Annotated in this window: 115 protein-coding genes and 4 tRNA genes (2 of these 119 cut by a window edge); 33 read left to right on the top strand and 86 right to left on the bottom strand. The window is 66.2% G+C overall.

Going from position 1 to position 112,070, the window contains the following annotated elements:
• On the top strand, positions 1-971 hold the 3' portion of the coding sequence (locus LRX77_RS05850; RefSeq protein ID WP_231831957.1) for a carbon starvation CstA family protein. It extends 1,390 nt beyond the left edge of the window; the window shows 971 of its 2,361 coding nt (coding positions 1,391-2,361); its start codon lies off the left edge, out of view; the stop codon is at positions 969-971.
• Positions 968-1,183 (top strand): YbdD/YjiX family protein, encoded by a 216-nt coding sequence (locus tag LRX77_RS05845; RefSeq protein ID WP_231831956.1) that lies wholly within the window; start codon positions 968-970, stop codon positions 1,181-1,183. Before LRX77_RS05850 ends, LRX77_RS05845 begins: the two co-directional genes overlap by 4 nt.
• A 6-nt stretch (positions 1,184-1,189) precedes the next feature.
• Here LRX77_RS05845 and LRX77_RS05840 read toward each other — a convergent pair whose 3' ends face one another.
• The 31 genes from LRX77_RS05840 to LRX77_RS05690 all read right to left on the bottom strand — a co-directional run bounded on the left by LRX77_RS05840 (position 1,190) and on the right by LRX77_RS05690 (position 20,070).
• Positions 1,190-2,170 (bottom strand): tRNA pseudouridine synthase A, encoded by a 981-nt coding sequence (locus tag LRX77_RS05840; protein WP_231831955.1) that lies wholly within the window; start codon positions 2,168-2,170, stop codon positions 1,190-1,192.
• Positions 2,171-2,276: 106 nt separating this feature from the next.
• A complete protein-coding gene (rplQ, locus tag LRX77_RS05835) occupies positions 2,277-2,870 on the bottom strand; it encodes a 50S ribosomal protein L17 (RefSeq protein WP_231831954.1) in 594 nt (197 codons plus the stop codon).
• A 41-nt stretch (positions 2,871-2,911) separates the two neighbouring features.
• Positions 2,912-3,904 carry a DNA-directed RNA polymerase subunit alpha gene (locus tag LRX77_RS05830; protein ID WP_231831953.1) on the bottom strand — a complete coding sequence of 331 codons (993 nt, stop codon included), beginning with the start codon at positions 3,902-3,904 and terminating at the stop codon, positions 2,912-2,914.
• 141 nt (positions 3,905-4,045) lie between these two features.
• Positions 4,046-4,447, bottom strand: a complete 402-nt coding sequence (gene rpsK, locus LRX77_RS05825; protein ID WP_158030763.1) for a 30S ribosomal protein S11 — start codon at positions 4,445-4,447, stop codon at positions 4,046-4,048.
• Positions 4,448-4,477: 30 nt separating this feature from the next.
• Positions 4,478-4,846 carry a 30S ribosomal protein S13 gene (gene rpsM / locus LRX77_RS05820; protein WP_231831952.1) on the bottom strand — a complete coding sequence of 123 codons (369 nt, stop codon included), beginning with the start codon at positions 4,844-4,846 and terminating at the stop codon, positions 4,478-4,480.
• Between the two features lie 144 nt (positions 4,847-4,990).
• Complete coding sequence (gene infA, locus LRX77_RS05815; RefSeq protein WP_158030761.1) at positions 4,991-5,212, bottom strand: translation initiation factor IF-1; 222 nt, start codon at positions 5,210-5,212, stop codon at positions 4,991-4,993.
• Positions 5,213-5,326: 114 nt separating this feature from the next.
• Entirely contained in the window at positions 5,327-6,160 is an 834-nt protein-coding gene (gene map / locus LRX77_RS05810) for a type I methionyl aminopeptidase (RefSeq protein WP_231831951.1), read from the bottom strand.
• Positions 6,160-6,732, bottom strand: coding sequence for an adenylate kinase (locus LRX77_RS05805; protein ID WP_231831950.1), 573 nt, complete (start codon positions 6,730-6,732; stop codon positions 6,160-6,162). The genes map and LRX77_RS05805 overlap by 1 nt, the downstream gene beginning before the upstream one ends.
• A complete protein-coding gene (secY, locus tag LRX77_RS05800; RefSeq protein WP_231831949.1) occupies positions 6,729-8,045 on the bottom strand; it encodes a preprotein translocase subunit SecY in 1,317 nt (438 codons plus the stop codon). The genes LRX77_RS05805 and secY overlap by 4 nt, the downstream gene beginning before the upstream one ends.
• Before the next feature lie 75 nt (positions 8,046-8,120).
• Complete coding sequence (gene rplO, locus LRX77_RS05795) at positions 8,121-8,594, bottom strand: 50S ribosomal protein L15 (protein ID WP_231831948.1); 474 nt, start codon at positions 8,592-8,594, stop codon at positions 8,121-8,123.
• Positions 8,595-8,596: 2 nt separating this feature from the next.
• Entirely contained in the window at positions 8,597-8,779 is a 183-nt protein-coding gene (gene rpmD / locus LRX77_RS05790; RefSeq protein WP_231831947.1) for a 50S ribosomal protein L30, read from the bottom strand.
• Positions 8,779-9,426 carry a 30S ribosomal protein S5 gene (rpsE, locus tag LRX77_RS05785; RefSeq protein WP_231831946.1) on the bottom strand — a complete coding sequence of 216 codons (648 nt, stop codon included), beginning with the start codon at positions 9,424-9,426 and terminating at the stop codon, positions 8,779-8,781. The genes rpmD and rpsE overlap by 1 nt, the downstream gene beginning before the upstream one ends.
• A 38-nt stretch (positions 9,427-9,464) precedes the next feature.
• Positions 9,465-9,830, bottom strand: a complete 366-nt coding sequence (gene rplR / locus LRX77_RS05780; RefSeq protein ID WP_231831945.1) for a 50S ribosomal protein L18 — start codon at positions 9,828-9,830, stop codon at positions 9,465-9,467.
• A 2-nt stretch (positions 9,831-9,832) separates the two neighbouring features.
• Positions 9,833-10,369, bottom strand: a complete 537-nt coding sequence (gene rplF, locus LRX77_RS05775; protein WP_231831944.1) for a 50S ribosomal protein L6 — start codon at positions 10,367-10,369, stop codon at positions 9,833-9,835.
• Positions 10,370-10,375: 6 nt separating this feature from the next.
• Positions 10,376-10,774 (bottom strand): 30S ribosomal protein S8, encoded by a 399-nt coding sequence (gene rpsH / locus LRX77_RS05770; protein ID WP_158030752.1) that lies wholly within the window; start codon positions 10,772-10,774, stop codon positions 10,376-10,378.
• 70 nt (positions 10,775-10,844) lie between these two features.
• Positions 10,845-11,435: a 50S ribosomal protein L5 gene (rplE, locus tag LRX77_RS05765; protein ID WP_231831943.1), complete on the bottom strand. Its 591-nt coding sequence runs from the start codon at positions 11,433-11,435 to the stop codon at positions 10,845-10,847.
• Positions 11,435-11,785 carry a 50S ribosomal protein L24 gene (gene rplX, locus LRX77_RS05760; RefSeq protein ID WP_231831942.1) on the bottom strand — a complete coding sequence of 117 codons (351 nt, stop codon included), beginning with the start codon at positions 11,783-11,785 and terminating at the stop codon, positions 11,435-11,437. The genes rplE and rplX overlap by 1 nt, the downstream gene beginning before the upstream one ends.
• Position 11,786: 1 nt before the next feature.
• Positions 11,787-12,155: a 50S ribosomal protein L14 gene (gene rplN / locus LRX77_RS05755; protein WP_158030749.1), complete on the bottom strand. Its 369-nt coding sequence runs from the start codon at positions 12,153-12,155 to the stop codon at positions 11,787-11,789.
• A 27-nt stretch (positions 12,156-12,182) separates the two neighbouring features.
• Complete coding sequence (rpsQ, locus tag LRX77_RS05750) at positions 12,183-12,470, bottom strand: 30S ribosomal protein S17 (RefSeq protein ID WP_158030748.1); 288 nt, start codon at positions 12,468-12,470, stop codon at positions 12,183-12,185.
• Positions 12,467-12,778, bottom strand: coding sequence for a 50S ribosomal protein L29 (gene rpmC, locus LRX77_RS05745; RefSeq protein WP_231831941.1), 312 nt, complete (start codon positions 12,776-12,778; stop codon positions 12,467-12,469). Before rpmC ends, rpsQ begins: the two co-directional genes overlap by 4 nt.
• Positions 12,778-13,197, bottom strand: coding sequence for a 50S ribosomal protein L16 (gene rplP, locus LRX77_RS05740; protein WP_231831940.1), 420 nt, complete (start codon positions 13,195-13,197; stop codon positions 12,778-12,780). The genes rpmC and rplP overlap by 1 nt, the downstream gene beginning before the upstream one ends.
• Positions 13,198-13,200: 3 nt before the next feature.
• Positions 13,201-13,959, bottom strand: coding sequence for a 30S ribosomal protein S3 (gene rpsC / locus LRX77_RS05735; RefSeq protein ID WP_158030745.1), 759 nt, complete (start codon positions 13,957-13,959; stop codon positions 13,201-13,203).
• Positions 13,959-14,357, bottom strand: coding sequence for a 50S ribosomal protein L22 (gene rplV / locus LRX77_RS05730; protein WP_231832022.1), 399 nt, complete (start codon positions 14,355-14,357; stop codon positions 13,959-13,961). Before rplV ends, rpsC begins: the two co-directional genes overlap by 1 nt.
• Before the next feature lie 31 nt (positions 14,358-14,388).
• The gene (gene rpsS / locus LRX77_RS05725) at positions 14,389-14,670 is read right to left on the bottom strand and encodes a 30S ribosomal protein S19 (RefSeq protein WP_231831939.1); all 282 of its coding nucleotides are present in this window, start codon (positions 14,668-14,670) and stop codon (positions 14,389-14,391) included.
• A 13-nt stretch (positions 14,671-14,683) separates the two neighbouring features.
• Complete coding sequence (gene rplB, locus LRX77_RS05720; RefSeq protein WP_158030743.1) at positions 14,684-15,523, bottom strand: 50S ribosomal protein L2; 840 nt, start codon at positions 15,521-15,523, stop codon at positions 14,684-14,686.
• Between the two features lie 21 nt (positions 15,524-15,544).
• On the bottom strand, positions 15,545-15,844 hold the full coding sequence (gene rplW, locus LRX77_RS05715) for a 50S ribosomal protein L23 (protein ID WP_158030742.1): 300 nt from the start codon (positions 15,842-15,844) through the stop codon (positions 15,545-15,547).
• Positions 15,841-16,491 carry a 50S ribosomal protein L4 gene (gene rplD, locus LRX77_RS05710; protein WP_231831938.1) on the bottom strand — a complete coding sequence of 217 codons (651 nt, stop codon included), beginning with the start codon at positions 16,489-16,491 and terminating at the stop codon, positions 15,841-15,843. The genes rplW and rplD overlap by 4 nt, the downstream gene beginning before the upstream one ends.
• A 2-nt stretch (positions 16,492-16,493) precedes the next feature.
• Complete coding sequence (gene rplC, locus LRX77_RS05705; protein WP_231831937.1) at positions 16,494-17,147, bottom strand: 50S ribosomal protein L3; 654 nt, start codon at positions 17,145-17,147, stop codon at positions 16,494-16,496.
• Between the two features lie 13 nt (positions 17,148-17,160).
• On the bottom strand, positions 17,161-17,469 hold the full coding sequence (gene rpsJ, locus LRX77_RS05700; RefSeq protein ID WP_028245927.1) for a 30S ribosomal protein S10: 309 nt from the start codon (positions 17,467-17,469) through the stop codon (positions 17,161-17,163).
• A 541-nt stretch (positions 17,470-18,010) separates the two neighbouring features.
• Entirely contained in the window at positions 18,011-18,793 is a 783-nt protein-coding gene (gene hemQ / locus LRX77_RS05695) for a hydrogen peroxide-dependent heme synthase (RefSeq protein WP_231831936.1), read from the bottom strand.
• Between the two features lie 134 nt (positions 18,794-18,927).
• Entirely contained in the window at positions 18,928-20,070 is a 1,143-nt protein-coding gene (locus LRX77_RS05690; RefSeq protein ID WP_231831935.1) for a ferrochelatase, read from the bottom strand.
• Positions 20,071-20,206: 136 nt separating this feature from the next.
• Here LRX77_RS05690 and adhP point away from each other — a divergent pair, with 136 nt between their 5' ends.
• A complete protein-coding gene (adhP, locus tag LRX77_RS05685; RefSeq protein WP_231831934.1) occupies positions 20,207-21,253 on the top strand; it encodes an alcohol dehydrogenase AdhP in 1,047 nt (348 codons plus the stop codon).
• A gap of 191 nt (positions 21,254-21,444) precedes the next feature.
• On the opposite strand, the gene LRX77_RS05680 is transcribed toward adhP, so the two are convergent.
• The 9 genes from LRX77_RS05680 to rpoB all read right to left on the bottom strand — a co-directional run bounded on the left by LRX77_RS05680 (position 21,445) and on the right by rpoB (position 37,350).
• A complete protein-coding gene (locus LRX77_RS05680) occupies positions 21,445-21,681 on the bottom strand; it encodes an antitoxin (protein WP_231831933.1) in 237 nt (78 codons plus the stop codon).
• A 128-nt stretch (positions 21,682-21,809) separates the two neighbouring features.
• Positions 21,810-23,000, bottom strand: a complete 1,191-nt coding sequence (tuf, locus tag LRX77_RS05675) for an elongation factor Tu (RefSeq protein WP_231831932.1) — start codon at positions 22,998-23,000, stop codon at positions 21,810-21,812.
• Between the two features lie 147 nt (positions 23,001-23,147).
• Positions 23,148-25,250 carry an elongation factor G gene (gene fusA / locus LRX77_RS05670; protein WP_231831931.1) on the bottom strand — a complete coding sequence of 701 codons (2,103 nt, stop codon included), beginning with the start codon at positions 25,248-25,250 and terminating at the stop codon, positions 23,148-23,150.
• Between the two features lie 101 nt (positions 25,251-25,351).
• Positions 25,352-25,822, bottom strand: a complete 471-nt coding sequence (rpsG, locus tag LRX77_RS05665) for a 30S ribosomal protein S7 (protein WP_158030734.1) — start codon at positions 25,820-25,822, stop codon at positions 25,352-25,354.
• Entirely contained in the window at positions 25,822-26,196 is a 375-nt protein-coding gene (rpsL, locus tag LRX77_RS05660; RefSeq protein WP_158030733.1) for a 30S ribosomal protein S12, read from the bottom strand. Before rpsL ends, rpsG begins: the two co-directional genes overlap by 1 nt.
• Positions 26,197-26,389: 193 nt before the next feature.
• Positions 26,390-27,238, bottom strand: coding sequence for a polyphosphate kinase 2 (ppk2, locus tag LRX77_RS05655; RefSeq protein ID WP_231831930.1), 849 nt, complete (start codon positions 27,236-27,238; stop codon positions 26,390-26,392).
• 121 nt (positions 27,239-27,359) lie between these two features.
• Entirely contained in the window at positions 27,360-29,222 is a 1,863-nt protein-coding gene (locus LRX77_RS05650) for an acyltransferase family protein (protein WP_231831929.1), read from the bottom strand.
• A 713-nt stretch (positions 29,223-29,935) separates the two neighbouring features.
• Positions 29,936-33,808 carry a DNA-directed RNA polymerase subunit beta' gene (locus LRX77_RS05645; protein ID WP_231831928.1) on the bottom strand — a complete coding sequence of 1,291 codons (3,873 nt, stop codon included), beginning with the start codon at positions 33,806-33,808 and terminating at the stop codon, positions 29,936-29,938.
• 47 nt (positions 33,809-33,855) lie between these two features.
• Positions 33,856-37,350 carry a DNA-directed RNA polymerase subunit beta gene (rpoB, locus tag LRX77_RS05640; protein WP_231831927.1) on the bottom strand — a complete coding sequence of 1,165 codons (3,495 nt, stop codon included), beginning with the start codon at positions 37,348-37,350 and terminating at the stop codon, positions 33,856-33,858.
• A gap of 398 nt (positions 37,351-37,748) precedes the next feature.
• On the opposite strand from rpoB, the gene LRX77_RS05635 reads away from it, so the two are divergent.
• A complete protein-coding gene (locus LRX77_RS05635; RefSeq protein WP_231831926.1) occupies positions 37,749-39,401 on the top strand; it encodes a SulP family inorganic anion transporter in 1,653 nt (550 codons plus the stop codon).
• A gap of 179 nt (positions 39,402-39,580) precedes the next feature.
• On the opposite strand, the gene LRX77_RS05630 is transcribed toward LRX77_RS05635, so the two are convergent.
• The gene (locus tag LRX77_RS05630; RefSeq protein ID WP_231831925.1) at positions 39,581-40,366 is read right to left on the bottom strand and encodes an acetoin reductase; all 786 of its coding nucleotides are present in this window, start codon (positions 40,364-40,366) and stop codon (positions 39,581-39,583) included.
• A 251-nt stretch (positions 40,367-40,617) separates the two neighbouring features.
• On the opposite strand from LRX77_RS05630, the gene LRX77_RS05625 reads away from it, so the two are divergent.
• A complete protein-coding gene (locus tag LRX77_RS05625) occupies positions 40,618-41,838 on the top strand; it encodes a GAF domain-containing protein (protein WP_231831924.1) in 1,221 nt (406 codons plus the stop codon).
• A gap of 53 nt (positions 41,839-41,891) precedes the next feature.
• Here LRX77_RS05625 and LRX77_RS05620 read toward each other — a convergent pair whose 3' ends face one another.
• Both LRX77_RS05620 and tgt read right to left on the bottom strand, forming a co-directional pair.
• Positions 41,892-42,473, bottom strand: coding sequence for a DUF4916 domain-containing protein (locus tag LRX77_RS05620; RefSeq protein WP_231831923.1), 582 nt, complete (start codon positions 42,471-42,473; stop codon positions 41,892-41,894).
• Between the two features lie 78 nt (positions 42,474-42,551).
• A complete protein-coding gene (gene tgt, locus LRX77_RS05615; RefSeq protein ID WP_231831922.1) occupies positions 42,552-43,802 on the bottom strand; it encodes a tRNA guanosine(34) transglycosylase Tgt in 1,251 nt (416 codons plus the stop codon).
• 126 nt (positions 43,803-43,928) lie between these two features.
• Here tgt and LRX77_RS05610 point away from each other — a divergent pair, with 126 nt between their 5' ends.
• From LRX77_RS05610 to LRX77_RS05570, 9 genes are all read left to right on the top strand, one after another.
• Complete coding sequence (locus LRX77_RS05610; RefSeq protein WP_231831921.1) at positions 43,929-44,663, top strand: glutamine amidotransferase-related protein; 735 nt, start codon at positions 43,929-43,931, stop codon at positions 44,661-44,663.
• 112 nt (positions 44,664-44,775) lie between these two features.
• Positions 44,776-45,237, top strand: a complete 462-nt coding sequence (locus LRX77_RS05605) for a DUF3151 domain-containing protein (RefSeq protein WP_231831920.1) — start codon at positions 44,776-44,778, stop codon at positions 45,235-45,237.
• Positions 45,238-45,327: 90 nt separating this feature from the next.
• Positions 45,328-45,681: a hypothetical protein gene (locus tag LRX77_RS05600; RefSeq protein WP_231831919.1), complete on the top strand. Its 354-nt coding sequence runs from the start codon at positions 45,328-45,330 to the stop codon at positions 45,679-45,681.
• The gene (locus LRX77_RS05595) at positions 45,681-47,033 is read left to right on the top strand and encodes a tripartite tricarboxylate transporter permease (protein ID WP_231831918.1); all 1,353 of its coding nucleotides are present in this window, start codon (positions 45,681-45,683) and stop codon (positions 47,031-47,033) included. Before LRX77_RS05600 ends, LRX77_RS05595 begins: the two co-directional genes overlap by 1 nt.
• 50 nt (positions 47,034-47,083) lie before the next feature.
• Positions 47,084-48,076, top strand: a complete 993-nt coding sequence (mvk, locus tag LRX77_RS05590; protein ID WP_231831917.1) for a mevalonate kinase — start codon at positions 47,084-47,086, stop codon at positions 48,074-48,076.
• Positions 48,073-49,182 carry a diphosphomevalonate decarboxylase gene (gene mvaD, locus LRX77_RS05585; RefSeq protein WP_231831916.1) on the top strand — a complete coding sequence of 370 codons (1,110 nt, stop codon included), beginning with the start codon at positions 48,073-48,075 and terminating at the stop codon, positions 49,180-49,182. The genes mvk and mvaD overlap by 4 nt, the downstream gene beginning before the upstream one ends.
• A 2-nt stretch (positions 49,183-49,184) precedes the next feature.
• Positions 49,185-50,303, top strand: coding sequence for a phosphomevalonate kinase (locus tag LRX77_RS05580; RefSeq protein ID WP_231831915.1), 1,119 nt, complete (start codon positions 49,185-49,187; stop codon positions 50,301-50,303).
• 61 nt (positions 50,304-50,364) lie between these two features.
• Positions 50,365-51,423 carry a type 2 isopentenyl-diphosphate Delta-isomerase gene (gene fni, locus LRX77_RS05575; protein ID WP_231831914.1) on the top strand — a complete coding sequence of 353 codons (1,059 nt, stop codon included), beginning with the start codon at positions 50,365-50,367 and terminating at the stop codon, positions 51,421-51,423.
• 110 nt (positions 51,424-51,533) lie between these two features.
• The gene (locus tag LRX77_RS05570; protein WP_231831913.1) at positions 51,534-52,022 is read left to right on the top strand and encodes a MarR family winged helix-turn-helix transcriptional regulator; all 489 of its coding nucleotides are present in this window, start codon (positions 51,534-51,536) and stop codon (positions 52,020-52,022) included.
• 27 nt (positions 52,023-52,049) lie between these two features.
• Here the strand turns inward: LRX77_RS05570 and LRX77_RS05565 are convergent, their stop codons facing one another.
• The 4 genes from LRX77_RS05565 to LRX77_RS05550 all read right to left on the bottom strand — a co-directional run bounded on the left by LRX77_RS05565 (position 52,050) and on the right by LRX77_RS05550 (position 56,118).
• On the bottom strand, positions 52,050-52,907 hold the full coding sequence (locus LRX77_RS05565; RefSeq protein WP_231831912.1) for a universal stress protein: 858 nt from the start codon (positions 52,905-52,907) through the stop codon (positions 52,050-52,052).
• Positions 52,908-52,993: 86 nt separating this feature from the next.
• Positions 52,994-53,218, bottom strand: a complete 225-nt coding sequence (locus tag LRX77_RS05560) for a hypothetical protein (RefSeq protein WP_231831911.1) — start codon at positions 53,216-53,218, stop codon at positions 52,994-52,996.
• Between the two features lie 23 nt (positions 53,219-53,241).
• Complete coding sequence (locus LRX77_RS05555; protein WP_231831910.1) at positions 53,242-54,396, bottom strand: inorganic phosphate transporter; 1,155 nt, start codon at positions 54,394-54,396, stop codon at positions 53,242-53,244.
• A 210-nt stretch (positions 54,397-54,606) separates the two neighbouring features.
• Complete coding sequence (locus LRX77_RS05550; RefSeq protein WP_231832021.1) at positions 54,607-56,118, bottom strand: MFS transporter; 1,512 nt, start codon at positions 56,116-56,118, stop codon at positions 54,607-54,609.
• A gap of 329 nt (positions 56,119-56,447) precedes the next feature.
• On the opposite strand from LRX77_RS05550, the gene LRX77_RS05540 reads away from it, so the two are divergent.
• Positions 56,448-57,008 carry a TetR/AcrR family transcriptional regulator gene (locus tag LRX77_RS05540; RefSeq protein ID WP_331716141.1) on the top strand — a complete coding sequence of 187 codons (561 nt, stop codon included), beginning with the start codon at positions 56,448-56,450 and terminating at the stop codon, positions 57,006-57,008.
• A 13-nt stretch (positions 57,009-57,021) separates the two neighbouring features.
• Here the strand turns inward: LRX77_RS05540 and LRX77_RS05535 are convergent, their stop codons facing one another.
• From LRX77_RS05535 to LRX77_RS05520, 4 genes are all read right to left on the bottom strand, one after another.
• Complete coding sequence (locus LRX77_RS05535; protein ID WP_231831909.1) at positions 57,022-59,166, bottom strand: HNH endonuclease signature motif containing protein; 2,145 nt, start codon at positions 59,164-59,166, stop codon at positions 57,022-57,024.
• A 185-nt stretch (positions 59,167-59,351) separates the two neighbouring features.
• Positions 59,352-59,996: a GNAT family N-acetyltransferase gene (locus tag LRX77_RS05530; protein ID WP_231831908.1), complete on the bottom strand. Its 645-nt coding sequence runs from the start codon at positions 59,994-59,996 to the stop codon at positions 59,352-59,354.
• An 82-nt stretch (positions 59,997-60,078) separates the two neighbouring features.
• Positions 60,079-60,166, bottom strand: a tRNA-Ser gene (locus tag LRX77_RS05525).
• A 70-nt stretch (positions 60,167-60,236) separates the two neighbouring features.
• Positions 60,237-60,893, bottom strand: a complete 657-nt coding sequence (locus tag LRX77_RS05520; RefSeq protein WP_231831907.1) for a LysE/ArgO family amino acid transporter — start codon at positions 60,891-60,893, stop codon at positions 60,237-60,239.
• A gap of 76 nt (positions 60,894-60,969) precedes the next feature.
• Here LRX77_RS05520 and LRX77_RS05515 point away from each other — a divergent pair, with 76 nt between their 5' ends.
• Both LRX77_RS05515 and radA read left to right on the top strand, forming a co-directional pair.
• On the top strand, positions 60,970-61,950 hold the full coding sequence (locus LRX77_RS05515; protein ID WP_231832019.1) for a LysR family transcriptional regulator ArgP: 981 nt from the start codon (positions 60,970-60,972) through the stop codon (positions 61,948-61,950).
• Positions 61,951-62,008: 58 nt separating this feature from the next.
• Positions 62,009-63,376 (top strand): DNA repair protein RadA, encoded by a 1,368-nt coding sequence (radA, locus tag LRX77_RS05510; protein ID WP_231831906.1) that lies wholly within the window; start codon positions 62,009-62,011, stop codon positions 63,374-63,376.
• A gap of 7 nt (positions 63,377-63,383) precedes the next feature.
• On the opposite strand, the gene LRX77_RS05505 is transcribed toward radA, so the two are convergent.
• From LRX77_RS05505 to tilS, 15 genes are all read right to left on the bottom strand, one after another.
• On the bottom strand, positions 63,384-64,067 hold the full coding sequence (locus tag LRX77_RS05505) for a hypothetical protein (RefSeq protein WP_231831905.1): 684 nt from the start codon (positions 64,065-64,067) through the stop codon (positions 63,384-63,386).
• 9 nt (positions 64,068-64,076) lie between these two features.
• Positions 64,077-64,643, bottom strand: a complete 567-nt coding sequence (locus tag LRX77_RS05500) for an amino-acid N-acetyltransferase (protein ID WP_231831904.1) — start codon at positions 64,641-64,643, stop codon at positions 64,077-64,079.
• A gap of 102 nt (positions 64,644-64,745) precedes the next feature.
• On the bottom strand, positions 64,746-67,244 hold the full coding sequence (locus LRX77_RS05495; protein ID WP_231831903.1) for an ATP-dependent Clp protease ATP-binding subunit: 2,499 nt from the start codon (positions 67,242-67,244) through the stop codon (positions 64,746-64,748).
• A gap of 85 nt (positions 67,245-67,329) precedes the next feature.
• The gene (locus LRX77_RS05490; RefSeq protein WP_231831902.1) at positions 67,330-67,599 is read right to left on the bottom strand and encodes a hypothetical protein; all 270 of its coding nucleotides are present in this window, start codon (positions 67,597-67,599) and stop codon (positions 67,330-67,332) included.
• Between the two features lie 26 nt (positions 67,600-67,625).
• Positions 67,626-69,182: a lysine--tRNA ligase gene (lysS, locus tag LRX77_RS05485; protein ID WP_231831901.1), complete on the bottom strand. Its 1,557-nt coding sequence runs from the start codon at positions 69,180-69,182 to the stop codon at positions 67,626-67,628.
• Positions 69,179-70,132, bottom strand: coding sequence for a pantoate--beta-alanine ligase (gene panC / locus LRX77_RS05480; RefSeq protein WP_231831900.1), 954 nt, complete (start codon positions 70,130-70,132; stop codon positions 69,179-69,181). Before panC ends, lysS begins: the two co-directional genes overlap by 4 nt.
• 5 nt (positions 70,133-70,137) lie before the next feature.
• Positions 70,138-70,866 (bottom strand): DUF2520 domain-containing protein, encoded by a 729-nt coding sequence (locus LRX77_RS10505; protein WP_231831899.1) that lies wholly within the window; start codon positions 70,864-70,866, stop codon positions 70,138-70,140.
• Positions 70,863-71,426 (bottom strand): DUF3180 domain-containing protein, encoded by a 564-nt coding sequence (locus tag LRX77_RS05470; RefSeq protein ID WP_231831898.1) that lies wholly within the window; start codon positions 71,424-71,426, stop codon positions 70,863-70,865. Before LRX77_RS05470 ends, LRX77_RS10505 begins: the two co-directional genes overlap by 4 nt.
• Entirely contained in the window at positions 71,426-71,947 is a 522-nt protein-coding gene (gene folK, locus LRX77_RS05465) for a 2-amino-4-hydroxy-6-hydroxymethyldihydropteridine diphosphokinase (protein ID WP_231831897.1), read from the bottom strand. Before folK ends, LRX77_RS05470 begins: the two co-directional genes overlap by 1 nt.
• Positions 71,944-72,339 (bottom strand): dihydroneopterin aldolase, encoded by a 396-nt coding sequence (gene folB / locus LRX77_RS05460; RefSeq protein ID WP_231831896.1) that lies wholly within the window; start codon positions 72,337-72,339, stop codon positions 71,944-71,946. Before folB ends, folK begins: the two co-directional genes overlap by 4 nt.
• A complete protein-coding gene (gene folP / locus LRX77_RS05455; RefSeq protein WP_331716140.1) occupies positions 72,336-73,190 on the bottom strand; it encodes a dihydropteroate synthase in 855 nt (284 codons plus the stop codon). The genes folB and folP overlap by 4 nt, the downstream gene beginning before the upstream one ends.
• Positions 73,180-73,764 (bottom strand): GTP cyclohydrolase I, encoded by a 585-nt coding sequence (folE, locus tag LRX77_RS05450; RefSeq protein WP_231831895.1) that lies wholly within the window; start codon positions 73,762-73,764, stop codon positions 73,180-73,182. Before folE ends, folP begins: the two co-directional genes overlap by 11 nt.
• On the bottom strand, positions 73,764-75,764 hold the full coding sequence (gene ftsH, locus LRX77_RS05445; RefSeq protein WP_231831894.1) for an ATP-dependent zinc metalloprotease FtsH: 2,001 nt from the start codon (positions 75,762-75,764) through the stop codon (positions 73,764-73,766). Before ftsH ends, folE begins: the two co-directional genes overlap by 1 nt.
• A 161-nt stretch (positions 75,765-75,925) precedes the next feature.
• Positions 75,926-76,477, bottom strand: a complete 552-nt coding sequence (gene hpt, locus LRX77_RS05440; RefSeq protein WP_158030698.1) for a hypoxanthine phosphoribosyltransferase — start codon at positions 76,475-76,477, stop codon at positions 75,926-75,928.
• A gap of 58 nt (positions 76,478-76,535) precedes the next feature.
• Complete coding sequence (gene tilS, locus LRX77_RS05435) at positions 76,536-77,543, bottom strand: tRNA lysidine(34) synthetase TilS (protein WP_231831893.1); 1,008 nt, start codon at positions 77,541-77,543, stop codon at positions 76,536-76,538.
• A gap of 158 nt (positions 77,544-77,701) precedes the next feature.
• On the opposite strand from tilS, the gene ppa reads away from it, so the two are divergent.
• Positions 77,702-78,193, top strand: coding sequence for an inorganic diphosphatase (gene ppa, locus LRX77_RS05430; RefSeq protein WP_231831892.1), 492 nt, complete (start codon positions 77,702-77,704; stop codon positions 78,191-78,193).
• 94 nt (positions 78,194-78,287) lie between these two features.
• On the opposite strand, the gene LRX77_RS05425 is transcribed toward ppa, so the two are convergent.
• A complete protein-coding gene (locus LRX77_RS05425; protein ID WP_231831891.1) occupies positions 78,288-79,622 on the bottom strand; it encodes a M23 family metallopeptidase in 1,335 nt (444 codons plus the stop codon).
• Positions 79,623-79,748: 126 nt separating this feature from the next.
• Here LRX77_RS05425 and LRX77_RS05420 point away from each other — a divergent pair, with 126 nt between their 5' ends.
• From LRX77_RS05420 to LRX77_RS05400, 5 genes are all read left to right on the top strand, one after another.
• Entirely contained in the window at positions 79,749-80,552 is an 804-nt protein-coding gene (locus LRX77_RS05420; protein WP_231831890.1) for a FadR/GntR family transcriptional regulator, read from the top strand.
• Between the two features lie 109 nt (positions 80,553-80,661).
• Positions 80,662-80,734 (top strand) — tRNA-Glu (locus LRX77_RS05415).
• A 58-nt stretch (positions 80,735-80,792) separates the two neighbouring features.
• Positions 80,793-80,866, top strand: a tRNA-Asp gene (locus LRX77_RS05410).
• 68 nt (positions 80,867-80,934) lie between these two features.
• A tRNA-Phe gene (locus LRX77_RS05405) sits at positions 80,935-81,010 on the top strand.
• Between the two features lie 90 nt (positions 81,011-81,100).
• Entirely contained in the window at positions 81,101-81,580 is a 480-nt protein-coding gene (locus tag LRX77_RS05400) for a MarR family winged helix-turn-helix transcriptional regulator (protein ID WP_231831889.1), read from the top strand.
• A 91-nt stretch (positions 81,581-81,671) separates the two neighbouring features.
• On the opposite strand, the gene LRX77_RS05395 is transcribed toward LRX77_RS05400, so the two are convergent.
• The 3 genes from LRX77_RS05395 to LRX77_RS05385 form a co-directional block, all read right to left on the bottom strand.
• A complete protein-coding gene (locus LRX77_RS05395; RefSeq protein ID WP_158030693.1) occupies positions 81,672-81,875 on the bottom strand; it encodes a cold-shock protein in 204 nt (67 codons plus the stop codon).
• A gap of 188 nt (positions 81,876-82,063) precedes the next feature.
• Positions 82,064-82,975: a KPN_02809 family neutral zinc metallopeptidase gene (gene ypfJ, locus LRX77_RS05390; protein WP_231831888.1), complete on the bottom strand. Its 912-nt coding sequence runs from the start codon at positions 82,973-82,975 to the stop codon at positions 82,064-82,066.
• Between the two features lie 9 nt (positions 82,976-82,984).
• Complete coding sequence (locus LRX77_RS05385; RefSeq protein ID WP_231831887.1) at positions 82,985-86,248, bottom strand: efflux RND transporter permease subunit; 3,264 nt, start codon at positions 86,246-86,248, stop codon at positions 82,985-82,987.
• Positions 86,249-86,436: 188 nt separating this feature from the next.
• On the opposite strand from LRX77_RS05385, the gene LRX77_RS05380 reads away from it, so the two are divergent.
• Positions 86,437-86,628, top strand: a complete 192-nt coding sequence (locus LRX77_RS05380; RefSeq protein ID WP_231831886.1) for a DUF3073 domain-containing protein — start codon at positions 86,437-86,439, stop codon at positions 86,626-86,628.
• Positions 86,629-86,796: 168 nt separating this feature from the next.
• Here LRX77_RS05380 and purM read toward each other — a convergent pair whose 3' ends face one another.
• From purM to LRX77_RS05360, 4 genes are all read right to left on the bottom strand, one after another.
• Positions 86,797-87,900 (bottom strand): phosphoribosylformylglycinamidine cyclo-ligase, encoded by a 1,104-nt coding sequence (gene purM, locus LRX77_RS05375; protein ID WP_331716139.1) that lies wholly within the window; start codon positions 87,898-87,900, stop codon positions 86,797-86,799.
• Between the two features lie 101 nt (positions 87,901-88,001).
• Positions 88,002-89,555 (bottom strand): amidophosphoribosyltransferase, encoded by a 1,554-nt coding sequence (purF, locus tag LRX77_RS05370; protein WP_231832016.1) that lies wholly within the window; start codon positions 89,553-89,555, stop codon positions 88,002-88,004.
• 20 nt (positions 89,556-89,575) lie between these two features.
• Complete coding sequence (locus LRX77_RS05365) at positions 89,576-90,067, bottom strand: hypothetical protein (protein ID WP_231831885.1); 492 nt, start codon at positions 90,065-90,067, stop codon at positions 89,576-89,578.
• Positions 90,068-90,081: 14 nt separating this feature from the next.
• Complete coding sequence (locus LRX77_RS05360) at positions 90,082-90,504, bottom strand: sterol carrier family protein (RefSeq protein ID WP_231832015.1); 423 nt, start codon at positions 90,502-90,504, stop codon at positions 90,082-90,084.
• 44 nt (positions 90,505-90,548) lie between these two features.
• Here LRX77_RS05360 and purD point away from each other — a divergent pair, with 44 nt between their 5' ends.
• Both purD and LRX77_RS05350 read left to right on the top strand, forming a co-directional pair.
• Entirely contained in the window at positions 90,549-91,826 is a 1,278-nt protein-coding gene (purD, locus tag LRX77_RS05355; protein WP_231831884.1) for a phosphoribosylamine--glycine ligase, read from the top strand.
• A gap of 28 nt (positions 91,827-91,854) precedes the next feature.
• Positions 91,855-92,736 (top strand): phosphoribosylaminoimidazolesuccinocarboxamide synthase, encoded by an 882-nt coding sequence (locus LRX77_RS05350; RefSeq protein WP_231831883.1) that lies wholly within the window; start codon positions 91,855-91,857, stop codon positions 92,734-92,736.
• Positions 92,737-92,761: 25 nt separating this feature from the next.
• On the opposite strand, the gene LRX77_RS05345 is transcribed toward LRX77_RS05350, so the two are convergent.
• The gene (locus LRX77_RS05345) at positions 92,762-93,379 is read right to left on the bottom strand and encodes a hypothetical protein (RefSeq protein ID WP_231831882.1); all 618 of its coding nucleotides are present in this window, start codon (positions 93,377-93,379) and stop codon (positions 92,762-92,764) included.
• A gap of 237 nt (positions 93,380-93,616) precedes the next feature.
• On the opposite strand from LRX77_RS05345, the gene purS reads away from it, so the two are divergent.
• The 4 genes from purS to LRX77_RS05325 all read left to right on the top strand — a co-directional run bounded on the left by purS (position 93,617) and on the right by LRX77_RS05325 (position 97,485).
• On the top strand, positions 93,617-93,871 hold the full coding sequence (purS, locus tag LRX77_RS05340; RefSeq protein WP_231831881.1) for a phosphoribosylformylglycinamidine synthase subunit PurS: 255 nt from the start codon (positions 93,617-93,619) through the stop codon (positions 93,869-93,871).
• On the top strand, positions 93,871-94,671 hold the full coding sequence (gene purQ, locus LRX77_RS05335) for a phosphoribosylformylglycinamidine synthase subunit PurQ (RefSeq protein ID WP_231831880.1): 801 nt from the start codon (positions 93,871-93,873) through the stop codon (positions 94,669-94,671). Before purS ends, purQ begins: the two co-directional genes overlap by 1 nt.
• Positions 94,668-96,965, top strand: coding sequence for a phosphoribosylformylglycinamidine synthase subunit PurL (gene purL / locus LRX77_RS05330; protein ID WP_231831879.1), 2,298 nt, complete (start codon positions 94,668-94,670; stop codon positions 96,963-96,965). The genes purQ and purL overlap by 4 nt, the downstream gene beginning before the upstream one ends.
• A 154-nt stretch (positions 96,966-97,119) precedes the next feature.
• Positions 97,120-97,485: a GNAT family N-acetyltransferase gene (locus LRX77_RS05325; RefSeq protein WP_231831878.1), complete on the top strand. Its 366-nt coding sequence runs from the start codon at positions 97,120-97,122 to the stop codon at positions 97,483-97,485.
• Between the two features lie 36 nt (positions 97,486-97,521).
• Here LRX77_RS05325 and LRX77_RS05320 read toward each other — a convergent pair whose 3' ends face one another.
• From LRX77_RS05320 to pyrE, 8 genes are all read right to left on the bottom strand, one after another.
• Positions 97,522-97,872: a hypothetical protein gene (locus LRX77_RS05320; RefSeq protein ID WP_231831877.1), complete on the bottom strand. Its 351-nt coding sequence runs from the start codon at positions 97,870-97,872 to the stop codon at positions 97,522-97,524.
• 103 nt (positions 97,873-97,975) lie between these two features.
• Entirely contained in the window at positions 97,976-98,641 is a 666-nt protein-coding gene (nth, locus tag LRX77_RS05315; protein WP_158030679.1) for an endonuclease III, read from the bottom strand.
• A gap of 18 nt (positions 98,642-98,659) precedes the next feature.
• On the bottom strand, positions 98,660-99,949 hold the full coding sequence (locus tag LRX77_RS05310) for an adenylosuccinate synthase (protein ID WP_158030678.1): 1,290 nt from the start codon (positions 99,947-99,949) through the stop codon (positions 98,660-98,662).
• A gap of 102 nt (positions 99,950-100,051) precedes the next feature.
• Positions 100,052-101,749, bottom strand: a complete 1,698-nt coding sequence (locus LRX77_RS05305) for a variant leucine-rich repeat-containing protein (RefSeq protein WP_231831876.1) — start codon at positions 101,747-101,749, stop codon at positions 100,052-100,054.
• 87 nt (positions 101,750-101,836) lie between these two features.
• Positions 101,837-103,648 (bottom strand): phosphoenolpyruvate carboxykinase (GTP), encoded by a 1,812-nt coding sequence (locus LRX77_RS05300; RefSeq protein ID WP_231831875.1) that lies wholly within the window; start codon positions 103,646-103,648, stop codon positions 101,837-101,839.
• A gap of 201 nt (positions 103,649-103,849) precedes the next feature.
• Entirely contained in the window at positions 103,850-104,560 is a 711-nt protein-coding gene (locus LRX77_RS05295; protein WP_231831874.1) for a TrmH family RNA methyltransferase, read from the bottom strand.
• Positions 104,561-104,599: 39 nt separating this feature from the next.
• The gene (locus tag LRX77_RS05290; RefSeq protein WP_231832014.1) at positions 104,600-105,334 is read right to left on the bottom strand and encodes an HAD-IIA family hydrolase; all 735 of its coding nucleotides are present in this window, start codon (positions 105,332-105,334) and stop codon (positions 104,600-104,602) included.
• A gap of 248 nt (positions 105,335-105,582) precedes the next feature.
• Positions 105,583-106,146, bottom strand: a complete 564-nt coding sequence (gene pyrE, locus LRX77_RS05285) for an orotate phosphoribosyltransferase (protein ID WP_231831873.1) — start codon at positions 106,144-106,146, stop codon at positions 105,583-105,585.
• 202 nt (positions 106,147-106,348) lie between these two features.
• On the opposite strand from pyrE, the gene LRX77_RS05280 reads away from it, so the two are divergent.
• Entirely contained in the window at positions 106,349-107,161 is an 813-nt protein-coding gene (locus LRX77_RS05280; protein WP_231831872.1) for an exodeoxyribonuclease III, read from the top strand.
• Positions 107,162-107,599: 438 nt separating this feature from the next.
• Complete coding sequence (locus LRX77_RS05275) at positions 107,600-108,376, top strand: endonuclease domain-containing protein (RefSeq protein ID WP_231831871.1); 777 nt, start codon at positions 107,600-107,602, stop codon at positions 108,374-108,376.
• Positions 108,377-108,621: 245 nt separating this feature from the next.
• Here LRX77_RS05275 and LRX77_RS05270 read toward each other — a convergent pair whose 3' ends face one another.
• Genes LRX77_RS05270 through lipB form a run of 3 tightly spaced genes read right to left on the bottom strand, consistent with a single transcriptional unit; the run spans position 108,622 to position 111,471 of the window.
• Positions 108,622-109,542, bottom strand: a complete 921-nt coding sequence (locus LRX77_RS05270) for an AEC family transporter (RefSeq protein ID WP_231831870.1) — start codon at positions 109,540-109,542, stop codon at positions 108,622-108,624.
• Between the two features lie 22 nt (positions 109,543-109,564).
• The gene (gene lipA / locus LRX77_RS05265) at positions 109,565-110,809 is read right to left on the bottom strand and encodes a lipoyl synthase (protein WP_231831869.1); all 1,245 of its coding nucleotides are present in this window, start codon (positions 110,807-110,809) and stop codon (positions 109,565-109,567) included.
• Positions 110,806-111,471 (bottom strand): lipoyl(octanoyl) transferase LipB, encoded by a 666-nt coding sequence (gene lipB, locus LRX77_RS05260; protein ID WP_231831868.1) that lies wholly within the window; start codon positions 111,469-111,471, stop codon positions 110,806-110,808. Before lipB ends, lipA begins: the two co-directional genes overlap by 4 nt.
• Before the next feature lie 64 nt (positions 111,472-111,535).
• Here lipB and LRX77_RS05255 point away from each other — a divergent pair, with 64 nt between their 5' ends.
• Positions 111,536-112,070: the 5' portion of an alpha/beta hydrolase gene (locus LRX77_RS05255; RefSeq protein WP_231831867.1), read on the top strand. 557 nt of this gene lie beyond the right edge of the window; the window shows 535 of its 1,092 coding nt (coding positions 1-535); the start codon lies at positions 111,536-111,538; its stop codon lies off the right edge, out of view.

Below are 112,070 nucleotides of genomic sequence, written 5' to 3'. Positions count from 1 at the left end.
CGTTCGTGAACTCGCTGGGGCTCAACGGTGTGCACGTCGAGGGCAGCACGCTGCAGCAGGTCGCCAATGATGTGGGCGAGCACTCGATCGTCTCGCGCACCGGTGGCGCTCCGACTCTGGCAGTCGGCATCGCCGAGATCATGCACAACATCACCCCGGGGCTGAAGGCGTTCTGGTACCACTTCGCGATCATGTTCGAGGCGCTGTTCATCCTCACTGCAGTCGACGCCGGCACCCGCGTGGCGCGCTTCCAGCTGCAAGAGGCCGTCGGCAACTTCTGGCCCCGTTTCAAAGACAACAACTGGCGACCGGGCGTCTGGCTGGCGACCGCGATCATGGTAGCGGGCTGGGGGTACATCCTGATCCTGGGCGTGACCGATCCGCTGGGCGGCATCAACACGTTCTTCCCGCTCTTCGGCGTGGCCAACCAGCTGCTCGCCGCGATCGCTCTGGCCGTCGCAACCGCCATCTTCGCGAAGAAGGGCCGCAGATACTTCACGTACCTGTGGATCACCGGCATTCCACTGCTCTTCGACCTGGTGGTGACGCTGACCGGCTCGTGGTACAAGATCTTCTCGTCCAACGCCACGATCGGCTACTGGGCGAACCACTTCGCGACGCGCGGCAAGCTCGCCGAGCTGCGCGAGTCGGGCACGGTCGCCGGCGTCGCGGTGGCCGACGAGAAAGTCACCACGCAGATCACCAGTTTCGAGGCCACGATCCGCAACACGGCTGTGCAGGGCTCACTGTCCGTCCTCTTCGCCGTGCTCACCGTGATCGTGATCATCGCGGCGCTGGCCAAGATCGTGCAGGCCTGGCGCGGCAACGGTCTGCCGACCACCGAACCGGCGCCTGTCGCCAGTGAGACCTACGCCCCTGCCGGGCTGATCGCGTCACGCGAAGAGCGCGACCTCGACCACGAGTGGGAGCAGGTCTCCCCGGAGAAGCTGAAAGTGCACGTCAGCGGATGACCAGCGCGACCAGGCTCACCACGCATGCCGTGCTCACCGGGCTGTGCGGCATCCGCCGTCTGCTGCGCGGCATGCTCGGAGCAAACGCCTACGACGACTACGTCGCGCATCATCGGCGCATGCACCCCGACGAGCCGGTGATGCGCGAGCGCGAGTTCTGGCGCGAGCAGGCCCGCGACCAAGACGCCAACCCGGGAGCGCGCTGCTGCTGAGCGCCCTCAGTCGCTGAACGACTCGGGCCCGCCAGGATGCATCCCATCTCGGCGGGCCCGAGTCTGTTCGGCCCGCGTCGCGAGATCAGCGTCAGACGGATATCCGACCTCGGCGAGCACCAGCCCGTGACCCGGCACCATCTTGTATTCGGTGCCGCGGCTGCCTTCGTCGCGCAGACGCACCAGGTCGTCGATCTCGAGGTCTCCCCCGCCGACGGCGAGCGTCGCCCCGACGAGGCAGCGCACCATGTGATGACAGAAGGCGTCTGCCTGCACAGTTGCGACGAGGATGCCGCCCGCCGTCACTGCAGATGTCATGGCAGGCGCGATGGCCGGTTCTCGCCTCCAGCTGAAGCGCTGCAGCTCGCGAATAGTCGTCGCACCCGCACGAGGGCGGCAGTAGGCGGCCCAGTCGTGCAGCCCCAGCAGAGTGTGCGCGGCACGGTTCATGCGCGCGACGTCGACGCGCTGCGGCCAGGCGAGCACGTGTCGTCGAAGCAGGGGGTCGCGCGTGCCCCACTCGTCGCTCACGCGGTACTCGTACCTGCGCCACATGGGCGAGAACCGGGCGTCGAAGCCCTGTGCCGCCGGCCGAACGCTGCGAATCAGCAGATCAGGCACCCGGCCGAGCACACTGCGCAGACGGGAGCAGAGCACCCGTGCCGATCGTGTCGGCAGCGGTTCGTCGTGCTCGTGCTGGGTCTGCAGCGCACGAGTGCGCCGCTTCGAGCGATCGGTGCGAGCGAGCTGTTCGAGGGCGATGAGCGGCACGTCGGCGTGCACCACCTGACCAGTCGCGTGCACTCCGGCGTCGGTGCGCCCAGCGACCACAGTGCGAACGGGCTGACGCAGGATCAGCGCAAGGGCATCCTCGAGAACGCCTTGCACCGTGCGCCGCCCCGGCTGCGCGGCCCAGCCCTGAAAGTCGGTGCCGTCGTAGGCGAGGTCAATGCGCACTCGTCTGGTGTCGCTCTGATCGCTCATCATGCTCCTGCCTTCGTCGCTTGCTGGCATCCGCCCGCTTTCAGGCGACGAAAAGACCCGCCGAACCGGGTGACCGGAACGACGGGCCTTCTCAGATCAGTCTGGCCGACTACTTGTCGTCGGCCTTCTCGGCCTCGTCAGCCTCGATGGCCTCGTCGACCTTCTCTGCAGCCTCGGCGACCTCGGCCTCAGCCTGAGCCTCGGCCTCGATCTGCGACTCGGAGCCCTGCACCTGGGTGTCGGGCTCAACGGCGACGGTCTCTTCTTTGATCTGCTCGTCGACGTCTGCTGCGACCTCGACGGCCTCGTCAGCAGCGTGCTTGCCGCCGCGGCTCTTCTTGACGACGGGCTCGAGCACCAGCTCGATGCGAGCCAGCGGCGCATTGTCGCCCTTGCGGTAACCGAGTTTGATGATGCGCGTGTAGCCACCCTCACGGTCGGCGACCTGCGGCGCGATCTCGGTGAAGAGCTCGTGCACGACAGACTTGTCGCGAATGATCGCGAGCACCTTGCGACGCGACTTCAGGTCGCCGCGCTTGGCGAACGTCACCAGACGCTCGGCGAACGGACGCAGACGCTTGGCACGGGTCTCAGTGGTCGTGATGGCCTTGTGCTCGAACAGCTGCATCGACAGGTTCGCGAGCATGAGCCGCTCATGTGCGGGGCTGCCTCCGAGACGCGGGCCTTTAGCGGGCTTCGGCATGATTGTGGTCTCCTTCTTCGGTCAGAAAGTTATAAATGTGGTCAGGCCTGCGTGTCGTCTTCGAAGCCCGTGTAGAAATGGGCGCCGTCGAAGCCGGGCACTGCATCCTTCAGCGAGAGGCCGAGCTCTTCGAGCTTGTCCTTGACCTCGTCGACGGATTTCTGACCGATGTTTCGGATGTTCATGAGCTGCTGCTCGCTCAGAGCCACCAACTCGTTGACGTAGTTGATGTTCTCGCGCTTCAGGCAGTTGTACGAGCGCACTGAGAGATCGAGGTCTTCGATCGGCGTCGACAGCTCGGTGGGAGCCACGACGTCTGCCGGTGCGGGACCGATCTCGATGCCCTCTGACTCGGCGTTCAGGTCACGGGCGAGGCCGAAGAGCTCGACGAGCGTGCTGCCGGCCGAGGCCACAGCGTCGCGGGGCGAGATCGAGGGCTTGGTCTCGACGTCGATGACCAGCTGGTCGAAGTCGGTGCGCTCACCGGCACGAGTCGCCTCGACGCGGTAGGTGACCTTCATGACCGGCGAGTAGATCGAGTCGACCGGAATCTGACCGACCTCTGCGTACTCGCTGCGGTTCTGCTGCGCCGTGACGTAGCCGCGGCCGCGCTCGATGACCAGCTCGATGTCGAGCTTGGCGTTCGCGTTCAAAGTGGCGATCACCAGATCGGGGTTGTAGACCTCGACTCCGGCCGGCACCGTGATGTCAGCAGCGGTGACCTCACCGGCGCCCTGCTTGCGCAGGAACGCGGTGATGGGCTCATCGTGGTCGCTCGAGACGACGAGCTCCTTGATGTTCAGAATGATGTCTGAGACATCTTCGACTACACCGGGAACCGTGGTGAACTCGTGCAGCACGCCGTCGATGCGGATGCTGGTGACGGCCGCGCCCGGAATCGACGAGAGCAGCGTGCGGCGCATGGAGTTGCCGAGCGTGTAGCCGAAACCCGGCTCCAGCGGCTCGATGACGAACCGCGAGCGGTTCTCTGAGACGACTTCTTCAGTGAGTTTGGGTCGCTGTGCAATCAGCACGTGTGTTTCCTTTCGGCGAATCGACCGCCATATGACGACTCGCGTGTTCTGGGAATCTTCCCAGGACCGGTTTTTGGGATGATGACCACGAAACCGGCGACGTTAGGGCGAACGCCGCCGGTGACGCGAACGTGCAGCGATTCAGACCCGGCGACGCTTCGGCGGACGGCACCCGTTGTGCGTCTGCGGCGTGACGTCGTTGATCGACCCGACTTCGAGGCCTGCGGCCTGGAGCGAGCGGATCGCGGTCTCACGGCCTGATCCCGGGCCCTTCACGAAGACGTCGACCTTCTTGACGCCGTGATCCTGAGCGCGCTTCGCGGCGTGCTCAGCCGCCTGCTGTGCGGCGAAGGGCGTCGACTTGCGGCTGCCCTTGTAGCCGACCTCGCCGGCAGACGCCCACGCGATGACCGCGCCGGTGGTGTCGGTGATGGTGATGATGGTGTTGTTGAACGTCGACTTGATGTGCGCCTGGCCGACGGCGATGTTCTTGCGGTCTTTGCGACGCGGCTTACGAGCCACGGCTGACTTGGGTGCTGCCATTATTGTGCTCTGTCTCCTGAATCCTGTGGACTACTTCTTCTTGCCTGCGACGGTGCGCTTCGGACCCTTGCGCGTACGCGCGTTGGTCTTGGTGCGCTGACCGTGCACGGGCAGGCCACGGCGGTGGCGGAGACCCTGGTAGCTGCCGATCTCGACCTTGCGGCGGATGTCGGCGGCGACCTCACGGCGAAGGTCGCCCTCGGTCTTGTAGTTGTGCTCGATGAAATCGCGCAGTGCGACGAGCTGATCGTCGTTCAGATCCTTGACGCGGATGTCACCGCTGATCTCGGTGGCCTTCAGAATCTTGAGCGCGCTCGTGCGCCCGATGCCGAAGATGTAGGTGAGTGCGATCTCCACGCGCTTCTCGCGAGGCAGATCGACGCCTGCTAGACGTGCCATGCGGCTGCTCCTTATGGTGCATTGGAGGTGTCGGGCAGCATCTCCGTGAACCCGTCTGATCACTCAGACGACTCCATGGCCCCAGCCTCCGACTGGGGGTGTGCCGACCCGGGCCGGCGATGCTGCTTGTTGTGGTGCTTCGGCCTACTTGTACCGGTAGACGATGCGTCCGCGGCTGAGATCGTAGGGGCTGAGCTCGACGACCACGCGGTCTTCGGGCAGAATGCGGATGTAGTGCTGACGCATCTTGCCTGAGATGTGCGCGAGCACGAGGTGCCCGTTGGTCAGTTCGACGCGGAACGTGGCGTTGGGGAGGGCCTCGACGACTGAACCTTCAATCTCGATGACACCGTCTTTTTTCGCCATGTATGCCTTACCGCCTTGATCTCGTGAGTGGATACACCGATGCCAAAAGACACCAGTTAAACATCTTATGGCTTTTTTCTGTTGTTGTACAGACCGGGCGTGTCGCGGGTGGGCTCAGGAGGCCAGCGGAGTGGGCACGACGCCGAACGGTGCCAGCGCCGCCGCGCCGCCGTCTGCGTAGCTCAGGGCCCAGATGCCGCGATCGGTGACCGCGACCTGCACCTCCCAGTGCGCGCCGTCAGACCCGTCAGCCGACGAGATCGCCCAGCCGTCAGGGCCGATGACTGTGTCTTCAGTGCCGTCGGTGAGCATCGGCTCGATGCAGATCACCAGCCCCGGCTGCACCTTCGCGCCGCGACCCGAGATGTGGTAGTTGAACACTGGCGGATCTTCGTGCATTTCACGACCGATTCCGTGCCCGATGTACTCGCGCAGAATGCCGTAGTCGCCCTGGCTGAGGATGTAATCCTCGACCGCCGTGCCAACTTGGTTCACATGCTTGGCCGAGGCCAGGGCGGCTGCGCCGGCCCACATCGACTGCTCGGTGACGCGGCTGAGTTCCGCCCGCCGCGCGCTCACCTCGGGGTCTCCCCCGGGAACGAGCACGGTGACTGCCGAATCTCCGTTCCATCCGTTCAGGAGTGCGCCGGCGTCCACCGAGACCAGGTCACCGGGCTCGATGACGCGGTCACCGGGGATGCCGTGGACGATCTGCTCGTTGACCGAGACGCAGATCGCGTCGACGTAATCCTCTTCGAGCGCAAAGTTGGCCGTGGCGCCGTCGGACGCGAGCGTGCGCATCGCGACGTCGTCGAGATGCCGCGTCGTCGCCCCGGGCTGAATCTCTTTCGCAACCTCGTCGAGCACGTGGCGGGTCGCCATGGCCGCGTCTCGCAGCTGCAGGAGCTGCTGCGGGGTCTTGTAGTCGAAAGTGGGCCGACGGAACATCACTCTGCGCCGAGACCGGCGAGAATGCGATCAGTGATCTCGTCGACGGCACCGAGTCCGTCGACCGTCACCAGCAGGCCACGCTCGCGGTAGGTGTCGATCAGCGGAGCCGTCTGCTGGGCGTAGATCTCGAGGCGATGACGGATGACGTCTGCGGTGTCATCCGAGCGGCCCTGTTCGACGGCGCGCTTGTGCAGCCGGTCGACGAGCTCATTCTGATCGGCTTCGATGAGCACGACCGCGTCGAGGGCCGTGCCTGCGTCACCGAGGATGTCATCGAGCTCTTTGACCTGCTCGGCCGTGCGGGGGTAGCCGTCGAGCAGGAAGCCCTCGGCTGCGTCGGCCTCGTTGAGGCGCGAACGCACCAGCGCGTTCGTCAGCGAGTCGGGAACGTACTCACCTGCGTCCATGTAACGCTTCGCCTCTTTGCCCAGCTCGGTCTGGTTCTTCACATTCTCACGAAAGATGTCTCCCGTGGAGATGGCCGGAACGCCCAGACTCTTGGTGAGGCGTGCCGCCTGCGTGCCCTTGCCGGCTCCTGGCGGACCGATGAGAAGCAGTCGTTTGCTCATTTGAGTAGCCCTTCGTAGTGACGTTGTTGCAGTTGCGAGTTTATCTGCTTGACCGTCTCAAGACCGACGCCGACGATGATCAGGATCGACGTGCCGCCGAAGGCGAAGTTCTGGCCGACGCCCAGTCCGCCCAACACGATCAGCGGCAGCAGCGCAACGATGCCGAGGTAGATCGACCCCGGGAACGTGATGCGGCTCAGCACATAGTTCAGGAAGTCAGCGGTCGGGCGGCCGGCGCGGATGCCGGGGATGAACCCGCCGTACTTCTTCAGATTCTCGGCCTGCTCTTCCGGGTTGAACGTGATGGCCACGTAGAAGTAGGTGAAGCCCACGATCAGCAGGAAGTAGAGCGCCATGTAGAGCGGGTGGTCGCCACGGGTGAGGTAGTTCGAGATGAACTGCACCCAGGCCGGGGGTTCCTGCGAGCCGTCTCCCTGGTTGAACTGGGCGATCAGCGCCGGCAGGTAGAGCAGCGACGAGGCGAAGATGACGGGCACGACGCCGGCCATGTTCACCTTGATCGGGATATAGGTCGTGTTGCCGCCGTAGGTGCGACGTCCCACGACGCGCTTGGCGTACTGCACCGGAATGCGGCGCTGCGACTGCTCGACGAAGACGACTGCCACGACGAGCACCAGAGCGAGGATCATCACGAAGACGAAGTTTCGGGGGCCGCCGTTGCCGTTCCAGATGGCGCCCATCTGGCTGGGGAACTGTGCGGCGATCGAGGTGAAGATCAGCAGCGACATGCCGTTGCCGATACCGCGCTCGGTGATGAGCTCGCCGAACCACATGATCAGGCCGGTGCCGGCGGTCATGGTCAGCACCATGAGCACGATGGTGTACCACTGGTCGTTCACGATGAGCGACTCGCTGCAGGCCGTGCCGTAGAGCGCCCCGGTGCGCGCGACGGTGACCAGCGTGGTGGCCTGGAGCAGGCCGAGACCGAGCGCCAGATAGCGGGTGTACTGCGTCATCTTCGCGCGGCCGGACTCGCCTTCTTTGTGCAGCTCTTCAAAGCGAGGAATGACCACGCGCAGCAGCTGCACGATGATCGATGCGGTGATATAGGGCATGATGCCCATCGCGAACACGGAGAGCTGGAGCAGCGCACCGCCGCTGAACAGGTTCACGAGTTCGTACAGACCCGAGGTCTGCGACGTCTGGTTGATGCACTGCTTGACAGCGCTGTAGTCGACGTAGGGAGTGGGGACGAAAGAGCCCAAGCGGAACAGCAGCACGATGAATAACGTGAAACCGATCTTCTTTCGAAGATCAGGCGTCTTCAAGATACGGACGACGGCGTTCGACAAACCTCAGGCTCCTGTCAAGTTGAGACGAATCTCGGCCGTGACATGTGTCACGGCCGAGAGACGGCACATTCTTTACTACTCTACCGAACCGCCGGCAGCAAGAATCTTCTCGCTTGCCGAGGCTGAGATCTTGTCCACTCGAACATCGAGCTTGACGGTGATCTCGCCGGTTCCCAGCACCTTGACGGGCTCGCCGGCGCGCACGGCGCCCTTTGCGACGAGATCGTCGACGGTGACCTGGCCACCCTCGGGGTAGAGCGCCGCGAGGCGAACCAGGTTCACGACCTGGTACTCGACGCGAGCCGGGTTCTTGAAGCCGCGCAGCTTCGGGGTGCGCATGTGCAGCGGCATCTGCCCGCCCTCGAAGCCGGGACGCACCTGGTAACGGGCTTTGGTGCCCTTGGTGCCGCGGCCGGCGGTCTTGCCCTTCGACGCCTCACCACGACCAACGCGGGTGCGATCCTTCTTGGCACCAGGAGCGGGGCGAAGGTGATGAACCTTGAGCAGGCTCACCTTCTCCTCTTCCTGAGGCGCTTTCTTGTCAGCCATGCTCAAATCTCCTCAACCTTGACCAGATGACGAACCGTGTTGACATACCCACGGTTCACCTGGTTGTCATCCTTGATGACTGTCTGACCGATGCGGCGCAGGCCGAGTGAGCGAAGCGTGTCGCGCTGCTCGGGCTTTGCCCCGTACTTGCTCTTGACCTGGGTGACCTTCAGCTGGCTCGCCATCACTCACTCACCTTCTCGTCAGCCTTGAGCAGCGCCGCGGGTGCGACCTCGTCGAGAGGCAGACCACGACGTGCCGCCACGGCCTGGGGCTCTTCGAGCTGCTTCAGTGCGGCCACTGTGGCGCGCACGATGTTGATCGTGTTCGATGATCCCAGCGACTTGCTGAGCACGTCGTGCACACCAGCGCACTCAAGCACGGCACGCACCGGGCCACCGGCGATAACACCGGTACCGGCTGATGCCGGACGCAGCAGGACGACACCGGCTGAGTCCTCGCCCTGGACGGGGTGCGGAATCGACTTCAGGATGCGCGGCACGCGGAAGAAGTTGCGCTTGGCCTCTTCAACACCCTTGGCGATCGCGGCGGGAACCTCTTTCGCCTTTCCGTAGCCGACACCGACGAGTCCGTCGCCATCGCCCACGACGACCAGCGCCGTGAAGCTGAAGCGACGGCCGCCCTTGACGACCTTCGACACGCGGTTGATGGTGACGACGCGCTCGAGGAACGGGCTCTCCTTGTCGCGACCGCCGCGATCGCCGCGGTCACGACCGGGCTGGCGCTCACGCGATCCGTGGCGACGCTCGCGCTCGTTGGGATCGGTGACCTGCTGGCTCTTGCCCTGGCCTTCAGCTGAGGTTGCGCTCACCTGCTGCTCCTTTGATGCTTCGGTCTTCGTCTGTTCGCTCACAGTGTCAGCCCACCTTCGCGTGCGCCGTCAGCGACTGCTGCGACTCGACCGGCGTACTGGTTGCCGCCGCGGTCGAAGACGACCGCCTCGACGCCGGCGGCCTTGGCACGGTCAGCGACGAGCTGACCGACCTTCTTGGCCTTCGCCGTCTTGTCGCCCTCGAAGGCGCGCAGATCGGCCTCGAGAGTCGAGGCACTCGCCACGGTCACGCCGCGGGTGTCGTCGACGACCTGCACGAAGACGTGGCGGGCCGAGCGGTTCACCACGAGACGGGGCCGCTGAGCGGTACCGCTCAGGTGCTTGCGCACTCGGACATGACGACGCTGACGCGCTGCCTGCCTGCTCTTGTTCCGTGAAGCCATGATTACTTACCAGCCTTTCCAGCCTTGCGCCGCACGTGCTCGCCTTCGTATCGCACGCCCTTGCCCTTGTACGGCTCGGGCAGGCGCAGCTTACGCAGCTTCGCCGCGGTCTCGCCGACCGACTGCTTGTCAATGCCCTTGACGATGACCTTGTTCTGGCCCTCGACCTCAAACGAGATGCCCTCTGGCGGAGCGACCACGATGGTGTGCGAGTAGCCGAGCGAGAACTCCACCGAGCTGCCCTTGGCGACTGCGCGGTAACCGGTGCCGACGATCTCCAGGCTCTTCGAGTAGCCCTCGGTGACGCCGATGATGTTGTTATGGATCAGCGTGCGGCTCAAGCCGTGCAGTGAACGCGACTCGCGCTCTTCGTCCGGACGGGCGACGATGACCTGGCTGCCGTCGACCGAAGCCGTGATCGGCTTCGGGAGCGACAGCTCGAGCTGGCCCTTCGGGCCCTTCACGGCGACGTGCTGGCCGTCGATCTTGACCTCGACGCCTGCCGGGATCTCAATGGGAAGCTTACCGATACGTGACATGTTCGATCACCACACGTAGGCGAGGACTTCCCCACCCACGCCCTTCGCCTTGGCCTCGCGGTCAGTCAGCAGACCCGAGGAGGTGGACAGAATCGCGATGCCGAGGCCGCCGAGGACCTTGGGCAGCTCGGTCGACTTCGCGTAGACGCGCAGACCGGGCTTGGAGACTCGCTTGATGCCCTCGATCGCACGCTGGCGATCAGAGCCGTACTTCAGATCGATGGTGAGCGTCTTGCCCACGCGAGCGGGCTCCTCGCTGACCTCGCCGACATAGCCCTCGCGCTTGAGGATCTCGGCGACGCTGCGCTTCAGCTTGCTGGAAGGCAGCGCGACGCGCTCGATGTGCGCGTTGTTCGCGTTGCGGATCCGCGTCAGCAGGTCGGCAACGGGGTCTGACATTGTCATGTGCAGTGTTTCCTGTTCTCGCCAGGTTTCCCCGCCCCGTACACGGAGCGGGGACCTTCGGCAATCGGTGTTACTTGGTGGTCTTGGTCTTGAAGGGGAAGCCCAGAGCACGCAGCAGCGAGCGGCCCTGTTCGTCGTTCTCAGCCGACGTCACGATCGTGATGTCGAAACCACGAACGTGATCGGTCTGATCCTGGTCCACCTCGTGGAAGACCGACTGCTCGGTCAGACCGAAGGTGTAGTTGCCGTTGCCGTCGAACTGACGATCGCTGAGACCGCGGAAATCGCGGATACGGGGCAGCGACAGGCTGATCAGACGATCCAGGAACTCCCAGGCGCGGTCGCCGCGAAGCGTGACGTGCGCACCGATGGCCTGGCCCTCGCGCAGCTTGAACTGAGCGATCGACTTGCGAGCGTGGTTGACGTGCGGCTTCTGACCGGTGATGGCCGCGAGGTCGTGCACAGCACCCTCGATGAGCTTGCCATCACGGGCAGCCTCACCGACACCCGTGTTCACGACGACCTTGACGATCTTCGGAACCTGGTGAAGGTTCGTGAAGCCGAACTCCTTCTCAAGAGCCGGGATGATCTCTTCGCGGTACTTGACCTTGAGGCGAGGGGTCACCTTGTCGACCGTGGTGGTCTCTGCAGTCTCAGTCATCAGATGTCCTTACCCGACTTCTTGGCATAGCGAACACGAACAGTGCTCTTCACGCCATTGGTCTCAACTTCTTCGACCCGGAAGCCGACGCGGGTCGGCTTCTTGGTCTCGGGATCGACGATCGCGACGTTCGAGACGTGAATCGGAGCCTCGAACTCCTTGATGCCGCCCTGCTCGCCGTTCACACCGGCGCGCACGTGGCGCTTCACGATGTTCACGCCTTCGACGACGACGCGGTCAGTCTCGGGAATGACGCGCAGAACAGTTCCCTGCTTGCCTCGGTCACCGCCGCGATCCTGGCTCGCGCCCGAGATCACCTCGACGAGGTCTCCCTTGCGAATCTTCGCCATCTCAAATCACCTCCGGTGCCAGTGAAACGATCTTCATGAACTTCTTGTCGCGCAGTTCGCGCCCCACCGGGCCGAAGATGCGCGTGCCACGAGGTTCGCCGTCGCCCTTGAGGAGCACTGCGGCGTTCTCGTCGAACTTGATGTACGAGCCGTCGGGACGTCGCGTCTCTTTGACAGTGCGAACGATGACGGCCTTGACGACCTCACCCTTCTTCACACCGCCGCCGGGGATCGCATCCTTGACGGTCGCCACGATGGTGTCGCCGAGACCTGCATACCGACGGTTCGAGCCGCCCAGCACACGAATCGTCAGCAACTCCTTGGCGCCGGTGTTATCGGCAACCTTCAGTCGCGATTCGTTCTGAATCATGTGAATTCTCCTTGGGTAGGTTCAGGCCTACTTGGCCTTCTCCAGAATCTCAACCAGGCGCCAGCGCTTGGTGGCGGACAGCGGACGGGTCTCGTCGATGCGAACGAGGTCGCCCACACCAGCGGCGTTCTCTTCGTCGTGCACGCGAACCTTCGACGACTTGCGCATGACCTTGCCGTAGAGGGCGTGCTTGACGCGATCCTCGACGACCACGGTGATGGTCTTATCGCCCTTGTCGCTCACCACGTAGCCGCGACGGCTCTTGCGGTACCCGCGCTCCTCGGCGACAGGCGACTCCTGCTTGTTCTCGCTCATGCCTGAGCCTCCTCGTCAGTCTTGGCGGACTTCTTCGACGCCTTGGCCTTCGCCTTGGTCGCCTTCTCAGTCGGAGCCGGGGCGGGCTGCTGGCGGATGCCGAGCTCGCGCTCACGGATGATGGTGTAGATGCGTGCGATGTCGCGCTTCACGGCGCGAACGCGCGAACCCGAAGCGAGCTGGCCGGTGGCCGACTGGAAGCGCAGATTGAACAGCTCTTCCTTGGCCTTCTTCAGCTCGGCTGCCAGGGCAGCCTCTTCGAGCGTCTCGAGCTTGTCGACGGCGAGGTCTTTGGATCCGATCGGCATTATGCGTCACCCTCCTCGCGCTTGATGATGCGCGCCTTGACTGGAAGTTTGTAGATGGCACGAGTGAGCGCCTCGCGAGCGATCTCGTCGCTCACGCCGCTCAGCTCGAAGAGCACGCGTCCGGGCTTGATGTTCGCGACCCAGAACTCGGGCGAACCCTTACCGGAACCCATTCGGGTGCCGATCGGCTTCTGCGACAGCGGGCGGTCCGGGAAGATGTTGATCCAGACCTTGCCACCACGCTTGATGTAACGCGTCATGGCGATACGAGCGGCCTCGATCTGACGGTTGGTGATGTAGGCGGGGCCGAGGGCCTGAACGCCGTATTCGCCGAATGCCAGCTCGTTGCCACCCTTCGAACGCCCTGAGCGCTTCGGGTGGTGCTGCTTGCGGTACTTGACCTTACGTGGGATGAGCATGTTCTACGCCTCCGCTCCTGCTGCCACCGGAGCATCCTTCTGCTGGCCGTGCTGGCCGCGAGGGGCTCGGCGGGAACGATCACCGCGGCTGGGACGCGAAGCCTCGAGGCTCGCCAGCTCACGATCGGTGATCTCGCCTTTATAAATCCAGACCTTCACGCCGATGCGGCCGAAGGTGGTACGTGCCTCGTAGAAGCCGTAGTCGATGTTCGCGCGCAGCGTGTGCAGCGGCACACGACCCTCGCGGTAGAACTCGGAACGGCTCATCTCAGCGCCGCCCAGACGGCCGGCCACCTGGATGCGAACGCCCTTGGCGCCTGCGCGCATGGCGCCCTGCAGACCCTTGCGCATGGCACGACGGAAGGCGACACGAGCAGCGAGCTGCTCGGCGACGCCCTGCGCGACCAGCTGAGCCGAGGCCTCGGGGTTCTTGACCTCGAGGATGTTCAGCTGGATCTGCTTGCCGGTGAGCTTCTCGAGATCACCGCGGATGCGCTCCGCCTCGGCGCCGCGGCGACCGATGACGATGCCCGGACGTGCAGTGTGGATGTCCACACGCACACGGTCTTTGGTGCGCTCCAGGTTGATCTTCGCGATGCCGGCGCGGTCGAGATTCTCCGTCAGGAAGTGACGGATCTTGACGTCCTCGGCGACATAGTCTTTGTAACGCTGCCCCGGCTTGTTCGAGTCGGAGAACCACCGTGACACATGGTCAGTGGTGATGCCCAGACGGAAGCCGTAAGGGTTGACTTTCTGACCCATCAGTTGCTCTCCTTCTTCGCTGATGCCTCGGTTGCCCCAGCCGCCTCTTCAGGCGTGGCGACGACCACAGTGATGTGGCTCGTGCGCTTCAGCACCCGGTAGGCACGCCCCTGAGCGCGGGGACGGATGCGCTTGAGGGTCGGGCCCTCGTCGACATACGCCTCGGCGATGTAGAGCTCGTCTTCGTCGAGGGAGCTGTTCGAAGCCTCAGCCTTGACTCGAGCGTTGGCGACAGCCGACGCGACGAGCTTGTAGACCGGCTCCGAAGCACCCTGCGGGGCGAACTTCAGAATTCCCAGAGCCTCGTTGACCTGCTTGCCGCGAACCAGGTTGACGACGCGACGGGCCTTCTGAGGCGTAACACGGATATGACGCAGACGCGCGCTTGCTTCTACCATCATGACCTCTCTTTCAGGAGCTGCCGACGCCTCAGCGTCGACGGCCCTTCTTGTCGTCCTTCTCGTGACCGCGGAAGGTGCGCGTCGGCGCGAATTCGCCGAGCTTGTGGCCGACCTGCGCCTCGGTGATGAACACCGGGACGTGCTTGCGACCGTCGTGAACGGCGATCGTGTGGCCGAGGAACGCCGGGATGATCAGCGAACGGCGTGACCAGGTCTTGATCACATTCTTCGTGCCGGCCTCGTTCTGAGCGAGAACTTTGCGAAGCAGGTGCTCGTCAATGAAGGGGCCCTTTTTCAGACTGCGTGGCATTCTTGTCTATCTCCTACTTGCGCTTCTTGCTCGACGGGCGACGACGCACGATGAGCTTGTCGCTGGCTTTGTTCGGCTTGCGGGTGCGGCCTTCTGGCTGACCCCACGGGCTGACCGGGTGACGACCACCCGATGTGCGGCCCTCGCCACCACCGTGCGGGTGGTCGACCGGGTTCATCACGACACCACGAACCGTCGGGCGGATGCCCTTCCAGCGGTTGCGCCCTGCCTTGCCCCAGTTGATGTTCGACTGCTCGGCGTTGCCGACCTCGCCGATCGTGGCGCGGCAGCGGGCATCGACGTTGCGGATCTCACCGCTCGGCAGACGCAGCTGCGCGTAGGCGCCGTCTTTCGCGACCAGACGAACACTCGAACCGGCCGAACGGGCCAGCTTGGCGCCGCCGCCCGGGCGCAGCTCGATGGCGTGCACCACGGTACCGGTCGGGATGTTCTTGAGCGGCAGGTTATTGCCGGGCTTGATGTCGGCGCTCGCGCCAGACTCGATGACGTCGCCCTGCTTGACCTTGTTCGGTGCCAGGATGTAGCGCTTGGTTCCGTCGATGAAGTGCAGCAGTGCGATGCGTGCGGTGCGGTTGGGGTCGTACTCGATGTGAGCGACCTTGGCCACGACGCCGTCTTTGTCGGCACGACGGAAGTCGATCACGCGGTACTGGCGCTTATGACCGCCACCGTGGTGACGCGTGGTGATGCGACCGGTCGAGTTACGACCACCGGTCTTCGACAGGGGGCGCAGCAGCGACTTCTCAGGCGTCGAGCGGGTGATCTCGGCGAAGTCAGCCACCGATGAACCGCGACGACCCGGGGTCGTGGGCTTGTACTTGCGAATAGCCATGATTCTTAGCCTTTCCCCGACCTAGTTCGCTGCCGAGAAGATGTCGATGGAACCCGACTTCAGCGACACGATGGCACGCTTGGTGTCTTTGCGCTTGCCGGTTCCGGTGCGGGTGCGACGGGTCTTGCCCTGACGGTTGAGGGTGCGGACCTGATCGACCTCGACGTTGAAGATGGCCTCGATGGCCTGCTTGATCTCAGTCTTGTTGGCGTCAGGAGCGACCTCGAAGGTGTACTTGCCCTGGTCGATGAGGTTGTAGCTCTTCTCAGAGACGATGGGTTTGATCACCACGTCGTGCGTGTGCTTGTTGAGCTCAGTCATTCTGCATCACCTTTCTGGGCGGCGCGGCCGACGAACTGCTCGAAGGCCTGCTTGGTGAAGACGATGTCGTCAGCGACCAGCACGTCATAGGCGTTGAGCTGGCCGGCGTCGAGGCTGTTCACGTTCTGCAGGTTGCGCACGCTCTTGATCGTGAGCTCGTCAGTGCGGTCGACGACGAGCAGGATGTTTGCGTCGGCGGCGAACTGTGCGAGCACAGCCTTCGCGGCCTTCGTCGACGGGGTCTCGCCTGAGACGACGTCGGTGATCACGTGCACGCGGCCGTTACGAGCACGGTCGCTGAGCGAACCGCGCAGAGCTGCCGCGATCATCTTCTTGGGGGTGCGCTGGGTGTAGTCGCGCGGCACCGGCCCGTGGACGATGCCACCGCCGGTCATGTGCGGTGCACGGATCGAACCCTGACGGGCGTTACCGGTGCCCTTCTGCTTGAACGGCTTGCGGCCTGCGCCGGAGACCTCGCCACGGTTCTTCGTCTTGGCGGTGCCCTGACGGGCGGCGGCCAGCTGTGCGACGACGACCTGGTGGATCAGCGGCACGTTGGGCTGCACGTCGAAGAGATCGGCGGGCAGCTCGACACTGCCGGACTTCTTGCCCTCGGCGGTCAGCACATCGATCTTGGTGGCAGCCATGGTCAGGCCCCCTTCACAGCGTTGCGGACGAACACGACCTGGCCCTTGGGGCCGGGGATTGCGCCCTTGATGAGCAGCAGGTTCTTCTCGGCGTCGATGGCCTGCACCTTGAGGTTCTGAACGCTCACGCGCTCGGCACCCATGCGGCCTGCCATCTTGAGGCCCTTGTAGACGCGCGACGGCGTCGAGGCCTCACCGATCGAACCCGGCTTGCGGTGGTTGCGGTGCGCACCGTGCGATGCGTTGTCGCCACGGAAGTTGTGCAGTTTCATCACACCTGCCAGGCCCTTGCCCTTGCTGGTGCCGATGACGTCGACCTTCTGGCCGGCCTCGAACTGCTCGACGGTGAGCTCCTGACCGATGCTGTACTGATCGGTGTCGTTGGTGCGCACCTCGACGAGGTGGCGACGCGGGGTCACGCCGGCTTTGGCGAAGTGACCGCCAGCGGGCTTGTTGACCTTGCGCGGGTCGATCTGCCCGTAGGCGATCTGCACGGCCTGGTAGCCGTCGCGCTCTGCGTCGCGGATCTGGGTCACGACGTTGGTCGTGGCCTCGACGACGGTGACGGGCACGAGGTTGTTCTCCTCGTCCCACACCTGGGTCATGCCGAGCTTGATGCCCAGCAGGCCCTTGCGGGTCTTGGTTTCAGTAGTCATTCTCTCGTGTTCCTCAGAGCTTGATCTCGATGTTCACGTCAGCAGGAAGGTCGAGACGCATCAGCGAGTCGACAGCCTTGGGCGTCGGATCGACGATGTCGATCAGGCGCTTGTGGGTGCGCTTCTCGAAGTGCTCACGGCTGTCCTTGTACTTGTGCGGCGAACGGATCACAGCGATCACGTTCTTCTCAGTGGGGAGCGGCACCGGGCCGACCACTGTCGCACCGGCACGGGTCACCGTGTCGACGATCTTGCGTGCAGAGGAATCGATCACCTCGTGGTCATACGACTTCAGTCGAATGCGGATCTTCTGTCCCGCCATCGCTGACTCCCATCTTCATTCCAGGCAATACTGCCTTCATCGTTTCGGCAATTGTGCCGACATTGCTTCCGAGGTCTTGACGTCTCGCTGACACGTCTGTGTCTGTCTGACGCCTTGACTCCCGTCAGGACGCTTGTGAGCTCTCGCTCATTCACGCACCACTGTTCTTCTGTCAAAGCTGCGTTCACTGCCTGTGTGAACTCCCTCAGCACTGCCGATGTCCGGGCGCGCAGGCACCCGCACTCTTGACGTGTTGTGAGGTCTCGGCGGTAAGAACCGCATCACTGCCGTTGTTCACGACTGGACGCAGGGTTCGTACCGACGTGTTCTGCTGCAAGCGGCCGAATCTCAGATTCGACACATACTGGCAGTGATCCGCGCGAACGCGGAATTTCTGGAACTGAACAAGTTTGCCACAGGGGTGGGCTATTAAGCAACCCGGGCGTGTCGCCCGGGTGATGGTCCCCCTGGAGGGCGCCCGCTGGCGTCGCAGCGAAGCTCCCCGCTTCGCCCATCGCTCCAGCGCGCAGGCGTGTCGCCCTCAGCGACCCGTGGCCACCAGCCCCGCCCACTGTTCGAGCTCGACACGGGGCCCCGTGAAGAACGGGGTCTCTTCGCGCACGTGCAGGCGGGCCTTCGTGCCGCGCATGTGACGCATCAGATCGACGATGCGGTGCAGCTCATCTGCCTCGAACGCCAGAATCCACTCGTAGTCGCCGAGCCCGAACGAAGCGATGGTGTTCGCACGCACGTCGGGGTACTCGACCGCGTACTGTCCGTGCTCGCGCAGAATCGTCGAACGCTCCTCGTCGGGCAGAAGGTACCACTCGTACGAACGCACGAACGGGTACACGCAGAGGTAGTCGCGGGGCTGCTCCCCCGCCAGGAACGCCGGAATGTGCCGCGGGTTGAACTCCGCCTGACGGTGCACCGCCACGTTCGACCAGCACGGCGACAGGTGCTGCCCCAGCGGAGTGGTGAGAAAGCGATGGTAGGCGAGCTGCACCGTCTCGGGGCTCTCTGCATACCACCAGCACATGAGGTCGGCCTCTGCACGGTATCCGGCGACGTCGTAGAATCCGCGAACGGTCAGTCCCTCGATCTCTTCGAGAGCGGCCACCGTCTCACGAGCCGCGACCGCACGCTCCGCAGCATCCTCAGAGAACGGCTCGTCGACGGTGAACACCGCCCACTGCGTGTAGGTCACGGTCGAGTTGATGCGCTCGGCCTTCTGCGCGAAGCTCTCGGGCTTCGCCACGTTCGGGCGCTCCACCTTGGGCGTGACGTCGTTCGTCGTGCTGGAGTTCGCATTGTCTGCAGTCATCGTTCTCAGTGCCTCTTTCGCTCTGTGCCTCGTGGGTGTGTGCTCTATGTGCGATCGGTCGTCGTGCCGACCACCGGGTGCGCCGGATGCGCCAGGTCGTCGAGCATGCGCGGGCGGCCTGCAGTCAGGTCGTGTCAGTCTTCGACGCCTGCGACCACGGGCAGCCCGGTGACCACACCGGCACGCTGGCGGCAGCTGTTCGGGGGCGCGACATCCGGCGCCACGGGGTGCAGACCGATCACAGGACGTCGGCTGCCTTCGCCGCGTTCGAGCGCGGCCCGCTCGAGCACCAGCTCGGCGAGGCCCTCGACGAACTCGGGGCGATGGCCGGCCGTCGTCGCGCGACGCACCTCGAGGCCGATCTCGTCGGCATGCGCCGAGGCCTCGGTGTCAAGGTCGAAGACGACCTCCATGTGATCGGCGATGAACCCGATGGGCGCGATGACGACGTTGCGCACGCCCTGCGCCTTGAGTTCGTCGAGACGGTCGTTGATATCAGGGGCGAGCCATGGCTGGTGCGGGCTGCCCGAGCGCGAGCAGAACGACAGCGAGGTGCCGAGCAGACGGTCGCCCAGCTCGCCTTCGACGGCTCGGGTGACCTCCGCGGCGACCAGCTGGTGCTGCTCGAGATAGGTCGGCCCGGTGGCGCCGCTGGCCTCGTTCATCGTCTCTGGGATGCTGTGTGTCACATACGCGATGTGCAGCGGCTGGCCTGCAGGCAGCTCGCTCGCGGCCTCACGCACGGCGTTGACGTTGGCTTCGATGAACGCCTGATCGTTGTAGAACGCACGCAGGATGTCGACGTCGAGTCGTACGCCCGTCTCGGCCTCGAGCGCGGTGAGCGTCTCGGCGAGGTGCTCACGGTACTGGCGCGAGCCCGAGTACGAGATGTATGCCGCGGTGATGATCACCAGGATGCGACGGGCGCCGTAGGCGATGGCAGTGCGCAGCGTGTCGACCGTGTAGGGGTTCCAGTGACGGTTGCCGAAGAGGATCGGAGTGTCGACGGCTCGGCGGTCGAGTGCGGCGCGCAGGTCGGCGATCAGTCTGAGGTTCTCGCCGTTGATCGGGCTGCGCCCGCCGAACAGGCGGTAGTGCTCGCCGACGACTTCGAGTCGTGCGTCTGGGATGTTCTTGCCAGAGACCACGTCGCGCAGAAACGGGAGGACGTCCTCCTGTTTGTTGGGGCCGCCGTACGAGAGCAGCAGAATGGCATCGTACGGGCTGAGCGCGCTCTGTTCGAGCGTATCTGAAGTTGAGGGATTCTGGACGGTCACAAGCCAAAGAATATCATCAGACGTTTCGCTTGCCACATCAGCGAGGCCGTTCATAGGCTGGCCGAATCTTGTGGTTCACCACGAGAGAGCGACGCCTCCCGCGGGGCGACGACACCCACAGACGAAGGAGCCACACATGTCCGACACCATGCTCGCTGCCGTTCAACACAACTTCGGAGACCGTCTCAGCATCGAAGAGGTGCCGATTCCCGAACCCGGTCAGTACCAGGCCCTGGTCAAAGTCGACTACACGGGCGTCTGCCACACCGACCTGCACGCCGTCGAAGGCGACTGGCCGGTCAAGCCAAACCTCCCGCTCATTCCCGGCCACGAGGGCCACGGCACAGTCGTCTCGGTGGGCCCCGACGTCACGAACGTCAAAGTCGGCGACCGCGTGGGCAACGCATGGCTCTGGAGCGCCTGCGGCGAGTGCAGGTACTGCCTGGCCGGCGACGAGAACCTGTGCCCCAAGGTCGTCAACGGCGGCTATGCGGTTCCCGGCAGCTTCGCCGAGTACATGGTGGTCGACTCGCGCTATGTCGGCAAGATCCCAGACGGGGTCGATCCGATCGAGATCGCGCCGATTCTCTGCGCCGGCGTGACCGTCTATCGCGGCCTGAAGTCGACGGACGCCAAAGCGGGTGACTGGGTGACGATCAGCGGCATCGGCGGGCTGGGGCACCTCGCCGTGCAGTACGCAGTCGCGATGGGATTCAACGTCGCTGCAGTCGACGTCGCCGATGAGAAGCTCAAGCTGGCGAAAGACCTCGGCGCCTCGATCACGGTCAATGCTCGTGAGCAGGACCCAGTCGAGGTGCTGCAGAACGAGCTCGGTGGCACTGAGGGCGTGCTCGTCACTGCGCCGAGCAACATCGCATTCGAGCAGGCGATGCACATCGTCGGTCGCGGTGGCACCGTCGCGATCAACGGTCTGCCCGTCGGCGACTTCCCGGTCAACATCTTCGACACTGTGCTGCGCGGCATCACGCTGCGCGGTTCGATCGTCGGAACCCGTCTCGATCTGGCCAACGCTCTTGACTTCGCCGCCCGAGACAAGGTGCACACGATCGCGACCGAGCGGCCGCTCAGCGAGATCAATGACGTGTTCGACGAGATGCGCACGGGAAAGATCACCGGCCGCGTCGTGCTCAACATCAAGGATGCCCGCGCACAGCTCGCCTGAGGCACCGAGCGACGCTCACGCCGAGACTGGGCCGCAAGTGCGCCCACCGCGTGAAGAGTGCAGCAGACGCAGGAGGCGGGAGCCCGATCGACTCGGGCTCCCGCCTCCTGCGTCTGTGCCATTGGGATGACGCGTGCCTGTACCTCTGCAGAGAGGTCGGTCAGGCCTGACCGACGTTCAGCGTCGGCAGATCACTCGTTGCCGATAGCTTTGTCTGCCGCGTCGCGTGCCTGCTGCACCTGATCCGAGAACTTGTCACCGGTGACCTTGTTCGCAAGATCGGCGGCCTTGTCGAGCACGGAGTCCGAGATCTCTTCGGCCTTGTCACTCTGCAGCGCCTGCCTGGCCTGCTCGGCCAGCCCGCCGGCCTGACCTGCGGCGTTCTCGGCCGCGCTCTTCGCCTTGTTGACCAGATCTTCAAGTCCCATTGCAGACCCCTTTCTCATTCTGGGCCTCACCAGTAACGGCCCACTGCAGACAACTCTACAGATTCGTGCGAAGACGCAGAAAGACCCCGGATCTCTCCGGGGTCTTTCTGGCAAGCGGTCTGCGAAGACTACTTGATGATCTTGGTCACCGTGCCGGCGCCAACGGTGCGTCCACCCTCACGGATGGCGAAGCGCAGGCCCTCTTCCATGGCAACAGGCTGGATCAGATCGACCTGCATGTCGGTGGTGTCACCGGGCATGACCATCTCGGTGCCCTCAGGCAGCGTGATGACGCCGGTGACGTCGGTGGTGCGGAAGTAGAACTGCGGACGGTAGTTCGAGTAGAACGGGTTGTGACGGCCGCCCTCATCCTTGGTCAGGATGTAGGCGCTGCCCGAGAACTCCTTGTGCGGGGTGACCGAGCCGGGCTTGGCCACAACCTGGCCGCGCTCGACGTCCTCGCGCTTGGTGCCGCGGAGCAGCAGACCGACGTTCTCACCTGCACGACCCTCGTCGAGCAGCTTGCGGAACATCTCGATGCCGGTGACGGTGGTCTTCTGAGTGACCTCCTGGATGCCGACGATCTCGACGTCCTCGTTGATGTGGATGATGCCACGCTCAACACGGCCGGTGACGACGGTGCCACGACCGGTGATCGTGAAGACGTCCTCGATCGGCATCAGGAACGGCTTCTCGGTGTCGCGCACCGGATCCGGGATGTACTCGTCAACTTTGTCCATGAGGTCGGCCACAGTGGCAGCCCACTTCTCGTCGCCCTCGAGCGCCTTCAGCGCCGAGACGCGCACGACGGGAGCGTCACGATCGTAGTCCTGGCTCTCGAGGAGGTCGCGGACCTCTTCTTCAACGAGCTCGAGGATCTCTTCGTCGTCGACCATATCGGTCTTGTTCAGAGCGACCAGGATCGACGGCACGCCCACCTGGCGAGCGAGCAGCACGTGCTCGCGAGTCTGGGGCATGGGGCCGTCGGTGGCGGCGACCACGAGGATCGCGCCGTCCATCTGAGCAGCACCGGTGATCATGTTCTTGATGTAGTCAGCGTGGCCGGGGGCGTCAACGTGTGCGTAGTGACGCTTCTCAGTCTGGTACTCGACGTGCGAGATGTTGATCGTGATGCCGCGCTGGCGCTCTTCAGGAGCGTTGTCGATCTGATCGAATGGGGTGAACGGGTTGAGATCGGGGTACTTATCGTGCAGCACCTTGGTGATCGCCGCCGTCAACGTGGTCTTACCATGGTCGACGTGACCAAGCGTGCCAATGTTGACGTGGGGCTTTGTCCGTTCGAACTTTGCCTTCGCCACTGTGGGTCCTCCTCAGGACTCTCATGTAGTTGGCTCAACCCGATTCTGTCTCGGAGAGTTACCTACGATTTGATTCTTGCGTACTTACCTATCTTACAGCCTACGGCACGGTGCTGTAACCAGCACCGTGCCCCCAGACCCCAAGCTTTATTCGCCCTTCGACTTCTGGACGATCTCGTCTGCCACGGCGCGAGGCACCTCAGCATACGTCTCGAACTGCATCGAGTACATCGCGCGACCCTGGGTCTTCGACCGCAGGTCGCCGACGTAGCCGAACATCTCAGAGAGCGGAACATTCGCCTTGATGACCTTGACGCCGGTGGCGTCTTCCATCGACTGGATCTGACCACGACGCGAGTTCAGGTCGCCGATGACGTCGCCCATGTACTCCTCAGGAGTACGCACCTCGACGGCCATGACGGGCTCGAGCAGAACCGGCTTGGCCAGCTTCGCCGCCTCGCGGAACGCCATCGAACCAGCGATCTTGAACGCCATCTCAGATGAGTCGACGTCGTGGTACTGGCCGTCGAGCAGCGAGGCCTTGACACCGACCACCGGGTAACCGGCGATGATGCCCGACGCCATGGCATCCTGGATGCCCGCGTCGACGGACGGGATGTACTCGCGAGGCACGCGACCACCGGTGACGGCGTTCACGAACTCGTACGTGTTGTCGCCCTCGACCTCCATGGGCTCGAGTTTGATCTGCACCTTGGCGAACTGGCCCGAACCGCCGGTCTGCTTCTTGTGGGTGTAGTCGTACTTCTCGACAGTCTTGCGAATCGTCTCGCGGTAGGCGACCTGGGGCTTGCCCACGTTCGCCTCGACCTTGAACTCGCGCTTCATGCGATCGACCAGAATGTCGAGGTGCAGCTCGCCCATGCCGCCGATCTCTGTCTGACCGGTCTCGGGGTTGAGGCTGACCTTGAAGGTCGGGTCTTCTTCGGCGAGCTTCTGAATCGCGATGCCGAGCTTCTCCTGGTCGGCCTTGGTCTTGGGCTCGATGGCCACGAAGATGACCGGGTCGGGGAAGGTCATCGACTCGAGGACGACCGGGTTGTGGAGGTCGCTCAGCGTGTCACCGGTCGTGGTGTCTTTCAGACCGATGGCCGCGTAGATGTGACCGGCGGTGATCTCTTCGACCGGGTTCTCTTTGTTGGCGTGCATCTGGAAGAGCTTGCCGATGCGCTCCTTGCGACCCTTGGTCGAGTTGAGCACCTGCTCGCCCGACTTGGCATGACCCGAGTACACGCGGATGTAGGTGAGGCGACCGTAGAACGGGTGCGCCACCACTTTGAACGCCAGTGCTGCGAACGGTTCCGACGCGTCAGGCTTGCGGGTGATCTGCTCGTCTTCGTGGCCCGGAACGTAACCGACCATGTCGGGCACGTCGAGGGGCGACGGCAGGTAGTCGACCACCGCGTCGAGCATGGGCTGCACACCCTTGTTCTTGAACGCCGAGCCGGCGAGCACCGGGTAGGCCTGACTCGAGATCGTCAGCTTGCGGATGCCGGCCTTGATCTCAGGGATGGTGAGCTCCTCGCCGCCGAGGAACTTCTCGAGCAGCGCGTCGTCGGTCTCGGCAACGGCCTCGACCAGCTCTTCGCGATACTTGGCGGCCTTCTCTTTGAGGTCGTCCGGGATCTCTTCGATCTCGTAGTGCGTGCCGAGCTCGACGTCGCCGCGCCAGGTGAGTGCGCGGTTCTCGACCAGGTCGACGACGCCCTCGAAGGTGCTCTCAGCGCCGATGGGCAGCTGGATGACGAGCGGACGCGCACCGAGGCGGTCTTTGATGGTCTGCACGGTGTAGTAGAAGTCAGCGCCGAGCTTGTCCATCTTGTTGACGAAGCAGATGCGCGGCACGTCGTACTTGTCGGCCTGACGCCACACGGTCTCTGACTGGGGCTCGACGCCCTCTTTGCCGTCGAAGACGGCGACGGCGCCATCGAGCACGCGCAGCGAACGCTCGACCTCGACGGTGAAGTCGACGTGTCCGGGAGTGTCGATGATGTTGATCTGGTCGTTGTGCCAGAAGCACGTCGTCGCGGCAGACGTGATGGTGATGCCGCGCTCCTGCTCCTGATCCATCCAGTCCATCTGAGAAGCACCATCGTGGGTCTCACCGATCTTGTGGGTGATACCGGTGTAGTACAGGATGCGTTCCGTGGTGGTGGTCTTACCGGCATCGATGTGAGCCATGATGCCGATGTTGCGAACCTTCTTGAGATCCGTGAGCACTTCGAGCGCCACGATGGTTCCTTCCGCGTTAGTGTGTGTTATGTGTGTGTTTTGTCGAGAGCAATGACCTGTCGGCGGCTGAGGGCTGAGGCCTCAGCCGCCGACAGCCATGGTCACCAGCGGTAGTGCGCGAAGGCCTTGTTCGACTCGGCCATCTTGTGAGTGTCTTCGCGGCGCTTGACCGCGGCACCGAGACCGTTCGAGGCATCGAGGATCTCATTGGTGAGACGCTCGGTGATCGTCTTCTCGCGACGCAGGCGAGCATAGGTCACCAGCCAGCGCAGAGCCAGCGTGTTGGCGCGGTGAGGCTTGACCTCGACCGGCACCTGGTAGGTCGAGCCGCCGACGCGGCGCGAGCGAACCTCAAGCGTGGGGCGCACGTTGTCGAGCGCCTTCTTCAGCGTCGCGACCGGATCTTCGCCGTTCTTCTCACGCGTGCCCTCGAGAGCTGCGTAGACGATGTTCTCAGCCAGACCCTTCTTGCCGTCGAGCAGGATCTTATTGACCAGCTGCGTGACGACGGGAGCGCCGTACACCGGATCGGCGACGACGGGACGTTTGGGAGCGGGACCCTTACGTGGCATTACTTCTTCTCTCTCTTCGCTCCGTAGCGGCTACGGGCCTGCTGACGGTCTTTGACGGCCTGGGTGTCGAGCGCACCGCGGACGATCTTGTAACGGACGCCGGGGAGGTCTTTCACACGACCGCCGCGGACGAGCACCATCGAGTGCTCCTGGAGGTTGTGGCCTTCACCCGGAATGTACGCGGTGACCTCGATGCCGTTGCTGAGCTTGACACGTGCGACCTTGCGCAGCGCCGAGTTCGGCTTCTTCGGGGTGGTCGTGTACACACGAGTGCACACGCCGCGCTGCTGCGGGTTCGACTTCAGGGCCGGGGCCTTGGTCTTGGTCACCTTCGGCTTGCGCCCCTTGCGAACCAACTGCTGAATTGTTGGCACAACTTCTCCTTGTTTCGTTGCTCTCTACGTCTGACGCGCACTGCGGCGCAAACTCTGTCGAGTCGACATCTTCACGATGCGGCGAGTCCGGCATTCACTGCTGACCCGCGCGAACATCTGAACTCTCTTGGCACACCACTAATGCGCCATCGACTGAGCTTAGTCAATACACCCTAGGCGCGTCAAATGTCGATCATTTGTCTTTGCCGGTGTGTTTCTTGCCCGCAGACTCGTTCTCGGTCTGGTCGACGAGCGTCTGCGCGAAGTCGGGAACATAGATGTTCTCTTCGCGCGGGGGCCGTTCATACCCCGCTCGCTCAGGTCGCTCGGGAATCACGATCTGCTTCGGCTCCTGCACCGTGTACGGAATCGAGCTGAGCAGATGGTGGATCACATTCAGTCGAGAGCGCTTCTTGTCTTCGCTCTCGACCGTGTACCAGTGCGCCTCGGGGATATCGGTGTGCACGAACATCTCGTCTTTGGCCCGAGAGTAGTCCTCCCACCGAGTGATCGACTGCAGATCCATGTCAGAGAGCTTCCAGCGGCGCATCGGGTCGTTGAGGCGTGAGCGGAAGCGCTTCTCCTGCTCCACGTCGCTGACCGAGAACCAGTACTTGAAGAGCAGGATGCCGTCTTCGACGAGCAGTCGCTCGAAGATCGGCGTCTGGTGCAGAAAGCGACGGTACTCCTCAGACGAGCAGAACCCCATCACCCGCTCGACACCGGCACGGTTGTACCACGACCGATCGAAGAGCACGATCTCGCCGGCGGCCGGCAGATGCTCGATGTATCGCTGGAAGTACCACTGGGTCTGCTCGCGCTCGCTCGGGGCGGGCAGAGCCACGACGCGAGCAGAGCGCGGGTTGAGGTATTCGGTGATGCGCTTGATCGCCGACCCCTTGCCGGCGGCGTCACGCCCTTCGAAGATGATCAGCACGCGTGCTCCGGTCGTCTTCACCCACTGCTGCAGGTTCACGAGCTCGGCCTGCAGGCGACGCAGCTCTGACTCATAGACCTTCTTCGGCAGTTTGCCCTTGCTCATTCTTCCCCTTACTCGCGGCTGTGGTGCGGCACCGAGAGTGCGCCGCTCTCCAGTATCCCACCTTGCGACCCTCGACGCATCGCGACCGCGCAGGCCGACGCGTAGACGCAGCCCGCCCCGATCAGCCGACGACGGTCACACCCAGCCGGCCCAGCGCATCCGTCACCGATGCGACATACCGGCCCGCGGCGGCATCCCCCGGATGGATCTGATCGCCGGCCAGCTCGTCGACGTGATCCTGGACGGCGGCGTGCCAGTGAGCCACGGCGACCGTCTGCGGATGCTGTGCGGCGATCGACTCCAGCGTCGCGTTGCCGGGCTGCTCCCAGCTGCGCGCCGCGAAGATGTCGACCAGCACGATGCGTCGGTTCGGGCCGCACCAGGTCACGAGGTCTTCGAGAGCGTCGGCGTCGATGCCGCCGTTGGTGCCGGCGTGCACGACGAGCACACGGCGGTCGCGGTTGTCGGCGAGCAGCTGGCGGGCGGCGCGGAAGGTGTCGCCGCTCTGCCGCGCGACCTGCGCGTCGATGAGGATGCCCGGGTAGCTCTGGCTGATCTGGCGTGCGCTGGCGAGCATGACCGAGTCTCCGGCGGCGATCATGTCGGTGCCGTGGATCTGTGCGATGGGCTGCGTCGACGGGAAGAGCGGCTCGGCCGGAGGGGCTCCGTGAGGATCGATCGCCGGTGCCTTCGCCGAGGCCATGTTGGCGTACTCCGCCCCGGTCTCGACGTACTGCTGGGCCGACGACCGATCGGGTGCGCTGACCAGTGAGACGATGCAGAGCACGCTGACGGCCGCGGCCGCACCGATCGGGATGACGTGCCGACGCATCCCTCCGGCCACGACCAGGCGGGTGTGCACGAGCTTGAGGGTCTGCCGAAAGCCGAGCCGAAGAATCGGCTGCTCGATGAAGCGGTAGCTGAGCCAGCTCGCCAGCATCGTCAGGCCGAGGCTGAGCACGATGACCAGCGCGGTCGGCAGGGGCTGGCCCTGCCCGCCGACGAGGTGACGCACCATGATGATGACCGGCCAGTGCCACAGGTACATGCCGTACGAGAGACGGCCGATCAGGCGGAACGGCTGCGTCTGCAGCACCTTGGTGACGACCGATCGCTGGTCGCCGAGCGTTGCGATGATGACCACGACCAGTGCCGAGACCAGGAAGATGCCGCCCTGATAGGTGAACGGGAGCTGGTCGCCGAGCAGGGCGAACGCGACGCCGAGCACGGCAAGCGACCCGAGTGCGACGAGATTGACGACACCCGCAGTCAGCGGGTGCCTCGGGGCGATCTGCCCGAGCCCGCCCGCGCTGTAGAGGGGCCGCGCGAAGGCGAGGCCGGCGCCGAGCATCAGCCCGAAGAGATGGGTCAGCGTGCCGAAATAGACCGGGCTCGGATCGGCGCCGGGCACGTACATGACCGCCATGCCGAGCCCCGAGGCGATGGCGAGCACGAGGGCGATGCCCACACGGCCGGCTCGGCGCAGCGCGAGCACCGCGAAGAGCAGCAGCGGCCAGACCAGGTAGAACTGCTCTTCGATGGCCAGCGACCAGAGATGCACGAAGGCGAGCGGGGTGTCTTTGGCGAAGTACGAGTCGTGAGCCGCGATCGACAGCCAGTTCGAGGTGTACGTGAACGCGCCGAGCAGCTGCCGGCCCAGCGCGGCGCGCAGATCTGGCGGAAACAGGGCGAGCGCCGCCGTGCAGACGAGCACCATCGTCCAGAGCGCCGGGATCAGCCGTCGAAAGCGGCGCAGCCAGAATCGGCCCAGTCTGATGCCGCCTCGGTCGTCGTGGTCGCGAACGAGGCCCGAGGTGATGAGAAAGCCGCTGAGCACGAAGAAGACGTCGACACCGAGGTAGCCGCCCGGCAGCCATGCGACGTTGAGGTGATAGACGATGACGGCGAGCACTGCGATCGCGCGGAGTCCGTCAAGGGCGCCGAGGCGTCGCCCTGCAGGGGGTCGGGCAGCGGGCCGGGCCACAGGCCGGGCCGAAACGCGAGACGTCGGCGGGGTCGGCTTCGGAGGTGCTGACACCGGTGGGGCTGGCGCGGGTGGGGCTGGCGCGAGAGGAGCTGGCGCGGGAACTGGAACCGGTTTCTGCCTCGCCGGCACCGCCTGCGCCGCCTGCGCTACTGGCAGCGTCGGACGCACCGGCGTGCTCCCTGCCCGCGGTGTGTTCCCAGTCCGCGGCGTGCGCGGAGCAGGTGGCTCGGGGCAACTCTTCACCGGCGCGGGGCGCCAATGCTGCGGTTCGATTCCTTGTCGACGTGGCGGTGCTGCTGCAGACGCAGATGCAGGCTCTGGCGCTGCAGTCGGCACTGCAGCGGGCGCGCCTGTCGGCCGTTGGGCGCGCCGAACCGAAGACTTTGTCACGTGTTCCACTGCGGTCTGGGCCGGCTGCTGAGCTTTCGAGGGAGCAGACTGCGCGGGAGCAGCGGGCCGCTGCGTCCCGTCTCGCTGAACATCAGTCTGGTTCGAGGGCTCCCGCCAGGGTGCCTCGGCTGGTGTGCTCTGTTCCTTCTTGGTCATGACCTTCTCCAGCGTAGTACCGAGTTCCTGCGGCGCCGGACAGCGGTGCGGGTGTCGGCAGATGACGGCTGAGCGCCTGCAGACGGCAGACGAAGAGGGCCGCGTGCAGAGACCTGCACGCGGCCCTCTTCGGAGCTGCTGATCAGCGAGTTCGTGCGACCGACTTAGTTGTACGTTCCGGGCTCGAAGTTTCCGAAGTCTTCGAGATCGGTGAAGCCAAGGTCGCCCTGGCTGAAGTCGACCGAGTCGTTGAACAGACGATTCGGGTAGCGCTCGGCACGGGCCTCTTCGGTCGGCTCGACCTTGACGTCTCGGTAGACGCCCAGGCCGGTGCCGGCCGGGATCAGCTTGCCGATGATCACGTTCTCTTTCAGACCGACCAGCGGGTCGGCCTTGCCGTCGAGCGCGGCCTGTGTGAGCACGCGGGTCGTCTCCTGGAAGGATGCCGCCGACAGCCACGAGTCGGTGGCCAGCGAGGCCTTCGTGATGCCCATGACCTCACGACGACCGGTTGCCGGCTTCTTCTTCTCGACGACCGTCTGGCGGTTGACCTTGTTGTACGCATCGACGTCGACAACCTCACCGGGCAGGAAGTCGGTGGCGCCGTGCTCGACGACGGTGACCTTGCGCAGCATCTGCCGCACGATGACCTCGATGTGCTTGTCGTGGATCGGCACGCCCTGTGAACGGTAGACGCCCTGCACCCCTTCGACCAGCAGACGCTGAACGGCACGGATGCCGCTGACGCGCAGCACCTCCTTGGGGTCGAGCGAACCGGACTGCAGCTGCTCGCCGAGCGAGACGTGCTGCCCCTCTTCGACCAGCAGGTTCGCGCGCTTCAGCACCGGGTACACGAACTCGTCGTCACCATTGTCGGGAGTCACGATGACGCGACGCCCCTTCTCGGTGTCTTCGATGTGCACACGGCCGTCGGCCTCTGAGATCGGCGACGAGTTCTTCGGGGTGCGCGCCTCGAAGAGCTCAGTGACGCGGGGAAGGCCCTGGGTGATGTCGTCGGCCGAAGCCGAACCGCCGGTGTGGAAGGTGCGCATGGTCAGCTGCGTACCGGGCTCACCGATCGACTGGGCCGCGATGATGCCCACGGCCTCGCCGATGTCGGCAAGCTTGCCGGTGGCCAACGAACGGCCGTAGCAGGCCTGGCAGACGCCGACCGCAGACTCGCAAGTCAGCACCGAGCGAACCTTGACCTGCGTGATGCCGGCCTCAATCAGCTCGTCGATCAGCACGTCGCCGACGTCAGCGCCGCGCTTGGCGACCACAGTTCCGTCAGCCGCCACGGCATCCGCCGCCAGCGTGCGCGAGTACACCGAGTTCTCGACGTTCTCGTCGCGCACCAGCGTGCCGTCGACGTCGTTCGCGATGGTGACGTCGATGCCCTTCTTCGTGCCGCAGTCAGCCTCGCGGATGATGACGTCCTGTGCGACGTCGACCAGACGACGAGTCAGGTAGCCCGAGTCGGCAGTTCGCAGAGCAGTGTCGGCGAGGCCCTTTCGAGCACCGTGCGTGGCGATGAAGTACTCGAGGTTCGAGAGTCCTTCGCGGTAGCTCGAGAGAATCGGGCGGGGGTAGATGTCGCCCTTCGCGTCGTTCACCAGACCACGGATGCCGGCGATGTTTCGAATCTGCAGCCAGTTGCCTCGAGCGCCCGAGGTGACCATGCGGTTGATGTTGTTCTCGCGCGGGAACGAGGCCTTCATCGCGTCGGCCACCTTGTCGGTCGCCTCTGTCCACACTTTGATCAGGTCGGCGCGACGCTCGGTCTCGGTCGTCAGACCCAGATCGAACTGCTCCTGCACCTCGGTCGCCTTCTTCTCGTACTGGGCGATGATCTTCGGCTTCTCGGCCGGAGTCACCACGTCGCTCAGCGCGACGGTGACGCCCGAACGCGCCGCCCAGTGGAAGCCGGCATCCTTGATCTTGTCAAGGGTCTCGGCGACGACCACCTTCGGGTAGCGCTCGGCGAGGTTCGTGACGATCTGCGCCAGCTCGCCCTTGCCCGCCTGTGCCTCGAAGTAGGGGTAGTCGTCAGGCAGCAGCTCGTTGAAGATCGCACGACCCAGCGTGGTCTCGAGCAGGAACGGCTTGTCGGACTCGAAGCCCTCGGGCTCCTTGCCCGGCTCGAACGCGATGTTCTCGAGACGGATGTGCACCTTGGCGTGCAGGTCGAGGTCGCCGAGGTCGCGGGCCAGGATGGCCTCTGAGATCGACGAGTAGTAGCGGCCCTCGCCGGCAGCGCCCTCGATGTGGTCGGTCAGCGTGAACAGACCGATGACCATGTCCTGTGAGGGCAGGGTGACCGGGCGGCCGTCCGACGGCTTGAGGATGTTGTTGCTCGAGAGCATCAGGATGCGGGCCTCGGCCTGCGCCTCGACGCTCAGCGGCAGGTGCACGGCCATCTGGTCGCCGTCGAAGTCGGCGTTGAAGGCCGAGCAGACGAGCGGGTGCAGCTGGATGGCCTTGCCCTCGACGAGAAGCGGCTCGAAGGCCTGGATGCCCAGACGGTGCAGCGTGGGTGCGCGGTTGAGCAGCACGGGACGGTCTTTGATGATCTCTTCGAGAACATCCCAGACGTCGGGGTTCGAACGCTCCACCTTGCGCTTGGCCGCCTTGATGTTCTGCGCGTAGCCCAGCTCGATCAGACGCTTGATGACGAACGGCTTGAACAGCTCGAGCGCCATCTCTTTCGGCAGACCGCACTGGTGCAGCTTGAGCTGCGGGCCGACCACGATGACCGAACGGCCCGAGTAGTCGACGCGCTTGCCCAGCAGGTTCTGACGGAAGCGGCCCTGCTTGCCCTTGAGCATGTCGCTCAGAGACTTGAGCGCGCGGTTGCCCGTGCCGGTGACGGGACGACCACGACGGCCGTTGTCGAACAGCGCGTCGACCGCCTCTTGCAGCATGCGCTTCTCGTTGTTGACGATGATCTCGGGAGCACCGAGGTCGAGCAGACGGCGCAGACGGTTGTTGCGGTTGATCACACGACGGTAGAGGTCGTTGAGGTCGGAGGTCGCGAAGCGTCCGCCGTCGAGCTGCACCATCGGGCGCAGCTCCGGTGGGATCACCGGTACGACGTCGAGCACCATCGATGCGGGCGAGGTGCCGGTGTGCAGGAACGAGCTGACCACTTTGAGCCGCTTGATGGCGCGGATCTTCTTCTGGCCGCGGCCCTCTTCGATCTGCAGGCGCAGGCTCTCGGCCTCGGACTCGAGGTCGAAGTCCTGCAGACGGCGCTGGATCGCCTCGGCGCCCATGTGCCCCTCGAAGTACTCGCCGAAGCGGTCTTCGAGCTCGTGGTACACGGCGTCTTCGGGAAGAAGCTGACCGACCTTGAGATTTCGGAAGACCTCCCACGTCTGGTCGAGTCGCGCGATCTGCTCGTCGAACGACTTGCGGATGCGGGCGATGTCTTTCTCTCCGGCGTCGCGTGTGCGGCGCTTGGCGTCGGCCTTCGCGCCCGACTCCTCCTGGGCGGCGAGGTCGGTCTCGAGCTGCTTCATGCGCTCGGCGATCTCGGACTCACGGGCCTGTTCGAGCTCCTGAGCCTCGAGGCGAAGCTCGGCCTCAAGAGTGGCCTGATCGTCGTGGCGGCCCTCTTCGTCGATCGAGATGATCATGTAGGCGGCGAAGTAGATGACCTTCTCGAGGTCTTTCGGAGCCATGTCGAGCAGGTAGCCGAGGCGTGAGGGCACGCCCTTGAAGTACCAGATGTGCGTGACGGGGGCTGCCAGGTCGATGTGCCCCATGCGCTCACGGCGCACCGAGCTCTTCGTGACCTCGACACCGCATCGCTCGCACACGACGCCCTTGTATCGAATGCGCTTGTACTTGCCACAGGCGCATTCGTAGTCTTTGGTCGGGCCGAAGATCTTCTCGCAGAAGAGGCCGTCTTTCTCAGGCTTCAGCGTGCGGTAGTTGATGGTCTCGGGCTTCTTGACCTCGCCGTGTGACCAGTGACGAATGTCGTCTGCGGTGGCCAGGCCGATCTTCAGCTCATCGAAAGTCGTAGTCTCGAGCACTTTGTCTCTCTTTCTGGAAGTCTCTGTGTGTCTGTTGATCAGCCGGGTCAGATCTCGTCGATCGGGCCGTTCTCGAACTGCTTCGAGATGTTGATGCCGAGCTCTTCGACGGCGTTGTACGCGTCATCCTCGCTGTCGCGCAGGCTGACGGCCTGACCGGCCGAGTTCAGCACCTCAACGTTCAGGCACAGTGACTGCATCTCTTTGATGAGCACCTTGAACGACTCGGGAATGCCGGGCTCCTGGATGTTCTCGCCCTTGACGATGGCCTCGTACGCCTTCACACGGCCGGTGACATCGTCGGACTTGATCGTGAGCATCTCCTGCAGCGCGTGCGCGGCGCCGTAGGCGTACAGCGCCCAGACCTCCATCTCGCCGAATCGCTGGCCGCCGAACTGGGCCTTACCGCCCAGCGGCTGCTGCGTGATCATCGAGTACGGGCCGGTCGAACGCGCGTGAATCTTGTCATCGACCAGGTGGTGCAGCTTCAGGATGTACATGTAGCCCACCGACACCGGGTCGGGGAAGGGCTCACCGGAACGACCGTCGAACAGCTGCACCTTGCCGTTGTGGTCGATCAGACGATCGCCATCGCGGTTGGGCAGCGTCGAGTCGAGCAGACCCGAGATCTCGTCTTCGGACGCACCGTCGAAGACCGGCGTGGCGACCTTCGTGTTCGGCTCGGCCTGACGGGCGCGCTCCGGGAGCTCCTTGGCCCACTCGGCGTTGTCGTCGACCTTCCAGCCCTGCTTGGCCGCCCACCCGAGGTGGAGCTCGAGCACCTGGCCGAAGTTCATTCGGCCGGGCACGCCCAGCGGGTTGAGGATGATGTCGACCGGCGTGCCGTCGGGCAGGAAGGGCATGTCTTCGGCGGGCACGATCTTCGAGATGACGCCCTTGTTGCCGTGACGGCCCGAGAGCTTGTCGCCCTCGGTGATCTTGCGCTTCTGAGCGATGTACACGACCACGCGCTGGTTCACGCCGTTGCCGAGCTCGTCGTCGCCCTCTTCGGCGTCGAACAGACGAACGCCGATGACGGTGCCCCGCTCGCCGTGCGGCACCTTCAGCGAGGTGTCGCGAACCTCACGGCTCTTCTCGTTGAAGATGGCGCGCAACAGGCGCTCTTCGGCGCTGAGCTCGGTCTCGCCCTTCGGCGTGACCTTGCCGACGAGGATGTCGCCGGGGCGAACCTCGGCGCCGATGCGGATGATGCCGCGCTCGTCGAGATCGGCGAGCATGTCCTGCGAGACGTTCGGCAGGTCGCGAGTGATCTCTTCTTTGCCGAGCTTGGTGTCACGGGCGTCAACGTCGTACTCCTCGATGTGGATCGAGGTCAGCGTGTCGTTCTTGACCAGGTTCTGGTTGAGGATGATCGCATCCTCGTAGTTCAGACCCTCCCACGGCATGAACGCGACCAGCAGGTTCTTGCCGAGCGCGAGCTCACCGCCCTGTGTGGCGGGGCCGTCGGCGATGACCTGGCCGGCCTCGACGCGGTCGCCTTCGCGAACCAGCACGCGGTTGTTGAAGCAGGTGCCCTGGTTGGCGCGATCGAACTTGCGCGTCGGGTAGCTGCTGATCTCACCCTCGTCGTTCTCGACGACGATCAGGTCGGCCGAGACCTCGGTGACGACGCCGCCGTGATCGGCGGTGATGACGTCACCGGAGTCGACTGCGGTGTAGGCCTCCATGCCGGTGCCGACCAGCGGGCTGTCGCTGCGCAGCAGCGGCACCGCCTGGCGCTGCATGTTCGCGCCCATGAGGGCGCGGTGCGCGTCGTCGTGCTCGAGGAACGGGATCAGCGACGTGCCGACCGAGACCATCTGGCGCGGCGAGACGTCGATGTAGTCGACCTGATCGGCCGGCACCAGCTCGACGTCGCCGCCCTTGAGTCGCACCAGCACGCGGTCGCTGATGAAGTTGCCCTGGTCGTCGACGTTGGCGTTGGCCTGGGCGACCACGAACTCGTCTTCGTCGGATGCGGTGAGGTAGTCGATCTGGTCGGTCAGGCGACCGTTCTCGACCTTGCGGTACGGGGTCTCGATGAACCCGAACGAGTTGATGCGGGCGAAGGTCGCCATCGATCCGATCAGACCGATGTTCGGGCCTTCAGGAGTCTCGATGGGGCACATGCGGCCGTAGTGCGAGGGGTGCACGTCTCGCACCTCGACGCCGGCGCGCTCGCGCGACAGACCACCGGGGCCCAGAGCCGAGAGACGACGCTTGTGCGTGACCCCGGCCAGGGGGTTGTTCTGGTCCATGAACTGCGACAGCTGGCTGGTTCCGAAGAACTCCTTGATCGCGGCGACGACGGGGCGCACGTTGATCAGGGTCTGCGGCGTGATCGCCTCGGCGTCCTGCGTGGTCATGCGCTCGCGAACGACGCGCTCCATGCGGCTGAGGCCGGTGCGCACCTGGTTCTGGATGAGCTCGCCGACGGCGCGGATGCGACGGTTGCCGAAGTGGTCGATGTCATCGACGTCGACGGGGATCTCGACCTCATTGCCCTCGCGCACACCCTCGACCGTGGCCTCGCCGGCGTGCAGCGCGACGAGGTACTTGATGGTCTTGACGATGTCTTCGACGGTCAGCACCGACTGCTGGATCGGCGCCTCGATGCCGAGCTTGCGGTCGATCTTGTAGCGACCCACCTTGGCGAGGTCGTAGCGCTTGTCGTTGAAGTAGAAGTTGTCGAGCAGAGCGCGGGCCGCCTCGGCAGCGACCTGCTCGCCCGGGCGAAGTTTGCGGTAGATGTCACGCAGCGCCTCGTCTTTGGTGGCGATGGTGTCTTTCTCGAGCGTCGAGAGAATCGAGTCGTAGCCGGCGAACTCGGCCTGGATGTCTTCGGCGGTCAGGCCCAGGGCCTTGAGGAACACCGTGACCGACTGCTTGCGCTTGCGGTCGATGCGCACCCCGACCTGATCGCGCTTGTCGACCTCGAACTCGAGCCACGCACCACGGCTCGGGATCACACGCGCCGAGAAGACCTCTTTGTCGGAGTTCTTCTCGAACTGGCGCTCGAAGTACACACCGGGCGAACGCACCAGCTGCGAGACGACGACGCGCTCCGAGCCGTTGACGATGAAGGTGCCCTTGCGGGTCATCATCGGGAAGTTGCCCATGAAGACCGTCTGCGTCTTGATCTCACCGGTCTCGTAGTTCATGAACTCGGCCTCGACGTAGAGCGGGGCCTCGTATGTCTTGCCGCGCTCCTTGCACTCGTCGATGCTGTAGCGCACCGGCTCGAGCGTGGGATTGGCGAAGCTGAGGTGCATCTTCTCGAGATTGTCCTCGATGGGCGAGATCTCTTCGAAGACCGCGTCGAGACCGCTCTTGACGGGCACGTCGTGACGCCCCGCGGACTGATCGTCGGCCAGACGCTTCTTCCAGCCCTCGTTGCCGATCAGCCAGTCGAAGCTCTCGGTCTGCAGGGCGAGCAGATCGGGAACGTTGATCGGCTCGGTGATTTTGGCGAAGGAGAGGCGCTTGTAATTGCGGCCCTGAGAGTTGACGGTGGTGTTGGATGCGTTGCGCGCAGCAGCCAAGGGATTCCTCCAATAAAGCCTGGTGGGGCTTGTCGTTTCATTGACTTCGACCGCGACTCGCCAGCATCCACACCGATGCGACACCTCGACCGGGGGTACAATCTGTACCCGCGGCCGACGTGGATCGAGTGCAATGTGACCGCAATATGACACACCACCTGCCCACCGCCATATGCGGGCATGAAGAAGACACCGTCGAGCGCAGAGGTTCAGCATACGTCATATAGCACGCGATGTCCAGACCTGCAACATTCCTCCCGCTCGTTCACGCATTCGACGCTTCACCGAGGCCTTCCCCTGCCGACGTATACGACGCGCCAAAGAAACATGTACGTGTTGTACGATTTCTGCAGCGTCGCCGCGCACTGATGCGACGGCCCTGTGAGACGGGGAACATCATGAACGCTCAAGCCGGGTTCGGCCATCGCATCCGCTCGCTGCTGCCCGGCCCGCAGGATCTCGCCGACGCTCGGCGCAGCCCGGGCACCGACCTGTTGGCGGGCGCGACCGTCGCCGTCGTCGCCCTGCCCCTCGCACTCGCCTTCGGCGTCGCCTCGGGCGTCGGCGCCGCCGCGGGCATGACGACCGCCATCATCGCCGGCATCATCGCCGCGGTCTTCGGCGGCAGCAACCTGCAGGTCACCGGCCCCACCGGCGCGATGACCGTGGTGCTGCTGCCGATCGTGCACCAGCACGGCGTCGGCGGAGTGCTGACCGTCGGACTGATGGCCGGCGTGATGCTGCTGGTCGTCGCCTTCGCCCGCATCGGACGCTACGTGCAGATGCTGCCCACCTCGCTGCTCGAGGGCTTCACCGCGGGCATCGCCGTGGTCATCGCCCTGCAGCAGGTGCCGACGGCTCTGGGCGTGTCAGCCGGGCAGCACGAGCAGGTCTGGGCCACCGCCGGCGAGGCGCTGACGCGCTGGTTCGCCGAACCGCACTGGCTCGAACCGCTCGTCGCACTGGTCACGGCGGCCGTGATCCTGATCGCCGGCCGCCTGCGCCCCGGGCTGCCGTGGCCGCTGCTGCTGGTGGCCGCAGTCACCGCACTCGCCTGGTGGCTGGGCCTGCCGACGGCGCGCATCGGCGAGCTGCCGGTCGGGCTGCCTGCCCCGAGCCTCGATTTTCTGCAGTGGGATGCGCTGGCCGGACTGATTCCCAGTGCGCTGGCCGTCGCGGCGCTGGGCGCGCTCGAGAGTCTGCTCAGCGCGAGCGTGGCCGACGGCATGACGGTCGGCGAGCAGCACGACCCGGATCGCGAGCTCTTCGGACAGGGTCTCGCCAACATCACGGTGCCGTTCTTCGGCGGGGTTCCCGCCACGGCCGCCATCGCACGCACCGCGGTCAACGTGCGCTCCGGAGCCCGGTCGCGAACCTCGGCGGTGACGCACTCGCTGATCCTGCTCGCGGTCGTGCTGGTCGCGGGCAGCGTCGTCGCAGAGATCCCGCTGGCCGTGCTGGCCGGCGTGCTGCTCGCGACGTGCGTCAACATGATCTCGCCGGGCAGCATCCGCAGCGTCGTGCGCGCCACCCGCGGCGACGCACTCGTCTTCTTCGCCACCTTCGCGACGACCGTGGTCGTCGACGTGATCACGGCGGTCATCGTGGGCTTCGCCCTCGCCTCACTCGTCACGCTGAAGGCCGTGAGCGACGCGACGCAGGCGAAGCCCGAGCCGCTCGATCCCGCCGATCACAGCGAGGCCGAGCGAGAGCTGCTCAGGCAGGCCATCGTGCCGTACCGGCTCGAGGGAGCACTGTTCTTCGGCGTCGCCCAGCGATTTCTGATCGACCTGACCGAGATGAGCGAGGTGCGCGTGGTGATTCTGCGCATGGGGCATCTGAGCACGGTCGACGCCACCGGCGCGCAGGCGATCGGCAGCGCGGTGCATCAGCTGCACGACCGCGGCGTGGTGGTGCTGCTCTCGGCCGTGCGCCCCGGGCACGAGCAGGTGCTGCGCAGCGTCGACGAGCTCGATGCGCTGTGGGCCGACGGCGAGGTCTTCGAGACCACCCCGGAGGCCATCGCCCAGGCCAGGGCTCTGGTCGCCTGAGCCCGACTCGGCGACGAGGTCGGCTGACAGGAACACCCCAGACGCAGAGATGGCGCGGTCACGACGAATCGTCACCACGCCTTCCGTGCGCACGAGGCACCGGTCGAGTCGGCTCTGCGCAGGATCACCCCGCACAGGCGCCCGACTCGACCGGATGTCTCGACCGAGTCGCTCTCGGCTTAGTTGTAGAGCATGCCGCCGTCGACCAGCAGAGTCTGGCCGGTGACGTAGTCTGCCTTGTCGCTCGCGAAGAACGACACCACACCGGCGACGTCTTCAGGGGTCTCGATGCGACCGAGGGCGATCGACTCGACATTGTCCTTCAGGTTCTCGCCCTTGGCCTTGCCGTTGAGCTTGCCCAGCTCCTCGTCGATGAGATCCCACATGCCGGTGCCGACGATGCCGGGCGCCCAGGCGTTCACGGTGATGTTCCGGGGAGCGAGCTCCTGAGCGGCGACCTGTGTCAGGCCGCGCACAGCGAACTTGCTGGCCGAGTAGGCGCCCAGAATCGGGAAGCCCTTGATGCCGGCGATCGAAGAGGCGTTGATGATCTTGCCCTTCTCTTTGCCCAGCTCGGCGAACTTCTTCTCGGCGGCCTGAATGCCGTAGACGATGCTGAAGACGTTGATGTTGAAGATCTTCTCGAGGTCTTCGGTGGTCACGTCGCTCAGCGGCTTGATCTGTGCAATGCCCGCGTTGTTGGCGATCACGTCGAAGCTGCCGAGCTTCTCAGCAGCTGCGTCGACGGCGGCGAACACCTGGTCGCGCTTCGACACGTCAGCGGCGACGAAGAACGCCTTGCGGCCGAGAGCCTCGATCTCTTTGACGACGGCCTCTGCCTTCTCCTGCTGGAAATCCAGGTCGGCGACGGCGACGTCGAAGCCGTCCTTGGCCAGCTGCAGTGCGATGCTGCGGCCGATTCCCTGCCCAGCGCCGGTAACGAGCGCAACCTTCTGATCACTCATGGGAGATCCTTCCTCTTCGCGATGTCGTACAAATGACCTCGCGTCGAGGCCATCCTCCGCACACCGTCCTGTGGTGCGCGGTGCATCTGGCAGCTACTTTAAGACAGGCGTGTGCTGTGAGTCAGCGCGTCTGGTAAGGGAGACCTTGCCAACCGCGACAACTCGCGCGAAAATACCTCATGCAACCGGACGCAACGGCTGTCCGCTTCGGGCCGCCGCGCTGCGGCCAGAGACAATGAGGTGCACACGCGATGGCCAATGAGCTGGAATCGTCGTTCTCAACCGGGGAAGACCCCGTCGAATACGACCACCTGCTGCAGGAGGTCTTTCGAGCGACGTCGCGAGGAGAACGGCCTCCGGCCCGACCGCGTCCGCTGATCAGCGCATCCTGGAAGCGCTCCCGCCGTGCGGGCCTCAAGCCGGACAGCTGCCGCTGTCCGCTGCACTCCCCCGTGCGAGCGCGCCGTGCCCCGTCGCGAACCTCGAACACCCGGCAGCTGATCCCGCTGCTCAAGCAGACGCTGCCGCAGCACGACAACGGCATGTTCGAGAACGGCAACTACCTCGTCGTGCTCACCGATGCCGAGGCGCGCATCGTGTGGCGCTACGGGGCGACCGAGGCCCGGCGGCGCGCCGACCGCATCGGCTTCGTCAAGGGTGCGCTGTGGCGTGAGAGCACCGTGGGCACGAACGCGATCGGCACGGCGCTCGCGGTTCGGCACCCGGTGCAGGTGCACGGCGCCGAGCACTTCTGCCTCGCGCACCAGCAGTGGAGCTGCGCCGCCGCGCCGATCATCGACCCGCGCTCGCGCGCCTGCCTGGGCATCGTCAACATCTCGTGCGCCGTCGCCGAGGCGCACCCGGCCATGCTCGCGCTGGCCTCGCTGCTCGCGCACACCCTCGAGATGGAGCTGCACGAGGCCCATCAGCACGAGCTCGAACGACTGCGCACCATCAGCTGGCCGATGCAGCACACGCAGGGCGACGAGCCGTGGGCGGTGACCGACCGTCTGGGCTGGGTCGCGGCGACCAGCAGTGCGTCGGCGGGCAGCCGATTCACCCTGCCCGAGCATCCTGATCGAGACCTGCTCTGGCTGCCCGAGTTCGGCAGCGCGAAGGCGACCTCGCTGCCGGGCGGCTGGTTCATTCAGGGGCAGACCGTCGTCGAGGCCGAGCCTGGAGAGAACCGGCTGCAGATCACGCGCACGTCGGGCGGGGCGCACGTGACGATGGATGCCGGCGACGTGCACTGGAGCGTCGAGATCCCGCCTCGGCAGGTCGACGTCATCGCTCAGATCAACGCGCACCAAGACGGCGTCAGCGCGGCAGACCTCTCAGAGGCGATCTTCGGCGACCGAACGCATACAGTCACCGTGCGTGCCGAGGTCAGCCGCATTCGGCGAGCGCTGGGGCCGGTGATCATCGCGGCGCCGTACCGCTTCGCCGAGGGTATGCGGGTCGAGATCGACTGAAGGCTCTTCGACGGCCGCCGGCGCCGGCTTCGGGCAGTGCGGGTCTGCGTCGCTCAGCAGCTGACCGAGGCCAGCAGGCGTTCGACCAGCACGCCGCGGTTGCCTTCGAGATCTGAGAGCGCGTCCTGCTCGCGCACCTCCTGCGGGGTGAGCCAGGCGAGTTCGAGGGCGTCCTGACGCGGCTGGCAGGTGCCGGTCACCGGCACGACGTAGGCCAGCGAGACCGCGTGCTGGCGACCGTCGAACAGCTCGCTCGTGGTCGAGGGCACCGGAAAGTACTCGCCCACCGTCTGCGGCGACATCGACAGCGGCAGCTGCGGGAAGGCGATCGGGCCGAGGTCGTTCTCGAGGTGGCGAAGCAGCGCTTCGCGCAGGCTCTCGCCGAAGCGCACACGGCCCGAGACGATGGTGCGGGTGATCGAGTCGGTGTCGCTGACCCGCATGAGCAGGCCGATCTGCGCGACCTTGCCGCTGCCGGTCAGGCGCACGGGAAGCGCTTCGACGTAGAGCATGGGCAGGTGCCGTCTGGCTTCTTCCAGCTCGGAATCGGTCAGCCAGCCAGAGTCGGCGCCACCGTTGCTGCCGATGACGTCATCGTCTGGATCCTGCGGGTCGGGCGTGCCAACGATGCTCATGATCTGATTATGACGCATCTGCCCGGGCCGGCGCACTCGACGAGGTCGGTGCAGCTGAGCGAAGCGCTGCGCAGCCGGTCAGTCCTCTGCAGTGCCTGACGTCGCACCGCCGCCATAGTACCGGCCCAAGAACTCCTCGCGCAGCTCGCCGAACGCACCCTGCTCGATGGCATCTCGGATGTCGTCGACGAGCCGCACGATGAATCGCTCGTTGTGGATGCTGCAGAGGGTCGCCGCATTCATCTCTTTCGCCTTGAAGAGGTGCCGCAGATACGCCCGCGTGTAGTGCGTGCAGGTGTAGCAGTCGCAGCCCTCGTCGATCGGCGAGAAGTCCATGCGAAACCTCGTCTGCTTCAGGTTGTAGCGACCGTGCCGCGAGTACACGGCCGACGACCGCGCCACCCGCGTCGGCGAGACGCAGTCGAAGGTGTCGGCACCGGCCGCCACCGCGGCGAAGATGTCGTCGGGTTCGCTGATGCCCAGCAGATGCCGCGGGCGATCCTCGGGAAGCTCCTCGGCCATCCACCCGATGATCTCGGCCATGCGCGGCTTCTCGAGCGCACCGCCGAGTCCGAACCCGTCGAAGCGCTGCCCGTCGACCTCCATGCTGCCGAGGTCGCGCGCGGCCTTGCGGCGCAGATCCTCGTAGTTCGCGCCCTGCAGCACGCCGAAGAGCGCCTGGTACGGCTTGCCGATCCGTTCGTCGGTGAGACGCCGGTGCTCGGCGAGACAGCGTTCGGCCCAGAGCCTCGTGCGCTCCAGCGAGCGCTCCTGGTATCCGCGGGTGTTCATCAGCGTGGTGAGCTCGTCGAAGGCGAACATGATGTCGGCTCCGAGCTGATGCTGAATGCCCATCGACACCTCAGGGGTGAACCGATGCATCGTGCCGTCGAGGTGTGACTTGAATGTCACGCCGTCGTCGTCGACATGTGCGAGGCGCTCCTTGCCCTTCGCGATGACGTCGTCGGACTGCCGCCCGCTGGTGTCCATCGCGAGCACCTTTTTGAACCCCACCCCCAGACTCATCACCTGGAACCCCCCTGAGTCGGTGAACGTCGGGCCCGGCCAGTTCATGAATCTGCCCAGCCCACCGGCCGCGTCGAGCACGTCGGGCCCCGGCTGCAGGTAGAGGTGATAGGCGTTGGCGAGCAGGGCTTGGGCGCCGAGGTCGCTCATCGACTCGGGCAGCACCGCCTTGACCGCGGCCTTGGTGCCCACGGGGATGAACGCCGGCGTGCGGATGTCGCCGTGCGGCGTATGGACGACCCCCGTGCGCCCGCCTCTCGGCTGGTCGTCGAGACGGGTGTCGATGTCGAAGCTGAAGTTCACCCGTCCATCTTGCCACCTGCCGGCAGACCCGCTGCCACCTGCCGGCAGACCCGCGACGGCCGGCCGACGTTCGTCGCAGAGCGTCACAATCTGGTGCCTGCGAGCGGCGGCAAATAGGCTGAACTCATGAAACCCTTCTTGTATCTGAGCGCGCGCACGAGTGACGAGGCCACCGCGGCCGAGCGCGCCTCGATGCTGGAGCACACCGGCCTGAGCTCACGCGACCTCGCGCACCATCGACTCGACCGCGCCCCGCTGCCCGAAGTCGACCTCGCCGAGCTCAGCGGCGTGCTGCTCGGCGGCAGCCCGTACGACTGGTCGGCGCCGTCCGAGCGCAAAGACGCCCTGCAGCGCCGCGTCGAGCGCGACGTGTACGCCCTGGTGCGGCGAATCCTCGATGCCGACTTCCCGTTCTTCGGAGCCTGCTATGGCATGGGCGCGGTCGCGACGGTGCTCGACGCGCCGCTCGGCCCCGACTTCGCCGAGGATGCCGGGGCCGTCACCTTGGAGGTCACCTCCGCCGGCCGGTCTGATTCGCTGTTGGGCGACGCCCCTGCACAGATCTCGTCGTTCGTCGGGCACCATGAGTCACTGCTCGAAGTGCCCGCGGGCGCCGAGCTGCTGCTGACCTCGGCGACCGCTCCGGTGCAGATGATGCGCGTCGGCGAGCGCGGCTATGCGACGCAGTTCCATCCCGAGCTAGACCGGTCGGCGTTCATCCGCCGCGCCACGCTCTACGACGGGCACGGCTACTACCCCGCCGGGCACATCGCCGCCATCGAACAGGCGACACTCGGTCTCGACACCAGGCCGGCGCACCGTCTGCTGCGGCGCTTCGCGCTCGAGCACGCACGCCGCTGAACGGCTCCGCGCAGGTCGTCGAGATTCGTCTCGCACGACGCGGCCGACTCCCCTCCGACAGGTGTCTGGGTTCTCATCGACACTGCTGGCACGAGCAGGCATACTGGATGGCATGGGCGACAACAACCTGCTTTCGATTCCACCGACCCTCCTCGATGAGGTGCCGGGCCTCGCCGACGCTCTCGCCGACGAGCCGCTCAATCGTGTGGCGGCCTCGTTCCCCGCTGCGTCGCTGCCGTGGGCGCTGCTGGCGCAGCAGGCCCGCACGCACGGCAACTATGTGAACGCCTACGCCTACGCACGCACCGGCTACCACCGCGGCCTCGACGCTCTGCGCAAGCACGGCTGGAAGGGCCAGGGGCCGATTCCATGGTCGCACGAGCCGAACCGCGGCTTCCTGCTCTCACTCTTCGAGCTGGGCAAGGCCGCCGAGCTGATCGGCGAGAACGACGAGGTCGAGCGCGTGCACACCTTCCTCACCGACAGCGACCCGTCAGTCATCGACGCCATCCTGGCCGACGAGGCGGCGCACGCCCCCGGCACTGAGACGATCGTCATCCGCGGCATCAACTGATCGCTGCCGCGACGCGGAGGCTTCGCCGCGCGGGCTGCGCAGCGCCGCAGATCTTCCGTTGCGCCAGCCGAGCGTCTAGCATCAGGAAGCATGACTTCCACTGACCGTCAATCGGACGATCAGGCGCGGTACATCGAAGTGTGGAACGACCTGGTCTCTCCGCGAGACCTCACGTGGGCACTTCTGATCTGCGGTGGCACCACCGCAGCCGCACTGCTGATCGCAACGCTGCTCTCGTTCAACGTCTTCTTCTGGGGCCTCGGCGGCTCGGTCGTCGGCTTCGTCATCAGCGCCTTCGCGTTCACGCCGAAGCGAGACGTGCGCATCGTGAGCACAGACGACGGGCACGAGCACAGCATCCACATCGTCGCCGACGACGTCACCGCAGACGTCGACGCGCGACCCGATTCGGGCACCGGGCCCGGCGACGGCGGTGACCGCTGATGGACGCCTCGATCATCCTGCAGATGCTCATCGCCGCGATCGGCGCGATCCTGCTCTATTCGTTCATCGGGTTCATCCCCGGCACCGATGAGACCAGCGTGCTGGTGCCCGTCACCCTCGCACTGGTGCTCGCCGGCACGGCACCGATCGTGGTGCTGACCTTCTTCATCGCCGCGATCGTGACGCTCAACCTCACCAACGCGATTCCCACAGCGCTGGTCGGCCTGCCCGGCGGCGTGATGTCGACGCCCATGATGGAGCACTCGCTCTATCTGAAGAGCAAAGGGCGCGCGGCCGAGACGATCAAGAAGATGGCCGCCGGCAGCGCAGTCGGCACGATCATCGCGATTCCGGTGAGCCTCGCCATCGCCACGGCGATCACGCCGTATGCCGAGACGCTGCGCCAGTACGGCTCGCTGCTGTTCGTGTTCGGCGCGGTGCTGCTCGCGCTGCTCGGCGGCAACCGACTGCTCTCGCTCATCTCGATCATCCCGATGGCGCTGCTCTTTCAGGGGCTGCTCTCGCTCTATCGCACCCAAGAGGTGATTCCCAAAGACGGCAACATCTCGGTCTCGTTCTTCTTGGGCATCACCATCGGCCCGCTGCTGGTCTCGATTCTCGGCCTGCTCAACAAGCGCAGTCGCGACCGCCTGCCCCGGTACGCACCGACTGAGGTCGAGATCTCGCTCAAGGATCTGGGCGGCCAGTCGCTCGCTCCCAACCGCATTCTCACTCGTGACGAGATGGGGCGAACCGGCCTCGCGTCGCTGATCACCACCCCGCTGTTCTTTCTCAGCCCGGTCGGTCTGACCTTCCTGGTCGGCGAGGCGTCGGCAGGCCGCAGCACCGACAGGCTCAAACACGCGAACCGTGCGGTGTCGAGCATGAACGGCGTCGCACACGCCGCCTACCTGTCAGGCGTGATCATCCCGCTGCTGGCCGTGGGCATCCCGCTCTCGCCGGTCGCGATCGGCCCGGCGCAGGCGCTGTTCAATGCGCCGCCGGCCTTCTCGCTCGATCACAACCTGCACCAGCTGCTGAGCACCGGCCAGTTCGTCACGGCAGTGATCGTCGGCGCCCTGCTCGCCCTGGTGCTGACCTATGTGATCGCTGTGCGCTACTCGTACCAGATCACCTACTTCGTGATGCGCTACATCCCGCACGAGGCCGTGCTCGGGCTCTTCATCGGGTTCATTCTGCTGCTCGCCTATCTCGACGCCGGCGTGGCCAACATCTTCGGCGTGCTGCTCGTCGGCGTCGCCTGCGGTACCCTGAATAAGCTTGGCGTCAGCTACGGCGTGCAGTTCATGACGCTGTACGCCGCACCATGGATCGTGCAGAACCTGCTCTGAGCAGCAGCGTTGTGCGTCGGTGCGCATGCACCGGGAAAGGCTTCTTCACTGTGCAGGTCGGCGACCCCTCCCCCTCAGACCGCTCGTCGGTCGACACTCCGATGCATGCAGGCGTCGGTCAGACCGTCGCGAAGATCATCCTCTTCGGCGAGCACTCTGTCGTCTACGGCTACCCGGCCATCGCGATGCCGCTGCGCAACCTGCGCATGATCGCGCGCGTCGAGCCGACCACCGGCCCCTCAGAGCTGTCGAGCCTGGGCTGGACCGGCCCGCTCGCCGAGGCACCGGCCCGATTCGCGAGCATCGTGCGTGCGGTGCATGCGGCACTCGAGTTCGCGGGGCATCCGCACGCCCGTCTGCGCATCGCAACGCACGCCGAGTTTCCGCCCGAGCGGGGGCTCGGGTCGTCGGCGGCAGCGGCAGGTGCGGTCATCCGTGCCGTGCTCAACGCCTTCGACGTCGACGCCGAGCCCGAAGACCTCTTCGACCTGACGCAGGTGGCCGAGCGCATCGCGCATGGGCATCCGTCCGGTCTCGACGCGACGGCGACCTCGTCGCAGACGCCGATCCACTTTCAGGCCGGCGCGACCACAGCCGTGCAGATCAGCCTCTCCGCGTGGATCGTCGTGGCCGACTCCGGCATTCACGGCAGCACCCGCGAGACCGTCGGGCATATTCGCGAAGAGCACGAGCGGTGCCCCGAGATCACCCGGCCGCGGCTGGCCGAGCTGGGACGCATCACCGCCGCGGCGGTCGACGACGTGCGGGCCGGTGACGTCGGAGGGCTCGGCGAGAAGATGAACGACGCCCACCGGCTGCTGACCGAGCTCGGCGTGAGCAACGCGCGCCTCGACCAGCTCACCGCCGCGGCGCGCGGCGCGGGTGCCGTGGGCGCGAAGCTCACCGGCGGCGGTCGCGGCGGCTGCGTGATCGCCCTCGCCCGCACCAGCGCTGACGCGAAGCGCGTGGCCGCTGCGCTCGGCATGGCCGGAGCCACCGGCACGTGGGTCTATGCGCCGCACGCCTATGAGGTCGCCGCGTGACCGTTCGCCCGACACCGGTGGCAGCTGCACCCGGCGTGGCCACAGCTGTGGCACATGCGAACATCGCGCTGATCAAGTACTGGGGCAAGGCCGACGAGCGGCTCATCCTCCCGCGAACCTCCAGCGTCTCGCTGACACTCGACGATCTGCACACGGTCACCACGGTGCGCTTCGTCGACGATGGCGCTGAGGCCGGCACAGGCGACCATGCCGTGCTCGACGGGCAGCCGCTCAACGGCCAGCCGCTGCGGCGCATCTCAGACTTTCTCGACATCGTGCGCCGGCGAGCCGGCATCACCGCTGCCGCCGACGTCGTCACGCGCAACACCGTGCCGACTGCCGCGGGGCTGGCCAGTTCGGCCAGCGGGTTCGCCGCACTCGCCGGCGCGGCAGCCGCCGCTGCGGGGCTCGAACTCGACGATCGCGACCTGTCACGGCTCGCGCGAAGAGGGTCGGGATCGGCGTCGCGGTCGGTCTTCGGCGGGCTGGCCATCTGGCATGCCGGCCATGACGACGAGTCGTCGTATGCCGAGCCGCTGCAGAGCGACCTCGATCTGGCGATCGTCGTGCTGGTCATCGACTCCGGACGCAAAGCGGTCTCGAGCCGTGAGGCCATGCGCCGCACCGTCGAGACCTCTGCCGAGTACGAGCCCTGGGTGCGGCGCAGCCACGACGATCTGGACGAGGCGCTCGACGCGATCGCGCAGGCAGACCTCTCGCGGCTGGGCGAGACCTCCGAGGCGAACGCATTCGGCATGCACGCGACGATGCTCGGCGCTGAGCCCCGGGTGCAGTATCTGAACGCCTCGAGCATCGAAGCGCTGCGAGCCGTGCGCGAGGCCCGCGCCGCCGGCCTGCCGGCCTGGGCGACGATGGATGCCGGGGCGAACGTCAAGGTGCTCACCAGCGGCTCCGCCGGTGAACAGGTGCGATCGTGGCTGCGGCGGCGGCTGGAGCCGACCGTGCCGGGTCTGCAGACCGTGGTGGCCCGGTCGGGCCCGGCCCTGAGCGTCTGGCCGGGCGAGATCGGCGCACCTGGCGCATCCGCCGGCAGCCAGACCGCCGCAGTCGGCAGCGACGCGACGAACCATGCAGGAGGTCTCTAGACATGTGCGCCGTCCATGACATCGCCGTTCCGTCCCGCGCCACCGTCGTGCGGGCGCCCGGCAAGCTCTACATCGCCGGCGAGTACGCCGTCGTCGAAGCCGGATACCCGGCGGTGCTGATCGCCGTCGACCGCTACGTGCAGGTGCGGGTGAGCCCCGCGCGCGGCACCGGGCACATCACCTCGGATCAGTACGCGAGCCTCTCGCTCGAATGGCATCGGCGCGACAACGACATGGTGATCGAGCCCGAGCAGACGCCGTTCGACTTCGTGCTCGCGGCCATCAGAGTCGTCGAAGAGGCCGCCATCGGCCTCGGCACGCCGCTTGAGCTGTACGACCTCGACATCACGAGCGAGCTCGACGACGACGCCGGCCGCAAGTTCGGCCTCGGGTCGTCTGCGGCGGTCACGGTGGCCACGGTGCGGGCGCTCTGCGAGCACTATCGGCTCGATCTGACCCGCATGGAGCAGCTGAAGCTCGCGCTCATCGCCAGCATCGAAGTGCAACGCAGCGGCTCGGGCGGCGACGTCGCCGCGAGCATGTTCGGCGGCTGGATCGTCTACCGCGCCTTCGACCGCGAGTGGGCGCGCGCCGAGCGCGTCGCCAGGCCGCTGACCGAGATGCTCGCAATCGACTGGCCGGGTCTCGAGGTGCGCAGGATCGTGCCGCCCGATCGTCTGCGCCTCGTCGTGGGGTGGACGGGATCGCCCGCCTCGACCGCTCGTCTGGTCGGCGGGGTGCAGGCTCGCAAGGGTCAGCGCAGTGTGCACTACAGCCGCTTTCTGGCGGAGAGCCACGCGTGCGTGACCGAACTCGCCGAAGCGCTGGAACGCGACGACGGGGTCGGCATCGCCGCCGGCATCCGCCGCAACCGCGAGCTGCTGCGCGAGCTGGGCGAGCACTCGGGCATCACCATCGAGACTCCGAAGCTGCAGCGTCTGATCGAGACGGCCGAGGTGTGCGGCGGTGCCGCCAAGACCTCGGGGGCGGGCGGCGGAGACTGCGGCATCGTGCTGATCGACCGCGACGCCGACATCGACGGCATGCTCGCCGCCTGGGAGCGGGCCGACATCAGGCCGCTCAACCTGCGGGTGCACCAGCCACAGGGCATGGTCGAGTAGGGCCTCACCGGAGTGGTTCGGCGGCGGAGGACGGCCGCAGACAGAAAGGATGCAGAGCAGCATGAGCAGTGAGCGCAAAGACGAGCACGTTCGCCTCGCCGAGGAGCTTCGCGACGAACAACGCGGTTCGGGCTTCGACGACGTGCGGTTTCTTCATCACACCTTCAACGGTGTGACGCGCGACGCGGTCGACATCAGCACGACCGTGGCCGGTCGGCGTTGGCCGGTGCCGTTCTACATCAACGCGATGACCGGCGGCAGCAGGATGACCGGGGCGCTCAACGCCGACCTCGCGCAGGCTGCTGCGGCTGCAGGTGTGTCGATCGCCAGCGGTTCGGTGAGCCCTGCACTGCGCGATCCGGGCCTTGAATCGACGTTTCGGGTAATCCGAGAGAACGCCCCTGAGGCGTTCGTATTCGCGAATGTGAGCCCCGAGATGACCGTCGAGCAGGCGAAGCGAGCCGTCGGGATTCTCTCTGCCGACGCGCTGCAGATCCATGTGAACCCGGCCCAAGAGCTCGTGATGCCCGAGGGCGACCGCGACTTTCGCGGCTGGCTCGACCGGATCGAGCGGATTGTGGACGAGGTCGGCGTGCCGGTCGTGGTCAAAGAGGTCGGGTTCGGCCTCAGCCGACACAGCGTCGAGCAGCTGCTCGAACGCGGTGTGCGCACCGTCGACGTCAGCGGACGCGGCGGCACGAACTTCATCGCGATCGAGAACCGTCGGCGGCAGCGAAGCGAGTACGACTACCTGTCTGGCTGGGGCCAGACCGCCGTCGAGTGCCTGCTCGATTCCCTGCACGCGGCGCCTGCGCTGCCGGTCGAGGCGATCGCCTCCGGCGGCGTGCGCAATCCGCTGGATGTCGTGCGCGCACTCGCCTTGGGCGCTCGCGCCGTCGGGGTCAGCGGCCACTTTCTGCACGTGCTCGTCGCTGACGGGGTCGAGGCTCTGACTGCAGAGCTGGAGTCATGGAAGGAGCAGGTGCAGACTCTGCTCACGCTGCTCGGAGCGGCCGACCTGGAGGCCATTGCCCGCACTGACTTGCTCATCACCGGGCCGACGGCGGAGTTCGCTCGGCTGCGAGGCATCGATCTCGCGGAACTGGCGCACCGCCACTGAGATATGCCTGCAAATGCATATGTCGTGTTGGAGAACTCTTCACAGACATTCCGCGACGCCCGCACGATGTCCTTGACTTGCGCCGGGGAAAGCGGTTCACTGCAAATACCATGACGCAGCAGTCCGAAGACTCCCAGGGCCCTCTGCCCCGCATCACCGATGCCGGTTTTCGCCTGCACTACGCGACCTCGCTCTTCGACCGTCTGATCGATGACTACCTGCGTGCTGAGTGGCAGCTTCCGGCCACTCAGTTCTATGCGCTGATGGCTCTTGCGGCAGCGGGCAAAGAGAAGCTCAGCGTTCGAGAGATCGCCGAGCAGCTCGGCATCTCCCGTGCGGCAGCCGCCACACGCACCCGAACACTGGTCAAGGTCGGGTTCGCGTCGTTGTACCAAGACCCGAACGACCGTCGCACGCAGCGCGTCGCCCTCACCGAACGTGGTGCACGCCGACTGACCGAAGCCTGGCAGGGTCTCGACACCTTCGAGAACGCTCTGCTGACCGGCATCGACGAACGCAGCCTGCTGCAGCGCATCAATGTGCTCATCGACAACGCCCGCGACGTCGCAGCAGCGCGGCAGGCCCGAGAGTCTCGCTGAGCGGGCCGGCCCCGCGAAGAGTCTCGCTCAGACGTTCGGCACGACCACCGTCGGAACACGAAGATCGAGCAGCACGCCGTGCGACACCGAGCCGAACAGCGCACGTCCGAGCACGGTGCGCGAATGAGTGCCCAGCACCAGCATGCGTCGGCCGGCCGCGGCCGCAGTCAGCTGTGACGCCGGAGCGCCTTCGATCGAGCGACCGGTGACGTCGAGATCCTCGTGCCTCGTGCGCAGCTGCAGGGCGCGTACGTCGAGCTGTTCCTGGAACTGGCGACCCACCGGAGCGAGCCCCCCGCCCATGGCCTCTGCCGGCCTGCTGATCACCGGCGGCAGACCCCAGACAGAGACCAGCTCAAGCGGCTGATCCGTGGCCAGCGCCTGGGTGACGGCGAACTCGACCGCACTCTCGCTGACGTCGTCCGGGCCCACGCCGACGACGATTCCGGGTTCGTGCTGCCCGGCGGCAGTCCAGTCTGATGGGATCACCGCAGTCGGAACGTTCGTCGACACTGAGACGCGCAGCCCCTTGGCGCCGCCGACCGCTTCGCTGAACGAGGAGCCGTGGTGCGAGCCCAGTACGATCAGATCGCTCTGATCGGCCGCGTCGATCAGCGCATCGACGATGCCGCCGTGGGCGACCGTCGTGGTGATGCCGAGGCCGGGGTTCGACTCTGCAGCGGCGCGCTGCACTGAGGCGATCAGGTTCTCGGCCCCCTGCGTCGCATCCACCTCGCTGACGCCGGTGCCGCGCAGCGCATGAGGGTCGACCACTGTCAGCAGATGCAGCTGCGGGTCAGCGACGAGCCTGGTCTGTGCCAGCGCCCATTCGAGTGCGCGTTCTCCGCGCACGGTGCCGTCGATGCCGACGATGATGGTGGTCATGTAGTACTCCTTGGTTCGAAGGCCCCGGGCTGGGCTCGACTGAGGCGTCCCGGGTGCAGCCTGTGTGATGCCGAGTCGCGTGCGACTCAGTGGAACTGCGGCACGATGAGCCACAGGGTGAACAGCACGATGGCGACGCAGAGCGAGAAGCAGATCACTGACCCGGTGCGAGCGATCAGATGCGCGTCGCCGCTGCGGTCGACCTGACCGGATTCCCAGAGGCGCAGCGCAGTCGCATAGAGGGTGCTGACGACGCTGGCGATCACGACGGCGACGACGAGGACGGTCAGAAAGCTGATGAGAGAAGGCATTGTTGTGTTCTGTTCCTTTCAGACTATGCAGCCGGAACAGTGGCCGGAACGGGCTCACCGGTGGTCTCATGGTTCACGTTGTCAGCGGTCACCGGGTTGCGATGCGACAGCCGGACGATGCCCCAGACGATGGCGAGAGCGATGACTGCGACGCCGAGAGTGCCGACCAGACCGGTGTGGGCCAGAGCCGAAGCCGCTGCCGAGACCAGTGCCGCCGCCGGAAAGGTGACCAGCCAGGCGATGCCCATGCGACCGGCGACACCCCAGTTGACTGCGGCGCCTTTGCGGCCAAGGCCGGCACCGAGGATCGATCCCGAGCAGACCTGCGTGGTCGAGAGCGCGAAGCCGAGGTGCGATGAGACCAGAATCGTCGTCGCCGAGCTCGCCTCAGCGGCGAAGCCCTGCGGCGTGGTGATCTCGGTGATGCCCTTGCCCAGCGTGCGAATGACGCGCCAGCCGCCGGTGTAAGTGCCCAGGGCGATGGCGAGGCCGCAGGCCGCGATGACCCAGAGCTCGGGACCGCTGCCGCTGGGCTGCATGCCGGCGGCGATGAGCGTCAGCGTGATGATGCCCATGGTCTTCTGCGCGTCGTTCGTGCCGTGCGAGAGGGCGACCAGCAGAGCGGTGGCGGTCTGGCCGTGGCGGAATCCGCTCTCGACCTTCTTGGCGTCCATCTTGCGCACGATGGCGAGAATGATCTTGACCGCGCAGAACGCGGCCAGACCGGCGACCACCGGCGAGACGAACGCTGGCAGCAGCACCTTGGTGATCACGTTGAAGAAGTTCACGCCCGAAGCGCCGACCGCGACGATCACGGCGCCGACGAGGCCGCCGAAGAGCGCGTGCGAAGAGCTGGAGGGCAGCCCCACGAGCCAGGTGAGCATGTTCCAGATGATGGCGCCGACGAGGCCGGCGAAGATGACCTCAGGGCCGATCACGACCCCGCCGTCGCCCTCGTTGATGATGCCGCCCGAGATCGTCTTCGCGACCTCGGTCGACAGGAACGCGCCGATCAGATTGAGGATGCCTGCGGCGATGACTGCGGTCTTGGGCTTGAGCGCTCCGGTGGCAATCGAGGTGGCCATGGCGTTCGCCGTGTCATGGAACCCGTTGGTGAAGTCGAATGTCAGCGCCGTGACGACAACGAGCACGACGATGATGATTGTGGAAGCATCCATCTGAGCTTCGTGGTTCCCTTCTGAGAGACCAATACATGATTGTCTCGACGAGGTCTCCGGGAACTCTCCCCGATAGACGATTCGTCGACGGCAATTGCCGAGTCTGCGCCCGAAAGGTTACGGGAAGGGAAACGTCAAGCGGTCTTCACGCAACCAACGTGCGACTACAGTCTAGATGCTGGCCGGGTGTGGGGCCTCGCTGCTCTGCGCTCAGCGCCTCGGCAGCACGAGCCACGCCGCCGAAGCCGCCACCACCATCAGAATCGCACCGATGACCGACGTCATGGTGACCCCGCCTTCGAACGCGGCATTGGCCGCGCGCATCAGCTCCGCTCCGAGATCGCCCGGCAGTGAAGCGGCCACCTGCTCGGCGCCCGCGAGGGTCTCTCGAGCGCGCGCGCCGGCATCCGCATCGACGCCGTCAGGCACGACCAGCGCGCCGCGATAGTGAGCCGTCAGCAGGCCGCCGAGCAGCGCCGTTCCGAGCACGGCCCCGATCTCGTAGGCCGTCTCTGACAGCGCGGACGCAGCACCGGCTCGGTCTTTGGGCGCAGCCGAGAGAATGAGATCGTTCGAGAGCGTTTCTGCCATGCCCACGCCGACGCCGAGAATCACGAAGGCGATGAGCACGACCTGCCAGGCCGATCCGGCTCCGAGCACCGCCATCAGCACGTAGGCCGTCGCAGAGAGCAGCACCGATCCGGTGATGATGATGCGTGCGGAGACGCGCTTCGACAGCGACACGACGGCGAATCCCGCGATGATCATCAGCACGATGCCCGGCAGAAGCACGACACCTGCCGCCAGCGGAGTGAGGCCGACGACGATCTGCAGGTGCTGGCTGATGAAGAAGAGAAAGCCGACCAGCGAGACCACGCTGAGCAGGTTGACGGCGATGCTGCCGCTGAAGAGGGGGTTGCGGAAGAGGGCGAGGTCGAGCAGCGGCACGGGACGGCGAAGCTGGCGGCGCACGAACCAGACGCCGACGACGAGGCCGGCCACGATCGAGACGATCGGCAGCAGGCCGAAGCCCTGAGCGGCGAACTCCTTGATGCCCAGCACGATGGTGACCAGCGCGACGATCGAGGCGAGCATTCCGGGCACGTCGATGGGGCCCGGTTGCGGGTCGCGCGATTCTTTGACGAGCAGCGGCGTCAGGATGAAGAGCGGCAGCAGCACGGGCAGTGCGATGAGGAAGATCGCGTTCCAGTGAAAGTGCTCCAGCACGACGCCGCCGACCAGCGGGCCTGCGGCAGAGCCCGCCGAGAAGCATCCGGCCCACACGGCGATCGCGACTCGGCGCTGGTCGCGGTCGCGGAAGATGCCTCGGATCAGCGCAAGGGTCGACGGCATCAGCATCGCGCCGAAGACGCCGGTAAGCGCGCGCAGCAGGATGAGTTCGAGTGCGGTCGTCGCGAATGCGCTGACGACCGAGAAGACGGCGAAGCCGGCGGCCCCGACGAGCAGCAGGCGGCGTCGGCCGATGCGGTCGCCCAGGCTGCCCATGGTGACGAGCAGGCCGGCGAGCACGATCGAGTAGGCGTCGATGATCCACAGCTGCTGGGCAGCGTCAGGCTCGAGTGCCTCGGCGATGTGCGGCAGCGCGAGACTGAGCACGGTGTTGTCGATCGAGATGAGGAGCACGGGGAGCATCAGCACCGCGAGCGCAATCCAGTCTCGTGCCGTCGCACGCGGGGGTGTCTCGACCGATTCGGCGCGCAGACTGCCTGCAGCGCGGTGGTCGGACTCTGCGGTCGGCTGCACGGCGACTGTTGCGTGCGCTGACGAATGGTCTGCGGATGCGCCTGCCGCGGGCTTCGCTGACCGGTTCACGGGTTCACCGGCTTTGTTGACTGGTTCAGAAGATTCGTACTGCCTCACAGGAGTTACTGTACCGTACGGACGGTATAGTTGTCACGGGAGCACAATAGAGTGAACCGACCCGACGACGACGCTGCTGGCGAAACGGCAGCTGACCAAAGGACTGGTCGGCGACGCGCCGGGTGCCGAGCACGGCACCCGCCAGACAGACCACAGGAGCCAAGATCAACGTGAGTGACAGACCAGCCCGTGAGCGGGTGCTCGACGCATACATCGACCTGCTGCTCGACTCCGGCGAGCGCGCTGCGACGCTTGAGGCCGTCGCCGAGCGCGCCGGGGTCTCGAAGGGCGGGCTGCTGTACCACTTCGCCTCGAAGAGCGACCTCGAGGGTGGGCTGCTCGAGCGTCTCGACACGCTGATGGACGAAGACGTGCACAGCTTGGAGGGGGCCGCGGTGGAGACCGTCGAGAGTTTTCTGCGCACGTCGAACAATGCCGGCACGCCGCTCGATCGCGCGCTGCTCGCGACCGTTCGTCTGGCGCAGGGCAGTGAGGCGGCGCAGCAGGCCCTTCGCGACGTGAACCAGCGGTGGCTGACGCTGCTGCGCGACACCGTGCACGACGAGGATCTGGCCCGGACGATTCTGCTGATCAGCGACGGCATCTACTACGGCTCGGCGCTCTCGCAGGTGCCGGCCGTGCAGCAGCTCGCGCCGACGCAGCACGACATCGAGTCGGCGATCGTCGTGGTGCGCAAGCTGATGCTGCAGGCTGCTGAGACACGCGACTGATGCGGCGCGGCGCTCAGAACGGCGCAGGCTCGTCGCTCTGATCGATGAAGGCAGGCCGCTGTGCGATGGCCTCGACCGACTGGGGCGTCAGACTCCGGTCGGCCGACTGCGGCGCGGTGACATAGGCCTGTCCCGTCGGTGACGTCCAGCGCAGCGTACCGTGCTCATCGATGTGCACCGCCTTCCACGACGTATGGTGTTTCACCACATGATGGCGCCTGCAGAGGCACGCCAGGTTTGTCGCGTCGGTCGGCCCGTCAAACTGCCAGTCGAGCGTGTGATCGATCTCGCAGACGGATGCCGCGGTCGCGCACCCGGGAAAACGGCAGGTCTGGTCGCGATCCCGCACATACGCTGCGAGGGCTGCCGGTGGCCGGTAGGTCTTGCGCCCATAGGCCAGCGCGACGCCTGAGACGGGATCAGTCAGCATCCTGCGAAGATCATCACACCCGGCGACGAGCTCACGCGCCGTTTCATCGTCGATCGGGCCGTATCCGTCGAGCCAGGCGAAGCCCGCTGCGCCCGCTGCAGCGGATGCACCAAATGCAGACGCACTTGTCCTGTCAGCAGACGAAAAGCCGATTCTGCCGACCCCTGGCGCGACTGCAGACTCTGCCGCAGTCGGCCTGTTCTGGCTCTGAGCCCCGTGGACGAGCACCATCATCGGCACAGTGACCGTGACCTTTGCGGTGATCCCTGCCCCCAAGCCTGGTCTCGACGTCTGATGCCGTGCCGCCTCATGGGGAGGGCTCGCTTCTGTGGTCTGACGCTCGTTGCTGCCCAGGCCCTTCTCATCAGAGTGGCCTTCGCCGAAGTGCTGGCCTCTGGTACTGGGTGGGTCTGCGCCGCTGTCAGGGTCGATGTTGCTGTCCGGGGCGGAGCCGTTGCGCACGCTCGATGAGGCGCGCCTGGTGATTCTGCCTGCATGGTCGGTGGCGTCAGGTCCAGCCGTTCCGGCGCGCGACGCAGCTTCTTGAGCTGGCTGCGCTGGCAGGCGCTGCCCATGGAACTCTGCGGCGTCGGGCTTCTGCGCACCGACGACGGTGCCGTGAATGAGCAGGTCTCGAAGCACATCGACCTGCAGCTGACCGAAGGTTCGGTTGTCGCTGCGAGCGCCAGCGCCCTGTTCGCAACCGTGTTCGCAGCCTCGTTCGCAATCTCGTTCGCAGCCTCGTTCAGGGGTCTGCCTGCAGCCCCGTGCGGAGGCCCGTTGACGACCCTGCCGACTGTTCTCTGCACGGTGCGGTTCATCACTCACCGTTTGGGCGTGCTTCGCAATCGACCGGATGCGCTGATAGATGCCCACTGCCTCGACCGCGGGCAGCAGCGCCGACAGCCAGGCCATGCCGTCGTCAGCAGGTTCGATGACGAGATGCCGTTCGGAACGTGCCTGCCGATGCCGATCGACCAACGTCTGTGGCTCGGCGACCTCGCGCAGGCTGCGTGCATAGGCGCGCAGCTGCGCTGGAGTCAGCCCTGCTCGCTGCTGCTCGGCGAGCACCTGTGATTCCCATGTCGGCAGCGCCTCTGGCGGGACCCCGACCGACTCGTCGACCACCATCTCGACGTGCCGCTGCGTGAGCATCCCGTCTGCCCACGACGCGAGCGTCTCGGGGAGCATGCGCACCAGCCGCTCGGCGGTATTCATGCGGTGAGCGACCGTGCGCTCCGAGATCTGCAGCGCACGCCCGAGATCGGCGTGCACGCCGCGCAGCAGCACACCGGGGTCAAGGCCTCGACGCCGAGCGTCGGCGACCGTCAGCGCGTAGATGTCGGCCAACCAGCGCGCCTGACGCGCAAGTGCGCGGTCTGCCTCGATCTGCGCGGAGACGACCGAATCAGACATGAGCCTGTCGACCGAGAGCTTGTCTTCGTCTGCACGTGTTCCAGCCGGGTCTGCGTCGACGAAGCATTCGTCGATGAAGCGCTCGTCACTGTACGACTCGTCAATGAAGCGTTCGTCACCGTGCCCTTCGTCGCCGTGCCGGTCGTCGATGAGACCTTCATCGTCATGAACAGTGTCGCCGAGATGTGGCGAGAAGAGGTCTTGGCCACCGAGACTTTGGGAGTCAAGAACCTCCGTAGTCTCGCGCACGTGTGAGAGAGCCCAGTCGTCTGTGACTTGGCTCTCTCTGCGGGCGCCGGTGCGGTTGTTCATGTTCTCACTCTGCCAGCACCCACTGACATTGAGGCGGCGTCTGCTTCGGATGCGGCTCGCCCGCCCGCAGAATCTCCGGCATCAGCGCCGGCCGCATCGAGCAGGGGTCGACAAGATCTGACAGCCGGATGCTGCGACCCCAGCCTGTCTGCCACACCCAGACAACTGCAGCCTGAGACGCGGCCTCACACCGCAGGCACACTCAGCGTGATCGGCTCCGCCGGCGCAGCATCCACACGGGCCTGCAGGCCTGCACGCACCCGCGGCCAGTCGTCGGCGACGATCGAGAAAATCGCCGCATCCCGCCAGCTGCCGTCAGCGCGCGGCTGATCTCGACGCGAGATGCCCTCGAAGGTGGCGCCCAGCTTGAGAATCGCCCGCCGCGAATGCTCGTTTCGCGCGTCGGCCTGGATGCGCACTCGGCCGAAGCCGTGATCGAACGCCAAGCTGAGCAGCAGCAGCTTCGTCTCGGCATTGACCGAGGTGCCCCAGACGCACGGGTGGTAGGCCGTCCAGCCGAGGTGCAGACGCTCTTTGCGCAGCTCGAAGTCGGTCAGCGAGCTGGTGCCGATGACGTGCCCGTCGTCTGGGCCGCCCTGAAGACGCACGACGAACGGCAGTCCCGCCTGCCACGGGTAGTAGCCCCGCGCCCACTCGGTGAAGCCCGGCAGGTCGGCGTGATAGTTGCCCGCTCCCCCGCCATAGCCGTCGGCGAAGATCTCGGGTCGGCCGATCGCCGCGTGCAGTGCCGGCAGATCCTGTTCGGTGAGCGGGTCGAGGCGGATGCGGTGGCCGACGAGATGCTGCGGCAGTGGTGAGATGGCGGTCATATGAGCACTGTACCCGCCGAAGTGTGCAGACGACGAAGACCCCGCACCCAGTTAACACACTGGATACAGGGCCTTCGACCTGTGGCGGTGACGGCGGGATTTGAACCCGCGGTAGGTTGCCCTACACATCATTTCGAGTGATGCACTTTCGGCCGCTCAGACACGTCACCGCAAGCAAATATAGCGGAGTCCGACCGACTCGCCAAATCCGCCTCGTGAGCGCGCGCGAGCGGGCCGACTTCAGAACCCGAGCAGCAGCCTCAGCCCCAGCACGAACATGATGACGGCGATGCAGACATCGAGGATCTGCCAGGCACGCGGCTTCTCGAAAAGCGGCCGCAGCATCCGCGCGCCGAAGCCGAGCGCGTAGAACCAGATGAAGCTCGACAGAATCGCCCCGGCGGCCCACCACCACGGGTGCGTCTGGTGCTGCGCCAGTGACCCGAGCAGCACCACAGTGTCGATATAGACGTGCGGATTCAGCCAGGTGAAGGCGAGCACGGTCAGCAGCACCGAGACCAGCGAACGGCGGGCCTGGCCGGCATCCCCGCCGGCATCTGCACCCCTGCCCGTCCCGGCACCGACGACCATCGCCGTCGGCTTCAGCGCGCGCTTCGCCGCGAGCACGCCATACCCGATCAGGAATGCCGCACCCAGCGCACGAATCACCGTCATCACCACGGGCAGCGACTGCACCAGCGCACCGACTCCCGCAACGCCCGCGATGATCAGCACCGCATCCGACAGCGCGCACACCGTGACCACCGGCAGCATCACCGACCGACTCGCCGTGACCCCCAGCCGCAGCAGGTAGGCGTTCTGACTGCCTATCGCGACGATCAGCGAGAGACCGGTCATCAAGCCGAGCGCCGACGAGAGCAGAAGTGAGTTTTGCATGCTTCGATCGTCACCCGCGGCGTCGATCAAGTCCAGCTCATCTATCTGAACCTGCATTAGCTATGCTTCATACGTGATGTCCTTTCAGCTCGACCACGCCGCCACCCTCGTCGCCCTTGTCGACGAAGGCAGCTTCGAGCGCACGGCCCGTTCGCTGCACGTGACGCCCTCGGCGGTCTCGCAGCGCATCCATGCGATGGAAGAGGCGATCGGCAGTGTGCTCGTCCAGCGCACCACCCCGGTCGTGCCCACGCAGGCGGGTCGCGTGGCACTGCGATATGCCCGACAGCTGCTGCTGGTGAGTGCGGATGCGACGCGTGCGCTCCGTCTCGACGGCGGGCGCCCGGCTGTGGAGCACGGCGGCGGGGAGGACGGCGAGGCGGCATCGAGCGCGCCGCTCACCATTCCGATCGCGGTCAACGGCGACAGCCTCGCGACCTGGTTTCTGGGCGCACTGGCAGGGGCCCGCGATCGAATCGACGCGGTCTATGACATCCGTCGCGAAGACGAAGAGCTCGCCACCCGGCTGCTGCGTCGAGGCGAGGTGATGGCGGCGATCACGACGACCGCGAAGCCCGTGCAGGGTTGCACCAGCACGGCTCTCGGCATGATGCGCTACCGCGCGGTGTCGTCTCCCGACTTCTGCGAGCGCTGGCGGCGCGACCCCGGCGACGAGCCGGCCGGCGCAGCATCAGACACGGCATCTGGCTGGCCGCTGCGACTGCCCTCGCCGATGGTCAATTTCGACCGCTCCGACACGCTGCAGCAGCGCTACCTCGACTCTGTGCTGCACAGGCGCGCCCATCCCCCGAGCCACTATGTTCCGGCTGCCCAGGATTTCGGCGACGCCATCGTGCTCGGCCTCGGCTGGGGTCTGCTGCCCGATCAGCAGGCCGATGCCTGGCTGCGAACCGGCCGGCTCGTCGAGCTCATGCCCGGATCGTCGGTGCGGGTGCCGCTGTACTGGCAGCGCTGGAAGCTGCCCTCTGATGCGCTGGAGATGCTGAGCGAGACCGTGGTGGCGCACGCCGCGAAGAGCCTGCTGCAGAGCGAATAGCCGGCCCAGCACGACCGACACCGTGTCTCGTGTCAGTGGGGTCGCCTACTGTGGACGCATGGCGAAGAACACATTTGCTCCGTATCACTGCACCGAGTGCGGCTTCAAGGCGTCAAAGTGGGTCGGACGCTGCCCCGAGTGCCAGGCGTGGGGCACCGTCGTCGAGGTCGGCACGCAGACGGGCATCAGCAGTGGTCGGCGCGGGTCGGTGCAGATGGTCGATGCGCTGGGCGCGCTGCCGACGCTCGACGCTGACCGTCTGGCCAAGCCGATCACCGAGCTGTCTTCGCACGACGCCACACATGTGCCGACCGGCATCGGCGAGCTCGACCGCGTGCTCGGCGGCGGCATCGTCCCGGGTGCGGCCATTCTGCTCAGCGGCGAGCCCGGCGTCGGCAAATCGACGCTGCTGCTCGAAGTCGCCGCGCGCTGGGCTTCTGAAGGTCGCACCGTGCTCTACCTGACCGCTGAGGAGTCAGCCGGCCAGGTGCGCCTGCGCGCCGAGCGCACCGGAGCCGTACACGAGCGCCTGCTGCTCGCGGCTGAGACCGACCTCACCGCGGCATTGGCACAGGTCGAGGCCGCACAGCCGTCTCTGGTCATCGTCGACTCTGTGCAGACGATCACCGATGCGAACATCGAGGGCATCCCCGGCGGCACGGCCCAGGTGCGAGCCGTCGCGCACACCCTGACCCGCGCGGCGAAGCAGTGGGGCATCCCCCTGCTGCTCGTCGGCCATGTGACCAAAGACGGGTCGATCGCCGGCCCACGACTGCTGGAGCACCTCGTCGACGTCGTCTGCCAGTTCGAGGGCGACCCCCAGACCTCGCTGCGCTTTCTGCGCGCGCACAAGAACCGCTTCGGGTCGATCGACGAGGTGGGCTGCTTCGAGATGGGCAGCGAGGGCATCCGCGAGGTGCCCGATCCCTCGGGCCTCTTCCTCACGCGTGGCGGCAGCGTGCCGGGCACGATCGTCACCATCGCGATGGAGGGCCGCCGTGCGCTGCCGGTCGAGATCCAGGCGCTCGTCGTGGCGTCGACCGCACCGCAGCCGCGTCGAGTCACCAATGGTCTCGACTCGTCGCGCGTCTCGATGCTGATCGCCGTTCTGGAACGGCGGGCAGGCATCACCGTGAGCAATATGGAGGTCTACGTCTCAACCGTGGGTGGGGTGAAGGTGACCGACCCGGCAGCCGACCTGCCCATCGCGCTGGCCATCGCATCCGCCGCCACCGGGCGCCCGATCGACGAGCACACCGTGGCCTACGGCGAGATCAGCCTCGCCGGCCAGGTGCGCCGAACGGCACAGTCGGCCCAGCGGGCTGACGAAGCCGTACGCCTCGGCTATACCACCCATCTCGACGATCGCAGCGTCTCGAGCCTGCACGAGGCGCTGGCGAGGGCGCTGCAGCACCGCAGAATCTGATGCTGCCCTACTGCATGACGAACGAGTACTGCTCAGACGACCGACCGACGATGGTGGCCTGCACCCAGTAGGTGCCGGCGACCGACGCGTGTCGATCTTTCGAGCAGCTCGAGCCGTCGTTCATCGAGACGTCCCACGAAACCGTTCCGGTGAGCGGCTTGCCGGGCTCCAGTATGTTCATGGCGTCAGAGGGGTTCGCGATGCACGGAGTCGACTTCCAGATCTCGGCCGGGCCCGATCCCACGACCAGCTCTTGCTGTGACGTGCCGACGTTGGCCGAGCACGGAGCCGAGGTGATGTTCGAGACCTCATAGACGAAGACCGGCAGCTGCGCGAAGGAGTACTGGCCCTTCTCGGTCTTCACGCTCACCGAGAGCTCCCCCGGATCACAGGTCGGCACCGAGCTGGGATCCGTCGACGGCGCGGCCGAGGCCTCGGTGTCGGCGCTCGTGTCGGAGTCCTGTGCCGCAGCGCTCTTCTCAGCATCGTCACCCGCCGAGCCAGACTGCTCGTCGCTCGTCTGCGACGTCTGCGCCGCCGAGTCGGCCGCGCTGCTGCTGTTCCTGCCGCTGCTCTTCGCGCAGCTCACCGCCCAGACGACGAGGAGCACGATGACGACCAGCAGAATGAGCGCTGCGAGACGCCTGCGGCGATAGACCGCGGGCGAAGGACGTTTCGTCGTGGCATGCATGATTCCAGACTACCGATCGGCCGACTCGTCGAATCGTTCCACGTGGTCGCCCGACGAGTCATCGCTCGACGAATCATGCTCGAGATGCAGAATCATGCGGGTGTTGCCCAAGGTGTTCTGCTTCACACGCTGCAACTCGAGGAACTCCGCCACGCCTTCGTCGGGTGACCGCACGAGCTCGACGTAGGTGTCGGGGTCGACTCCGGGATCGAGCATGCGTGCGAAGCCGCTGCGCGTGAAGAAGTCGACTTCGAAGGTCAGGCAGAAGATGCGCCACACGCCGATCGTGCGACCCCTCTCGATGAGGGCTGAGACCAGTCTGTGACCGATGCCGTGCCCCTGCACGGTGCGGTCGACGACGAGGGTGCGCACCTCGGCGAGGTCTTCCCAGAAGATGTGCAGCGCACCTGCGCCGACGACGCGGCCGTCGAGCTCGGCGACCAGGAACTCCTGCGTCGCCTCATAGAGCACCACCAGTTCTTTGCCGAGCAGCACGCGCTCTTCGACATAGGGGGTGATCAGGTCGCGAATGGCCTGAATGTCACTGGTGCGGGCGGGGCGAATCAAAAGAGCCATGCCCACCAGAATAACCCCTGGCGGGCATGGCTCCTCTGCTCTTCAGAGCTCCTCAGCGTTCTTCAGCGTCGCATCCCGACGACGAGACGCAGCGCCATGGGCCTAGAGCACCTGAGTCGCGGCGATCTTGCCCTGCTCGGGCTCGGGCCCTTCGCCGTCGACGACCGTGAACGTGAAGTCGTTCTTGTCGTCGACGTCGACGTCGATCTTCTGACCGGCTGAGATCTCGCCGCGCAGGATGCGCTCAGAGAGCTGGTCTTCGATCTGCACCGAGATGGCGCGGCGCAGCGGGCGGGCGCCGAGGGTGGGATCGTAGCCGATCTCGATGAGCTTCTCTTTGGCCGGAACGCTGAGCTCGAGGCGCAGATCCCGATCGTAGAGCCGGTCGTTGAGACGCTTGACGAACAGGTCGACGATCTGCAGCAGCTCTTCTTTGTCGAGAGCCGGGAAGACGATGATGTCATCGACGCGGTTCAGGAACTCAGGCTTGAAGTGCTTCTTCAGCTCGTCGTTGACCTTGCCTTTCATCATCTCGTAGCTGACGGTCTGGTCGTTCTCGACCTGGAAGCCGACCGGGCCGCCCGAAATCTCTTTCGACCCCAGGTTGGTCGTCATGATGATGACGGTGTTCTTGAAGTCGACGATGCGCCCCTGACCGTCGGTCAGGCGCCCTTCTTCGAGAATCTGCAGCAGCGAATTGAAGATATCGGGGTGCGCCTTCTCGATCTCGTCGAAGAGCACGACGCTGAACGGGTTGCGCCGCACCTTCTCGGTCAGCTGCCCGCCCTCTTCGAACCCGACGAAGCCCGGAGGGGCGCCGAACAGACGCGAGACCGTGTGCTTCTCGCCGAACTCCGACATGTCGAGCGAGATGAGTGCATCTTCGTCGTCGAACAGGAACTTCGCGAGCGCCTTGGCCAGCTCGGTCTTGCCGACGCCGGTCGGGCCGGCGAAGATGAACGAGCCACTGGGGCGCTTGGGGTCTTTCAGACCGGCGCGCGTGCGGCGGATGCTGCGCGAGAGCGCCTTGATGGCCTCTTTCTGCCCGATGACTCGCTGGCCGAGCTCCTCTTCCATGAAGAGCAGTCGCGATGACTCCTCTTCAGTGAGCTTGAAGACGGGAATGCCGGTGGCCTGTGCCAGCACCTCGGCGATGAGCCCCTCGTCGACCTCGGCATGCACCTCTTTGTCGCCCTTGCGCCACTCCTTCTCGGATTTCAGCCGCTCGCCGAGCAGCTTCTTCTCCTGGTCGCGCAGGCTGGCGGCCTTCTCGAAGTCTTGGTCTTCGATGGCCTGCTCTTTGGCAGCACGCACATGAGTGATCTTCTCGTCGAACTCGCGCAGCTGCGGCGGGGCTGAGAGCACGCTCAGCCGCAGACGCGCACCGGCCTCGTCGATCAGGTCGATCGCCTTGTCTGGCAGATGGCGGTCTTGGATGTAGCGGGCCGAGAGATTGACTGCGGCGACGATCGCGCCATCGGTGATCTTCACCTTGTGGTGCTTCTCGTAGCGCTCGCGCAGTCCCTTCAGAATCTGGATCGAGTGCTGCAGGCTCGGTTCGCGCACCTGGACCGACTGGAATCGACGCTCGAGAGCCGCGTCTTTCTCGAAGTACTTGCGGTACTCGTCAGTGGTGGTGGCCCCGATGGTCTGCAGCTCGCCGCGGGCGAGCATCGGCTTGAGGATGCTGGCCGCGTCGATCGCGCCCTCTGCGGCGCCAGCGCCGACGAGGGTGTGGATCTCATCGATGAAGATGATGATGTCACCACGGTTCTTGATCTCTTTGAGCACCTTGCGCAGACGCTCTTCGAAATCGCCGCGATAGCGCGACCCGGCGATCAGCGCCGACAGGTCGAGGGTGTAGAGCTGCTTGTCTTTCAGCGTCTCTGGCACCTCGCCCGCGACGATGGCCTGGGCGAGGCCCTCGACGACCGAGGTCTTGCCGACGCCGGGCTCGCCGATCAGCACCGGGTTGTTCTTGGTGCGGCGGCTGAGCACCTGCATCACGCGCTCGATCTCGCGCTCGCGCCCGATGACCGGGTCGAGCTTGCCGTCGCGGGCCTTCTGCGTGAGGTTCTCGCCGAACTGGTCGAGCACCTGCGAGCCCTTGGCCTGCGTGCCGCCCTCTGCGCCCACACCGGCGAGCTGTGCATCTTTGCCGTTCTGGTAGCCGGCAAGCTGCTGCACGACGATCTGACGCAGCTGCGTCAGGTCGACGCCGAGCTTGACGAGCACCTGCACGGCGACGCCTTCGCCCTCGCGGATCAGCCCGAGCAGGATGTGCTCGGTGCCCACGTAGTTGTGGCCGAGCTGCAGAGCCTCGCGAAACGAGAGCTCGAGCACCTTCTTGCCCCGCGGCGTGAATGGGATGTGACCCGTCGGCGGCTGCTGGCCGACGCCGATGATGTCTTCGACCTGCTCACGGGCCTCGTCGAGCGTGACGCCGACCTGCTCCAGCGACTTGGCTGCGACGCCCTCACCCTCGTGCAGCAGCCCGAGCAGCAGGTGCTCCGAGCCGATGTAATTGTGGTTGAGCATCTTGGCCTCTTCCTGGGCCAAGACCACCACGCGGCGGGCGCGGTCGGTGAAACGTTCGAACATGGCATCTCCTTCGCGGTTTGCCGGTTATGAACATCAAACCAGAAACCGGCCGCAGATCGGGGCCTGTTCGCCGTGGGCTAAGCGTTCAGCGGCTGGCGGCGTCGTCAGCGTCAGACGGATGCCCCGGCTGGGTCGACCCGTCAGCCGGCGAAGCGGGATGTGCGGCTGCGGTCGGCTGCCGATCGTCGTCGGAGAGCGCGCCATAGCGCTCGGCGAACCGGGCTTCTTCCTGCTGCTCCACGCTCTTGCGCACTCTGCGCTCCGTGCGGTCGGCTCGCAGCACCGACCGGAACGTGTACCAGAACAGCACGCCGACCAGGGCTGTGGGCGTGATCGCCCACAGTGCTGCGGTCATCCATTCCTGTGCACTCATCGCATTGCCTATCGCACCAGGGGGAAGAGCACCGTCTCACGGATGCCGAGGCCTGTGAGGGCCATCAGCAGGCGATCGATGCCCATGCCCATGCCTCCTGCGGGAGGCATGCCGTACTCCATGGCGGTCAGAAAGTCTTCATCGACCTGCATCGCCTCGGGATCGCCGGCGGCGGCCAAGAGCGACTGCTCGACGAAGCGCTGACGCTGGATCACGGGGTCGGCGAGCTCGGAGTAGCCGGTGGCCAGCTCGAACCCGCGCACGTAGAGATCCCACTTCTCGACCACTCCGGGCTTCGAGCGATGCGCGCGCGTGAGCGGGCTGGTGTCGAGCGGAAAGTCCATCACGAACGTCGGACGCGTCAGCCCGGGCTTGACGTAGTGCTCCCAGAGCTCTTCGACGAATTTGCCGTGCGTGGCGGTCTTCGGGTCGAGCGTGATGCCGACGGCGTCGGCCAGCGCCGAGAGCTCGGCGACCGAGGTCTCAACCGTGATCTGCGGCGCGGCGCCACTGGCCGTCCACTGTTCGGCGAGCCGCTCGTTGAGCGACCCGTACAGATCGATGCGATCCCAGTCGCCCGAGTAGTCGTGCGCGGTGCCGTCGCCCCACACCACGGTCTCGCCGCCGTCCGGGCTCGAGGCCTTCGCCGCGTCCTGGATCAGCTCCTGCGTCAGATCGGCGATGCTGTGGTAGTCGCCGTAGGCCTCGTAGGCCTCGAGCATCGCGAACTCGGGGCTGTGCGTGGAATCGGCACCCTCGTTGCGAAAGTTGCGGTTGATCTCGAAGACGCGGTCGATGCCGCCGACCAGCGCGCGCTTGAGGAAGAGCTCGGGAGCGATGCGCAGATAGAGATCCATGTCGAACGCGTTCGAATGTGTGACGAACGGCCGAGCCGAGGCGCCGCCATGCACGGTCTGCAGCATCGGGGTCTCGACTTCGACGAAGCCGTGCTCGGCAAAGGTGTGCCGCAGCGACGCGTTGGTGTGCGCACGGGTGATCACCATGTCGCGGGCCGCATCGCGCGCGATCAGATCGAGGTAGCGGTTGCGCACGCGAAACTCCTCGCCGAGCTCGCTGTGCAGGTTCGGCAGCGGACGGATCGCCTTCGATGCGATCTGCCAACGATCGACGAAGACCGACAGCTCGCCGCGCTTCGAGGCGATGACCCTGCCGTGCACGAAGAGGTGGTCGCCGAGGTCGACGAGCTCTTTGAAGGCGGCGAGCGACTCCTTGCCCACCTCCCCCTGACTGAGCATCGCCTGGATGCGCTCGCCGTCTCCGGCCTGCAGCGCCACGAAGCAGAGGCGACCGGTGTTGCGGATGTGCACGACGCGCCCGGCGATGCCGACGATGTCATCGGTCTCTTCACCGGCGTCGAGCCCCGCGTGACGCTCTCGAACGGCCCGGATGCTCGTGGTCACCGGCACGCTCACCGGGTAGGCGTCTCCCTCGGCCAGCAGACGGTCGCGCTTGGCCAGGCGCACCTCGCGCTGCTCGTTCGAGTCAGTGACCAGCTGCTGTTCAGCGCTGAGCTGCTGTTCGGCGGTCACATCGTGTTCGGTCATGCGTTCTCCTTCGTTGCTGGCCCGGCGATCTCGACTGCAGCGTTGTCGATGAGTCTCACCTGGCCGACGCGTGCGGCCAGAATCACACGAGCTGTGCCGGCGACGTCGTCTGCGACCGGCACGAATGTCTGTGGTTCGACGATCTCGAGGTAGTCGACCTCGATGCCGGGCTGTGCCTCGAGCAGCGAGATGCCGACGCGTTTCGCCTCGCTCGGCAGCGCCCCGTCCGCGCACTGTCGCTGCACCGCGAGCACAGTCTTCGAGAGAAAGAGCGCCGTGACGCGTTCTGTCTCGCTGAGTCGGGCATTTCGGCTCGACAGCGCCAAGCCGTCGGTGTCGCGACGAATCGGCACGGGCAGAATGCGCACGGGCAGGTTGAGGTCGGTGACCATGTTCGTGACCAGCACGAGCTGCTGAAAGTCCTTCTCGCCGAAGGCGGCCACATCAGGCTGCACGATGTTCAGCAGCTTGTCGACCACCGTGAGTGCGCCGGCGAAGTGCGTGGGTCGCGTCTTGCCTTCGAAATAGCGGCCCGGCAGGCCCGGCAGGATGCTGGTGCGCAGCTCGCCCTGCGGGTACATCTCGGTGCGCGTTGGGGCGAACACCGCATCGGCTCCAACGGTGGCGAGCAGCTCGGCGTCGGCCTCGAGCGTGCGCGGGTAGGCGTCGTAGTCTTCCCCGGGCGCGAACTGCGTGGGATTGACGAAGATCGAGACGACCACCGCGTCGACCTCGCGCTGAACCGCCTCGACGAGTGAGAGGTGACCGGCGTGCAGCGCGCCCATGGTCGGTACGAGACCGACGGTCAGCCCCTGCTCACGCAGCGCACTGACGTATGTCCGGATTTCGGCGATGCTGTGCATCACCACCGGTCCGAGAGCAGGTGCGGCATCGGCTGCAGCCTGACCGTCTGGAATCGGGGTGTCGGCTTCTTCAGGTGACGTGGACACAACGCTCATCTCTCGTCTGGGCGGGGGTCGGTCAGACCCGGGTTGGAGTCTGGCCACTGGGATCGGTCGAGGGCAGCATCCACCGATGACTGAATCACCGAACGGATCAGCCTGGCCGGGTTCTGCACACCGATCTCACGCAGCAGACCCGTCGACTGATCGACGATCGCACGCGAGAAGTCGCCCGCGACCGCACGCGCTTCAGCATACACCGAGCGGTCTGCATCGCCGATCGGCACTGGGTCGCCGCCCATCTCGATCACCAGGGCCTGAGCGATCGGGGCCACCGCAGGAGGTGCCGAGACCGCGAAGGCAGCTCCGTGCATCCGCTGCACGTCGAGCCCGGTGTCGGTGAGCTGCACCGCCGGGCTCACGGCCAGCGGAATCACGCCCTGCCGGGCGATCGGGTCGAGCACGCGTTCGCCGAACTCCGGGACGGTGTGCAGGGCGAGCTGCCCCGGATGCCACAGACCGGCGGCAGCGGTGCCCTCGACGAACGAGGCGAGCTGGTCGCCGGGGATGGCCAGCACGACGAGATCGGCCCGGTCGATCACCTCGGCCTCATCGACGACCGGAACCTGCGGCATCGCCGTCTCCAGTCGGTCGCGATGCCGCTCTGACGAGGTCGAGACGGCCGTGATGCGATGCCCGGCTCCGGCCAGCGCCAGCCCCAGGGCGATGCCGACCGCACCAGCGCCGACCACGCCGACGTCGAGTCGGGGCGCCTGGTTCACAGCCGACTCCTCGTACGCGCAGGAGCCGGATCGATCGGCCCGGCCGCCGGCGCACCCGACTTCGGAGAGCCGCTCCGGCCCTGGTCGTCACCATCGTCGGGCGGCAGCCGGCACCAGAACTCGGCGACGACGCCGCAGGCAGCGAGCACGAGTGACGCGCCGGCCGTGACGACCAGCGGCAGCACGATGCCCGCGCTCGGCGTCGCAGGCGGCACGAGCGCGAAGATCAGCAGACCGACGAACACGCCGGTCAGCCCCGAGGAGCTCACCGAGGTGGCCTTGGCCAGCAGCAGCACACGCGTGGCGAAGAACGGGTCGACCGCTTCGATCTTCGACGTGCCGTGCTCGCGCAGCTCGCGGTCTCGGGCCCGGGTGCGCGAGCGCACCCGCCATCCCATGCCGAGCACGACGAGCGCGATCACGATGAGCGCACCCGGTAAGGTCCACGGGGGCAGCAGCTGACGCTGGCCGAGCTGCACGAGACTCGCCTGTCCGGCCCAGCCCAGCACCAGGAAGATGCCGGTGATCACGACCAGCGAACGAATGCGCGTGGTGCCCATCAGCACTCCTGCCCGACAGACCGCACGCGGGCGAGCAGCTCGGCGACCGGCGTGCCGTCGAGCATGGCCGCGGGGTCGATCTCGGCCCACGGTGCAAGCACGAAGCTCCGCTCGGCCGCGCGAACGTGCGGCACGGTGAGCTCGGCAGTCTGCAGGCGCACCCCGGGGATGTCGACGATGTCGAGATCAAGCGTGCGGTCACCCCAGCGCACGTCGCGACGCCGATGGTGACGCTGCTCGATCGCCTGCAGCGCATGCAGCAGCGGCAGCGGTTCGAGCGTCGTCGAGATCAGCGCCACTGCGTTGGCGAAGCGAGGGCGCGACGGGTCAGGCCCGTCGAGCGAGACCGCGATCGTCTGGTGGATGCCGGACGTGCGTTCGACGGTGATGCCCGGGGTCGCGTCGAGATCGCGCACAGCCGCCCGCAGCGTCGCGCCGGTGTCACCGAGGTTGCTGCCCAGCGCGATCACCGCAGGATGCCCTGCGGATGCCGTGCGCTGCGGCGAGGACTCGCCCGTCATCGCTGCCTGCGAACGGTCAGTGTCACGTCGCTGAATGCGACGGTGATCGGCGCCTGCGGCTTGTGCACCGTGACCTCGACCGCCTGCACACCGCTCAGGGTCAAGAGGTCGCCGGCGATCAGCTCGGCGAGCCGTTCGATCAGATCGACCGGCTCGCCTGTGATGCGCGCATTGATCAGCTCTGCGGCCACGCCGTAGTCGACCGTGTCTTCGAGCCGGTCGCTGCGCCCGGCGACACGCGTCGACACCTCGAGCACCGCGTCGACGGTGAACCACTGACCGTCCCGCCGCTCGGCCGGAAACACCCCGTGCCGTCCGCGGGCGCGCACGCCGCTCAGCCGAATGAGATCCGGCCTCTCCGCAGCATTCGTCTGCGCTGGCTCTGCACTCATCGGGACTCCCCCTCGGTCGGTTCGAACAGTCCTGCCGCCGCCAGCGCTGCCGCTGTCGACGCCACGTCGTGTACGCGGAACCCCCATACCCCGCGATGTGCCATCAGCGCCGAGATCGCAGCCGTGGCGGCGTCCTTCGCGCGCAGCACCGTCTCGGGGTCGGCATCCGGCTCACGCAGCGCCGCGGGCAGCAGCCGGCCGATGAAGCGCTTGCGGCTCGCCCCGATCATCACCGGCAGCCCGAGGGTGAGCAGCCGCGCGAACCCGTTGATGATCTGCCAGTTGTGCTCGGCGTTCTTGCTGAAGCCCAGCCCCGGGTCGAGAACCAGCCGGGAGTCGTCGATGCCCGCCGCCCGCGCCGCCTCGACGCGCAGCTCGAGCTCGGCGAGCACTTCGCCGACGACGTCGTCATAGTGCGCGGGTGCGCGCCCCGGGGTGAGCAGGCCGCGCCAGTGCGAGAGGATGAGCCCGGCCTCGGTGTCGCTGACCGCATCGAGCATGTCGGGGTCGGCCAGGCCGGCCGAGACGTCGTTGACGTAGGCGGCGCCGGCCTGAGCCGTCGCCAGCGCGGTCGCGGCGTTCATGGTGTCGATGCTCAGGCTGACGCCCGCCGCGACGAGCGGCCGCACCACCGGCAGGATGCGCTGCTGCTCGACCTCGACCGGCACGCGCCGGCTGCCGGGTCGGGTCGATTCGCCGCCCACGTCGATCAGGTCTGCGCCCTGCGCCGTGAGATCGAGGCCATGGCGCACCGCTTCTGCCGGGTCGAGCCAGCGTCCGCCGTCGCTGAACGAGTCGGGGGTGACGTTGAGCACGCCCATGATCTTGGGCCGCACGGGTTCAGACCTCACGGCACTGGCCTTTCGTCGCCTGCTCCGACAGCGCCGCCAGCGCGTCGAGCCGTCTGGCAGGCTCCTGCAGATCGCCACGGGCTGCGACGGTGATCGACACGGCATCCTGCTGCCGCGCGCCGCGCGCGCTGACGCAGTCCTGGTGCAGCCGCAGCGTGACGAGCGCTCCGCGTGCGTCGATGCCGGTCATCAGCGCATCGGCGATCTGTGCAGTCAGCGTTTCTTGCACCTGCGGGCGCGAGGCCAGCAGATCGACCAGATGGGGCAGCGTGCTGAGCCCGACGATGCGGTCATTCGGCAGATAGGCGATCGAGGCAGTGCCGTACATCGGCAGCAGGTGGTGCGCGCACATCGAGCGCACGGTGATGCCGGTCATCGCCACCAAGTCGTGAGACTCGGCGGGCATGGTCTTCTCGAAGAGTGCGACCGGGTCGGCAGAGACACCGGCGAACAGCTCGGCTGCGGCCTTGGCGACGCGCGTAGGAGTTTCGCGCAGCACCTCGTCATCGGGATCGAGCCCGACGGCGGTGAGAAAGCTGCGCACCGCCTGCTGCACGGCGACCTGGTCGACCATCACTCGCCTTCGGGCGACTGCCCTTCGCCGGGCTGGTCTGTAGCCGGCCGGTCATCGCTCTGCGCGCTCAGCTCGGTATCGGCCTGCACCTTCTTCGGCACGTCGACCGGCGGCAGAGCCGACACCGGGCGGTCGGTGTTCGACAGCCACTGCGGGCGCTCTGGCAGCTTCTGCACGTCGGCGAAGATCTCGGCGATCTCTTTCTCGTTCAGCGTCTCGCGCTCGAGCAGCTCGGTGGCGAGGTGGTCGAGCACGGCGCGGTTCTGGGTCAGGGCAGTCCACGCTTCGGTGTTCGCGGTATCGAGCAGACCGCGAACCTCGAGGTCGATCTGCTCGGCGACGCCGTCGGAGTATTCGCGGCCGCCGCCCATGCCACGGCCCATAAAGACCTCGCCGTCGGGCTCACCGAGCTTGACTGTGCCGAGCTTCGAGCTCATGCCGTATTCGGTGATCATCTTGCGCGCCGTGTCGGTCGCCTTGTCGATATCGTTCGATGCACCGCTGGTCGGGTCGTGGAACACGATCTCTTCGGCGACGCGACCGCCCATGGCGTACGCGAGCTGGTCGAGCAGCTCGTTGCGCGTCACCGAGTACTTGTCGTCCATGGGCAGCACCATGGTGTAGCCCAGAGCGCGGCCGCGCGGAAGAATCGTCACCTTGGTGACCGGGTCGGTGTGGTTCAGCGAGGCGGCGACCAGGGCATGACCACCCTCGTGATAGGCGGTCACCAGGCGTTCGTGGTCGCGCATCACGCGCGACCGCTTCTGCGGGCCGGCGATCACACGGTCGATGGCCTCGTCCAGGGCACGGTCGTCGATGATCTGCGCGTTCGAGCGCGCCGTGAGCAGCGCGGCCTCGTTGAGCACGTTGGCCAGATCGGCACCGGTGAAGCCCGGGGTGCGCTTGGCCACCAGCCCGAGGTCGACGTTGTCGGCCAACGGCTTGTTCAGTGCGTGCACTTCGAGAATCTTCTTGCGGCCGGCGAGGTCGGGGGCCTCGACCGAGACCTGACGGTCGAAGCGGCCGGGGCGCAGCAGCGCCGGGTCGAGGATGTCGGGGCGGTTGGTCGCCGCGATCAGAATGACGTTCTGGTTGGGGTCGAAGCCGTCCATCTCGACCAGCAGCTGGTTCAGCGTCTGCTCGCGCTCGTCATGACCGCCGCCCATGCCGGCGCCGCGATGGCGGCCGACGGCGTCGATCTCGTCGATGAAGATGATCGCGGGTGCGTTCTCTTTGGCCTGCTCGAAGAGGTCGCGCACACGTGAGGCGCCGACGCCGACGAACATCTCGACGAAGTCTGAACCCGAGATCGAGAAGAACGGCACACCGGCCTCGCCGGCCACAGCGCGGGCGAGCAGCGTCTTGCCCGTTCCGGGCGGGCCGTAGAGCAGCACGCCCTTCGGAATGCGCGCACCGACCCGGCGGAACTTCTCGGGCTCGCGCAGAAAGTCTTTGATCTCTTCGAGCTCGGCGAGCGCCTCGTCGACGCCGGCGACGTCTTTGAACGTCACCTGTGGGTGGTCTTTCGTGACCATCTTCGCCTTCGACTTGCCGAAGTTCATCACGCCGCCGCCGGCTCCGCCCTGCATGCGCGAGAGCAGGAACCAGAACACCACGCCGATCAGCAGGAACGGGATCAGCGTGATCAGCATGTTCGTGAAGATGTTCGGCTGTGTCACGGTGTCGTCATAGCCGTCGCTCAGGTTCGCATCGTTGACGGCCTTGACCACATCGCTGCCCCGGGCCTGGGCGTAGTAGAACTGCACCTTCTTGCCGTGATCCTCGAAGTCATCGCTGAGGGTCATGTCGACGCGCTGCTCCGCGTCTTTGATCTCGACCTGAGTGGCTTTGCTCTCGTGCAGCAGCGTGAGCCCCTGCGAGGTGGTGATCTTCTGATAGCCGCCGAACATGCTGGCGATGTTCATGCCGATCAGCACGATGATGAGAGCCGCCACAATCCAGAAGATCGGGCCCTTGGTCAACCGTTTCAAAGCGTTCATAGATTGCGGGCAGCCCCCGAATCCTTCCGTACGTTGGTGCGATAGTGCCTAATAGTACTTGAGGCGTTCTGCGGCGTTCTGCGTGTTCGCTGTGAGCAGTCGTCCCGATCGGTGCCTGAGCGACCCGACGTTCGAGCCGCCCGTGCACGGCAGGCGCAGAATCAGCTGTACACCTCGGGCTTGAGGATGCCCACGCCCTTGACGTTGCGGTAGCGCTCGTCATAGTCGAGCCCGTAGCCGACCACGAAGTCGACCGGGATGTCGAAGCCGACGTACTTCACGTCGATGTCGACCGCGAGCGCCTCGGGCTTGCGCAGCAGCGCGCAGATCTCGATCGACTCGGTGCCGCGCGAGCGCAGGTTCTTCTGCAGCCACGAGAGTGTGAGTCCCGAGTCGATGACGTCTTCGACGATGAGCACGTGCTTGCCGTGCAGGTCGGTGTCGAGATCTTTGAGAATGCGCACCACGCCCGACGACTTCGTGCCCGAACCGTACGACGAGACGGCCATCCAGTCCATCGTCACCGGCAGCTTCAGCTCGCGGGAGAGATCGGCCATGATCATCACCGCGCCCTTCAGCACGCCGACGAGCAGCACGTCCTTGCCCTGGTAGTCCTTTTCGATCTCGCGCGCCATCTCGGCAACCCGGGTGCTGATCTGCTCCGGGGTGAGCAGGACCTCTTTCAGATCGTTCTGGATGTCAGCAAGCTCCATGTGTGTTCGGCTCCTCAGGGGGTGTGATCGGGAAACGGGTCGGAACCCGTTCACCACTCTAGTGCGCCCGGCGGCACACCCGCACTTCGCCGCCGGCCCTCTGCACCCGACCGCCCGGCACGTCGAGCGGACCCTGTCCGTGCCACTCGGTCGCCAGGCGCAGCACCTCGAGCACATGTCGACGTGCGGGAGCCCGCCCGGTCACTCGTTCCAGCATCCTTTTGACGACCCGGGTAGCGAGCGCCGTCGGCAGCTCGCGCAGCACCTCGGCCGGCAGCACCCCGGGCTCGCAGGCCTCCAGCCGCTCGACCGCCATCGCGTCGAGCACGGCCGCGTCTTCGGCAAGGAGGTCGGCTGTGCGGGCGAGTGCCGCGACCATGCCGGGGCCGAGCTCGCGCTCGAGCACGGGCAGCACCCGATCACGTACCCGCACCCGGGCGAACGAGGCGTCGTGATTCTGCGGATCATCCCACGTGCCGATGCCCTGCGCCCGGCACGAGGCACGCGTGGCCTCGCGACGCAGGCCGAGCAGTGGACGCCCCAGTCGTCCCGCCAGCGGGCGCATGCCCTGCAGCGACGCGGCGCCCGAACCGCGGGCAAGCCCGAGCAGCACTGTCTCGGCCTGATCGTCCATGGTGTGCGCCAGCAGAATCAGATCGCTCTGCGTCGCGGCCCGCTCGGCTTCGAGCGCCGCATATCGAGCCCGACGGGCCGCCGCTTCGGGGCCGCCGGCAGCGCCGACCTCGACTCGTCGCACATGTGCGAAGGATGCGCCCAGGGCCGGCATCTCAGCCTGCGCCCGCCTCGCCACGGCGGCGCTTCCCGCCTGCAGCGCATGGTCGACGGTCAGCGTTCCCCACTCGATGCCCAGACGCGGCGCCACGTGGGCGACCGCCGCCGCGAGCGCCATCGAGTCGGCCCCGCCGCTGACGCCGACCAGCACGCGCGCAAGACCAGCCGGAGCCGACGGGACGGGCTGCTGCAGCATCCGCCGCACATCGTGTCGAATCGCAGCGGTGGCCGCGTCAAGCGACGGGCGACGCTCCGGCGGGCGCTGTTCAGGCATGTGCACTAATCTAGTGCGGGGGTCGGAGCGACGCCGAGCGACTGCTGAGCCGCAGCGCCGCACGCAGCATCGACCACCGCCCGACATTCGCAAGACACGGGCGCTCGCCCGACGCCGACTGACGGCGCACCCGGGCACGCCACACAAGGAGACAACCCATGGCAATCTACGACGCAATCATCGAGATCCCAGCTGGTTCGCGCAACAAGTACGAGGTCGACCACGAGACCGGCCGCGTCTTTCTCGATCGCGTGCTGTTCACCAACTTCGTCTACCCCACCGACTACGGCTTCTTCGAGAACACGCTCGGCCAGGACGGCGACCCGGTCGATGTGCTCGTGCTCACCGAGATCCCCGTGTTCCCGGGCGTGGGCGTCAAGGTGCGCCCGGTCGGCATGCTGAACATGAAAGACGAGGCCGGCATCGACACGAAGGTCATCGCGGTGCCGAAAGACCCGCGCTTCGATCACATTCAGGACATCGACGACGTGCCTCAGGAGCTCAAGGATCGCATCGAGCACTTCTTCGCCCACTACAAAGATCTCGAGAAGGGCAAAGAGGTCACTCTGGGCGGCTGGGAGGGTGTCGAGGCCGCCGAGCGCGAGGTGCAGGAGGGCTTCGACCGGCTGAAGGCCGAAGAGGCCGAGTAGCCTTCTGCGCAACAGCGCTCAGGGCCCGACCGCCGTGCGAACTCGCACGTGCTCGGTCGGGCCCTGAGTCATCGCTGGGACGCGATGCGTTCGATCAGTGGCTGGCCATCCAGGTCACCGGGTTGACCGTGTTGCCTGCGGTCTTCCACATCGGGCTGCCGTAGCCGATCGAGCCGATGTGAATCTCGAAGTGCAGATGCGCGCCTGTCGAGGCTCCGGTGTTGCCGCTGGCGCCCAGGTTCTGCCCCTTGCTGACGCTCTGGCCGTTCGAGACGCCGATGCGGCTGAGGTGGAAGTAGCGCGCGATGATGGTCTGCCCGCCGACCACGGAGCGCACATCGACGTAATTGCCCATCGACGAGCCGAACCCGGCGCCCACGACCGTGCCGTTGGCGATGGCGAGAATCGGCGTGCCCTGCGGCACGGCGAAGTCGGTGCCGTAGTGGAACCTCGGCTCGTGATAGATCGGGTGCATGCGCATGCCGTAGCCGCTCGACCCCTTCAGATACGGCAGCGGGAACCCGATCGCGCCGCTGGGGCTCGGAGTGGGCACGCCGCCGCCTGACGACTGGCCGGTCGACGGGGCCGCCGCGTACGAGCCGTCGGAGTCGTTGCCGCCCGAGGCCTGTGCTGCTGCGGCTGCCTGTGCAGCTGCGATCGCCTTCGCCCGGGCCTCGGCTTCAGCCTGCACGCCGGCAGCCCGCTGCTGCTGCAGCTCGGCGGTCTCTCCCTGCAGCGCCGAGAGCTGCGCCGTCAGCTCACCGGCGTGGGTCTGCTGCTCTTTCAGCGTGCTGTCGACCTGCTGCTGCGCCTGCTGCGCCTGCTGCGCCTTCGCCGCTGCGTCGTCGGCGAGGTCTTGGAGCTGGGTCAGTGCGGCGTCCGACTGGCTCTTCAGCGATTCGGCGGTCTTCGCATCGGCGATCGCGCTGCGATAGGTCTCGTCGCTGCTCTCGCCGAACCGGCCCATCACACCGAGCTGATACAGCACCTCGTCTGCGCCGTCGCCAGAAAGATAGATGTTCATGCTCGCGTTGCTTCCACCGCTGCGATAGAGCTGGGCGATGCTGGCCCCGGCGGCCCGTTTCGACACGTCGGCACGCGACTCGGCGTTGAGCTGTTGCACGCGAAGGGTGTCATACGTCGACTGCTGGTCAGCGACCTGCTGCAGCGCGGAGTCTGCAGCTGCCTGGGCTGAGTCGACCGCCGCCTGTGCAGCATCGAGCTGACCGTTCAGATCGGAGATGAGCCCCTGAACACGAGTGATCTCACCCTGTTTCGCCTGCTCGTTGTTCTTGGCGTTGTTGATGTCGTCCCACGACGGATAGTTCGCCGCCTGGCTCGGAGTCACCGGGGCCACCAGGCTCTGCCCCCCGACCAGAGCCACGGAAAGAGCCGTGCCGATGACGACTCGACGCAGTGCGCGCATCATGCTCCCTTCACGTAGACCCCGCCAGACTACACGTCGCTTCCGCTCGCGTCGCAGAAGCCACCACGATTCGTTCGGGGAATCTTCGCAGTTCTAGACTGGTTGCTCAGATACCTATTGAGGAGCAGCATGCCGACCACTGGATCGAAACGGGCCGCGCGAGTCATCTCCTGGCTGCGCGAGCAGGTCACAAGCGGAACATGGCCGATCGGCACCAAGATCCCCACCGAGCCCGAGCTCACCGAGCAGCTGGGCGTCGGGCGCAGTACCGTTCGCGAGGCGGTGCGCGCGCTGGCCAGCCTGGGCATTCTCGAGACAGCCCCAGGCCGAGGCACCTTCGTGCGGTCGAGCAGCCCGGTGAGCGCCGTGCTCACCGACTACCTGGGCGAGAAAGAGATCTCAGACGTGCTCGGCATCCGCCGCACGCTCGAGATCGAAGCCGCCCGCAAAGCGGCTCTCGACCTCAGCGACGAGCACATCCACGCCCTGCGCAGCGCTCTCGAGGAGGAGCGCGAGCACGTCCAGAGCGGCCACGCCGAGGCGCTCGACCCGCCTGGCCCCTTCCATGTCGCACTGGTGCAGGCCAGCGGCAACCCGCTGCTGACGGAGCTCTATCAGGGCCTCGCCCACGCGGTGAAGCTCAGCATCCGTGACGGCAAGGTCAAGTCGTCGCCAGCCGAAGAGAAGCTGCGCGATCACGAGCGCATCTTCGAAGCCGTGGTGAAGCACGACCTGGTCGAGGCCGTCCACGCGGCCAACGATCACGGAGACCGAGATCTCGTCGTCGTGCCCCGCGACGAGAAGGATGCCGCCGGGGGTGACGCCGAGACCTCGCCTGCCGACCCGCCAGCCGTCTACCGGCGCATCGACACCCGTCGAGGAGGCTCTCTCTCGCCGGTGCGCATCTTCCGCGCCCAAGACGACGCCCGCTGACCACACGACACACCCCGCACGCAGACCCGTTTTGCACTCGGCGATGGAATTCCGTAATGTATGACGTCGGTACTGCGGGTTCGGAAACATCAGAAACGTCCGAGCAAGCGGCCCCATCGTCTAGTGGCCTAGGACACTGCCCTTTCACGGCGGTAACACGGGTTCGAATCCCGTTGGGGTCACGACGCGGTGCCGGCAGCATGATATAGTTCCACAGGCAGTATCGGCAGTACACTGCATGGCCCTGTAGCGCAGTTGGTTAGCGCGCCGCCCTGTCACGGCGGAGGTCGCGGGTTCAAGTCCCGTCAGGGTCGCTTCGGCGACAGGAGCCCTTCCTTTTGGAAGGGCTCTTTCACCGATCGGGCCCGTGCGAACGCGCCCCGGCTCTGTAGCTCAGTTGGTAGAGCGCACGACTGAAAATCGTGAGGTCACGGGATCGACGCCCGTCGGAGCCACCATATTCCCCTGATTCTCACGCCTGTCCCGAATCGGGCTCAGCAGGGCAGAAGAATCGTTGTAGCGGCAAGTGATGCTGCTAGAATCTTCACATGACCGAACCCCGCTGGCTCTCCCCCGTCGAGCTCAACGCGTGGATGCGCTTCGAAGCCGTTGTCGAGCTGATGCCCGGAGCTCTCGACTCCCAGCTGCAGCGCGACGCGCAGCTCACACACTTCGACTACTTGGTGCTCGCCAAACTCTCCGAGCGCGACGGACGCGCCATGCGCATGACGCAGCTCGCAGCCTCCACGAACTCCACGCTGCCCCGACTCTCGCACGTGGTCTCACGGCTGGAACGCCGCGGCTTCGTCGAACGTGCCTCATGCGCGACCGATCGCCGTGTGACGATCGCCCGGCTCACCGACGAGGGCTGGAACAAAGTCGTCGCCTCAGCGCCCGGCCATGTCGAGAACGTGCGCTCGACCGTCTTCGACCAGCTGACCGGCGAACAGGTCGTGCAGCTCGATCAGATCTGCAGCCGGCTGCTCGCCAGGCTCGACCCAGACAACCGCCTCGAAGTGCAGCGCTGACGGGCTTCGGCACTCGCGAGCCCGGACATGAAAAAGCCCCGCACGAGTGCGGGGCCGGGTCAGGTGCGCTTCGGGCGCCGACTGACGATTCTCAGATGGTGCGGATGTTCTCAGCCTGAAGACCCTTGGGGCCCTGCACGACGTCGAACTCGACCTTCTGGTTCTCGTCGAGCGAGCGGAAGCCCTCAGACTGAATGTTCTTGTAGTGTGCGAACACGTCTGCGCTGCCGTCGTCAGGCGAGATGAATCCGTAGCCCTTTTCGGCGTTGAACCACTTCACGGTACCGGTTGCCATATCACTGCTCTTTCTTGCTGTTGCGCCGAGACTCTCACGACGACTTGTGCGGTGTTGCTTTGCACTCCGACAGAACAGTTGGGCCGGCGATGAGCAGCCCGACCTGCGGTACGGCGATCAAACAAGAACCTCATGACCAAGTGTAGACGGGTTCGCCCTCGACACGCGGAGTCGACTGCCCGGTTGCGTCAGAGCTGCCGGTCGGGCACATCGAAGATCTGCAGGCACTTCTGCGGCCCCTGCTGCATGCCCGTCGTGAACCAGCGCTGACGCATCTCAGACGACCCGTGCGTCCAGGAGTCCGGGTCGGCATGGCCCTGCGCCTGCTCCTGAATGTGATCGTCACCGACGGATGCCGCGGCGTTGAGCGCGTCGGACACCTGCGCCGAGGTGGGCGGCTCCAGATATGCCTGGCCGTTCTCGTCACGAGTCGTGGAGGCCGACCCGACCCAGCTTCCGGCGAAGCAGTCGGCCTGCAGCTCGGTGCGCACCGAGCCGCCGGTGCGGCCGATGTCCTGAGTACGATGCGAGGTCAGCAGGCCGCCGAGCTGCTGGGTGTGGTGTCCCCACTCGTGCGCCACGATGTAGAGCTGAGCCAGCGGGCCGCCACTGGCGCCGTACTGCGAGCGCAGCACCTGGAAGAACGAGGTGTCGATGTAGATCGTCTCGTCTGCCGGACAGTAGAACGGGCCCGTCGAAGAGCTCGCGCTGCCGCATCCGGTCGACGTCGCGCCAGAGAACAGCTGCATGTCGGGATCGTGATACGTGCTGCTCATGCCCAGCCTCGGGTATTCGTCCTTCCAATACGCCGAGATCGAACTCGCCGCCCCGACCATGCGGCAGTCATCACGTGCATTGGCGTCGGCGCCGGTGCGGCAGTCGTCGATCGGCGCTGCACTGCCGTCAGTCGTGCGGATCTGCCCGCCGTACTGGCCGGTCGCCGATTCGAGCGTGCCTGGATCGATGCCGGTCAGCTGTGAGACCACGAACACCAGCAGCAGGACGAGCAGCCCGCCGCCGCCGGCGACGGCGGTTCCCCGCGCGCCCGAAGATCGGCGCACGTGAGACGGGTCGAGCTTGGCGTTGGGGTTGAAAGTCATAGCGCCAGTCTAGGCAGACGTGGTCTCGGCTGAGGTCTCGGCTGACAGCCGTTTCGTGCGCGCGCGATCGCGACGATCTCGGTGCCCTTCGACGGCCCAGTAGAGCACCGGCAGCACGATCAGCGTCAGCAGCGTCGACGACACCAGGCCGCCGATCACCACGAGCGCCAGCGGCTGCGAGATGAACCCGGCGTGCCCGGTGACGCCGAGAGCCATGGGCACCAGCGCGAACACCGTGGCCGCAGCGGTCATCAGAATCGGCCGCAGACGTCGAGAGGCGCCCTCGACGATCGCCTCGAGCGTGCTCACACCTTTGGCCCTGAACTGATTGACCAGGTCGATCAGCACGATGGCGTTGGTGACGACGATACCGACGAGCATGAGGAGTCCCACCAGCGACGCCGCCCCCAGCGGCGTGCCGCTGATCAGCAGGGCGGCGAGCGCACCGGTCGCGGCGAAGGGAATCGAGACCAGCAGCAGCAGCGGCTGTCGCAGCGATTTGAATGTGGCCACCATGATCACATAGACGATCAGCACCGCGGCGAGCAGAGCGAGCCCCAAGCTGCTGAACGCCGACGACTGATCGCTGAGCACTCCGCCGATCGAGGCGGTGACTCCAGCCGGCAGTGCGGTGTCGTCCAGCAGCTTGGTCACGCCGGCAGAGACGGTGCTGAGCGACTCTCCCGCCGGGGTGATCGTCACCGTCGCCGAGCGGCTTCCGCGCACCGAACTGATCGACTGCGGCACCTGCTGCGTCTGCACGTCGGCGAGCGCGTCGAGGCGAACCGTGCCGGTGGGCGTCGTCACCGGCAGCGCGCGCAGTTCGTCTGCGGTCTTGGGCTGGTCATCGCTGCGCACCACCACCGAGACGTCTTTCGAATCGATCGTCACCTTCGCGACCTGCTGCGGGTTCATCACCGGGGCGAGAGTCTGGACGATCTGGGACTCGGTCAGGCCGTGCTCCGCGGCGCGCTGTCGGTCAACGGAGACATGCACCGTGTCGATCATCGAGCTGAGACTGCTGGTGACCTCGGCCACGTCGTCGATCTCTCGTGCCCCCGAGACCAGCTGGTTCGCGGCATCCGCGAGACGCTGGTCGTCAGGCGCCTCGACGTCGATCGCGATGTCGTTCGACACCCCGGCGCTACCCGATGTCGACAGCGAGAGATCAGCGGCGTCGGGCTGTGCGTTCAGCGCGTCGCGCAGCCCCTGCTGCACCCTGGCGGCGTCGGCTCCGTCGGCGAACGCCACCTGGAACTGCGTGCTCTGCCCGGCACCGCCGCCGATGAACGACGCTGCGCTGACGCCACCCGCGCTGCCGACCGTGGTCGCGACGGTCTGCACGCCGTCGACGTCGCGCAGTGCCTGTTCAACCGGCACCGCACGCTGCGTCGCGCTCTCGAGACTCGTGCCCGGGCTGAGGGCCTGGGAGACGCTCGCCGTATTCTGCCCGGAGTCGCCGATGAAGTTCGTCTGCATGAGGGGCGTCAGTACGAGCGTGATACCCAAGACGACGACCGCACCGACCAGAGTGAGCGCTGGATGCCGCAGCCCGCCGCGCAGAACCGGTTCATACCCGCGTTGGAGACGGGTGCGCGGCTCGTCGGCGAGTGCGTCGGTCGCACCCAGCGTGCGCTCGCGTCGTCGCGACTCCCTGCGCTGGGCCGCAACCGCCCCGCTTTCAGCCGCCGGTGCATCCGCATCTTCCGGAGCCTTCAGCAGCCAGTAGGCCAGCACCGGCACGATCGTCAGTGAGACCAGCAGCGAGGCGATCAGCGCGATGACCACGGTGAACGCGAACGGTTTGAAGAGCTCGCCCACCAGCCCGGTGACGAACCCGACCGGCAGGAACACGGCCGCTGTGGTGAGCGTTGACGCCGTGATCGCTCCGGCCACTTCGCGCACGCCGTGCAGGATGACCGCCGACTTGCGCTCGCCCTGCTCAAGGGCAAGATGGCGGTTGATGTTCTCGATCACCACGATCGAGTCATCCACGACGCGTCCGATCGCGATCGTCAGCGCGCCGAGCGTCAGCACGTTCAGCGAGTATCCGGCGGCCTCGATGCCGATGAACGTCACGAGCAGCGACGTCGGGATCGAGATCGCGGTGACCAGCGTCGACCGCACCGAGAGCAGGAAGAGCAGGATGACCACGATGGCGAAGGCCAGTCCGAGGAGTCCCTCGGTGGTGAGCGATTCGATCGACTGCTCGATCGACGGCGCCTGGTCGTACATCACCGTGAGCGTGATGTCGTCGCCGACCTTGGCCTGCAGCTCGTCCATCTGCGCAGTGATCTGCTTGGACACCTCGACGGTGTTGCCGGTCGGGCGCTTCGTCACCTGGACGGTCACCGCCGGCTGCCCGTCGACACGGCTGATGCCGGTGACCGGGGCCTCGGTCAGCGTGACCTGGGCGACGTCGCCCAGACGCACCGGTGCGATCGCGGCAGAGGCAGCCGCATCGCCTGCGCTGCTCGAGCCGGCGGCCCCGGTCTGCGCGGTCGCGGCAGACGTGCTCGCGGCGGAGGCCACGGGAAGCAGCGGCAGAGCGGCCAGGTCATCGGTCGAGGTGAACGAGTCGCCGACACGTACCGAGAGATCGCGATCGCCCTCGGTCACTCTGCCCGCACCGCTGACGGTGCCGTTCGCGGTGAGCGCCTGCGAGATCGATGCGACGGTCAGCCCCTGCTGGGCCAGCTTCTGCTGATCAGGCACCACACGAACCTCGCGACTGCCACCGCCGACCACCGTGGCAGAGGCGACACCTTCGACGTGCTCCAGGTCGTTGGTGACGGTGGAGTGCAGCCGTTCGGCGATGTCGACCGGGGCCACCTGCGACGACGCTGCCGAGAGCATGATCACGGGCAGATCGTCGGTCGATCCGGTGGCGATGACCGGGTCGAGATCTTTCGGCAGCTGGCTCGAGATGCGGCTGACCGCCTGCTGCACCTTCTGCTCGGCACCGACCCGATCAGTGCCGAAGGCGAACTTCGCCGTCACCGTCGAGACGCCGGTGCTCGACGTCGACGAGGTCGACTCGATGCCCTCGACGCTCTGCACCGCAGCTTCGATCGGTGCGCTGATCTGCGCATCGACCACGTCAGGAGCGTCGCCGGGGCTCGACGACTGCACGATCACCATGGGCAGCTCGATGCTCGGCATGAGCTCCTGCCGAGCACCGGTCATCGAGAACACCCCGAAGAAGGCGACCACGATGGTGATGAGCGCGATCAGCGCTCGGTTGCGCATGCTGAGAGCAGTCAGTCGTGACATGATTCCTTACCTGACGGTTTTCGGGAGTCCGGCGTCTTCGTGCATTGTTTCACACCCTTTCGAGAGGTTTGGACAGGTCGCTTCGGTCGCGGCCGTGATAGACTTGCGGCCAGCGTGTGCACAATTCACTTGTCAGTGGTCGTGCGCGCCGTCTTAACGAATCATGACAGTGACAGGAGGTCTCGTTCATGGGACGCGGCCGCCAGAAGGCGAAACACACGAAAGTCGCCCGGGAACTCAAATACAACGTTCCTGCAACTGACTACGAGGCTCTCGAGCGAGAGCTGCGCAGCCGTGCTCATCACGACGAGGGCTCCAGCGAAGACTGGAGCGAGTACCACTACCCCGCCGACGACGAGCGCGAAGAAGACGAACGCTGAGTCTCGAGCGCTGAGCTGAGCACGTCGCTCGCTCCTTCGCCCCCTCTGCTTCACCACGAGCGTCGAACGCTCGATTTCCACCGCAGAACCTCGGGTGACGTCGTGCGGCACGTCGAGGTCTCCGAGCTGCACACCGCCTTCGACAGCGTCACAGCTCGGAGCCCCGGGTCAGCCGGCGAAGTCGCCGACCAGGCGAACGCCACCAGCACGCACGCCCTTGGCCCCGACGGTGAATCCGTCTGCGGCCAGATCGCGCTGCGCGTCGCTGACCACGCCGGCCTGCCACGTCGGGATGCCCTGCTGCACGAAGGCCTGCTGCACGGCCTCGGCACGTTCGGCCTCGACCAGAGCGACCATGCCGATGCCCAGGTTCCAGGTGTCTTCGACCTCGCCCAGCGAGAAGCCGCCGAGATCGGCGAGCACGCGGAAGACCTGCGGTGGCTGCCAGGTCGAGCGATCGAGCTCGAGCCACAGACCGGCGGGCAGCACCCGAGCGATGTTCGCCGCGATGCCGCCGCCGGTGATATGGCTGAGCATGTGCATCGCACCCCTGGTGGCCTCGCTCTCGAGCACGCGCACCACCGGCCCCGCGTAGAGACGCGTGGGCTCCAGCAGCTCCTCGCCCACGGGGCGCGAGAAGTCGGCGATCGACGAGGTGTAGTCGAGCTCTGCATCGGCCAGCACGCGACGAACGAGAGAGTAGCCGTTCGAGTGCAGACCGCTCGAGGCCAGCGCGAGCACGACATCCCCCGTACGCACCCGCGACGGGTCGAGCCGCAGGTCGAAGTCGACCGCGCCCACAGCGGCGCCCGCGAGATCGTACTCGCCGGGCCCCAACAGATCGGGATGCTCCGCGACCTCTCCGCCGACCAGCGACGTGCCCGTCTCGGCGCAGGCGCGTGCGATCGAACCGACGATCTCGGCGATGCGTTCGGGAACCACGCGCCCGGTGGCCACGTAGTCGGTCATGAACAGCGGCTTCGCACCGACCACCACGATGTCGTCGACGACCATGCCGACGAGATCCTGGCCGATGGTGTCATGCTTGTCGATCGCCTGAGCGATCGCGACCTTGGTGCCCACACCGTCGGTCGAGGTGGCCAGGACAGGATGATCGAAGTCTTTGAGCGCTGACACGTCGAACATGCCTGCGAAGCCGCCGACCCCGCCGATCACCTGCGGGCCGTGGGTGGCCTGAACCGCCGCCTTCATCAGCTCGACGGCGCGATCACCGGCCTCGGTGTCGACTCCGGACTGCGCGTACAGGCTCACAGGTTCTCCTTGATGCTCTCGATGATGGGATCGCTGGTCGGTACTGGAAGTTGTCGGTGCTTGACGGCGTCGGTGCGCGACGCGGCGGAGGCCCGAACGGGTCAGCTCTTCGGGGTGGAAAGCGCACCGTGGGTAATGCCGCCGCGCCCGTTCACCAGTCGGTCGAGTTCGGAGTCGGGCCCGGGGTTGCAGGCCGCCGGAGCCTTCGCTCCCGCTTGCTCGAGCAGGTCTTTGCCAAGCTCGTCGTCACTCGGCAGCTCGATCGGGTACTCTCCGGTGAAACACGCGGTGCACAGTTCGCTCTCGGGCTGCTGCGACGCCTCGATCATGCCGTCTTTGCTCAGGTAGCCCAGCGAGTCTGCGCCGATCATGTTGCGAATCTGCTCGACCGAGGCGCCCGAGGCGATCAGCTCGGCGCGAGAGGCGAAGTCGATGCCGTAGAAGCAGGGCCAGGTGATCGGCGGTGATGAGATGCGCACGTGTACCTCGGCGGCGCCGGCCTCGCGCAGCATGGCCACCAGCGCACGCTGCGTGTTGCCGCGCACGATAGAGTCGTCGATCACGACGAGACGCTTGCCGCGGATCACCTCGCGCAGAGGGTTCAGCTTCAGACGGATGCCGCGCTGCCTGATCGTCTGCGACGGCTGGATGAACGTGCGGCCGACATAGGCGTTCTTGACCAGACCCTGCCCATAGGGAATGCCGGACTGCTGGGAATAGCCGATCGCCGCCGGTGTGCCCGAATCGGGCGTCGGGATCACGAGGTCGGCGTCGACCGGGTACTCACGGGCCAGCGCCTTGCCCATGTCGATGCGCGACGCATTGACCGAGCGCCCGTGGATGGTGGTGTCGGGACGCGCCAGATAGACGTACTCGAAGACGCAGCCGGCTCGTTTGGTCTGCGCGAAGCGCTGACTGCGAATGCCGCTCTCGTTGATCGCCAGCAGCTCGCCGGGTTCGACCTCGCGCACGAACGACGCACCGACGATGTCGAGCGCCGCGGTCTCACTGGCCACGACCCAGCCGTGGTCGAGTCGGCCGAGCACCAGCGGGCGCACGCCCTGCGGGTCGCGGGCGGCATAGAGCGTGTGCTCGTCCATGAAGGCCAGACAGAACGCCCCGCGCACTTTCGGCAGAATCTGCATCGCGGTGGCTTCAAGCGTGTGGTCGGGGTCGCCGCTGAGCAGTGCCGTCAGCACCGCGGTGTCGGTGGTGTTGCCGTGTGAGAGCTCGCCGAAGGTCTGGTCGGGGTGCAGCTCGTGCAGCAGCCGCACCAGCTGGGCGGTGTTCGTCAGGTTGCCGTTGTGGCCCAGCGCGATCGTGCCGTTGGCGGTCTTGCCGAGCGTCGGCTGCGCGTTCGCCCAGGTCGAACGACCGGTGGTGGAGTATCGGTTGTGCCCGACCGCGATGTGACCGGTCAGGGTGTTGAGCGACGACTCGTCGAACACCTGCGAGACCAGCCCCATGTCTTTGTAGACCATGATCTGCTCGCCGTCGGAGGTCGCGATGCCCGCCGACTCGGTGCCGCGGTGCTGCAGGGCGAAGAGCCCGAAGTAGGTGAGCTTGGCGACCTCTTCGTCGGGCGCCCAGACCCCGAAGACGCCGCACTCGTCTTGTGGGCCCTTCTCGTTCGGCAGAAGGTCGTGGTTGAGCATGCCGTCACCGCGAGCCACGGTCACTCCTTGTCTTCTCCACCCGAGGTGGAGTTCGTGCGGTCTCCAGACGAGGCGTCGGCTCCCCCGTCAGACGCCTCGGCATCAATTGTCGCACCGGCACCCCGGATGAGGCCACCCTCAACTGGGGATTCGACGGCGGGGGCAGCCATGGCATCCTTCGATGCCGCTTCGTCGTCGGCGGTGACCTTCTCGTGCACCGCACTGGCCAGACGGGCCCGGCGCGCCAGAACGCGGTCAAGAACGAGGGCGATCACGAGCATGATCACGGCGCAGACCGCGGCGAGCGTCAGGCCCAGCAGCAGGAAGGCCTGCATGGGGCTGATCTGTCGCGTCGGATCGCCGGCGTCGGTCGAATCACTGGGCCGGGCCATCGCGATCAGCGACACCACGGCAGCGATCACCAGGCCGATGACCGCGCCGAGCATCGCGAACGTCAGATATTTGGGCGCCTGGCGCACCTGCACCTGCACCTCTTGGGTCTCTCGCCTCACCCAGACACCTTATCTCACCTCTGCGGCCGACCTCTGCGCACCCGATGCAGCCCCGGTATCGGCAGCATGCCGTCGAGATGGGCACGGGCTCCAGAGGCGTCGACGAGACCGGATGCCAGCGCCTCGGGCCAGCGCAGCCTGCCGCTCACCAGCGCCAGCCAGGTCGCCGCGTCGGTCTCGATGACGTTCGGCGGCGTGCCGCGGGTGTGCCGCGGGCCTTCGATGCACTGCACCGCGCCGTACGGCGGCACCCGCACCTCGACGGAATGCCCCGGATGATCGTCGGCGAGCGCCTGGAGCGTGAACCGCACGGCCGTCGCGATCGTCGCACGCGGTGCCTGGATCGCGCCTCGCCCGAGGGAGCCCTGGCCGGCGGTCAGGGCGCCCAGCGCTGCGTCGAAAGCGCTGATGCCGTCGCCTTCTTCGATTCTCTTCATCGCCACGGGGCGATTCTACGGCGCGGCTTCGGTAGGCTGGGCGGGTGAAGATTCTCGTACTCGGCTCGGGCGCGCGCGAGCACGCCATCATTCGTCGGCTGCTGGCCGACCAGACCACGCATGAGATCGTCGCGGCTCCCGGCAACGCCGGCATCGCGGCAGACGTGCCCGTCATCACCCTGGACGCGAGCAACGGGGACGCCGTCGTCGCGCAGGTCGAGCGCGATCGGCCCGATCTGGTCGTCGTGGGCCCCGAGGCGCCGCTGGTCGCCGGTGTGGCGGATGCCGTGCGTGCGCTGGGCGTGCCCGTGTTCGGCCCCGACCGTGACGCGGCTCGGCTCGAGGGGTCGAAGAGCTTCGCCAAGCGGGTCATGGAGGCCGCCGGTGTGCCCACCGGTCGCGCGGTGCGCGCCAGCACCCTGCCCGAGGCCGAGGCCGCACTCGACGAGTTCGGCGCCCCGTACGTGGTGAAGGCCGACGGTCTCGCCGCGGGCAAGGGCGTGATCGTCACCGACGACCGCGACGCCGCCGTCGCTCATGCCAGTCGCTGGATCGACCAGAGCGTGCTGATCGAGGAGTTCCTCAGCGGGCAGGAGGTCTCGCTGTTCTTCCTCGCCGACGGCACTCGGGTCGCGCCGCTCTCCCCGGCGCAGGACTACAAGCGCGTCGACGACGACGACCGGGGTGCGAACACCGGAGGCATGGGTGCTTACTCGCCGCTGCCCTGGGTCGGCGACGACTTCGTGGCGCAGGTGCGCGACGAAGTGGCCCAGCCCACGATCGCCCAGCTCGCCGAGCAGGGCGACGAGTTCCGCGGCCTGCTCTACTGCGGCCTGATCATCACGCCGAAGGGCATCCGCGTCATCGAGTTCAACGCCCGTTTCGGCGATCCCGAGACACAGGTCGTGCTGCCCCGCCTCGAAGGCGAGTTCGGCGAGCTGCTGCTCGCCGCCGCCGAGGGCCGACTCGACTCGGTGCCCGAGCCGCGCTTCTCGCCGCAGCGTGCGATCACGGTGGTCATGGCCAGTGAGGGCTACCCCGAGCAGCCCCTCACCGGCCGAGTGATCACCGGCGTCGATGCAGCCGAGCAGCTGCCCGGAGTGAGCGTCATCCATGCGGCGACCGCCGACGAGAACGGCCATCTGATCGCCACCGGCGGGCGCGTGCTCAACGTGGTCGCAGTCGCCGACACCTTCGAGGCGGCCCGAGCCGCAGCGTATGCTGGCATCGAGCGCATCGGGCTCGAAGGCGAGCACCATCGCGGCGACATCGCCGCCGCGAGCCGCACCCGCGCCGACCTTCTGACCAATCCGAACGCCTGACGACAACTGAACCACTGGAAAGGTGACCATGTCTTCGTCTGCCCTTGAGCTGCCCGGCTGGAAGCACGTCTACTCCGGCAAAGTGCGCGAGCTCTACATTCCTCTGAGCGCCGAGTCGCTCGACACCGCCACGCAGGTGCTGATGGTGGCCTCTGACCGCGTCAGCGCGTTCGACCACATGCTCGAGCCGCCGATTCCGGGCAAGGGCGAACTGCTCAACCAGCTGGCGCTGTGGTGGTTCGAGAAGCTGGACTTCGCGAACCACGTGCTCAGCACCGATGTGCCAGACGCCGTCGCCGGGCGCGCGATCATCGCGAAGCGGCTCAAAATGTACCCGCTCGAGGCGGTCGTCCGCGGCTACATCGCAGGCTCCGGGTGGGAGGAGTACCAGCGCACGGGTGCCGTGTGCGGCATCGAGCTGCCCGCCGGCCTCGAGTTCGGCGACAAGCTGCCCGAGCCGATCTACACGCCCGCGTTCAAGGCCCCGGCCGGCCAGCACGACGAGAACATCTCGTACGAGCAGAGCATCGATCTCGTCGGCGAAGAGGCCGCCCGGGCCATTCGCGACGCCTCGCTGAACCTCTACCGGCAGGGGGCGGACGTCGCCGAGCAGCACGACCTGATCATCGCCGACACGAAGTTCGAGTTCGGCAGCGACCTCGGACGCCTCGTGCTCGCCGACGAGGTGCTCACCTCTGACTCGTCGCGCTACTGGAGCCGTGAGGCCTGGGCCGAGGGTCGCCGCCGCGAGAGCTTCGACAAGCAGATCGTGCGCAACTGGCTGAGCGAGCACTGGGACAAGACCGGGGTTCCGCCAGAGCTCCCCGAAGAGATCGTGCAGCAGACCGCGGCTCGCTACCGCGAGCTCTTCGAGAAGCTCACCGGCGAGAGCGCCCCGGCTGAGCGCTGAGGCCACGGCGCTCAGCCGGCAGCAGCTAGTTCAGCGGCAGGTCGAAGTTCTTCTTGTCGATCGTGCCACCGTCGCTCGTCGTCGCTGCGAGCTGTTTGTAGCGCAGCGTCAGCTGAGTCATGTCGGGCTTCACGTTGAACACGAGCCATCCGGTGCTCTCACCCTTGGACGTGTCGGCCTGCTGATAGATCGGGTGTCCGGCGGCAGCCACTTCATCGTCCAGAATCGTGGTGCTGGACGCGTCGATCCCATTCGAGGCTCCGGTCAGAGAAAACGCCGAGGCCGGCACAGCTGAGTAGTACTTCTCGCTTGGTGTCGCCGTGACCTGGACCAGGACGAAACGGTTGTCGGCGATCGCAGAGTGCGAATCACGGAATTTCTGCGACGGGGCAAAACCATCGATGTACGAGACGACGGTGATCTTCTCGCCAAGATCGGTGGTCAGGTCTTTGCCGACGGGAGTCTCGGCTGCGGTCGCCGCTGCCGGCGCTGAGCTGGTCGCCACGGGCACCTCAGCGCTGGTCTCAGCCGGGGTCGACGACGCCTCGCGCGCATCGTCTCCCGACGCACAGCCGGCGAATCCCAGTGCAGCCGTCAGCGTCAGTGCGACGAACGCTGCCTTTCGAGTCTTCTGACAAGTCATTGTGGTGCTCGCCTCCTCTTTCGTTGTCCCGCTGCCGCATCGTCTATCAGGGGATCCGCCGTTCGGCAGCCGGCAGCAGATGCCTCCTCCGAACATTTGCACGTTAGCAGGATCGAGCCCTGCCAGCCCGGGCTGAGTCTCTGTCGCACGCCTGCGATAAGCCTCTGCCGCATGCCTGCGATAAGATAGAGCCCGCCGTCAGGCGCAACAATCACTCACACGGTAAGGCGAGTATCAGTGTCGAAGATCATTGTCGAAATCATGCCCAAACCAGAGATTCTGGATCCTCAGGGCAAAGCGGTCGCCGGGGTGCTGCAGCGTCTCGGCCATGAGCAGATCACAGGCGTGCGCATCGGCAAGCGCTTCGAGGTCGAGGTCGACGGCGAGGTGAGCGACGAGCTGCTCTCGAAGGTGGCAGAGGTCGCCGCCGACGTCTTCTCGAACCCGGTGATCGAAGACGTCGTCAGCGTCGCCGCCGCCAAGGAGGCCTGATGGCCGACGCGACCACAGCATCCACCGCACGGCCGGCGCGCATCGGGGTCGTCACCTTTCCCGGCACGCTCGACGACGGCGACGCCCGCCGCGCGGTGCGCTTCGCCGGAGCCGAGGCCGTCGCCCTCTGGCACGCCGACACCGACATCTCGGGCGTCGATGCGATCGTGCTGCCCGGAGGCTTCAGCTACGGCGACTACCTGCGCGCCGGAGCCCTGGCCACCCAGTCGCCGATCATGCGCTCGATCGTCGAGGCCGCGAACGACGGACTGCCCGTGCTCGGCATCTGCAACGGCTTCCAGGTGCTGACCGAGTCGCACCTGCTGCCCGGCGCCCTCGTGCGCAACGAGCACCTGCACTTCATTCGACATGATCAGAGCCTGCGCATCGAGTCGTCCGAGACCGCATGGACGAACGGCTACGAACGCGGCCAGGAGATCGTCATTCCTCTGAAGAACGCCGAAGGCCGCTACGTGGCCGACGAGACGACATTGCAGCAGCTCGAAGACGACGGCCGTATCATCGCTCGCTACATCGACGGCAACCCCAACGGCTCGGCCCACGACATCGCCGGCATCACCAACGCCGCCGGCAACGTCGTCGGCCTGATGCCGCACCCCGAGCACGCGATCGTGCCCGGCTTCGGCCCCGACACCGCCGAGCGCATGCGCTCGGGCACCGACGGCCTGACCTTCTTCACCTCTGTGCTCGCGCATCTGGGCATCGCACCCGTCGACGATGTGGTACCCGCCTCACATGCACCAGAGCACCACACCGCAGACGCAGGGATTCGCGAATGACCACCACACAGAACCCAGCCGTGCCCCAGCCCGACAGCGTGCAGCACGCAGCCGAGACGCCCGACGTCGCACAGCCCTACGATCAGCTCGGCCTGACCGCCGACGAGTACCAGCGCATCCGCGACATCCTCGGCCGCCGCCCCACCTCGGGCGAGCTCGCCATGTACTCGGTGATGTGGAGCGAGCACTGCTCGTACAAGTCGAGCAAGAAGTACCTGCGTCAGTTCGGCGACACCACCCCCGAGCAGCGCGAACGCATGATGGTCGGCATCGGCGAGAATGCCGGCGTCGTCGACATCGGCGAGGGCTGGGCCGTCACGTTCAAGGTCGAGAGCCACAACCACCCGAGCTTCGTCGAGCCCTTCCAGGGCGCGGCCACCGGCGTAGGCGGCATCGTGCGCGACATCATCTCGATGGGCGCGCGCCCGGTCGCAGTGATGGACCAGCTGCGCTTCGGCGCGATCGACGCCCCCGACACCCGCCGCGTTGTCGACGGCGTGGTACGCGGCATCTCGGCCTACGCGAACAGCCTCGGCCTGCCGAACATCGGCGGCGAGACCGTCTTCGACAAGGTCTATCAGGCGAACCCGCTGGTGAACGCCCTCGCGGTCGGCGTGCTGCGCCACGACGAGCTGCATCTGGCCAACGCCAAGGGCGCCGGCAACAAGGTGGTGCTCTTCGGTGCGCGAACGGGCGGCGACGGCATCGGCGGCGCGTCGATCCTCGCCTCTGACACGTTCAGCGAAGGCGGGCCCACGAAGCGGCCGGCCGTGCAGGTCGGCGACCCGTTCGCCGAGAAGCTGCTCATCGAGATGTGCATCGAGCTGTTCACGCATGATCTGGTCGAGGGCATCCAAGACCTCGGCGCGGCGGGCATCTCGTGTGCGACCAGCGAGCTGGCGGCCAACGGCGACGGCGGCATGACCGTCGAGCTCGACAGCGTGCTGCTGCGCGACCCCACGCTCACCGCCGAAGAGATCCTGATGAGCGAGTCGCAGGAGCGCATGATGGCCGTGGTGCGGCCCGAGAAGCTCGAAGAGTTCCTCGCCGTCGCCGAGAAGTGGGCAGTCGAGACCTCGGTCATCGGCGAGGTCACCGACGGCGACCGTCTGATCATCAACTGGCGGGGCGTCGAGATCGTCAACGTGCCGCCGCGCACGGTCGCCGTCGACGGGCCCGTCTACGATCGGCCGGTGCAGCATCCGACCTGGATCGACGACCTGCAGGCAGACACCGCCGCCACGCTCGAGCGCGACAACTCGGGCGAGGGGCTGGGCGACACGCTGCTGTCGATCATCGCAAGCCCGAACCAGGCCGACACCTCGCTGATCACCGACCAGTACGACTACTACGTGCTGGGCAACACCGCATTCTCGTTCCCCGAAGACGCCGGCATGATCCGCGTCGATGAGGAGACCGGTCTGGGCGTGGCTCTCGCGACCGACGCGAACGGACGCTACGCGCAGCTCGACCCGCGTGCCGGCGCCCGACTCGCGCTCGCAGAGGCCTACCGCAACGTCGCCGTGAGCGGCGCTGTGCCCGCCGCGGTGACCGACTGCCTGAACTTCGGCAGCCCCGAGAACCCCGAGGTCATGTGGCAGTTCTCCGAGGCCACCGCCGGGCTGGCCGCGGGCTGCCGCGAGCTGGGCATCCCGGTGACCGGCGGCAACGTGAGCTTCTACAACCAGACCGGTGACACTCCGATCCACCCGACGCCCGTCGTCGGCGTGCTCGGCATCATCGACGACGTCGCGCGTCGAGTGCCGAGCGGCTGGCAGGATGAGGGCCACAACCTGTATCTGCTCGGCACGACCTACGACGAGCTCGACGGTTCGGCCTGGGCTGAGACGGTCTACGACCACCTCGGCGGTGTGCCGCCGACGGTCGACCTGGCGGCAGAGCGCAAGCTCGGCGAGATTCTCGCCTCGCTCGCCCGTGAGGGCCTAGTCACCTCGGCGCACGATCTGAGCGAGGGCGGCCTGGGCGTCGCGCTTGCCGAGGGCGTGATGCGCTTCGGCGTCGGTGCGCGGGTCTGGCTCGACGAGATCATGTCGCGTGATGAGGTGGATGCCACGGCTGCGCTGTTCTCTGAGTCGACGGGCCGCGTGCTGGTCTCGGTCGCTCGCGAAGACCAGGTTCGGTTCGAGGGCATGCTCTCGGCCCGAGACTACCCGGTGATCCGCATCGGCGTGACCGACAAGACCGTCGGCCTCGAGGTGCAGGGGCTGTTCTCGATGGGCGTCGACGTGCTCCGGGCCGCGCATCAGGGCACGCTGCCCCGCTACTTCGGCTGAGCGGCTGCTGCGCTGCGACAGCGCCGACGGACGGGGCTTCCCGTTCGTCGGCGCTGTCGCTCGTTAACGGGTCGCTGCGGTGTCAGCTCGCCGGCCGAGCTGCATCGTATAAGTTCGCTGGCTCTTCTGAACGACCATCACGTAGCGTGACGGCATGAGCGCGCACCGACAGCATCCAGATGACAACGTCGACATCAGACACCTGCCCGACGAGCACGCCTTCGCCCTCTACGACGGCGACGCTCGTATCGGCCGCATCGACTATGCGCGCGAGGGGACGGGATCAGACAGTGTGATCGACCTGCATCACACCGAGGTCGACAAGGAGTACGGCGGTCGTGGACTCGCCGGGCGCCTCGTGCGCACCGCAGCCGATCACTTCGCGGCTGAGGCCGACCAACCGCGGCTGAAGGCCACGTGCCCGTATGCGCGCGGATGGCTGTCGAGACACACCGAAGACTACGGCCGCATCTTCGACCCCGAGTTCATGAAGAGACTGCAGGGTGGGGCGTCCGAGTAGCCGGTCAGACAGGCTGCGAGCCGAGGTGCGGTCCGATCAGTGCCAGAGCGTCGCGACCGCGACGTTGATGAGTGCAAGCCCGCCGACAGCATGCGCCAGGCCGACCGGCACGGTCTCACCGCGCACTGCCTTGCCGCGGCCCACGAACGCCGCAGCGGCGATCACGATCGCGAGCACCAGCTTCACGCCGATCTTGATGTAGTTGATCGTGTGCCCGTCCATTTCGGCGAGGCCGACCAGAGCGATGCCGCTGACCAGCTGCACGAGTGCGCCGATGAGCTGCCACTGCGTCACCGTCGGGGTCTTGAACGTCGCCAGCCACCCGCCGACGAGTGCCGCCGCGCCGAGAATGTGCAGAAAGACCAAGATGGAAGTGACGATGCTCATACGTCCACGATATCCACGGTCGAGCCACAGCGCCCGCGAGCACCGCCTTGCCTGACCTACAGCCGATGTTTGCGCAGACGGAGGCGCCGGCGCAGCACGCCCTTCACGGCGCGAACGACGGACACAGCTGCGCGAGCGGACAGCTGGCGCACTCCGGCTTGCGCGCATGGCAGATGCGTCGCCCATGCCAGATGAGCTGGTGTGAGAGCTGAGTCCAGTCCTTCTTCGGGAACAGCTCCGCGATCTCGAACTCCACCTTGACGGGGTCTTTCTGCTTCGTCCAGCCGAAGCGCCGCACCAGCCGCCCGAAATGGGTGTCCACAGTCAGCCCCGGCACTCCGAACGCATTGCCCAACACCACGTTGGCCGTCTTGCGCCCGACCCCGGGCAGCGTGACCAGCTCGTTCAGCCGATGCGGGATCTCCCCATGAAAATTCTCGACGACGCCCTGTGCCATGCCGATGAGGTTGCGCGACTTGGCCCGGAAGAACCCGGTCGAGCGAATGATCGACTCGAGCTCGATCGGGTCGGCCTCGGCGAGCGCCTGCGGCGACGGATACCGGGCGAACAGCGCCGGGGTGACCATGTTCACCCTGGCGTCGGTGCACTGCGCCGAGAGAATCGTCGCCGCCGTCAGCTCGTACGGCGAGCGAAAGTCGAGCTCGCAGTGAGCCTCGGGATAGGTCTCAGCGAGGATGCGCCCCATCTTTCGCGCACGGCGAGTGCGCGCGAGCGGCGTCTCGCGTTCGACGTCGGCCCAAGTGGTCATGCGGATGCCCGGGTCGGGTCAGTCGTGCAGCATGCTGTGACGTTCGATGATCGCGTCACGAGCAGCACCTGTGCCGATCACCGAGATGCGTGCGCCGGAGAGCTCTTCGAGATGCTCGACGTAGGCTTTGGCATTCGCTGGCAGATCGTCGAACTCGCGCGCAGTGGAGATGTCTTCGCTCCAGCCTGGGAAGTACTCGTAGATCGGCTTGGCGTGGTGGAAGTCGCTCTGATTGACGGGCATCTCATCGAAGCGCGTGCCGTCGACGTCGTAGGCCACGGCCACAGGGATCTTCTCGATGCCGGTGAGCACGTCGAGCTTGGTGAGCACGAAGTCGGTGACCCCGTTGACTCGCGCGGCATAGCGCGACACCAGCGAGTCATACCAGCCGGTGCGGCGCGGGCGCCCGGTGGTGACGCCGAACTCGAAGCCGGTCTTGCGCAGGTAGTCACCGCTCTCGTCGAAGAGCTCGGTCGGGAACGGCCCGGCTCCCACGCGTGTGACATAGGCCTTGGCCACGGCGATCACGCGGTCGATGCGGTTGGGGGCGACGCCCGAACCGGTCGCTGCACCGCCCGAGGTGGGATTCGACGAGGTGACGAAGGGGTAGGTGCCGTGGTCGACGTCGAGCATGGTCGCCTGACCGCCCTCGAAGAGCAGCGTCTTTCCGGCGTCGAGTGCCTGGTTCAGTTCGAGCGAGGTGTCATGCACCATCGGGCGCAGTCGGTCGGCATAGCCGAGCAGCTCGTCGACGATCTCTTCGGCGTCGATGGCACGACGGTTGTAGAGCTTGACCAGCAGCTGGTTCTTCTGCTCGAGCGCACCCTCGACCTTCTGCCGAAGGATGTTCTCGTCGAAGAGATCCTGCACGCGCACGCCGACGCGGTTGATCTTGTCGGCGTAGGCGGGGCCGATGCCGCGGCCGGTGGTGCCGATCTGGCGTTTGCCGAGAAAGCGCTCGCTCACACGGTCGAGCACACGGTGATACTGCGTGATGACATGCGCATTCGCGCTCACCCGAAGCTTCGAGGTGTCGACGCCGCGGGCCTCGATCGCATCGAGCTCCTGGAAGAGCACTTCGATGTCGACCACCACGCCGTTGGCGATGACCGGCACGACCCCGGGGCTGAGAATGCCTGAGGGCAGCAGGTGCAGGGCGTACTTCTCGTCGCCGATGACCACGGTGTGGCCGGCGTTGTTGCCGCCGTTGTACTTGACGACATAGTCGACGCTGGAACCGAGCAGGTCAGTGGCCTTGCCCTTTCCTTCGTCGCCCCATTGAGCTCCGACCAGAACGATGGCAGGCATTCGGCACCTCTCACTTGTTCGCTGTTGTGCGCCGTCGGCCTAGGAACATGGCGTTCGTCAGCAGGCACGACATTCCCAGTGTAGTGCACGGGTCTGACTGAGTCAGTAGCTCCGTGAGCCCGACCCCGAAGACCGTGAGACCTGCTCGCCGATCGCCCGGCCGTAGTCCTGGAGCACGCTGTCGAGACGGCCTTCGTCCTGCAGCCGCATGATTTTCCCGGAGATCGTGCTGGTGACGTCTGCCATGGTCGACAGCGGGCTGAAGTACCAGCCGCCCCGCTCTTTGACCGCGATGAACGAGAACTGGTCGATTCCCAGCTCGCCGGCCTGCGGAGGCTCCCCGAAATCGACCGTGACAGGCCGCCCCTGCATCGTCAGAGTCACCTTGAGCTGGCGGATCTCCAAGCGGACGTACTGGCCCGACATCGGAAAGTCCAAGACGTAGCCGTCAGGCATCACGCGCGCCTGATCTCCACTGACCGTGCTCGACCCATGCGTCTGCCCCAACCGCACTTGGGGGCTCGAGCTCGGCCGGCCGAGTCGTTCTGCGAACGGCTGGCCGTACAGGCTGAACGCTCGTCGCTCAGCAGTCGGCAGGCTCTTGGCCACGTCGTCGTAGCGGCCGCTCTGCATCGCATCGACCACAGCCTTGGACGTCGTCGAGAGCGCCTCTTCTGGGCTGGACGCGCCGGGGGCCTCGTCCGCCGAGAGCACCCTCCCGCGCTGCACCTGAGCACTGGGATGCTGCTCGTTGTACGATCCGAGCGCTGCTTCGCCTGCGGTGAGCAGCGGGCTGAAGTACCATTTCCCAGACTCTTTGACGGTGACCATCGACAGCGGCAGGGTGCTGTGCTCGTCTGGTTTCGCCAGATCGATCGTCTGCGGCAGGTCGATCTGCCGCTGCATCTGCTCTGGTGTGGTCTGTCTTCCAGGCCTGCCCTGCATGGCGGCCACGCTGTTGCTGAGATCGGCCAGTCGCTGGGCCAGTGCGTCTTCGTCGGTGGTCGAGACTGTGAGCGTGCCTGACACGAACGTCACTTTGGAGACTTCGTCGTCTGCGATCGACTCCTGACGAGTCGAGACGTCTTTCTGCTCGACATCGATCAGCTGCACCACCTGCTGCAGGCTCTGGAGCACGTCTGTCGCCTCTGCGCCCAGACCGGAGTCGCTGGCATGGGTTGCGGACTGCTGCACCAGCGGGGTGAGCACCGCGGCCTCGGATGGCGCCACCGATTCCAGCAGCTTCACCGGGTTCTTCGCGGAGAGCCCGTCGATCAGACTCACCGCGGCGGCTTCCGGAGACGAGTGGCCGCCTCCCACGATCGAGCGAACCGCCCACCAGGCTCCCCCGCCGATCGCCAGTGCGATGACGACCACGATCGCCGTGATCCAGATCCAGCGACGCCCCTTCTTCGTGGCCGTAGGCGGCTCGTCTGCTCCTGGCCGCTCTGGTGCCGTCGGCTGTGACGAGGACCACTCGGGCTGCGCTGGCTGCAGTGCGGATCCGACTGGTGGGGTGTTGTGCGGCAGACGTGGCGGAGGCCCGCCTTCACCGGTGGCCGGTTTGGTCGCCAGATCTGCAGCCTGCCGGTCAGATGCCTCGGTCGAGCGAAGTCGAGCGACCTCTGCTCTGGCCCGCTGGTCGCCTTCGCTGCCCAGCCAGTCGAGAAGTCCGGGATAGACGTTCGGGTGGCGAGCGATCAGCGACCCCAGGCCAGGTTCTGCCACGGCGATCTCGGCGAGTCTGGCAGCGCTGGTGGCAGGATCGCGCACCTCGTGTTCGAGTGCGGGATTCGTCATCGGGGTTCCCTTCGGCAGAGCGGAGCAGACCTGTTCGACCTGCCTCCACCCTACCGAACGCGTTTCGCCCGACCGGAGGTCACGCGATCAGTGATCGGCAGCCTCTTCGAGCTGCTGCTGCAGATCGCCCAGACGCTCGCGCAGCGCCACGGGCACGCGGGAACCGAAGATCTTGAAATAGCTCTCGACGTCGTCGGTCTCGTGCAGCCAGGCCTTCGGATCGAGTGCGAAAAGCGCCTGCCAGTCTTCATCGGTGACGTCAGTGCCCTCCAGCGCGAACTCCTGCTGCCGAGGAATGACACCGAGGACGTTGCTCTCGCCCTCGGCGTCACCGTCGAGGCGCTGAGCGATCCAGTCGATCACGCGCGAGTTGTCGCCGAAGCCCGGCCAGAGGAAAGATCCGTCAGCGCTGCGACGGAACCAGTTGACACCGAAGATGTGCGGGGCGCCCTCACCGAGCGTCTCGCCGATCTCAAGCCAGTGGCCCCAGTAGTCGGCCATGTTGTAGCCGCAGAACGGCAGCATCGCGAAGGGGTCGCGGCGAAGCTGCCCCACCGTGCCCTCTGCCGCGGCGGTCTGCTCGCTCGCCATGGTGGCGCCGATGTAGACGCCGTCGCGCCAGGAGTTCGACTCGACCACGAGCGGGGTGTTGGTACGACGGCGACCACCGAAGAGAATCGCGTCGACCGGCACGCCCTCTGGAGCATCCCAGTCATCGGCCAGCGACGGGGCCTGAGCCGCGCGCACCGTGAAGCGCGAGTTCGGATGCGCCGCGGGCGCCTCGCGCGCCGGCGTCCAGTCGCGGCCGCGCCAGTCGGTGAGGTGTTCGGGCACCTCTTCGGTGAGCCCCTCCCACCACACGTCGCCATCGTCGGTCAGCGCGACGTTGGTGAAGATGACGTTCTCGCTGAGCGCCTCGATCGCGTTCGGGTTCGTGGCCACGCCGGTGCCCGGAGCAACACCGAAGAAGCCGTTCTCCGGGTTGATCGCGTAGAGGCGACCGTCTTCTTTGGGGCGCATCCAGACGATGTCGTCGCCGAGTGTCTCGACCTTCCAGCCGGGCAGCGTCGGGCGCATCATCGCGAAGTTCGTCTTGCCGCAGGCCGAGGGGAAAGCTGCGGTGATGTGGTAGCTCTTGCCTGCCGGACTGGTGGCGCGGATGAGCAGCATGTGCTCGGCGAGCCAGCCCTGGTCATGGCCCATCGCCGAGGCGATGCGCAGCGCATAGCACTTCTTGCCGAGCAGGGCGTTGCCGCCGTAGCCCGAACCGAACGACCAGATCTCGCGGGTCTCGGGAAACTGGACGATGTACTTCTTCTTGCTGCACGGCCACGGCACGTCGGCAATCTCGTTGCCGGCCTCGTCGCGCAGGGGGTGGCCGACCGAGTGCACTGCGGGCACCCACTCGGCGCCGCTGTTGATCTGCTCGGCGACCTTGTCGTTGTCGACACGGGTCATCAGGTGCATGCTGACCACCACGTAGGGCGAGTCGGTGAGCTGGATGCCGACCTTCGAGATGTCACCGCCGAAGGGCCCCATCGAGAAGGGGATGACGTACATGGTGCGCCCGCGCATGGCACCGGTGAACGCCTCGGTCAGCTCGGCGCGCATCTCGTCGGGATCACGCCAGTTGTTGGTCGGCCCGGCGTCTTCTTCGCGCTTCGAGCAGATGAAGGTGCGGTCTTCGACACGAGCCACATCGGTGGGGTCGGTGCGAGCGAGAAAGCTGTTCGGGCGCTTCTCGGGGTTCAGACGGATGAAGGTGCCGTCGTCGACGAGCTGCTGGGTGAGACGGTCCCATTCCTCTTGCGAGCCGTCAGCCCACTCGATGCGATCAGGCTGCAGGATCTCTGCGAACTGATCGACCCACTGGCGAACGGACTCATTGTGCTGAACCATGGAATTCGACTCTCTTCATTGATAGCTGAGGTGTTTCAGGGGGACGCCATCGGCCCTGCAAGATCTACAGTATACCGGCGATATATTTTGTGCGAGCCGGCGGCGGGCTCGTGCACCCGCTCGACGGCCGGCACCGCGCGCAGACTCGTGTGACGGCTCACGTGACGGCCGGCGCCTGCACCCGCGCAGCATCCAGTCGGCTCAGCGCGCAGACGCGGCCGAGCCCGGAATCACGGCGTGCTCGCGCACCCAGTCGTGCATGATCACCGCCGCCGCAGCCGACGCGTTGATCGACCGGGTCGAACCGAACTGCGTGATCTCGACGATCTCGTCAGACGCCGCGATCGCAGCCGCGCTGAGCCCGGGTCCCTCCTGCCCGAACAGGAACACGCACCGCTCGGGCAGATGCAGCCCCTCGACCGGCACCGAACCCGGCACGTTGTCGACGCCGATGATCGGCAGGTCGCAGCGGTGCGCCCACTCGACGAACTCCTCGATCGTCGCATGGTGGTCGACGTGCTGATAGCGATCGGTGACCATCGCGCCCCGCTTGTTCCAACGTCTGTTGCCGATGATGTGCACGCGCTCGGCGAGAAACGCGTTGGCGCTGCGCACGATCGAGCCGATGTTCATGTCGTGCTGCCAGTTCTCGATCGCCACATGGAACGGGTGCCGCTGCTCGTCGAGATCGGCGACAATGGCGGCCATGTTCCAGTAGCGGTAGCGGTCGATCACGTTGCGCGAGTCGCCGTGCTCGAGCAGCTCGGTGTCGTAGCGCGGGTCGTCGGGCCAGTTGGCCTGCCCGCCGGGCCAGGGGCCGACGCCGTGGGTGGTGCGTTCCGGGGATGCCGTGGGCGCTCCCGCCTGCTGCGCGTCAGATCGACGGTCGGCTGTGCTGCTCTGCTCGTTCACCCGACGAGTGTAGCGCCGTCAGCAGTCAGCCGTCAGCCGTCAGATCAGGTCTGACACCGAATCGAGCACCTCGTCGGGACGGAACGGGTAGCGCTCGACCTCGGCGCGGTCAGAGATGCCGGTGAGCACGAGCACGGTGTGCAGGCCGGCCTCGATGCCGGCGACCACGTCGGTGTCCATGCGGTCGCCGATCATCCCGGTGGTCTGCGAGTGCGCGCCGATGCGGGTCATCGCCGAGCGGAACATCATCGGGTTCGGCTTGCCCACGATGTACGGCTCGTGACCGCCCGTCGCCTTCGAGATGAGTGCGGCGATCGCCCCCGTGGCGGGCAGCGGCCCTTCGGGGCCGGGGCCGGTCGGATCGGGGTTCGTGCTGATGAAGCGGGCGCCGCCGAGGATCAGCCGGATCGCCTTGGCGATCGCCTCGAACGAATAGGTGCGGGTCTCGCCCACGACCACGTAGTCGGGATCGCGATCGGTCATGACGAAGCCGGCCTCGTAGAGGGCGGTCGTGAGCCCCGCCTCGCCGACCACGTAGGCGCTGCCGCCCGGCATCTGCGACTTCAGAAAGTGCGCGGTGGCGAGAGCCGATGTCCAGATCTCGTCTTCGGCGACCTCGATGCCCATCGAGTGCAGTCGTGCGCTCAGGTCGCGGGGCGTGTAGATCGAGTTGTTCGTGAGCACCAGGAAGCGCTGCCCGGCAGCTCGCCAGCTGCGGATCAGATCGCCCGCTCCGGGCAGGGCGCGCCCCTCTTTGACGAGCACGCCGTCCATGTCGGTGAGCCAGGATACGATGCGCGAGCGACGCTCTGGCGGCTCACCCGCCGAAGCGGTCGAGGCAGCAGCCGGTTCGTTCGATGCGGCCGGCGACTCGGAGTGAAGGTCAACGCTCATGACTCCAGAATGCCACAGACGGACGGCGACAACCGGCGCGTTCAGCGGCTGTTCAGCTGGTGGCGCACAGACCTCGAGTCAGACGCCGCCTCTGGCGCTGCAGCAGGCGACGGAGCGCGACCACGAGCTCAGACGTCGAGCTCGTCGACGCTGATCGCGGCCAGATACGGAATGCCCTCGGCCTCGATGGCCTCTTTCGCACCGGTGTGCCGGTCGACGACCACGGCGACAGCGGCGATCTCAGCGCCGACCTTCTTGAGCGCGGCGATCGCCTTGAGCGGCGACCCCCCGGTGGTCGAGGTGTCTTCGACCACGATCACGCGCTGCCCTTTGAGGTCAGGGCCCTCGACCTGACGGCCGCGACCATGGTCTTTGGGCTCTTTGCGCACCACGAAGGCGTGATACTGCTGCCCCGCTGCGACGCCCTGATGCAGGATAGAGGTGGCGATGGGATCGGCGCCGAGGGTCAGCCCGCCGACCGCATAGATGTCGGGCACATCTCTGATCAGATCGACCATGACCTGACCGATCAGCGGCGACACCCGGTAGTCCAGGCTCACTTTGCGCATGTCGACGTAGTAGGTCGCGTGCTTTCCGCTGACCAGGGTGAAGTCACCGTGGAACACCGCATCGGAATTGATGTACGAGATGAGCTGACGGCGGACGTCGTCGATTGCTGGCGCAGAAGTCATGCCGCCATTCTACGTGCCTGCGGCGCCTGGCTCCGGCATCGCAGGCACCGGGTCGCGCACCGGCCAGCGGATCCTCCACTCTGCGCGCAGCGGGTCTGGCCTCCTGCACGCCAGTGCGACGTCGCCTCAGCCACCCGGCCGGCGCGCACCGCACCAGACCGACATGAGCGGGGCATCCCCCGAACGTTGATAAAGTGGCCCCGTGCGCATCGCAACGTGGAACGTGAACTCGATCAGGGCCCGCATCGATCGGGTCGTCGAATGGCTCGACGAGAACGACGTCGACGTGCTCGCGCTGCAGGAGATCAAGTGCCGCGAGCCGCAGTTCCCATTCGGCCGCTTCGAAGAGCTCGGCTACGAGGTGCACATGCACGGCCTCAACCAGTGGAACGGCGTGGCGCTGGTCAGCCGCATGCCTGCCGAAGACGTCGTGCGCGATTTTGCCGGTCAGCCGCCGTTTCGCGACACGGTCGAGGCCAGAGCGATCGGCGCATCCTTCGACGGAGTGCGCGTCTGGAGCCTCTACGTGCCGAACGGCCGCGAACTCGACGACCCGCACTACGCCTACAAGCTCGCGTGGCTGCGCCAGCTGCACGCGGATGCCGTGGGCTGGCTGGCCGACGACCCTGACGCCCGCATCGCCCTGGTCGGCGACTGGAACATCGCACCGACAGACGCCGACGTCTGGGACGTCTCTGCGTTCGCCGGCAAGACCCATGTCTCGCAGCCGGAGCGCGACGCCTTCGCATCATTCGAGCGGGCAGGCTTCTCGGACGTGGTGAGGCCGTATGCTCCGGGCTACACCTACTGGGATTACCAGCAGCTGCGCTTCATTCGCGACGAGGGCATGCGCATCGACTTCGTGATGGGGTCGCCGGCCTTCGCGCAGAGCGTCGAGAGCGCGTTCATCGACCGCGGGGCGCGTGAGGGAGTGCAGCCCAGCGACCATGTGCCTGTCGTTGTCGACATCGACGTGCCGGGCGGCTTCGACGACGATCGACCGATGGCGTTCTGAGCAGCGCCCCAGCCACCGTATCTTCGCGCCACTCTTCAAATCTGCTCAGAATGTGCCCGTTGGCGCGGAGTATTCGTTGTTCCTGCGGGAGTTCGGGAGCCAAGACCGTCTGAAGCGCTGGGCCCCTCTACGGCTGACACGATGAATCCCCGCATGAGGCCGGCATGTGAAAGGTCGATACAACGATGTTTGCCGCAGGCCTAACCACCCGACGCAGACTCAGTGCAAGCAGACCCGGTGCGAGCAGCTTCACCCACGCCAGCCCAAGCAGATTCCGCCCAAGCCGACTCAGCACAGACGCGCATGGCCTCCTGATCTGTGCACATGCCTCTCAGGCACAGACCTGAGCATCCGTGTGCTGCCACGATCATGGTCATGCACCACTACAGGTTCTCTCCATACGGCGTGTGCCGCACGACCGTGCTGCTGCGGGCAGGAATGTCTCCCTGGGAACTGCGAGGCCTCGTCGTCGAGGGCGCGCTCGGCCGAGTCCGTCACGGCTGGTACGCCGAGCCCGCGGCAGAGCCCCTCGTGCTGAGTGCTGTTCAGGCAGGCGGCGTGCTCAGCGGGCTCCATCGGCTCAAACTCATCGACGAGGCAATCTGGCTGCCACCGGGAGCACCGCGCCATCTGGCTGCGCTGCAGACCACTCATGCCCACAGTTGGAAGTCACACCGCAGACCTGAGGTGGATGCTGAGCAGACACGCTTCGGTGTGGTTCCGCCACGTACCGCGGTTCGACACGGCCTGGCCGACCAGCCGCTCGACCAGGCAACGGCAGTCGTCGACTCGCTTCTGCGCTGCGCGGGGAGTGTGCCCGCAGTCGGCTCCCGCCGCGGCCTGTCGCTGACCTCGACAGAGATCTTCGCCGAGCTCGCGCGCTCACCTTTGGGTCGGCGCGTCCTGCGCTATGCGGATGCCGCTGCCGAGTCGGGGCTGGAGAGTGTCACGAGAGTGCGCCTGCAGCAGTCAGGCCACCGCGTCGAGACGCAGGTGCCGATCGCCCATGGCCAGCGCATCGATATCGTCGTCGACGGCATTCTCGCGATTGAAGTCGATGGCGGCACCCATGACGGGCATCACCGCACGGCACGTGACCGCGCCAAAGAAGCAGATATTCGGGCAGCGGGCTATCGCGTGGTGCGGTTCAGCTACTGGCAGATCATGGAGCAGTGGCCCCGGGTGTACGCCGAGATTCTTCAGCTTCTGCGATGACCGCAGACACGACCATCAAATCTTCGCGGCACTCTCTCATATCGCGCAGAAGACGTGCAGTACTGCGCATATTCGGTGGGCCGCGCGAAAATTTGCGGACCGGGCCGCTGTGCTGAGCGGCGGCGAGCTGAGGCGGGGCTGGGGCAGGGACTGGGCGGCGGCGAGCTGAGGCGGGGCTGGGCTGGGGCTGGGCGACTGGTTGCTGCCGAGGGCTGGGTGGGCTGCTGGCAGCAGCAGGCCAGCGGCTAGTACAGCAGCGCGACGATGCCGGCGACGACGGGCACCGAGATCAGCGTGCTGGTGAACGCGGTATCGCGGGCGAGAGTCTGCCCGACGCCGTACGTCGTCGCATAGTTGTAGGTGTTCTGCGCTGTCGGCAGTGCCGCCATCACCACGGCCACCATCAGCGCGTGCCCCGACAGCCCGAAGAGGTGCACGGCGAGCACCCAGCCGATTGCCGGCTGCACGAAGCTCTTGACCAGCACGGCCACAGAGATGCGCCCGATCGGGCTGCCCGCCGAGAACGGGCGCTTCGCCGCCAGCGACATGCCGAAGTTGATCAGCATCGTCGGCACCGAGATGCCCGCGATCAGATGAATGGGCTCGTAGATCACATCGGGAACAGACATGCCGCTCACCACGACCGCGATGGCCACGACGCTCGCGATCAGCACCGGGTTCAGCAGCACGTGCTTCAGGGTGGGCCACAGGCCGGCTCCTCCGCCGGTGGCGACGTCGAGGCAGATCATCGCGATCGGTGTGTAGAGCGCCATCTGAAAGAGCATGATCGGGGCGATCTGCGACGAGTCGCCGAGCGCATAGACCGCGATCGGAATACCGAGGTTGCCGATGTTCACGTATGACGCCGACATCACACCGATCACCGCCTCACCGCCTTTGGGCCGCCAGATCGGCACGACCACGGCGAGATAGAACACGATCGCCACGGCGACCGAGATCACCTGCACGCCCAGCGCTGGGGTGAGCAGATCCTGCGGCTGCGTCTTGACGATGAGGCTGAACAGCAGACACGGCTGCGCCACATAGAAGATCAGCTTCGAGAGCACCGGCCGTGCCTCAGGCCCGAGCACCCCGCCGCGCCCCAGCCCGAAGCCGACCAGAATGATGATCGTGATGACGCCGAAGCCGACCAGCACCCCGCTCATGCGGTGGGTCTCTCGCGCATGATCAGACGGCCTGCCGGAATGCGCCCGGCTGATCTGCCTTGTCTGCGAGATGCTGCAGGTGCGCGGGAATGGCACGGCCTCGCTTGCGCATGGTCTGCGCCCACAGCCGACCGGCCCGGTACGACGAACGCACCAACGGCCCCGAGAGCACACCGGGAAAGCCGATCTGCTCGGCCTCGGCCTTGAGCTCGACGAACTCCTGCGGCTTGACCCAGCGGTCGATCGGATGGTGCAGCTTCGACGGCCGCAGGTACTGCGTGATGGTCAGGATGTCGCATCCGGCCTCGTGCAGATCGCGCATCGCCTGTGAGATCTCTGCACGGGTCTCGCCCATGCCGAGAATCAGATTCGACTTCGTGATCATGCCCGCGGCACGCGCCTGCGTGAGCACGTCGAGCGACCGCTCATAGCGGAACGCCGGACGGATGCGCTTGAAGATGCGCGGCACCGTCTCGAGGTTGTGTGCAAACACCTCGGGCCGCGCGTCGAACACGAGCTGCAGCCGCTCGGGCTTGCCGCTCAGATCGTCGGCGAGCACCTCGACACCGGTGCCCGGGTTCTGTTCGTGAATCTGACGAATGGTCTCGGCATACAGCCAGGCACCGTCGTCGGGCAGGTCGTCGCGGGTGACACCCGTGATGGTGGCGTAGCGCAGCTCCATGCGGGCGACCGACTCGCCGACACGACGCGGCTCGTCCATGTCGAGCGGCTCGGGCCTGCCCGACATGATGTCGCAGAAGTCACAGCGCCGGGTGCAGATCGCGCCGCCGATGAGGAACGTCGCCTCGCGGTCTTCCCAGCATTCGAAGATGTTCGGGCAGCCGGCCTCCTGGCAGACCGTGTGCAGGCCCTCGTTCTTCACCAGCCCGTGCAGCTGCTGGTACTCCGGCCCCAGATGCGCTCGCGTCTTGATCCACGAGGGCTTCTTCTCGATGGGCGTCTCGGCGTTGCGGCGCTCGACGCGGCGCAGCTTGCGCTCGACGTCTTGTCTGAGGTTGCGCAGATTGCCGCGTGACGGCCCCGCCGTGCGAGCGGGCATGGTCGGCATGCCGAGCTGGGCCGGGCCGGCGGATGAGCTGGCACCGTGAGAGCCGCATCCGCAGCCGCCAGCGGCGTGGGACGCGTCGACGCCGGAGTCATGCGAGCCGCAGCCACAGCCGGCAGCGTGCGACGCCGCCGCACCCGGATCGGTCTCGACACGGGTGGCAAGCAGGCGGGCGACGTGATCGGGAACGGGCTGAGTCATGAGACGGCGACCTCCTCGATGAGCTTCTCAAGATGGGGCGTGACGATCGGCACCATATCGGCGGGTGTCACCGTGCGACCGAGCACCTGCGAGATGCTGGTCACGCCTGCATCGGTGATGCCGCAGGGCACGAAGGTGTGGAAGACGGAGTTGTCGGTGCTGCAGTTCAGCGAGAAGCCGTGCGTCGTCACGCCGCGCGAGGCGTGGATGCCGATCTGTGCGATCTTCTCGTCGGTCGGCAGACCGGTGTTGACCCAGACCCCTGAACGACCTTCGACGCGAAAGCCCTCGACGCCGATCTCGGCCAGCGAGTCGATGAGCGCCTGCTCGACCGACCGCACATAGGGCACCAGTCGCAGGTGCTCGCGCAGTTCGAAGACGGGGTAGCCGATCAGCTGGCCCGGCCCGTGCCAAGTCACCTTGCCGCCGCGATTGATCGGCACGACCGGGGTGCCGTCGACGGGATAGTCTGCGGGGTCGGCACGACGGCCCGCGGTGTAGACGGCCGGGTGCTCGAGCAGAAAGACGTCGCCCAGGCTCTCGCCGGCCTTCACTGCGGCCTCGGTGCGCTCCTGCAGGTCGAGAGCCTCGCGGTAGTCGACGAGGTCGGGGGCGAGCCCGACCACCTTGATGGGGATCCCGGTGGCAGTGCTGACGTTCACACAGTCACACTATCCCATCTCGGTGACACGAGATGACACCGACGGCTCAGCCATAATGTGTGACATGCAGACCTTCACACCGCCAGACGGCCGCTGGCACCCGGACGTGCTCGGCGAAGACTTCGAGCAGCGCACTCTGCCGTTGGGCGTCGACGCCGAGGGCGACGTGTTCGCCACGCTGGTCAGGCACCGCCCGAGGGATGCCGCCCGCAGCCCGCATCTCGGGCATCAGACCATCGGCGAGCGGGTCTTCGCCGGCTGGGACGTCCTCTCTGTGCACGGCTGGAACGACTACTTCTTTCACCCCCACGTCGCTCGCTGGTTCACCGAGCGCGGGGCGCGCTTCTTCGCGCTCGATCTGCGCAAGTACGGCCGCAGCATCCGCCCCGGGCAGACGCACGGGCTGATCTCGAATCTGAACGAGTACGACTATGACATCGCCGCAGCGCTCGATGCGATGGCCGACGACACATTCGACCCGCGGCCGGCCAAGCGCCCGATCGAAGAGATCACGAGCCTGCTCTCCCCCGCTCGCAGCCGGCCCGAGCCCAGGCGTCGACTGGCGCTGCTCGGGCATTCGACCGGCGGGCTGATCTTCA

The organism is Pseudoclavibacter sp. 13-3 (assembly GCF_021168475.1).
Classification (GTDB): domain Bacteria; phylum Actinomycetota; class Actinomycetes; order Actinomycetales; family Microbacteriaceae; genus Pseudoclavibacter_A.
This window is presented reverse-complemented; position numbering and strand designations above follow the sequence as displayed.

What these genes read in the sequence shown, in the direction of transcription:
- LRX77_RS05495 (WP_231831903.1), bottom strand. Translation starts at nt 67,244, where the DNA reads ATGTTCGAACGTTTCACCGACCGCGCCCGCCGCGTGGTGGTCTTGGCC.
- LRX77_RS05275 (WP_231831871.1), top strand. Translation starts at nt 107,600, where the DNA reads ATGTCTCCCTGGGAACTGCGAGGCCTCGTCGTCGAGGGCGCGCTCGGC.
- LRX77_RS05490 (WP_231831902.1), bottom strand. Translation starts at nt 67,599, where the DNA reads ATGACCGCAGCACTGTGGGCGATCACGCCCACAGCCCTGGTCGGCGTG.
- LRX77_RS05535 (WP_231831909.1), bottom strand. Translation starts at nt 59,166, where the DNA reads ATGAACAACCGCACCGGCGCCCGCAGAGAGAGCCAAGTCACAGACGAC.
- rpsJ (WP_028245927.1), bottom strand. Translation starts at nt 17,469, where the DNA reads ATGGCGGGACAGAAGATCCGCATTCGACTGAAGTCGTATGACCACGAG.
- purL (WP_231831879.1), top strand. Translation starts at nt 94,668, where the DNA reads ATGACCACCACACAGAACCCAGCCGTGCCCCAGCCCGACAGCGTGCAG.
- LRX77_RS05635 (WP_231831926.1), top strand. Translation starts at nt 37,749, where the DNA reads ATGAACGCTCAAGCCGGGTTCGGCCATCGCATCCGCTCGCTGCTGCCC.
- LRX77_RS05500 (WP_231831904.1), bottom strand. Translation starts at nt 64,643, where the DNA reads ATGGCTCTTTTGATTCGCCCCGCCCGCACCAGTGACATTCAGGCCATT.
- rplP (WP_231831940.1), bottom strand. Translation starts at nt 13,197, where the DNA reads ATGCTCATCCCACGTAAGGTCAAGTACCGCAAGCAGCACCACCCGAAG.
- LRX77_RS05600 (WP_231831919.1), top strand. Translation starts at nt 45,328, where the DNA reads ATGACTTCCACTGACCGTCAATCGGACGATCAGGCGCGGTACATCGAA.
- LRX77_RS05520 (WP_231831907.1), bottom strand. Translation starts at nt 60,893, where the DNA reads ATGCAAAACTCACTTCTGCTCTCGTCGGCGCTCGGCTTGATGACCGGT.
- LRX77_RS05620 (WP_231831923.1), bottom strand. Translation starts at nt 42,473, where the DNA reads ATGAGCATCGTTGGCACGCCCGACCCGCAGGATCCAGACGATGACGTC.
- folB (WP_231831896.1), bottom strand. Translation starts at nt 72,339, where the DNA reads ATGAGTGCAGAGCCAGCGCAGACGAATGCTGCGGAGAGGCCGGATCTC.
- rplR (WP_231831945.1), bottom strand. Translation starts at nt 9,830, where the DNA reads ATGGCTTCACGGAACAAGAGCAGGCAGGCAGCGCGTCAGCGTCGTCAT.
- folE (WP_231831895.1), bottom strand. Translation starts at nt 73,764, where the DNA reads ATGGTCGACCAGGTCGCCGTGCAGCAGGCGGTGCGCAGCTTTCTCACC.
- LRX77_RS05565 (WP_231831912.1), bottom strand. Translation starts at nt 52,907, where the DNA reads ATGACCACCATCATCGTCGGCATCGACGGCACCGTGCGCGGAGAACGC.
- rpsS (WP_231831939.1), bottom strand. Translation starts at nt 14,670, where the DNA reads ATGCCACGCAGTCTGAAAAAGGGCCCCTTCATTGACGAGCACCTGCTT.
- LRX77_RS05845 (WP_231831956.1), top strand. Translation starts at nt 968, where the DNA reads ATGACCAGCGCGACCAGGCTCACCACGCATGCCGTGCTCACCGGGCTG.
- ypfJ (WP_231831888.1), bottom strand. Translation starts at nt 82,975, where the DNA reads ATGACTTTCAACCCCAACGCCAAGCTCGACCCGTCTCACGTGCGCCGA.
- rplB (WP_158030743.1), bottom strand. Translation starts at nt 15,523, where the DNA reads ATGGCTATTCGCAAGTACAAGCCCACGACCCCGGGTCGTCGCGGTTCA.
- rplE (WP_231831943.1), bottom strand. Translation starts at nt 11,435, where the DNA reads ATGACTGAGACTGCAGAGACCACCACGGTCGACAAGGTGACCCCTCGC.
- rplW (WP_158030742.1), bottom strand. Translation starts at nt 15,844, where the DNA reads ATGACTGAGCTCAACAAGCACACGCACGACGTGGTGATCAAACCCATC.
- rplO (WP_231831948.1), bottom strand. Translation starts at nt 8,594, where the DNA reads ATGGCTGACAAGAAAGCGCCTCAGGAAGAGGAGAAGGTGAGCCTGCTC.
- infA (WP_158030761.1), bottom strand. Translation starts at nt 5,212, where the DNA reads ATGGCGAAAAAAGACGGTGTCATCGAGATTGAAGGTTCAGTCGTCGAG.
- adhP (WP_231831934.1), top strand. Translation starts at nt 20,207, where the DNA reads ATGTCCGACACCATGCTCGCTGCCGTTCAACACAACTTCGGAGACCGT.
- rplC (WP_231831937.1), bottom strand. Translation starts at nt 17,147, where the DNA reads ATGACTACTGAAACCAAGACCCGCAAGGGCCTGCTGGGCATCAAGCTC.
- lysS (WP_231831901.1), bottom strand. Translation starts at nt 69,182, where the DNA reads ATGACCGAACACGATGTGACCGCCGAACAGCAGCTCAGCGCTGAACAG.
- rplX (WP_231831942.1), bottom strand. Translation starts at nt 11,785, where the DNA reads ATGGCGAAGATTCGCAAGGGAGACCTCGTCGAGGTGATCTCGGGCGCG.
- rplN (WP_158030749.1), bottom strand. Translation starts at nt 12,155, where the DNA reads ATGATTCAGAACGAATCGCGACTGAAGGTTGCCGATAACACCGGCGCC.
- LRX77_RS05570 (WP_231831913.1), top strand. Translation starts at nt 51,534, where the DNA reads ATGACGCAGCAGTCCGAAGACTCCCAGGGCCCTCTGCCCCGCATCACC.
- LRX77_RS05400 (WP_231831889.1), top strand. Translation starts at nt 81,101, where the DNA reads ATGACCGAACCCCGCTGGCTCTCCCCCGTCGAGCTCAACGCGTGGATG.
- purF (WP_231832016.1), bottom strand. Translation starts at nt 89,555, where the DNA reads ATGCTCAACCACGACCTTCTGCCGAACGAGAAGGGCCCACAAGACGAG.
- ppa (WP_231831892.1), top strand. Translation starts at nt 77,702, where the DNA reads ATGGCAATCTACGACGCAATCATCGAGATCCCAGCTGGTTCGCGCAAC.
- LRX77_RS05350 (WP_231831883.1), top strand. Translation starts at nt 91,855, where the DNA reads ATGTCTTCGTCTGCCCTTGAGCTGCCCGGCTGGAAGCACGTCTACTCC.
- rplV (WP_231832022.1), bottom strand. Translation starts at nt 14,357, where the DNA reads ATGGTAGAAGCAAGCGCGCGTCTGCGTCATATCCGTGTTACGCCTCAG.
- radA (WP_231831906.1), top strand. Translation starts at nt 62,009, where the DNA reads ATGGCGAAGAACACATTTGCTCCGTATCACTGCACCGAGTGCGGCTTC.
- lipA (WP_231831869.1), bottom strand. Translation starts at nt 110,809, where the DNA reads ATGACTCAGCCCGTTCCCGATCACGTCGCCCGCCTGCTTGCCACCCGT.
- map (WP_231831951.1), bottom strand. Translation starts at nt 6,160, where the DNA reads ATGTTCCGTCGGCCCACTTTCGACTACAAGACCCCGCAGCAGCTCCTG.
- folK (WP_231831897.1), bottom strand. Translation starts at nt 71,947, where the DNA reads ATGACGGGCGAGTCCTCGCCGCAGCGCACGGCATCCGCAGGGCATCCT.
- LRX77_RS05395 (WP_158030693.1), bottom strand. Translation starts at nt 81,875, where the DNA reads ATGGCAACCGGTACCGTGAAGTGGTTCAACGCCGAAAAGGGCTACGGA.
- hemQ (WP_231831936.1), bottom strand. Translation starts at nt 18,793, where the DNA reads ATGACTGCAGACAATGCGAACTCCAGCACGACGAACGACGTCACGCCC.
- LRX77_RS05625 (WP_231831924.1), top strand. Translation starts at nt 40,618, where the DNA reads ATGGCCAATGAGCTGGAATCGTCGTTCTCAACCGGGGAAGACCCCGTC.
- rplQ (WP_231831954.1), bottom strand. Translation starts at nt 2,870, where the DNA reads ATGCCGAAGCCCGCTAAAGGCCCGCGTCTCGGAGGCAGCCCCGCACAT.
- LRX77_RS05515 (WP_231832019.1), top strand. Translation starts at nt 60,970, where the DNA reads ATGTCCTTTCAGCTCGACCACGCCGCCACCCTCGTCGCCCTTGTCGAC.
- LRX77_RS05290 (WP_231832014.1), bottom strand. Translation starts at nt 105,334, where the DNA reads ATGGACGGCGTGCTCGTCAAAGAGGGGCGCGCCCTGCCCGGAGCGGGC.
- LRX77_RS05360 (WP_231832015.1), bottom strand. Translation starts at nt 90,504, where the DNA reads ATGAAGAGAATCGAAGAAGGCGACGGCATCAGCGCTTTCGACGCAGCG.
- nth (WP_158030679.1), bottom strand. Translation starts at nt 98,641, where the DNA reads ATGACCACTTGGGCCGACGTCGAACGCGAGACGCCGCTCGCGCGCACT.
- fni (WP_231831914.1), top strand. Translation starts at nt 50,365, where the DNA reads ATGAGCAGTGAGCGCAAAGACGAGCACGTTCGCCTCGCCGAGGAGCTT.
- ftsH (WP_231831894.1), bottom strand. Translation starts at nt 75,764, where the DNA reads ATGAACGCTTTGAAACGGTTGACCAAGGGCCCGATCTTCTGGATTGTG.
- LRX77_RS05840 (WP_231831955.1), bottom strand. Translation starts at nt 2,170, where the DNA reads ATGATGAGCGATCAGAGCGACACCAGACGAGTGCGCATTGACCTCGCC.
- LRX77_RS05555 (WP_231831910.1), bottom strand. Translation starts at nt 54,396, where the DNA reads ATGGATGCTTCCACAATCATCATCGTCGTGCTCGTTGTCGTCACGGCG.
- rpsC (WP_158030745.1), bottom strand. Translation starts at nt 13,959, where the DNA reads ATGGGTCAGAAAGTCAACCCTTACGGCTTCCGTCTGGGCATCACCACT.
- LRX77_RS05270 (WP_231831870.1), bottom strand. Translation starts at nt 109,542, where the DNA reads ATGAGCGGGGTGCTGGTCGGCTTCGGCGTCATCACGATCATCATTCTG.
- rpsQ (WP_158030748.1), bottom strand. Translation starts at nt 12,470, where the DNA reads ATGAGCGAGAACAAGCAGGAGTCGCCTGTCGCCGAGGAGCGCGGGTAC.
- LRX77_RS05385 (WP_231831887.1), bottom strand. Translation starts at nt 86,248, where the DNA reads ATGTCACGACTGACTGCTCTCAGCATGCGCAACCGAGCGCTGATCGCG.
- LRX77_RS05805 (WP_231831950.1), bottom strand. Translation starts at nt 6,732, where the DNA reads ATGAGCAAACGACTGCTTCTCATCGGTCCGCCAGGAGCCGGCAAGGGC.
- LRX77_RS05380 (WP_231831886.1), top strand. Translation starts at nt 86,437, where the DNA reads ATGGGACGCGGCCGCCAGAAGGCGAAACACACGAAAGTCGCCCGGGAA.
- LRX77_RS05305 (WP_231831876.1), bottom strand. Translation starts at nt 101,749, where the DNA reads ATGACGAATCCCGCACTCGAACACGAGGTGCGCGATCCTGCCACCAGC.
- LRX77_RS05325 (WP_231831878.1), top strand. Translation starts at nt 97,120, where the DNA reads ATGAGCGCGCACCGACAGCATCCAGATGACAACGTCGACATCAGACAC.
- LRX77_RS05470 (WP_231831898.1), bottom strand. Translation starts at nt 71,426, where the DNA reads ATGGGCACCACGCGCATTCGTTCGCTGGTCGTGATCACCGGCATCTTC.
- LRX77_RS05505 (WP_231831905.1), bottom strand. Translation starts at nt 64,067, where the DNA reads ATGCATGCCACGACGAAACGTCCTTCGCCCGCGGTCTATCGCCGCAGG.
- rpmD (WP_231831947.1), bottom strand. Translation starts at nt 8,779, where the DNA reads ATGGCGAGCCAGCTGAAGGTCACCCAGGTCAAGAGCAAGTACGGGGCA.
- LRX77_RS05320 (WP_231831877.1), bottom strand. Translation starts at nt 97,872, where the DNA reads ATGAGCATCGTCACTTCCATCTTGGTCTTTCTGCACATTCTCGGCGCG.
- rpsM (WP_231831952.1), bottom strand. Translation starts at nt 4,846, where the DNA reads ATGGCACGTCTAGCAGGCGTCGATCTGCCTCGCGAGAAGCGCGTGGAG.
- LRX77_RS05610 (WP_231831921.1), top strand. Translation starts at nt 43,929, where the DNA reads ATGAAACCCTTCTTGTATCTGAGCGCGCGCACGAGTGACGAGGCCACC.
- LRX77_RS05345 (WP_231831882.1), bottom strand. Translation starts at nt 93,379, where the DNA reads ATGACTTGTCAGAAGACTCGAAAGGCAGCGTTCGTCGCACTGACGCTG.
- LRX77_RS05680 (WP_231831933.1), bottom strand. Translation starts at nt 21,681, where the DNA reads ATGGGACTTGAAGATCTGGTCAACAAGGCGAAGAGCGCGGCCGAGAAC.
- hpt (WP_158030698.1), bottom strand. Translation starts at nt 76,477, where the DNA reads ATGGAGCTTGCTGACATCCAGAACGATCTGAAAGAGGTCCTGCTCACC.
- rplD (WP_231831938.1), bottom strand. Translation starts at nt 16,491, where the DNA reads ATGGCTGCCACCAAGATCGATGTGCTGACCGCCGAGGGCAAGAAGTCC.
- LRX77_RS05425 (WP_231831891.1), bottom strand. Translation starts at nt 79,622, where the DNA reads ATGATGCGCGCACTGCGTCGAGTCGTCATCGGCACGGCTCTTTCCGTG.
- tilS (WP_231831893.1), bottom strand. Translation starts at nt 77,543, where the DNA reads ATGCCTGAACAGCGCCCGCCGGAGCGTCGCCCGTCGCTTGACGCGGCC.
- rpsH (WP_158030752.1), bottom strand. Translation starts at nt 10,774, where the DNA reads ATGACAATGTCAGACCCCGTTGCCGACCTGCTGACGCGGATCCGCAAC.
- LRX77_RS05420 (WP_231831890.1), top strand. Translation starts at nt 79,749, where the DNA reads ATGCCGACCACTGGATCGAAACGGGCCGCGCGAGTCATCTCCTGGCTG.
- LRX77_RS05310 (WP_158030678.1), bottom strand. Translation starts at nt 99,949, where the DNA reads ATGCCTGCCATCGTTCTGGTCGGAGCTCAATGGGGCGACGAAGGAAAG.
- rpmC (WP_231831941.1), bottom strand. Translation starts at nt 12,778, where the DNA reads ATGCCGATCGGATCCAAAGACCTCGCCGTCGACAAGCTCGAGACGCTC.
- LRX77_RS05560 (WP_231831911.1), bottom strand. Translation starts at nt 53,218, where the DNA reads ATGCCTTCTCTCATCAGCTTTCTGACCGTCCTCGTCGTCGCCGTCGTG.
- rplF (WP_231831944.1), bottom strand. Translation starts at nt 10,369, where the DNA reads ATGTCACGTATCGGTAAGCTTCCCATTGAGATCCCGGCAGGCGTCGAG.
- LRX77_RS05530 (WP_231831908.1), bottom strand. Translation starts at nt 59,996, where the DNA reads ATGACCGCCATCTCACCACTGCCGCAGCATCTCGTCGGCCACCGCATC.
- rpsG (WP_158030734.1), bottom strand. Translation starts at nt 25,822, where the DNA reads ATGCCACGTAAGGGTCCCGCTCCCAAACGTCCCGTCGTCGCCGATCCG.
- LRX77_RS05605 (WP_231831920.1), top strand. Translation starts at nt 44,776, where the DNA reads ATGGGCGACAACAACCTGCTTTCGATTCCACCGACCCTCCTCGATGAG.
- pyrE (WP_231831873.1), bottom strand. Translation starts at nt 106,146, where the DNA reads ATGACTTCTGCGCCAGCAATCGACGACGTCCGCCGTCAGCTCATCTCG.
- LRX77_RS05580 (WP_231831915.1), top strand. Translation starts at nt 49,185, where the DNA reads ATGTGCGCCGTCCATGACATCGCCGTTCCGTCCCGCGCCACCGTCGTG.
- LRX77_RS05595 (WP_231831918.1), top strand. Translation starts at nt 45,681, where the DNA reads ATGGACGCCTCGATCATCCTGCAGATGCTCATCGCCGCGATCGGCGCG.
- LRX77_RS05630 (WP_231831925.1), bottom strand. Translation starts at nt 40,366, where the DNA reads ATGAGTGATCAGAAGGTTGCGCTCGTTACCGGCGCTGGGCAGGGAATC.
- rpsK (WP_158030763.1), bottom strand. Translation starts at nt 4,447, where the DNA reads ATGGCAGCACCCAAGTCAGCCGTGGCTCGTAAGCCGCGTCGCAAAGAC.
- purQ (WP_231831880.1), top strand. Translation starts at nt 93,871, where the DNA reads ATGGCCGACGCGACCACAGCATCCACCGCACGGCCGGCGCGCATCGGG.
- ppk2 (WP_231831930.1), bottom strand. Translation starts at nt 27,238, where the DNA reads ATGAGCAAGGGCAAACTGCCGAAGAAGGTCTATGAGTCAGAGCTGCGT.
- LRX77_RS05300 (WP_231831875.1), bottom strand. Translation starts at nt 103,648, where the DNA reads ATGGTTCAGCACAATGAGTCCGTTCGCCAGTGGGTCGATCAGTTCGCA.